At 68.7% G+C, this 112378-nt stretch carries 108 protein-coding genes, 4 tRNA genes and 1 pseudogene (1 of these 113 cut by a window edge); 66 read left to right on the top strand and 47 right to left on the bottom strand.

Going from position 1 to position 112378, the window contains the following annotated elements; translation table 11 throughout:
- The 4 genes in view from dbpB (ACESMY_RS11990) to ACESMY_RS11975 are tightly spaced (each overlapping or abutting the next) and all read right to left on the bottom strand, a layout consistent with a single transcriptional unit that may run on beyond the window.
- On the bottom strand, window positions 1-16 hold the 5' portion of the coding sequence (dbpB, locus tag ACESMY_RS11990; RefSeq protein WP_372784819.1) for a DGQHR domain-containing protein DpdB. The gene continues 1100 nt to the left of window position 1, outside the view; the window shows 16 of its 1116 coding nt (coding positions 1-16); its start codon is at window positions 14-16; its stop codon lies off the left edge, out of view.
- Entirely contained in the window at window positions 13-1302 is a 1290-nt protein-coding gene (gene dpdA / locus ACESMY_RS11985) for a tRNA-guanine transglycosylase DpdA (RefSeq protein WP_372784818.1), read from the bottom strand. Before dpdA ends, dbpB (ACESMY_RS11990) begins: the two co-directional genes overlap by 4 nt.
- A complete protein-coding gene (gene dbpB, locus ACESMY_RS11980) occupies window positions 1299-2402 on the bottom strand; it encodes a DGQHR domain-containing protein DpdB (RefSeq protein WP_372784817.1) in 1104 nt (367 codons plus the stop codon). Before dbpB (ACESMY_RS11980) ends, dpdA begins: the two co-directional genes overlap by 4 nt.
- Window positions 2399-3313 (bottom strand): hypothetical protein, encoded by a 915-nt coding sequence (locus tag ACESMY_RS11975; RefSeq protein ID WP_372784816.1) that lies wholly within the window; start codon window positions 3311-3313, stop codon window positions 2399-2401. Before ACESMY_RS11975 ends, dbpB (ACESMY_RS11980) begins: the two co-directional genes overlap by 4 nt.
- Window positions 3314-3555: 242 nt before the next feature.
- Between ACESMY_RS11975 and ACESMY_RS11970 the strand changes: the two genes are divergently transcribed.
- Complete coding sequence (locus tag ACESMY_RS11970) at window positions 3556-4185, top strand: hypothetical protein (RefSeq protein WP_372784815.1); 630 nt, start codon at window positions 3556-3558, stop codon at window positions 4183-4185.
- 214 nt (window positions 4186-4399) lie between these two features.
- Here ACESMY_RS11970 and ACESMY_RS11965 read toward each other — a convergent pair whose 3' ends face one another.
- Window positions 4400-5305 (bottom strand): HEPN domain-containing protein, encoded by a 906-nt coding sequence (locus tag ACESMY_RS11965; protein WP_372784814.1) that lies wholly within the window; start codon window positions 5303-5305, stop codon window positions 4400-4402.
- Between the two features lie 362 nt (window positions 5306-5667).
- Here ACESMY_RS11965 and ACESMY_RS11960 point away from each other — a divergent pair, with 362 nt between their 5' ends.
- The 4 genes from ACESMY_RS11960 to ACESMY_RS11945 all read left to right on the top strand — a co-directional run bounded on the left by ACESMY_RS11960 (window position 5668) and on the right by ACESMY_RS11945 (window position 7562).
- Window positions 5668-5979: a DUF736 domain-containing protein gene (locus tag ACESMY_RS11960; RefSeq protein WP_372784813.1), complete on the top strand. Its 312-nt coding sequence runs from the start codon at window positions 5668-5670 to the stop codon at window positions 5977-5979.
- A 74-nt stretch (window positions 5980-6053) separates the two neighbouring features.
- Window positions 6054-6953, top strand: coding sequence for an ArdC family protein (locus ACESMY_RS11955; protein ID WP_372784812.1), 900 nt, complete (start codon window positions 6054-6056; stop codon window positions 6951-6953).
- Between the two features lie 118 nt (window positions 6954-7071).
- The gene (locus ACESMY_RS11950; protein WP_372784811.1) at window positions 7072-7224 is read left to right on the top strand and encodes a hypothetical protein; all 153 of its coding nucleotides are present in this window, start codon (window positions 7072-7074) and stop codon (window positions 7222-7224) included.
- Between the two features lie 2 nt (window positions 7225-7226).
- Entirely contained in the window at window positions 7227-7562 is a 336-nt protein-coding gene (locus ACESMY_RS11945) for a hypothetical protein (RefSeq protein WP_372784810.1), read from the top strand.
- A gap of 25 nt (window positions 7563-7587) precedes the next feature.
- On the opposite strand, the gene ACESMY_RS11940 is transcribed toward ACESMY_RS11945, so the two are convergent.
- Window positions 7588-8361 carry an SOS response-associated peptidase gene (locus ACESMY_RS11940; protein WP_372784809.1) on the bottom strand — a complete coding sequence of 258 codons (774 nt, stop codon included), beginning with the start codon at window positions 8359-8361 and terminating at the stop codon, window positions 7588-7590.
- 199 nt (window positions 8362-8560) lie between these two features.
- On the opposite strand from ACESMY_RS11940, the gene mobC reads away from it, so the two are divergent.
- Together mobC and ACESMY_RS11930 are read left to right on the top strand one after the other, a co-directional pair.
- A complete protein-coding gene (gene mobC / locus ACESMY_RS11935) occupies window positions 8561-9082 on the top strand; it encodes a plasmid mobilization relaxosome protein MobC (protein WP_372784808.1) in 522 nt (173 codons plus the stop codon).
- A complete protein-coding gene (locus ACESMY_RS11930) occupies window positions 9079-10104 on the top strand; it encodes a relaxase/mobilization nuclease domain-containing protein (protein ID WP_372784807.1) in 1026 nt (341 codons plus the stop codon). The genes mobC and ACESMY_RS11930 overlap by 4 nt, the downstream gene beginning before the upstream one ends.
- A 105-nt stretch (window positions 10105-10209) precedes the next feature.
- Here the strand turns inward: ACESMY_RS11930 and ACESMY_RS11925 are convergent, their stop codons facing one another.
- Window positions 10210-13524, bottom strand: coding sequence for a DEAD/DEAH box helicase (locus ACESMY_RS11925; RefSeq protein WP_372784806.1), 3315 nt, complete (start codon window positions 13522-13524; stop codon window positions 10210-10212).
- A gap of 29 nt (window positions 13525-13553) precedes the next feature.
- Window positions 13554-13835: a hypothetical protein gene (locus ACESMY_RS11920; protein ID WP_372784805.1), complete on the bottom strand. Its 282-nt coding sequence runs from the start codon at window positions 13833-13835 to the stop codon at window positions 13554-13556.
- A 333-nt stretch (window positions 13836-14168) separates the two neighbouring features.
- On the opposite strand from ACESMY_RS11920, the gene ACESMY_RS11915 reads away from it, so the two are divergent.
- Entirely contained in the window at window positions 14169-14348 is a 180-nt protein-coding gene (locus ACESMY_RS11915) for a hypothetical protein (protein ID WP_372784804.1), read from the top strand.
- A gap of 1 nt (window position 14349) precedes the next feature.
- Here ACESMY_RS11915 and ACESMY_RS11910 read toward each other — a convergent pair whose 3' ends face one another.
- From ACESMY_RS11910 to ACESMY_RS11845, 14 genes are read right to left on the bottom strand one after another with little or no spacing between them, the layout of a single operon-like run.
- A complete protein-coding gene (locus ACESMY_RS11910) occupies window positions 14350-15003 on the bottom strand; it encodes an LPD7 domain-containing protein (RefSeq protein WP_372784803.1) in 654 nt (217 codons plus the stop codon).
- The gene (locus ACESMY_RS11905) at window positions 14993-16879 is read right to left on the bottom strand and encodes a type IV secretory system conjugative DNA transfer family protein (RefSeq protein ID WP_372784802.1); all 1887 of its coding nucleotides are present in this window, start codon (window positions 16877-16879) and stop codon (window positions 14993-14995) included. Before ACESMY_RS11905 ends, ACESMY_RS11910 begins: the two co-directional genes overlap by 11 nt.
- Entirely contained in the window at window positions 16845-17846 is a 1002-nt protein-coding gene (gene virB11 / locus ACESMY_RS11900; RefSeq protein ID WP_372784801.1) for a P-type DNA transfer ATPase VirB11, read from the bottom strand. The genes ACESMY_RS11905 and virB11 overlap by 35 nt, the downstream gene beginning before the upstream one ends.
- Window positions 17847-17850: 4 nt before the next feature.
- Window positions 17851-18954 carry a type IV secretion system protein VirB10 gene (gene virB10, locus ACESMY_RS11895; protein ID WP_372784800.1) on the bottom strand — a complete coding sequence of 368 codons (1104 nt, stop codon included), beginning with the start codon at window positions 18952-18954 and terminating at the stop codon, window positions 17851-17853.
- A complete protein-coding gene (locus ACESMY_RS11890; RefSeq protein WP_372784799.1) occupies window positions 18951-19805 on the bottom strand; it encodes a TrbG/VirB9 family P-type conjugative transfer protein in 855 nt (284 codons plus the stop codon). The genes virB10 and ACESMY_RS11890 overlap by 4 nt, the downstream gene beginning before the upstream one ends.
- On the bottom strand, window positions 19802-20473 hold the full coding sequence (locus tag ACESMY_RS11885; protein WP_372784798.1) for a virB8 family protein: 672 nt from the start codon (window positions 20471-20473) through the stop codon (window positions 19802-19804). The genes ACESMY_RS11890 and ACESMY_RS11885 overlap by 4 nt, the downstream gene beginning before the upstream one ends.
- A complete protein-coding gene (locus ACESMY_RS11880; protein ID WP_372784797.1) occupies window positions 20470-20676 on the bottom strand; it encodes a hypothetical protein in 207 nt (68 codons plus the stop codon). Before ACESMY_RS11880 ends, ACESMY_RS11885 begins: the two co-directional genes overlap by 4 nt.
- Window positions 20673-21608 (bottom strand): type IV secretion system protein, encoded by a 936-nt coding sequence (locus tag ACESMY_RS11875; RefSeq protein WP_372784796.1) that lies wholly within the window; start codon window positions 21606-21608, stop codon window positions 20673-20675. The genes ACESMY_RS11880 and ACESMY_RS11875 overlap by 4 nt, the downstream gene beginning before the upstream one ends.
- Before the next feature lie 2 nt (window positions 21609-21610).
- Window positions 21611-21820 (bottom strand): EexN family lipoprotein, encoded by a 210-nt coding sequence (locus ACESMY_RS11870; protein WP_372784795.1) that lies wholly within the window; start codon window positions 21818-21820, stop codon window positions 21611-21613.
- Between the two features lie 11 nt (window positions 21821-21831).
- A complete protein-coding gene (locus ACESMY_RS11865; RefSeq protein ID WP_372784794.1) occupies window positions 21832-22536 on the bottom strand; it encodes a type IV secretion system protein in 705 nt (234 codons plus the stop codon).
- The gene (locus ACESMY_RS11860) at window positions 22533-24884 is read right to left on the bottom strand and encodes a VirB4 family type IV secretion/conjugal transfer ATPase (protein WP_372784793.1); all 2352 of its coding nucleotides are present in this window, start codon (window positions 24882-24884) and stop codon (window positions 22533-22535) included. Before ACESMY_RS11860 ends, ACESMY_RS11865 begins: the two co-directional genes overlap by 4 nt.
- Window positions 24885-24906: 22 nt before the next feature.
- Window positions 24907-25251 (bottom strand): type IV secretion system protein VirB3, encoded by a 345-nt coding sequence (locus ACESMY_RS11855; protein WP_372784792.1) that lies wholly within the window; start codon window positions 25249-25251, stop codon window positions 24907-24909.
- A 1-nt stretch (window position 25252) separates the two neighbouring features.
- A complete protein-coding gene (locus ACESMY_RS11850; RefSeq protein WP_372784791.1) occupies window positions 25253-25576 on the bottom strand; it encodes a TrbC/VirB2 family protein in 324 nt (107 codons plus the stop codon).
- Window positions 25573-26169, bottom strand: coding sequence for a lytic transglycosylase domain-containing protein (locus tag ACESMY_RS11845; RefSeq protein ID WP_372784790.1), 597 nt, complete (start codon window positions 26167-26169; stop codon window positions 25573-25575). Before ACESMY_RS11845 ends, ACESMY_RS11850 begins: the two co-directional genes overlap by 4 nt.
- 338 nt (window positions 26170-26507) lie before the next feature.
- On the opposite strand from ACESMY_RS11845, the gene ACESMY_RS11840 reads away from it, so the two are divergent.
- From ACESMY_RS11840 to ACESMY_RS11830, 3 genes are all read left to right on the top strand, one after another.
- Window positions 26508-26804 (top strand): response regulator transcription factor, encoded by a 297-nt coding sequence (locus tag ACESMY_RS11840; RefSeq protein ID WP_372784789.1) that lies wholly within the window; start codon window positions 26508-26510, stop codon window positions 26802-26804.
- Between the two features lie 305 nt (window positions 26805-27109).
- Window positions 27110-27601, top strand: a complete 492-nt coding sequence (locus ACESMY_RS11835; RefSeq protein WP_372784788.1) for a helix-turn-helix domain-containing protein — start codon at window positions 27110-27112, stop codon at window positions 27599-27601.
- 133 nt (window positions 27602-27734) lie between these two features.
- Window positions 27735-28007: a helix-turn-helix transcriptional regulator gene (locus ACESMY_RS11830; RefSeq protein WP_372784787.1), complete on the top strand. Its 273-nt coding sequence runs from the start codon at window positions 27735-27737 to the stop codon at window positions 28005-28007.
- A gap of 165 nt (window positions 28008-28172) precedes the next feature.
- On the opposite strand, the gene ACESMY_RS11825 is transcribed toward ACESMY_RS11830, so the two are convergent.
- The 3 genes from ACESMY_RS11825 to ACESMY_RS11815 form a co-directional block, all read right to left on the bottom strand.
- Window positions 28173-28460 carry a hypothetical protein gene (locus ACESMY_RS11825; RefSeq protein WP_372784786.1) on the bottom strand — a complete coding sequence of 96 codons (288 nt, stop codon included), beginning with the start codon at window positions 28458-28460 and terminating at the stop codon, window positions 28173-28175.
- Window positions 28461-28562: 102 nt separating this feature from the next.
- On the bottom strand, window positions 28563-29828 hold the full coding sequence (locus tag ACESMY_RS11820) for a hypothetical protein (protein ID WP_372784785.1): 1266 nt from the start codon (window positions 29826-29828) through the stop codon (window positions 28563-28565).
- 664 nt (window positions 29829-30492) lie between these two features.
- Window positions 30493-30567, bottom strand: a tRNA-Thr gene (locus ACESMY_RS11815).
- Between the two features lie 102 nt (window positions 30568-30669).
- Between ACESMY_RS11815 and ACESMY_RS11810 the strand changes: the two genes are divergently transcribed.
- From ACESMY_RS11810 to ACESMY_RS11730, 17 genes are all read left to right on the top strand, one after another.
- Window positions 30670-30819, top strand: a complete 150-nt coding sequence (locus ACESMY_RS11810) for a hypothetical protein (protein WP_372784784.1) — start codon at window positions 30670-30672, stop codon at window positions 30817-30819.
- A gap of 96 nt (window positions 30820-30915) precedes the next feature.
- Entirely contained in the window at window positions 30916-32208 is a 1293-nt protein-coding gene (murA, locus tag ACESMY_RS11805) for a UDP-N-acetylglucosamine 1-carboxyvinyltransferase (RefSeq protein WP_372784783.1), read from the top strand.
- 4 nt (window positions 32209-32212) lie between these two features.
- Complete coding sequence (locus tag ACESMY_RS11800; protein WP_372784782.1) at window positions 32213-32638, top strand: DUF2948 family protein; 426 nt, start codon at window positions 32213-32215, stop codon at window positions 32636-32638.
- Between the two features lie 49 nt (window positions 32639-32687).
- Window positions 32688-33971, top strand: a complete 1284-nt coding sequence (gene hisD / locus ACESMY_RS11795; protein WP_372784781.1) for a histidinol dehydrogenase — start codon at window positions 32688-32690, stop codon at window positions 33969-33971.
- A 75-nt stretch (window positions 33972-34046) separates the two neighbouring features.
- Entirely contained in the window at window positions 34047-35057 is a 1011-nt protein-coding gene (locus tag ACESMY_RS11790; RefSeq protein WP_372784780.1) for a fatty acid desaturase, read from the top strand.
- 144 nt (window positions 35058-35201) lie between these two features.
- Window positions 35202-35681 (top strand): UPF0262 family protein, encoded by a 480-nt coding sequence (locus ACESMY_RS11785; RefSeq protein WP_372784779.1) that lies wholly within the window; start codon window positions 35202-35204, stop codon window positions 35679-35681.
- A 6-nt stretch (window positions 35682-35687) separates the two neighbouring features.
- Complete coding sequence (locus ACESMY_RS11780) at window positions 35688-36212, top strand: low molecular weight phosphatase family protein (RefSeq protein ID WP_372784778.1); 525 nt, start codon at window positions 35688-35690, stop codon at window positions 36210-36212.
- Between the two features lie 74 nt (window positions 36213-36286).
- On the top strand, window positions 36287-36505 hold the full coding sequence (infA, locus tag ACESMY_RS11775; RefSeq protein WP_111458197.1) for a translation initiation factor IF-1: 219 nt from the start codon (window positions 36287-36289) through the stop codon (window positions 36503-36505).
- A 15-nt stretch (window positions 36506-36520) separates the two neighbouring features.
- A complete protein-coding gene (locus tag ACESMY_RS11770; RefSeq protein WP_372784777.1) occupies window positions 36521-37108 on the top strand; it encodes a nucleoside triphosphate pyrophosphatase in 588 nt (195 codons plus the stop codon).
- Window positions 37105-38145 (top strand): ribonuclease E/G, encoded by a 1041-nt coding sequence (locus ACESMY_RS11765; RefSeq protein WP_372784776.1) that lies wholly within the window; start codon window positions 37105-37107, stop codon window positions 38143-38145. Before ACESMY_RS11770 ends, ACESMY_RS11765 begins: the two co-directional genes overlap by 4 nt.
- A complete protein-coding gene (gene yacG, locus ACESMY_RS11760) occupies window positions 38142-38312 on the top strand; it encodes a DNA gyrase inhibitor YacG (protein ID WP_372784775.1) in 171 nt (56 codons plus the stop codon). Before ACESMY_RS11765 ends, yacG begins: the two co-directional genes overlap by 4 nt.
- A 67-nt stretch (window positions 38313-38379) precedes the next feature.
- A tRNA-Phe gene (locus ACESMY_RS11755) sits at window positions 38380-38455 on the top strand.
- 530 nt (window positions 38456-38985) lie between these two features.
- The gene (locus tag ACESMY_RS11750; protein ID WP_372784774.1) at window positions 38986-39882 is read left to right on the top strand and encodes a MotA/TolQ/ExbB proton channel family protein; all 897 of its coding nucleotides are present in this window, start codon (window positions 38986-38988) and stop codon (window positions 39880-39882) included.
- 5 nt (window positions 39883-39887) lie between these two features.
- Window positions 39888-40325 (top strand): biopolymer transporter ExbD, encoded by a 438-nt coding sequence (locus tag ACESMY_RS11745; RefSeq protein WP_372784773.1) that lies wholly within the window; start codon window positions 39888-39890, stop codon window positions 40323-40325.
- Between the two features lie 9 nt (window positions 40326-40334).
- Window positions 40335-41054 (top strand): energy transducer TonB, encoded by a 720-nt coding sequence (locus tag ACESMY_RS11740; RefSeq protein WP_372784772.1) that lies wholly within the window; start codon window positions 40335-40337, stop codon window positions 41052-41054.
- A gap of 138 nt (window positions 41055-41192) precedes the next feature.
- Window positions 41193-42026, top strand: coding sequence for a LytTR family DNA-binding domain-containing protein (locus tag ACESMY_RS11735; protein ID WP_372784771.1), 834 nt, complete (start codon window positions 41193-41195; stop codon window positions 42024-42026).
- Window positions 42027-42092: 66 nt separating this feature from the next.
- A tRNA-His gene (locus ACESMY_RS11730) sits at window positions 42093-42169 on the top strand.
- A gap of 23 nt (window positions 42170-42192) precedes the next feature.
- On the opposite strand, the gene ACESMY_RS11725 is transcribed toward ACESMY_RS11730, so the two are convergent.
- Window positions 42193-43482, bottom strand: a complete 1290-nt coding sequence (locus ACESMY_RS11725) for a DUF418 domain-containing protein (protein ID WP_372784770.1) — start codon at window positions 43480-43482, stop codon at window positions 42193-42195.
- Between the two features lie 170 nt (window positions 43483-43652).
- On the opposite strand from ACESMY_RS11725, the gene ACESMY_RS11720 reads away from it, so the two are divergent.
- The 5 genes from ACESMY_RS11720 to ACESMY_RS11700 all read left to right on the top strand — a co-directional run bounded on the left by ACESMY_RS11720 (window position 43653) and on the right by ACESMY_RS11700 (window position 53728).
- Window positions 43653-44354, top strand: coding sequence for a hypothetical protein (locus tag ACESMY_RS11720; protein WP_372784769.1), 702 nt, complete (start codon window positions 43653-43655; stop codon window positions 44352-44354).
- A gap of 27 nt (window positions 44355-44381) precedes the next feature.
- Window positions 44382-45824 (top strand): MBOAT family protein, encoded by a 1443-nt coding sequence (locus ACESMY_RS11715; protein ID WP_372784768.1) that lies wholly within the window; start codon window positions 44382-44384, stop codon window positions 45822-45824.
- A gap of 4 nt (window positions 45825-45828) precedes the next feature.
- Window positions 45829-47427, top strand: coding sequence for a hypothetical protein (locus tag ACESMY_RS11710; RefSeq protein WP_372784767.1), 1599 nt, complete (start codon window positions 45829-45831; stop codon window positions 47425-47427).
- 168 nt (window positions 47428-47595) lie between these two features.
- Window positions 47596-52248, top strand: coding sequence for a glutamate synthase large subunit (gene gltB, locus ACESMY_RS11705; protein WP_372784766.1), 4653 nt, complete (start codon window positions 47596-47598; stop codon window positions 52246-52248).
- Between the two features lie 28 nt (window positions 52249-52276).
- Window positions 52277-53728 (top strand): glutamate synthase subunit beta, encoded by a 1452-nt coding sequence (locus tag ACESMY_RS11700; protein ID WP_372784765.1) that lies wholly within the window; start codon window positions 52277-52279, stop codon window positions 53726-53728.
- A gap of 10 nt (window positions 53729-53738) precedes the next feature.
- Here the strand turns inward: ACESMY_RS11700 and ACESMY_RS11695 are convergent, their stop codons facing one another.
- The 4 genes from ACESMY_RS11695 to ACESMY_RS11680 form a co-directional block, all read right to left on the bottom strand.
- Entirely contained in the window at window positions 53739-54017 is a 279-nt protein-coding gene (locus tag ACESMY_RS11695) for a hypothetical protein (RefSeq protein WP_372784764.1), read from the bottom strand.
- 23 nt (window positions 54018-54040) lie between these two features.
- Complete coding sequence (locus tag ACESMY_RS11690) at window positions 54041-55120, bottom strand: aldose 1-epimerase (protein WP_372784763.1); 1080 nt, start codon at window positions 55118-55120, stop codon at window positions 54041-54043.
- 8 nt (window positions 55121-55128) lie between these two features.
- Window positions 55129-56424 (bottom strand): family 1 glycosylhydrolase, encoded by a 1296-nt coding sequence (locus ACESMY_RS11685; protein ID WP_372784762.1) that lies wholly within the window; start codon window positions 56422-56424, stop codon window positions 55129-55131.
- A gap of 124 nt (window positions 56425-56548) precedes the next feature.
- Window positions 56549-56782: a hypothetical protein gene (locus ACESMY_RS11680; protein ID WP_372784761.1), complete on the bottom strand. Its 234-nt coding sequence runs from the start codon at window positions 56780-56782 to the stop codon at window positions 56549-56551.
- A 157-nt stretch (window positions 56783-56939) separates the two neighbouring features.
- On the opposite strand from ACESMY_RS11680, the gene ACESMY_RS11675 reads away from it, so the two are divergent.
- The 5 genes from ACESMY_RS11675 (at window position 56940) to ACESMY_RS11655 (ending at window position 61880) form a co-directional block, all read left to right on the top strand.
- Entirely contained in the window at window positions 56940-57794 is an 855-nt protein-coding gene (locus ACESMY_RS11675; RefSeq protein ID WP_372784760.1) for an SMP-30/gluconolactonase/LRE family protein, read from the top strand.
- Window positions 57795-57873: 79 nt separating this feature from the next.
- Entirely contained in the window at window positions 57874-59598 is a 1725-nt protein-coding gene (locus tag ACESMY_RS11670; RefSeq protein ID WP_372784759.1) for an IlvD/Edd family dehydratase, read from the top strand.
- Complete coding sequence (locus ACESMY_RS11665) at window positions 59598-60362, top strand: SDR family NAD(P)-dependent oxidoreductase (RefSeq protein WP_372784758.1); 765 nt, start codon at window positions 59598-59600, stop codon at window positions 60360-60362. The genes ACESMY_RS11670 and ACESMY_RS11665 overlap by 1 nt, the downstream gene beginning before the upstream one ends.
- A 1-nt stretch (window position 60363) precedes the next feature.
- Complete coding sequence (locus ACESMY_RS11660; protein WP_372784757.1) at window positions 60364-61260, top strand: 2-dehydro-3-deoxygalactonokinase; 897 nt, start codon at window positions 60364-60366, stop codon at window positions 61258-61260.
- Window positions 61257-61880 (top strand): 2-dehydro-3-deoxy-6-phosphogalactonate aldolase, encoded by a 624-nt coding sequence (locus ACESMY_RS11655; RefSeq protein ID WP_372784756.1) that lies wholly within the window; start codon window positions 61257-61259, stop codon window positions 61878-61880. Before ACESMY_RS11660 ends, ACESMY_RS11655 begins: the two co-directional genes overlap by 4 nt.
- On the opposite strand, the gene ACESMY_RS11650 is transcribed toward ACESMY_RS11655, so the two are convergent.
- Window positions 61873-64071 carry a family 1 glycosylhydrolase gene (locus tag ACESMY_RS11650; RefSeq protein ID WP_372784755.1) on the bottom strand — a complete coding sequence of 733 codons (2199 nt, stop codon included), beginning with the start codon at window positions 64069-64071 and terminating at the stop codon, window positions 61873-61875. The genes ACESMY_RS11655 and ACESMY_RS11650 overlap by 8 nt on opposite strands.
- 154 nt (window positions 64072-64225) lie before the next feature.
- Here ACESMY_RS11650 and galE point away from each other — a divergent pair, with 154 nt between their 5' ends.
- From galE to ACESMY_RS11630, 4 genes are all read left to right on the top strand, one after another.
- Window positions 64226-65278 carry a UDP-glucose 4-epimerase GalE gene (gene galE, locus ACESMY_RS11645; RefSeq protein ID WP_372784754.1) on the top strand — a complete coding sequence of 351 codons (1053 nt, stop codon included), beginning with the start codon at window positions 64226-64228 and terminating at the stop codon, window positions 65276-65278.
- A gap of 253 nt (window positions 65279-65531) precedes the next feature.
- On the top strand, window positions 65532-67853 hold the full coding sequence (glf, locus tag ACESMY_RS11640) for a UDP-galactopyranose mutase (RefSeq protein WP_372784753.1): 2322 nt from the start codon (window positions 65532-65534) through the stop codon (window positions 67851-67853).
- A gap of 115 nt (window positions 67854-67968) precedes the next feature.
- A complete protein-coding gene (locus ACESMY_RS11635; protein ID WP_372784752.1) occupies window positions 67969-68205 on the top strand; it encodes a hypothetical protein in 237 nt (78 codons plus the stop codon).
- Window positions 68206-68223: 18 nt separating this feature from the next.
- Complete coding sequence (locus tag ACESMY_RS11630; protein ID WP_372784751.1) at window positions 68224-68604, top strand: helix-turn-helix domain-containing protein; 381 nt, start codon at window positions 68224-68226, stop codon at window positions 68602-68604.
- A 7-nt stretch (window positions 68605-68611) separates the two neighbouring features.
- Here the strand turns inward: ACESMY_RS11630 and ACESMY_RS11625 are convergent, their stop codons facing one another.
- Window positions 68612-70888: a TonB-dependent receptor gene (locus ACESMY_RS11625; RefSeq protein ID WP_372784750.1), complete on the bottom strand. Its 2277-nt coding sequence runs from the start codon at window positions 70886-70888 to the stop codon at window positions 68612-68614.
- A 146-nt stretch (window positions 70889-71034) separates the two neighbouring features.
- Between ACESMY_RS11625 and ACESMY_RS11620 the strand changes: the two genes are divergently transcribed.
- A complete protein-coding gene (locus tag ACESMY_RS11620; RefSeq protein ID WP_372784749.1) occupies window positions 71035-72285 on the top strand; it encodes a TetR/AcrR family transcriptional regulator in 1251 nt (416 codons plus the stop codon).
- Window positions 72286-72309: 24 nt separating this feature from the next.
- Window positions 72310-73452, top strand: coding sequence for a serine hydrolase domain-containing protein (locus ACESMY_RS11615; RefSeq protein WP_372784748.1), 1143 nt, complete (start codon window positions 72310-72312; stop codon window positions 73450-73452).
- Here ACESMY_RS11615 and ACESMY_RS11610 read toward each other — a convergent pair.
- From ACESMY_RS11610 to ACESMY_RS11600, 3 genes are all read right to left on the bottom strand, one after another.
- Window positions 73449-75083: an acyl-CoA synthetase gene (locus ACESMY_RS11610; RefSeq protein ID WP_372784747.1), complete on the bottom strand. Its 1635-nt coding sequence runs from the start codon at window positions 75081-75083 to the stop codon at window positions 73449-73451. The genes ACESMY_RS11615 and ACESMY_RS11610 overlap by 4 nt on opposite strands.
- Window positions 75084-75155: 72 nt before the next feature.
- The gene (locus tag ACESMY_RS11605; RefSeq protein ID WP_372784746.1) at window positions 75156-75617 is read right to left on the bottom strand and encodes an Lrp/AsnC family transcriptional regulator; all 462 of its coding nucleotides are present in this window, start codon (window positions 75615-75617) and stop codon (window positions 75156-75158) included.
- 64 nt (window positions 75618-75681) lie between these two features.
- Complete coding sequence (locus ACESMY_RS11600) at window positions 75682-77277, bottom strand: DHA2 family efflux MFS transporter permease subunit (protein ID WP_372784745.1); 1596 nt, start codon at window positions 77275-77277, stop codon at window positions 75682-75684.
- Window positions 77278-77349: 72 nt separating this feature from the next.
- On the opposite strand from ACESMY_RS11600, the gene ACESMY_RS11595 reads away from it, so the two are divergent.
- The 12 genes from ACESMY_RS11595 (at window position 77350) to ACESMY_RS11540 (ending at window position 90157) form a co-directional block, all read left to right on the top strand.
- Window positions 77350-77949 carry a TetR/AcrR family transcriptional regulator gene (locus ACESMY_RS11595; protein WP_372784744.1) on the top strand — a complete coding sequence of 200 codons (600 nt, stop codon included), beginning with the start codon at window positions 77350-77352 and terminating at the stop codon, window positions 77947-77949.
- Window positions 77946-78404, top strand: a complete 459-nt coding sequence (locus ACESMY_RS11590) for a PaaI family thioesterase (protein ID WP_372784743.1) — start codon at window positions 77946-77948, stop codon at window positions 78402-78404. The genes ACESMY_RS11595 and ACESMY_RS11590 overlap by 4 nt, the downstream gene beginning before the upstream one ends.
- Window positions 78401-79519, top strand: a complete 1119-nt coding sequence (locus ACESMY_RS11585) for an HlyD family secretion protein (RefSeq protein ID WP_372784742.1) — start codon at window positions 78401-78403, stop codon at window positions 79517-79519. The genes ACESMY_RS11590 and ACESMY_RS11585 overlap by 4 nt, the downstream gene beginning before the upstream one ends.
- A gap of 156 nt (window positions 79520-79675) precedes the next feature.
- On the top strand, window positions 79676-79936 hold the full coding sequence (locus ACESMY_RS11580) for an SWIB/MDM2 domain-containing protein (protein ID WP_372784741.1): 261 nt from the start codon (window positions 79676-79678) through the stop codon (window positions 79934-79936).
- A gap of 202 nt (window positions 79937-80138) precedes the next feature.
- Window positions 80139-81443 (top strand): hypothetical protein, encoded by a 1305-nt coding sequence (locus ACESMY_RS11575; RefSeq protein ID WP_372784740.1) that lies wholly within the window; start codon window positions 80139-80141, stop codon window positions 81441-81443.
- A gap of 77 nt (window positions 81444-81520) precedes the next feature.
- Window positions 81521-82189 (top strand): RibD family protein, encoded by a 669-nt coding sequence (locus tag ACESMY_RS11570; protein WP_372784739.1) that lies wholly within the window; start codon window positions 81521-81523, stop codon window positions 82187-82189.
- A complete protein-coding gene (locus tag ACESMY_RS11565) occupies window positions 82186-83376 on the top strand; it encodes an iron-containing redox enzyme family protein (protein ID WP_372784738.1) in 1191 nt (396 codons plus the stop codon). The genes ACESMY_RS11570 and ACESMY_RS11565 overlap by 4 nt, the downstream gene beginning before the upstream one ends.
- Window positions 83373-83627, top strand: a complete 255-nt coding sequence (locus ACESMY_RS11560; RefSeq protein WP_372784737.1) for a Rieske (2Fe-2S) protein — start codon at window positions 83373-83375, stop codon at window positions 83625-83627. Before ACESMY_RS11565 ends, ACESMY_RS11560 begins: the two co-directional genes overlap by 4 nt.
- On the top strand, window positions 83624-84217 hold the full coding sequence (locus ACESMY_RS11555; protein ID WP_372784736.1) for a CDP-alcohol phosphatidyltransferase family protein: 594 nt from the start codon (window positions 83624-83626) through the stop codon (window positions 84215-84217). The genes ACESMY_RS11560 and ACESMY_RS11555 overlap by 4 nt, the downstream gene beginning before the upstream one ends.
- A 214-nt stretch (window positions 84218-84431) precedes the next feature.
- On the top strand, window positions 84432-87101 hold the full coding sequence (locus ACESMY_RS11550; protein ID WP_372784735.1) for a hypothetical protein: 2670 nt from the start codon (window positions 84432-84434) through the stop codon (window positions 87099-87101).
- 10 nt (window positions 87102-87111) lie between these two features.
- The gene (locus ACESMY_RS11545) at window positions 87112-88998 is read left to right on the top strand and encodes a GMC family oxidoreductase (RefSeq protein WP_372784734.1); all 1887 of its coding nucleotides are present in this window, start codon (window positions 87112-87114) and stop codon (window positions 88996-88998) included.
- Window positions 88976-90157: a catalase family protein gene (locus tag ACESMY_RS11540; protein ID WP_372784733.1), complete on the top strand. Its 1182-nt coding sequence runs from the start codon at window positions 88976-88978 to the stop codon at window positions 90155-90157. The genes ACESMY_RS11545 and ACESMY_RS11540 overlap by 23 nt, the downstream gene beginning before the upstream one ends.
- On the opposite strand, the gene ACESMY_RS11535 is transcribed toward ACESMY_RS11540, so the two are convergent.
- The 5 genes from ACESMY_RS11535 to ACESMY_RS11515 form a co-directional block, all read right to left on the bottom strand.
- Window positions 90154-90573 (bottom strand): hypothetical protein, encoded by a 420-nt coding sequence (locus ACESMY_RS11535; RefSeq protein WP_372784732.1) that lies wholly within the window; start codon window positions 90571-90573, stop codon window positions 90154-90156. The genes ACESMY_RS11540 and ACESMY_RS11535 overlap by 4 nt on opposite strands.
- A gap of 5 nt (window positions 90574-90578) precedes the next feature.
- The gene (locus ACESMY_RS11530; protein WP_372784731.1) at window positions 90579-92060 is read right to left on the bottom strand and encodes a Dyp-type peroxidase; all 1482 of its coding nucleotides are present in this window, start codon (window positions 92058-92060) and stop codon (window positions 90579-90581) included.
- Between the two features lie 11 nt (window positions 92061-92071).
- Entirely contained in the window at window positions 92072-93358 is a 1287-nt protein-coding gene (locus tag ACESMY_RS11525) for a hypothetical protein (protein ID WP_372784730.1), read from the bottom strand.
- An 18-nt stretch (window positions 93359-93376) separates the two neighbouring features.
- On the bottom strand, window positions 93377-93808 hold the full coding sequence (locus ACESMY_RS11520) for a hypothetical protein (RefSeq protein ID WP_372784729.1): 432 nt from the start codon (window positions 93806-93808) through the stop codon (window positions 93377-93379).
- A gap of 119 nt (window positions 93809-93927) precedes the next feature.
- The gene (locus ACESMY_RS11515; protein WP_372784728.1) at window positions 93928-95136 is read right to left on the bottom strand and encodes a DUF2235 domain-containing protein; all 1209 of its coding nucleotides are present in this window, start codon (window positions 95134-95136) and stop codon (window positions 93928-93930) included.
- A 308-nt stretch (window positions 95137-95444) separates the two neighbouring features.
- Between ACESMY_RS11515 and ACESMY_RS11510 the strand changes: the two genes are divergently transcribed.
- From ACESMY_RS11510 to ACESMY_RS11495, 4 genes are read left to right on the top strand one after another with little or no spacing between them, the layout of a single operon-like run.
- On the top strand, window positions 95445-96662 hold the full coding sequence (locus ACESMY_RS11510; protein ID WP_372784727.1) for a PASTA domain-containing protein: 1218 nt from the start codon (window positions 95445-95447) through the stop codon (window positions 96660-96662).
- Window positions 96659-97207, top strand: a complete 549-nt coding sequence (locus tag ACESMY_RS11505) for a hypothetical protein (RefSeq protein ID WP_372784726.1) — start codon at window positions 96659-96661, stop codon at window positions 97205-97207. The genes ACESMY_RS11510 and ACESMY_RS11505 overlap by 4 nt, the downstream gene beginning before the upstream one ends.
- Window positions 97208-97223: 16 nt before the next feature.
- Window positions 97224-97856: a glycoside hydrolase family 25 protein gene (locus ACESMY_RS11500; protein WP_372784725.1), complete on the top strand. Its 633-nt coding sequence runs from the start codon at window positions 97224-97226 to the stop codon at window positions 97854-97856.
- Window positions 97853-99367, top strand: coding sequence for a hypothetical protein (locus ACESMY_RS11495; protein ID WP_372784724.1), 1515 nt, complete (start codon window positions 97853-97855; stop codon window positions 99365-99367). Before ACESMY_RS11500 ends, ACESMY_RS11495 begins: the two co-directional genes overlap by 4 nt.
- Window positions 99368-99387: 20 nt before the next feature.
- Here the strand turns inward: ACESMY_RS11495 and ACESMY_RS11490 are convergent, their stop codons facing one another.
- Window positions 99388-100998 carry a hypothetical protein gene (locus ACESMY_RS11490; RefSeq protein ID WP_372784723.1) on the bottom strand — a complete coding sequence of 537 codons (1611 nt, stop codon included), beginning with the start codon at window positions 100996-100998 and terminating at the stop codon, window positions 99388-99390.
- A gap of 163 nt (window positions 100999-101161) precedes the next feature.
- Here ACESMY_RS11490 and ACESMY_RS11485 point away from each other — a divergent pair, with 163 nt between their 5' ends.
- Entirely contained in the window at window positions 101162-102541 is a 1380-nt protein-coding gene (locus ACESMY_RS11485) for a glycosyltransferase family 2 protein (RefSeq protein ID WP_372784722.1), read from the top strand.
- Here the strand turns inward: ACESMY_RS11485 and ACESMY_RS11480 are convergent.
- Window positions 102538-103971, bottom strand: a complete 1434-nt coding sequence (locus tag ACESMY_RS11480; RefSeq protein WP_372784721.1) for an alkaline phosphatase family protein — start codon at window positions 103969-103971, stop codon at window positions 102538-102540. The two genes, ACESMY_RS11485 and ACESMY_RS11480, sit on opposite strands and share 4 nt — an antisense overlap.
- Window positions 103968-105485 (bottom strand): NAD(P)/FAD-dependent oxidoreductase, encoded by a 1518-nt coding sequence (locus tag ACESMY_RS11475; protein ID WP_372784720.1) that lies wholly within the window; start codon window positions 105483-105485, stop codon window positions 103968-103970. Before ACESMY_RS11475 ends, ACESMY_RS11480 begins: the two co-directional genes overlap by 4 nt.
- A gap of 143 nt (window positions 105486-105628) precedes the next feature.
- Between ACESMY_RS11475 and ACESMY_RS11470 the strand changes: the two genes are divergently transcribed.
- Entirely contained in the window at window positions 105629-107263 is a 1635-nt protein-coding gene (locus ACESMY_RS11470) for a GMC family oxidoreductase (RefSeq protein WP_372784719.1), read from the top strand.
- Here the strand turns inward: ACESMY_RS11470 and ACESMY_RS11465 are convergent.
- On the bottom strand, window positions 107216-108724 hold the full coding sequence (locus ACESMY_RS11465; RefSeq protein WP_372784718.1) for an oligosaccharide flippase family protein: 1509 nt from the start codon (window positions 108722-108724) through the stop codon (window positions 107216-107218). The two genes, ACESMY_RS11470 and ACESMY_RS11465, sit on opposite strands and share 48 nt — an antisense overlap.
- A gap of 137 nt (window positions 108725-108861) precedes the next feature.
- Window positions 108862-108937 (bottom strand) — tRNA-Lys (locus ACESMY_RS11460).
- Between the two features lie 120 nt (window positions 108938-109057).
- Between ACESMY_RS11460 and ACESMY_RS11455 the strand changes: the two genes are divergently transcribed.
- The gene (locus ACESMY_RS11455; protein ID WP_372784717.1) at window positions 109058-109378 is read left to right on the top strand and encodes an Hpt domain-containing protein; all 321 of its coding nucleotides are present in this window, start codon (window positions 109058-109060) and stop codon (window positions 109376-109378) included.
- Here the strand turns inward: ACESMY_RS11455 and ACESMY_RS11450 are convergent.
- Together ACESMY_RS11450 and gcvA are read right to left on the bottom strand one after the other, a co-directional pair.
- The gene (locus ACESMY_RS11450) at window positions 109375-109701 is read right to left on the bottom strand and encodes a chorismate mutase (protein WP_372784716.1); all 327 of its coding nucleotides are present in this window, start codon (window positions 109699-109701) and stop codon (window positions 109375-109377) included. The two genes, ACESMY_RS11455 and ACESMY_RS11450, sit on opposite strands and share 4 nt — an antisense overlap.
- Window positions 109702-109733: 32 nt before the next feature.
- Window positions 109734-110693, bottom strand: a complete 960-nt coding sequence (gene gcvA / locus ACESMY_RS11445) for a transcriptional regulator GcvA (RefSeq protein ID WP_372784715.1) — start codon at window positions 110691-110693, stop codon at window positions 109734-109736.
- A 171-nt stretch (window positions 110694-110864) separates the two neighbouring features.
- On the opposite strand from gcvA, the gene cobA reads away from it, so the two are divergent.
- From cobA to ACESMY_RS11430, 3 genes and pseudogenes are all read left to right on the top strand, one after another.
- Window positions 110865-111707: a uroporphyrinogen-III C-methyltransferase gene (gene cobA / locus ACESMY_RS11440; protein ID WP_372784714.1), complete on the top strand. Its 843-nt coding sequence runs from the start codon at window positions 110865-110867 to the stop codon at window positions 111705-111707.
- Complete coding sequence (locus tag ACESMY_RS11435; RefSeq protein ID WP_372784713.1) at window positions 111704-112063, top strand: DUF2849 domain-containing protein; 360 nt, start codon at window positions 111704-111706, stop codon at window positions 112061-112063. Before cobA ends, ACESMY_RS11435 begins: the two co-directional genes overlap by 4 nt.
- Window positions 112064-112071: 8 nt before the next feature.
- Window positions 112072-112378: pseudogene (locus ACESMY_RS11430) on the top strand (nitrite/sulfite reductase); the annotation flags it as partial.

Raw genomic sequence — 112378 nt, 5'->3', positions numbered from 1 at the left:
AGGTGAGGGAACTCATGCAGCGTCGTCCGAAGTTGCGGGCAAACCGTCAAGGACGGTCTTGAAGATCCCCAGATTGTGGATGCCGCGCCGCTTGTTGCGGTTGCTGGCGCGGAAGATCATCACCTCTACGCCGGCGTCACGGCAAATGGGGCAAGGACATTTTGTCCAGGGCCGGTCCCTGAGGGTCTCGCGGTAGCGAACCGCTAGTTTCTGCATCGTGGGGTGCTGCCGGACGTCTTCGAACGGACGGCCGGTGGCCAGGATGGCGTTGTATTCCAGGATCGGCTCCAGCACCGCCTCGACGTCCTGGGGCGCCTTGTCGTGCGCCCGCAGGGCCGCGAGGGACAGACCTTCAAGCCGAGTCAGTTCCTCCGCTCGGAAATCCCCTTGCTTCACCAGACGTTGCAGCCGCGGGTTCTCGATGGCCTGCGGGATCCGGATCGCCGTGTAGTAGCCCACCCCGCCGCCCGCGCGGGGAACCCAGTAGTTCTGTTTGTCGTCCTTGAAGGCGCGGATCAGCGGCGAGGTGGTGTCGAAGCTGGTGACGTCATGGGCGGCGACATCCAGCATCTCGTTGGCCTTGCCGAAGCCCAGGATGTGCAGGCGCACCCCAGCGGGGATGGCCGCGCGGATGACGGCGAGGGCCCGAGCGATCTGGTTGATCTTAAGAGGCACCATGCCGCCGATCGCTAGATAGTCGTAGCCCATGGCCACCAAGCGGCGGGCGGCCTCAGCCATGCTGGCGGGCGACCAGCCCTGGATCACGCCGAGCGGCGTGAACCGATGGGACTGGCGCGCCTCAGTCAGGAACGCTTCGGCGTTGGCCAGCGTCAGGTCGAAGCGCCGTTGCGCCTCCGGCGTGGCGCCCGCCAGACCCAGTTCGTCTTCAAGGAAGTCGAAGATGATGTGGTCCACGGAGCAGCCGTGGGTGAAGTCACAAGTGTCGTAGAACTCGGCGGTGTCCGCCGGCGTGTAGGGCGGGACGGTCTCGTTGACGTAGGTGAAGGCGCCGCAGTCGCCGAACAGGCTGAGGCCCGCAAACTCCGGCTTGTCGAGCCGCAGGAAGGTGCGGGCGCCCACCCGCTTGAAGCGCATGGCCTGGGCGTCGGAATATTTGCCCTTCACCGGGCCGTCGCCGACGATGCCGCGGGACACCAGGATGCCGTCGTAGGGGGCGTAGCCGAGGATCTCGTGCGGATAGGCGTCGTCCCAGTAGGGCTTGCGCCCCGGGGAATGCCGGTCGTTGAGGAAGTCGTATCCCGGATCGACCACGTCGAGGCTGTCGGCGAACACGAACTTCATCGCGAAGGCCGCGCGAGGCTGCGGTCGAGCTGCAACAGATATTCGGTGAGGCCCTTGATGTGTCTTGAGGTCGCCTGAAGGTCGTTCCAGCCCCACCCCAAGTCGCCCCAGACCCCCTCGGTCCAGCGACAATAGGGGGCCAGGCGCGCCAGGGACTCCCGCACATGCGACGCCGGATCGGCGGTAGCGTCGGCGCGGGTCCAGACCGGGTCCATCAGCGCGCCCATGGCGCGGATCCCGGCGGAGTGCATCAGCCGGCTGTCGCCCGCAGGCCGCCCCCAAGCGTCCGGGAAGGCCTCGCGAACCGCCTGCCAGTAGGTGCAGAGCGCTTCGTGCAGCGGCTCAAGTCCGTCGCCGGCGCGGTAGGCCCCCAGTGCGCCACCGGCGCGCAGATTGCCCACCAGCGTGTCGATCAGCACCCGGTCGGTGACGACGGCGGTGGGCGCGCCCGGTTCGGAGCCGCGTTTGATCAGGCCATGGAATGGCGACTTCGGATCGTCGTGCAGGGCGCTGCACAGGGCGCTCGGCACCTGCCGGGCCTTCAAGTCCCGGGGGAGGGCCAGGGTCATCTCCGGCAGGAGCTCGTCGATCAGGCGCGGAGGCAACGGCCGCGCCTTGTTCACCAGAATGAACTGCTCCCGCTGCACCGCCACATCGGCGGAAACGAACGCCACCACCGGCACCAGGAGGTCGCAGTCCTTCGCCTTGGCGAGCGCCAGCGAGCGCTGCTGGCCGTCGACAATCCAGGCGGCGCGTTGGCCTTCCGGCCGCAGTGGCAGAGAGAGTTTACCGGCGATCACCGCGTCGTCGCCGATCTTGGGGCCGCGGGACTGCTCGAAGCGGACCTCGGGCGACAGGGCCAGGATGATCGCGTTGGGGAACAGCACGGGCCCCTGGGCGAGGAACTCGGCGATCTCCGCCACGTGGGACTTGATCTCCCGCCGCTGGAACCCTTCGAGCTCGCCGTCGCCGCGCCGCAGCCGCGAGATGTCGGCGATCTGCGCGACCTGGGCGCCGCGGATGAAGAATTCATAGACGTCGATCGACGTGGCCTGGCGCGTTCGAAGCGCCCGCACGATGACCTGCTCACCCCGGGTCATGACGCTGACCCTCTGGACGCGGCCACCGTCTTGAACAGTGTCTTCAGCCGGGACTGTTCACAGGCGATGTGCAGGTCGTCGCGCAGCCGTCGCAGCATGGCCCCCGACCGCCCCCCGGCTGCGTCCCACTCCGCGGAAATCAGCGCGAGCAGGTCAGCATCGTCAAGGCGCTTCCGTTCCGGGCGTTCGCGCTCGGTCAGGCCCTGCAGCCCGGCCCGCACGGCCGCGGCGTCGGATGGTGCGCCGCGGCTGGACGTCGTGAACGTGACCGCAAAGTGCCGGAGTGCGCGCTGGGCGAAGTCGGCCTGCGTCCCCGCGTGTCCCGGACCGATGGCGTCCAGTCGGTCGTCGTAAGGCATCCACGCCGGCGCGAGCGCGGCCGCCGCGCCGACCGGCGGGGACTTACTGAATACTCGCAGCCGCGCGAACCGCTCCGCGGGCCACCCCGCCCAGTCGTCGGCCACCATCGCCATGTAGGGGGCCGAGAGCGCCGCCAAAATGAGCCCGCGTCCCGGAATGTCGGGGCTGTGGAAGGGGGATACGGACGTCAGGGCGCGCCACCAGGCCGAGGCCTCGTCGTCGTCGATCTTTCCCAAGATGCCATCCGCGTGGCTGGCCAGCAGGGTCAGGCCGTAGGCCGGGACCGCCGCATCCGCAGCGACCAGGCCGAGGCCGGCCGACACCACCAAAAACGCCCCGCCCTGAGCCTCGGCGGCGGCTTCCGCTTCCCGAAAGCCACGGCCGCCATACAGTTGGCGGGCGGTCAGCGCGCAGGGGGCTTGGACCAGTCGTCGCCCCCAGACCGCCGCCACGGCGTCCGCGGTTCCTCGGGCAAGCCCTGCGGCCGACAGGTCGGCGGCGGGGTCGCCTCGCTTGCGGTTGCTGCACATGGTGATGACGGTCGCCGTCATGATCTCTGCGTTGTCTCCGTCGATAGGGGCCGACAGTTATATCTGTTCCGAAGCCCTCGATCCTCTGCAGTTTCCCACGCATTTGATTCGCGGAAGAGCGCACAGTTATTGCCGCGTGCTTCAGAAATTCTGCCGCGATTCGACAGCGGGCGGGTCTTCTACACCGCCGGGGCAAGGGGTCCACCCGGCACGGCTTGCGCCGATCCAATGAACCGGCGACATCGAACTGCGGGAGGGCGGCCATGGGCGGAGCGATCGCGGACAATGTGGCCGACCTGGCCGGGGCGCTGCCGGTGCTGATGCCGGCGGCCAGCGATCTGCTGGCCCGCCGTCGTCCCGGGCCCATCGAGCTCTACCTGGACCTGGCCGACAGCGGCTCAAGGCTTGATCTCGCCAGTCCAGCCGCGGCCGACTTCCAACGAAAGTTCAACGGCTTCTATGGCGTTCGGCGGAACGCCGCTTGGCGGTCTGTCTTCTACGCGACCTTCGAGGCGGCCAAGCAGCGGGGCCCCGACCCGGCCGCCCTGTTCCGCTGGGCTTTGGCGGCGGTCGAGAGGGAGACCGGGCGGGTTGAGGCCTCGTTCGTGAGCAAGCTCGTGGCGACACTTCGCCCAGAGGCCCCAGTGCTCGACAGTGTCATCCGCGAGTTTCTGGCCGCTCGGATGCCAGCCCCACGGTTCGGGGCCGGGTCCGAAGAGGCGGTGACTTACTACGACTGGCTGCAGGAGGTGATGACTGCGCTGAGCCAGACCACGGCGGCGCGCGCGTGGTGCGACCAGTTCGACGCGCAGTTCGCGGCTGTGGCCGGCGCCTCGAGTATCCACCCGGTCAAGAAGCTCGATTTCCTGATCTGGGCTGGCGGACGTCCCTAGCGCCGCCTCCGGTTCCGTCGGAGAGATAAGGGGTCGGGCGTTGGAAACCGTCCAGCTATGGCGGCCCGGTGCTTCAGCTTGGGCCGCTGCCGATGCGGCGTCTCCGACGCATCCCGGCTCAAGACCCGCGCCTATGTCCCGGCGCCCGACGTTGCCAGCATACGGGCTGACGCACGGCGGAAGAAGCCCGGTTACCGTGGGCTGCCGACGTCCGTCAGGGCTGTCCCTTTGCGAGATGCTCCTCGCAGACCAGGCGAACCGTCTCTTGAAGAATGGCGACTCGCTCGGCGAGCCAGGCCAGTTCCTCGGCGGAGATCTTGTAGTGCTTCGAGTAGCGGGCATCGACGTAGGCTCGGCGTAGGAGCTCCCAGGCGCGCTGTTCGAACCGCGTGTCGCGCGGCCACGCAGCGATGAGGAGCGGGACCAGTCGCTCAGCCTGAGAGCGCAGGAAGTTCAGCTTGTGGGACTTCGGGCTGTAGAGGGTCAGGACCAACAGGGCGCAGTGATAGAGGCGCTCCGTTGCTTGGTGGAGCAGGAAGGCGGCGTCCTTGAACTCATTCTCGCTGATAGCGAACCGAGCGAGTTTGAGCGCGCTCGGAGCCTTGGCATTCCAGTCCTCAAAATAACCCTGCGCTTCCGTTAGTGCCTCTTCGGCCGAGAGCGGCTCGGCATGTTCGAACGGGTGGTCCGGCGCTTCGTAGAGCGCGATGCCGTCGCGGACGATATCGACGAAGAACGGCCGGCCCCGCTTCAGCTGTTTGTTCACGTCGATGAGGTCGTGGACGATGAAGTGCGCCGGCGCGGTGAGCTCGTGGCCGATCTGGTAGGCCCGCAGAAGATGGTCGTCGGCCTTGCCCCAGTATTCCTGGAGGTCGGCGAGTTCCTCGTGGTTGGTCACCACCAGCAGGTCGTAGTCGGACTTGTAGCCCCCCTTGGGATCGTCGACCCAGTCGCCACGCGCGTAGCTTCCGAACAGGATGATCTTGAGGATCCGCCCGGCTTTGCGGTGAGGGGCGTTGCGGCCCTTGAGGGCGTCCTCGAACTCGGCGAACAGGATCTCCACGACGCGGGTGAGTTCGCGTCGCTTGGCGTCCGGCAGTTGGTCGAGGCTGGTCTTCACCTGGTCGTGGGTCCGGTTGGCCTTCGCCGTGGGGGAGGGCAGTCTGCTCTGGTTCGGGCCGGCGCGACATCCACGGTTTGCTTGAGTCTCTCTGAGTCGGGGAGCGGCGTCTTCCTTTGAGCGGGACGCGCCGTGGCAGCCGCTCTGACGTGATCTGGACCTGGCCGGGCGTCGCCGCAACGGCTTGGCCGGCTTTCCTCCCCTGGGCCCTTCGGCCCCATTCCTCGCGAGGCAAGAAAGCCCGCCGTCACCGTCCTCCGCTCCGCTGCGGGACTTCGTCTGCGCCGGCGCTGTCCGGCCGGGTCTCTCGATCGCCATCGCGGCCGCAACGGGCGGCCTCGCTTGAGCAAGGAGACTTCACCATGTCGACCATCGGAACCTTCACCCAAACCGCCGACGGCGCCTACACCGGCGCGATCAACACGCTCAGCCTCAACGTCAAGTCCGTGGCCTTCCGGCCCAACGACAAGACCAGCCCCGAAGCCCCCGACTACCGCATCTTCGCCGGCAAGGTCGAGCTGGGAGCGGCGTGGAAGAAGACCTCCGCCGAGCAACGGGCCTACCTCTCGGTCAAGCTCGACGACCCCAGCTTCCCGCGGGAGATCTACGCGTCCCTGATGGATGCCGACGAGGGTTACAACCTCATCTGGTCCCGCAGCCGCTCCGCCCGCTGAGCCCGAACCTGAGGCGCCCCGTCACCGACGGGGCGACCTCTTCCTCTCAGAAATCTGGATGACAGGAGGCCGCCATGGCGCGCCCCGTTACGGAAACACGTCCCCTCTACACCCGCGTCACCGACGCCATCGTTGCCGATCTCGAACGCGGCGTCCGGCCCTGGACGAAGCCTTGGGCCAGCGGCGCCGGGGGGCCCGTCGGTCGGCCGCTGCGCCATTCCGGCGAACCCTACCGCGGGATCAATGTCCTGCTGCTGTGGGCCGAGGCTTTCGAGCGCGGGTACGCCGCACCCACCTGGATGACCTTCCGCCAGGCCTTGGCGCTGGGCGGCCACGTCCGCAAAGGCGAGCATGGCGCGACGGTGGTCTACGCCAATCGCATCGTCCGCGAGGACCCCGATGCGCCCGCGGGTGACGACGGGCTCCGCAGCATCCCCTTCCTCAAGGCCTACACGGTCTTCAACGTCGGGCAGATCGACAGCCTGCCCGCGGTCTATGCGCCCGCTCCCGCGCTGGCGGTTTCGGCCGAGCGGCGGATTGCGGCGGTGGAGGCGTTCGTCGCCTCGACCGGCGCGGCGGTCCGGCACGGCGGTGATCGCGCCTACTATGCGCCCGGCCCCGACTACGTGCAGATGCCGAAGCTCGCGGCCTTCCCGGAGTTGGAGGACTACTACGCCACCTTGCTGCACGAGCTGACCCATTGGACGGGCCACGCTTCCCGCCTCGACCGCGAGTTCGGCGCGCCGCGAACCGGTGACAACCGCTATGCTCGGGAGGAACTGGTGGCCGAGCTGGGCGCGGCCTTTCTGTGCGCCGACCTAGGGGTCTCGCTGCGGCCACGTGAGGACCACGCCAGCTACCTCGCCGGTTGGCTCAAGGTGATGAAGGCCGATCACCGGTCGATCTTCGCTGCGGCGGCGCACGCCCAGCGGGCCTGCGACCTGCTGTCGGGGGTTGCAACGGCCGAGCCCTAGCCGACGTGGTGGCGAGTCCTGGCGGTGGCCAGGACTCGCCATAGCGCAGAAGTTCTGTATTTGTTCTTACGGCATGATGTTCCAGAACCTTCGCCGAATGATGAGGGGCGCCGCGACCTTGAAGATCATCTGCGCCTGCGGACACCAGGTCACGTGGACCTGCGGGCAGGCCTTCGCGCGCCTGGGGCCCGACGCCATGCCGTTCGACATCCGGCGGCGGCTGAGTTGCACCGCGTGCGGTCGCGTCGGCTTCGCGCGGGCCTGGATCTGATCGTGGCGTCGTTGAACCCCACCTCGACCTTGGAGCGGCCGCCAGACCGGCTCCTGAAGACCTTCAAGATCGCGCAGATCGGCAACGACACCGTGCGCACCTATCTGCGGCGGGGTTTTTCGCTGGCGATCTGCTGCCGAGATTGTCCACGCTTGATCGAGTGGACGCCGCCGGAGTTGGAGCGCCGCTTCGGCGACCGCCTCGACCTGCGGATCGCCGATCTCGCCGAGCGACTGTCGTGCGCCGGCGCCGGCGGATGCGGCGCGAAGGACGTGGCGGTGTTCCCGCATCTCTATGATCTGCCGTGGCGGTGGTCGCCGCCGAGCGGCGACGTCTAGCCGCCGCGCATCTCACGCGCCCCGTTCACGTGGGAGCGGTCTCATCCTCCCGTGGACCCTGCGCGACGATCTTCAGAGCCCCATCGGAAAGGGGGCGCTGCAGGTGCTGCACCTCGGTCCAGGGGGCGTCGCCCATCCAAAGGTCCCAGTCGGCGGGCTCGGTGAGGATCACCGGCATGGCCTTGTCATGGTGCCGGGCGACCTCGGCGTTGGCCTCGGTGGTGAGGAAGCCGAAAAGGTCGCAGCTCACCTCGCCCTCCTTGATCTTCCGAACGCAGGTCCAGGGCGTCCAGACGCCGGCGAAGAAGGCCAGCGGTCGCGCCTCGTCCAGCGCGTACCAGATGGGCTGCAGAGTGCCGCCGACCTGGTCGGGCTCGCTGAAGGAGGTGAACGGCACGAGGCAGCGGCTGCTCGGGCCAAGCCAGGGCTGCCAGTGCTTGCTGGCGGTGTTGCGGATGTTGGTCGTGCCCTTGTCGGGCTCCATCCGCAGCAACTCATTGAAATCGACCTCCTGACCCTTTTCCCGAAGCTTGCCCGCGCGCTTCTTGGCGGCTTCGAACATGGCGTTCTTGGAGGACGGCATCCCCCAGCGGACGTCGCGCATCTGCCGTTCGCCGCCCGGCGTCTTGGCGATGATCGGGGCGGGATAGTCGGGGAAGACCCCCGACATCGGCGGCTGATTGTTGTTCACGTCGGAGAAGGCGCGGGCCAACTGCGCGGCCTCCGCTCGGCTGCGCATCATGGCGTAGAGGTTGCACATGCGGGCGGTCTCTCCGTTGTCGACCGAGGCATATGACAAGCCCAGACCTGGCTGTCGACGCCACCACGGTTGTGTCTGTGACTAGGCCCGGCTGGGGCGTCCCGCCAGGGGCGGCGGGTAGCCCGGGCGACGCGTAGGGTTGCGCGTCGCCCGGGCCGAGGGGAGGGGCCAAAGTCAGCGGCAGCGGTTGAGGGCAGGATAGCCTTGGCGGCGGCGGTGTCTTACGCGAGAGGGCGGTTTGGCGATCTTCAACGTGCGGCTGGACGACGACCTGGCGGCCCGTTTCGACGCTTGGGCTTCGGCGCGCGGCGGTCGCTCAGTGGCCTTGCGGCAATTGATGGTGGGTGCGGTGGGCGCGAGTCGAGAGATGGCTTCGCACGCCGCGCACGCCCCCTTTCCCGTGAAACTCACCGTTCGACTGAGCGCCGCGGATGTCATCGGGTTGGACGTCGCGGCGGCTGAGACCGGGCTTACCCGCAACGCCTGGGCCGCCGCCGTGCTGCGGCGGCGGCTTCGGGACCGGCCGACGTTTGCAGGTTCGGACGCCGTGTCGCTGATAGCCATCCAGACCGAGTTGCGCCGGATTGGCGTCAACGTGAACCAGATCGCCCGTGCCTTGAATACGGCGGTGATGGAGGGCCGTGTGCTGGATCTGGAGTTGGGGGCGCTAGACGATTTGCGGCGCGAGATGCGCGGCCACCTCCGTGGGCTGCAGTCAGCCTTCGCTGGCAATCTGGCCTATTGGGCGGGTGAGCCGTGAGCGACTTCCAGACCGTCGCGGGCTTCGAGGATGTGTGGCGTCCGCCGGTCCGTCCGCGCCGACGGACCCCTGAAGAAGTGCTCGGCAGCGGGGAATCCGCAGTGCGGGCTCGGCTTGTGCGGCTGGTCAACCGCACGCCGGAAGTGATGGTGAAAGTGACCGGGCGGACGCGGGATCCCGGCCAACTGCTGGCTCACCTGGACTACATCACCCGACACGGGGACCTTGAGGCCGAAGATCGCGATGGCGTCATGCTCTCAGGTCGGGACGACGTGCGGGCGCTGGCGCTGGATTGGAGCGCGGCGGCCATGAGCGACCCGAGGTGGCGCGCCAATTCGCCGGTCAGCCTGTCGATCGTGCTCTCGATGCCGGCAGCGACCGATGCAGTGGCGATGCGCGACGCAGCGCGCAGCTTTGCCCGAGAGACCTTCGGCGAGCGGTTCGACTACGCCTTTGTGCTACACACCGACACCGGCCATCCGCACGTGCATCTGGCGGTGCGGGCGCTGGGCGACGACGGGCGCCGGCTCAATCCAAAGAAGGCCGACCTCACAGAATGGCGGGAGGGGTTCGCGCGGGCGTTGCGTGATCGAGGAGTTGAAGCCGAAGCCACGCCGCGGCGCGCGCGGGGCGTGACCCGGAAGTCCGAGCGGGCCCCGGTGCGCAAGATCGGCGAGCGGTACGCAGCCGGCCACGGGCCGATCGCCGAGGTTCGCCGAGGCGCCTATCGCGACGCGGCGCGGGCGGCATTTCAAGGTGAGACCGCGCCGACGCCGTGGGAGGCGCAGATGCTGCGCCGGCAGGCGCAGGTTCGCGCCCTTTACCTGGCGCAAGCGGGTCTTCTGAAAATGTCCGCCGACTCCGCTGACAGGGCCTTGGGGCAGGCCGTGGAACGCTTCGTCCGCGACATGCCGGCGCCGGACAGCCAGCGGTTGGCATTGGCGCGTGACCTTCGAGCCTCCAATCGGGCGCTGGCGCCGGAACGGTCGGAGGACGGAGGTGGCAAGGAGCGATCACGTTGATCATTTTGGGGTGCGGACTATCGCCGCCTGCCCGGTGGGATGGCGAAGGCCTTCGTGGTCGTCGTAATGCCTGACGGCAACACGGCGTGCGCCAGGTCCTCGGGCCTAGGCACTACAGACGATGTGGAGATCGATCCCCACCGTCTCCTTTAGGTATGTCAGTGCGGCCGCCAATACAGCGGACTGACTGTTCGTGCGCGTTTCGGCCGAAAGGCCAGGCTGGACGATCAGAATTTCGGCCCGGAGCGGTCGAAACCGGTTCAGCTTAATTATCCGGGTCAGGTCCGAAGCGCTTCCCTTCATAAACCGCGTGGGACGACCACCTTCCTTCAGGGCTTCGTCGCGCGATTTGAGATGCTGGCAAAGGTGGCTGAGCTTTGCGACCCAGCGGGCGGAACGCACCGCTTGCGACGACACCTCGACCACATCCTTAACCCGTTCGCCGGCCGTGGCGCCGCCTGAGAACTTGCAGTGGATCAGCGCCAACCGAATGACTTCGTCCTCAACCTTCAGGCACACAAGATCGGCCGCCTCACCGCTGGCGTCGTCGTCAAACACGACGTCGAACCCAGCCGCGATGTATTCTTTCGCCACGTGCCATTGGACGGAATCGTCGCGACGAACGCCGGCCTTCCACATCGACTCCTTGGTGATATCGACGCCGGCCCAGTCCCAGGCCTCGAAGCGGGCGTCTTCGATCTTCAGATCGTACGGCGACTGCGGAACAATGTGCAGGTTGGCGTCGAGTTCGGAGAGGTCGACGAACCGGAAGAGGGGCGGATACTCCGTGAAGTATCCGTCTAGCTCCTGCGCGATACGGCCAACCAGGGCCATCACGCGATCGCCGGAGGTCTGTTCCACGGCGAAGGTGTTTGGGCCGCCGAGGGAGAACCGAAACTGGCCCCAGGATCCCGTCATCGCCTCGGTCAGTTCGAAGTCGATTGCGTTGGCGGAGCGATCCATCCCGATGATCGAAAGCTCAAACGTGGCCTGCGAGGCAGAATTCGAGCCGTTCGAGAACTCGATCCGCTCTTCGGACTGACGGAGCATCTCTACAGGCCACTCGATGCTCAAAAGCTCCGCACTAGGGAGGTCCGTCACCACCGTCGGCAGCAGCACGTGGTCAATCAACTTGCTGGTGTCGATGCCGACGTCGATGAGCTTGTCTCCCACCACCTCGCACCACTCGTTGAACCGCGGCACCGAGCCCTGCTCGCGCGACCAGACGCGCCCCTTTGCCGAGCAGCCGATGGTGACCTGCTTGCCGCTCTCCCAGCCGATGCCGCTCAGCAACGCCTTCACCGAGCCCGACTTCTCGGCCAAGCTCAGCGCCTCGGTTACCTCGGCGCCGGTGTAGGAGGCATAGGACAGGTTCCGGCGGCCATGCTTCTTCAGACCTAAATTCTGGAAGATCAGGCGGTTGATACGGCCCATCGCGCGAAAGACCACATCCCCGCGCAACTGCGTCGTGGCGCCAACCTCTCGAGCCAACCGATCAAAGTTCATCTTGTGATCGGTTGAGGCCAGATAGAGCAGCTTTCGATGCGCATCATGGTGCAGGATGAAGAGCGTCCATGTTCGATCTTTCACGGCCTTCGAGCGGCTCCATTTCACCGTCGGCTCGGACCGTGTGACGAAGAACAGGCTGCTGGATTGCTCATGCAGCCACACCCGATAGGGAACCAATGCGGCCGGAAGACCCTCGTGGAACTTCCGCGGCGTCCATTTGTCGGCCTCATAGATCAGGGTGCTCAGTGTGGGCCGAAGCAGCTTGTGCGAGACCGCCACATCCTCGTCGTCGCCGCCGTGATCCAGGCGCTTCGCCTCGTTGAGAAACTTTGTCAGACGGGCGTGATCGTTTGCCGCCTCAGAGCTCATCTCGCTGAGCAATTCGTTCCAATCGGCGTCCTCGCTGTAGAGCCGCTCCAGCGCGATTGACACATTGGGCTCGGCCACGTTGGCAATCACCGTCGCGTCGCCGATGTCATCTGCCGCGCTTCGCGTGAAGCGACCGGTGAACTGCAACAAGATCGCCAGGCTCTTGTGCAGATCGTGAATCGCCGCGATCTTAAGTTGGGGCAGGTCAAACCCTTCCCCCAGCATGTTGACGCAGACCACGATACGACTCTTCCCGGCCCTCAGGTCGGCGATGCGTTGCGGCGCATCAGTGAGGTCCGAATGCACCAGCATTGGAGTCAGGTCGGGCGCCAGCCGCGCGTAGATTGCCTGTACGACGCGCGCCCGATCGATGCTGACGCACCGCGCCATCATCAGATGGTTACGGCCCTCTGCGAGGTCGGCCCGCAGTCGGGCGACCGCCGCCTCGGCAATCGCCTCGTCGGCGCGGGCGGGGACCGCTTCATAGACCGGCTCAAAGGCGATCGGCTTGAAGTAACCATCCGCCTGCGCTGTGCGCAGAGGGTAGCTGTAGATGACCTGGCCATCGACCACGTTGCCGTCCCGCCGGAACGGCGTTGCCGTAAACTGCAGGATCGGCTTGCCAGCGAACGCCTCTCGGAAGCGAGACCACCGCGTGGCGCCGATGTGGTGCGCTTCGTCGATAACCAATACGCCGATGCGGTTGATGATTTCGGGCCAGAACGGTTCCGCGGCGCTGTCGGCCAGGGAGTCCATGGTCCCGATGACGACGTTGCAACGCTCGAAAATCTCGAGCGCGTCGACGCTCTTCGGCACTTTGGTGACGATCCCCACAATGGGATTCGGGACGTCGGCGGCCAGCACGCCGAGGAAACGCAACAGCCCGAAGGTTAGGAACTTCCCGGCTGTCTGGCCGCGCAGTGCATCGGACGGCACGACGACGAGCATCGGCTTGCGGACATAGGCCGCGAGCCCAGAGAGCATCGTCTCCGTCTTGCCGGTGCCGGTGGGCATGACCACAGTGGCCGTCGCGGTGCTCAGACTCCAATGCGCGCCGATCGCGTGTAGAGCGCCGATCTGCGGCGGGCGCAGGCCGCGCTTGGCGGGATCGACCGCGCCATCGACCTCTCGCTGCTCCGTCCGAAAGGAGAACTGATTGTCCCACTCCCGCGCACGATCCTCGATCACGTTCGGCCAGCCGCGCGCCGCGGCGTCCGCCTCCAACTCGTCAATCACGCGGTGGCTCAGCCAGGTCAACTCTCCGCCAAGATCCCTGAGGAGCAGGCCATCGGCATCTTTCGGTCGCTGCGCCGCCCTGCGGCTTGTCACAACCACTCGTTCGCCTGAGGGGAGCGTGTAGAGAGGCTCCTTGACCCGGGCGGAGACGTGAACTTCGTCGACCAAAATCGCCGATACAGTCTCGGCGTTCCTCAGAACCGCGCGGATCTGGCCTGCGGCTGCCTTGACGGGTCCGTAGGTGAGTTGCGGCAGCTTCAGCTCAACAGCCGGCGCTTCGTCGGCGAACAGACCAGGCTGTGCCATCTCGCCGACGCCAGGCCTCTAAGCCCAACTCACCACGACAGCCGCTTATTGATGTTCATCGCCACCCAGGAGAGGTCGATGCTCCGGAAAAAGGCATGCCATTGCGGTGGGGCAATGAACCTCGTCCTACTACCGGCGCGCCACATCAGCACGACCTTGCCGGCAAGCCCGGCGGCTGCAGCGCGCACCTGGAGCTCAGCCGCGACCTTCCGCTGAGTGGCTTCGCTCTTGTGTTCGAACTGCCCGTCCAGCGGAACAATGACCATGCTCTGGCCTTGTTCGCGGACATACGCGACGTCAAACGCTGGCATAGTCCCGCCCTCCCAATCCAAGTGAAGTCTTCGCGGAAAGGCTTCTCGCGCACGGTGCGCGGAACCCCAGTCCTTGCAGGACTAAGGACCAATGATTCGCCCAGAATCAGAAGTAAATATTTTCCTATGTCGATTCTATGCTCTGCACTACGTCCGTATTTGACGGCGACATCACGTAGCTGGGCTGCCCGCCACGGCGAGAGCGGGGATGGAGCTTTGCACGCCGGGCAGCCATCCGGGTCCTTGGTCGCTCCCCATCGGCCATAGTCGAGCCTGTAGCGCCATCTCTCACTCCGGTCCGGCTTCCCATTCTAGTGCCGGAAGGCGTTGTAATTGTCGGCTGTCTTCGGCACATCGCCCGCCATGCCCCGCCGCCGTCCAGATCGCGCCCAGACCCTGCGCACGCGCCGCCAGTGGTGGAGCCGACACGGAGCGTTCGCGCGCGGCGTGGCGGCCGGCGCGGCGCTAGCCCTGATCGTCGTCTGGGGCCTGCACGCCCTCCGAGTCTTCTAGGCTAGCGGCTGCGCGAACGGGATTGGCTCGCGTCTCGCTCGGCGAGTTTGACGGGGTCGAACCTGGCGCCGCGCTCCAGCCATTTGGCGATGCGGTCCCGGGCCGACGCCAGGATCCGGTCCTGCTCGACGGTGTTGGGGACGCGGGCCCGGACCACGGCTTCGACCGCCCTGAGGCGCGAGCGCGCGCCGGCGTCGTCAGGCCCGCGGTCGCGCGGTCGCTGGTGGGCGTCGTTGAGGCGGTCGTTGAGGGGTTGGATATCGCGCCGGCGGGCGGCATCCAGCCGGCGTTGCAGTTCCTGGACGTCGCGAGCTGTCGGCCGGTATCCCCGCACATCGAGATCGGCCAGTCGGCCGGCGAGCCAGGCTTCCCGACGAAACTCCGGGGCGCCGCGCACCAGCACCACCGTCCAGTCCCGGTGCTGGGCGATCCGCACCATGTGGCGGATTGCGTTGGGATCGTTGCGCGCGGCCGTGAGCCGGTCGCCGCGGTCCCGAAACACGGGCGTGGGGCTGGTGGCGTCGAGGTAGTAGCCAAGGCCGCCGCCGCGTCCGTCGGTGAAGTAGCGGCGTTGGATATCGTCGGGCACGTCGCCCAGGCGGGTTGACCGGCCACCGAGCGCGGCGGCGAGCAGGTTGGGTTCGTCAGCGGCCATGATCGAGGACTCCTTCCGGAAGACGCGCGGACGCGTCGATGAACCGACCGACCCAGGCTTCCACCTCCTCTGGCGACGCGCCGGTTTCTGGGAGCGGCGCGCGGCCCTCGGCGGTGATGTCCGGAAGCACGAGCGCCAGGTCGGCATCCCGGGCGCGGTCCCCGCCGGCGGGCCGTCCAGCCACAGCAATGGCGGAATCCGCCGATGGGGGCGGCAGATCGAGCGCGCGGGACGGGACGATGGGCGCGGGCCGCAGGCGAGCTTTGAAGACGCGCTCGCGGTAGTAGGCGATCTTGCGGCCGCGGATGGCGGGCAGGCCGGCGCGAAGGATCAGCAGGCGGTCCGGCGGCATCTGGATCAGCTCCTGCGGGAGCATCAGAGCGCGGCGCTGGTCGGACTCCGTCTGGCTCCGTCGGCCGGGGGAGAGACCGCTCGGTCGGCTTTGGGCGCGGCCGGCGTAGGTGTAGAAGCCCAGGCGTTCGGACAGATCCTGCGCGACCTTCAGTTCCTTGGGCGCGAAGGCGATCTCGGCGCCGCAGTTGGCGATGATTTCCTCGGTGACGTCGGGACCGTATTCGGCGCGAAGCTGCGCCGGACTTTGGAGGACGGGCAACAACCTGAGGCCATAGCCGGCGACATAGGCGAAGGCGTGGGCGAGGACACTGGCGTGGCCCAGCCGGGCGAACTCGTCCAACACGACCAGCACCGGAACCGCGTTGTGGGTCGGTGTCGGCCGCTCGCGGGTATTGAGGTCGATGAGCTGCTGCAGGAGCAGGTTGTAGAGCGGGGCGACCCGGGCGAGGTTGTCCGGCGACACTGTGAGATAGAGCGACAGGCGGCGGTTGCGCAGGTCACGCAGGTCGAAGTCGCTGGCGTCGGTCGCGGCGCAGACCCGAGGGTTTAGCCACAGGTTCATCCGCGCGGTGATCGTCTGTTTGATGCTGGCGAAAGTGTTTTCGGAGGCCGAGCAGAAGTCGTCGACGGCGCTGGCGCAGGCGTTGGGCACGGGAACGCCGGCGGCGGCGCAGGCCCTGAGCCGCTCCGGCAGCCGAGCGCGGGGATCGCCCTCGGTCAACTCGCGGTAGATCGCGCCCAGGCTGAAGGGGCGGTCGGGTAGCACCGCCACCAGAGCGCCGACACCGATCAAACCTGTGCGCGCCGCCTCGGCCCAGAAGGGGTCCGCGTTGGGCGGGGCCGGGAACAGCATTACTGCGAGCTTCTGCAGTTCGTCGATGACCGCCACAGGGTCGGCGCGGTCAATGTGGCCCAAGGGATTGAAACGCGCCGTGCGGCCCTCCGCGTCGAGCGGATCGAACATCACGACCTCTTGGCCGTGCGCCGCGCGAAAGCCGGCGGTGGCGTCCCAGTTCTCGCGCTTGACGTCGAGGACCACGGCGGAGTCCGGCCAGTTCAGCAGGTTTGGGATCACCACGCCAACGCCCTTGCCGGAGCGGGTCGGCGCATAGAGCATCACGTGTTCTGACCCCCCAAAGATCAGAGGACGTCCTGCGCTTCGGCCCACCAGGATGCCGCGGGCAGCCCGAAACCCCCCGCGGCGGAGGTCGGCCTCGCGGGCCCAGCAGGCGGCCCCGTAGAGGGGTGCCCGAAGATTGCGCAGGATCCCAAGCGCGCCGACCGCCAGGACCATCCCAGCGGTGAGGAGGCCGATGCCAAGCCAGCGCCGGACGCTGGGATCGCCCCGGAAGTACCAGAACCATCCCGGGATGGCCGCAACGTCGAGATGCGCGGAAAGGCGCTTCAGACCGGCCAGGGCGATGACGGTGGCGAGGCCAAGCAGCAGCGCCGCGGCGCTCGACACCAGGGCGCCGACGTAGGCGGCCTTAAGCGGCCAGGGCGCGCTTGCGAAGCGGGTCATACCAGACCTCGGTGATGCGAAAGCGGCCGTCGACGCGCCGCATCTGGACCACGACGTCGACGAGGATGTGGAGGAGGGCGCGGATTTCGGAACGCGGCAGGTCACGACCGCCTTCGGACTCTTTCACCAGCAGAGTCAGCTGCTCGAAGGCGAGGACGGCGCTGTCGGCATGGATCGTGGTGATCGATCCGGGGTGGCCAGTGTTGACGGTGCGCAGATAGAAGAAGGCGGTCCCGTCGCGCAGCTCCTGCAGCAGAATGCGGTCGGGGCGCATGCGCAGCGCGCTTTCCAGGAGCTGCTTGGCGCCGACCTTGGCCAGGCCCTGGCCGTCCTTTGCATAGAGCAGGTGGACGGCGTTGCGGTGCGGGACGGTGAGTTCTCTCGCGTCTTCGATCGTCAGCAGCCGCTCGTCACGCGGGATCAGCTGCACCAGACCCTTGGCGAAGGTCGTCTTGCCCGAGCCGGTGGCGCCGGAAATCAAGACGTTGCGGCGGCTTCTGACCGCCAGCCGAAAGAAGGCGGGCCAGTCGCCGGCGTCGCGCAGCTGGGCCAACGTCGCTTCGTCCTCGGACAGGTCGGTGCTGGCCACCGCGACGTCGTTAAAGAGACCCTCCCGCGCAAAGGCGTCGAGGTCGCGGGTCAGGGCCGACGGCTTGCGCAGGGTCAGGGAGAGACGTTCGGCGGCCGGCGGCAGAACAATCTGACAGCGCTCGCCGTTTGGAAGCACCGTCGAACAGATCGGCGTTTCGTCGGTGACGTCCTGCGCGGTGTAGGCGGCAGCGGCCTTCGCCAAGGTTCCGAGCCAGGACTCCGTGAGATCCGGCTCTTCGCGCCACTCCCAGCCGCGGGCGCGCTCCAGCGCCAGTTCGCCCGGACGGTTGATCACCAGTTCGGTGACATCGTCCGGCTCGAGGCAGCGTTGCAGCGGGGCGAGGTAGTGCTGCAGGACGGTGGCGTCGCGCGGCATGGGGCTAGCGCGCCTGCAGGCTGTAGACCCCGGAGAAGTCGAAGTCCTGGGCCACGAAGATCGACACTTCCGAGCCCTGCGCCTTGCGCAGCGAGGGCGGGATGTTGACCGAGTTCTGCAAGGCGACGGCGGCCGCGTCCGATGGCACGCGCGCGGTATTGCCGCCGCCGGGACCCGCCAAGGCATAGGACCCGCCATCGACGATAGACAGAAGCAAAGCGCCGCCGAACCGGTCCCAGAAATGGGTGTCGAGGGTTCCGTCAAACCCTGCGCGCCCGAGGCTGTCGGCGGCCGGTGACTCCAGGCGGATCACCACGCCGGCCGGGGTAACGGCTCGGGTCCAGAGCACGAAGAGGCGGGTCTGCCCCTGCTTCAGCGTGCTGCGGTATTCGCCCAGAACCTTGGTGCCTTTCTCCATCAGCACCACCGCGCCGTTGTCGGAGAGCACGTCTCGAGGGATCAGGCAGCTCACGTAGCCTGGCGTGGCGGTGTCCATGGCCGTCTGCAATAGACAGGGAATGGCCGCGCCGGCGACGATCAGGAAGTTTCGGTCGGGCAGGCGCGCGGCGCGGGCCCGACCGATCGTCGAGCCCTGCCGCAGTTGGTCGAGTTCGGTGGGCGCCCGGGCGGCGACCTCGATCGCCGGCACGATCGGGCCGCCGCCGATGGACGGGGCCGAGGTTGGCGTGCCGTCGCGGCTGTAGGCGATGAGGGGCGCGCCGCGGATCGCAGCTTGGGACGCGCGCGCCTGCGACGCCGCGTCCGCCGGCGCCTTTGCGCCGTCGGCTGCCGGCATGGTTGCTCCAGCCCCTGCGGACGTCAGGAGCGGCGCCCCGCTGCCGGGATGGGCCAGGGTCGGGGCGGACGACAGCGGCTCGAAGGCCACGACCTGGCGCGCCGGTTGCTCCGGCGCTGTGGCCGCGTGGGGCTTGGACCCCCGCCAGGTGGCGGCGACGAACACGCCGCAGCCCGCCACGAGGGCGGCGACGACCAGGGCCCGTCCAGCGCGGCCGGCGCCCAGGCGCCCGGCGATCGGCGAAATGGATCGCTCCACGAGCGCGGGGCGGACCGGCGGAGCGTCGCCGGCTTCAAGATCGAGGTCGCTCATGGGTGCGGCGCTCCCTTTTCGGTGCGTTGGACGTCGGTGGCGGTCGTGCCGGTGCCGGGGTTTCGGCCGTAGGGCTCGAAGGCCTGGTTGAAGAGGCAGAGCACTTCGCGCCCGCGGCGCAGGCGAAGTTCGCGGACCACGGCGTGGACCACCACGAATTCGCCGCGGACATCGAAGGGCACCAAGCTCTCCGTCCCGGAGGACTCGACACTGAAGAGGGTCGGCACCGGCTGGTTGGCCGGGAAGCGCAGCACCGTGAACCGGCCGTTGTCGGAGGCCTCCGACGGCTGGAGGCTGCTCGCGCCCTGGACCGCGTAGTTGAGATTGCGGGTCCCTTCGACGACGGCCCGGTCGAGCTTCAAGTCCAGGACCTTCTGCGACAGGACCGAGGCCTCGGCGGCGACGCCCGCGGCCGCCTTGGCCTTCTCGTCGGCCGGATAGCGAAAGCGCAGCCCGAACACCGTGTCGGGAGTCGGGCGGCCCGAAGCGCCGGCCCGTGTCGAAAGTTCGAAGGTATAGGTGCGCGTCTCGCCGGCCCGGCCGGTGGTGACGATCAGATTGGTGGGGCCGCGCGGCGCCTTGGGCTTCACGAAGAGAATGTTCTTCTCCGCGGCCACATCCCAACCGGTGGTGTCGCCGAGCGCCACATGGAGAATGGTCTCATCGTCGCCGAGCACGATCTGGGTGGCCGTGCGGAAGACGCCGGTGATTTTCACGACCGCCCAGGGATCGTAGTCCACCGTCTTGATGCGAGGGTCGGAGGGGCCTGGACGCGGCGTGTCGAGGCCCCACGCGCCCGACGCCGCGCCGAGGACAAGGGCGGTGACGAGCGTTGCGAGCACAGGCCTCACCGAACCACCTCCGGATCGGCGCGGTAGCTGGACACCTGGAATCCCAGCGGATTCCGCAGGCGATCGCCTTCGGCCATGGGCGCCTTGGTGTAGGCAAAGGCGACGGTGGCGATCCAATCGCTCTCGGTCACTTGGGACGACTGGCGCACCGTGCGATGGAAGCGGACGTCGGCCACCCCTTGGCTGACGAAGCTCACCGCGCGGATTTCCACCTGCGCCTCGCCGGTCGGGCCGTAGACGACCTGGGGGCTGGTGGGATTTGCGGGACGAAAGATGTCGGCCCAGCGCTCCTGTTCGGCCGGCGTCGACATGATGGAAACCTGCCGGAAGTTGGCTTCGGCGGCCGGGGCGAGCCAGCCCTCTCGGACGCGGACATATTGCGCGAGGAAGTGCTTGGTGACAGCCTCGTCGTAGGTCACCGGCTTCCCGCGTTTCAGCGCCGAGACCACGTCGACCGTGCCCGTCGTGCGATCCACGCGGATCACGAAGGGAACGGTGGTCTTCAGCGGGGCCAGAGCGGCCACGGCGCCGATCGCCGCCAGGGCGAGCAGGCCGGCGAAGCCCGCCACGCCCCAGGCGAAGCGCCGCGACCGCTCGGCGCTGCGCAGGCGGTCGGCGTCCCAGCTTTTCGCCTCGTCGAAATAGGTCTTCAGGGTGGGGCGGTTCATTGGCCGCAGCTCGGATGGTCGGCCGGCGGGGCCGTCACGCCCACGGGCGCGGCCGCGGCGCCAGCCGGATCGAGAACGCTGCCGTGCGGGTTCCCGGGCCGCAGATGCTTGCCGTCACAAACCGGGAGCGCGCCGCCGCCAGGACTGGCGCAGCTGGCGGAGCCCAACGACAGCACGGCGATCAGGATGGATATCGCTCTCATGCGCGGCCTCCCGCCGGACGAATAGAGCCGCCCCCATGGGGTGCGTTGCGCTGGGCTTCCTGCGGGCCCTGCGGGGCGCCGCCCCGCGGGCCTCGGCCGAGCGACGCGGCGTTGGCGAAGTCGGCCAATCCCGCGCTGGCCCCGCCGGCGATCCCGGCCGCGATCGCCGGCGTCTGCAGGAAGAAGATCGCGCCCAGCAGACAGAGCGCGACGAAGAGGAACCCCCCGGCCGTCGGATCCTGACCGTCGATCGAACTCCACTGCTGGGCCACCAGCGACAGCACCAGTTGGAAGACGGTGATGATCAAGGCGAACAGGACGACGTAGTTCACGGCCTGCGACAGCCAGCCGAAGAAGAAGCGCCGGCTGGCGTCGAACAGCGCGCAGGCGATGAATATGGGGCCGAGCGCGATCAAGAGCGCCAATGCCACCTTCGCCAGCATCACGACACCGAATCCGAGCGCTGCGGCCAAGGCGCCCACGACATAGACCACGGCGGAGAGAATCCAGGGCCCTAGATCGACAGGACTGCCGGTCTTTGCGACCTTGTCGGCCAGGTAGGCCGCGCGCCCAAAGAACTGGTCGAACGCGGCCCCGACGTCCGGCACCCCCGCACCGCTGATGGCCTGGGTGAGGGTGTCCGGCAGCGTGTGGAACAGCGGGGTGGTGACGTAGCTGGAGTAGGCCACGGTCGTCGCCAGCATGTAGATGAAGCCGAGCTTCAGGCTCCGCACCGCGAAGTCCATGAGCGGCTCCTGGATCGCGCCCCGCAGGATCGCGAACCCGTAGAGCAGCACATAGAGCACCAGGGCGGCGCGCAGCGGTCCGGAGACCGCCGCGATCACCGAACTCGCCCGCTCGTTCAGGAACGTATCGAGCTTGCCGTCCACGAACTGGTAGGCCGGCTCGAAGATCTGGAAGGTCCCCACCACGGTCAGAAGGCCTTGTGGAACTCGCGCATCCGCGCATCGCGCGCGGCGGCGGCGACCGCAGCTTCGGCGGGTTCGCATTCCGGTCCGCGATGCGCACTAGAGCGGCAGTCGGCGACGACCGACTTGGCGGCGTCGAGATGGGCCGCGAAGAAGCTGAGGCTGCGAGGCTGCGCGGAGCAGCCGGCGATCGCGGCGCAGGCCAGCAGGCTCAAGGCGATCCGGTTCATTGGAACGACTGGCGGAAGAGCGCCAACCGAGCCTCGCGCGCCGCGGCCGCCCGCTCTCGATCGCGCAGAACCTGCACGCGGTCTTCCGCCGCCTGAGCCATGGCCAGGCCCTGCAGCCGCATCTGGTCGTTCGCCGTAATGGCCTGCTCTGTGGTGGCCCGCGCTTGCAAGTCGAGGACGGCGCGCGCGTTGGGTGCCGCGTCGATAGCCTGTTGCAGCGTCTGCAGACCCGCCAGACGCTGTGCGCCGCCGGTCGCGACCGCTTCGCCCAGCGCCTGGTCGCGCGCCGCGCGCATGCCCGCGGCCTCGAGATCGGCGCCGAGCGTGTCCCCGGACGGCGGCGTGTAGAGCCGGCTGGCGTTGCGGATGGCTTGCGCCCGCGTCCCGATGTCCCCGAGCGCGGTGACCCCGCCTTGCGCCGCAGAGGTGAGCGCGCCAACGCCAGGGAGCAATTGGCGAAGAGCCGGAGCTTCCAGGGCGCTGGCGATGCCGCCGACGTGGGAGCTCTGGTTCAAGCTCTGCAGAAGCTGCTCGCCTTGCTGAACCTGGGTCTCCGCCTGGCGCAACTGGTGAAGCGCGGTCTCCGTTTGCTGGATCAGCTTGGCGTAGTTGGCACCGTCGTAGACGGCCATCTGGGCGCGGGCCGGCGCCGCCGAGAGGGCGAGGAGGACGGCCGTCGCCGCCAGGGACTTTGGGATCACGGGAGGAGCCTCCGTTCGTGGTGAAAGGGTTCGAGCCATCGGGCGGGGTCATCGCCGACCCGAGCGCGGATGCGGTCGAGCAGATCGACGGTCTCGGTGCGCCCGGAGAGGATCGCCAGCGCGTCGTCCAGGCCATCGAGGCGCAGCTCGGCGACCACGGAGTTCAGACCCTGCTTGATCAGGAATTGGCGGGACTCCGGGGCCAGCTCCTCACGGACCAGAGCGAACTCCCGACGGGTCAGCCCAACGCCCTCGACATAGTCGCGCTCGGCGGCGTGCGGGTTCGGCAGGAAGATCTTCGTGGCGCACTGTTCGAGGATCGTGTGCGCGATCGGCGAGCGCAGGACATCGGCGGGAGACTGCGTGCCGAACACCATAAAGGCGTTCTGCTTGCGGTAGGTCTTGAGCCCGTCCTGGGCCAGGCCGCGGAATGCCTCGTCGCCGAGCGCCTTCCAGAATTCGTCGATGTCGATGACCAGCCGGCGGCCGTCCACCAGGCCGCCGAGCCGGTGGAACAGGTACATCATCAGGGGCGTGCGGACCTCGGCGTTGTCGAGCAAGTCGGTCATGTCGAAGCCCACGAAGCGGGCGTCGAGCGCGACGGCGTCGGCGTCGTTGTCCAAGGCCCAGCCCAGGGCGCCGCCTCGGCACCACTTCTCCAGGCGCGCGCCGACCCCTCCGGCGTCCCGCTGGCCCAGCAAGCTTCGCAGAGCGGAGAACGATCGCTGCGCCGGTGGTAGGGGGCCGAGCGCCAGGATCGCGTCGTCGATCGCACGTTCGTCCTGCACGCTGAGGGGCCGTTCGTCTGCTGCGACCAACTGGCGGACCAGCGCGGACAGGAAGGCGCGGTTCGCGGGCGACGCTCCGAGCGCTTTCAGTGGCGCGAAGCCGCTGGATTGACCGTTGCGCAGGGTCAGATACGTCCCGCCGCTGGCGCGCACGAACAGCTCCGCGCCGCGGTCCTTGTCGATGAACACCAACTGCGGCGAGAACTTCTCCAGCTGCGCCAGCATGAAGTTCTGCACGACGGTCTTACCGGACCCCGAGGGACCGCAGATGAAAGTGTGACCGAGGTCGCCGAGGTGAAAGTTGAAATGGAAGGGCGAGCCGGCCGAGGTGCGCAGCAGCGCCACCGCCGGCCCCCAATGGTTGCCGTCCGCGCGGCCCGCCGGGTGGGTGTGGAACGGCGCGAACGCCGCGAAATTCCGCGAGGTGATCGCGGCGGGACGGACCCTGCGGCTGAAGTTGCCGGGAAACTGCGCCCAGAACGCCGCCTCGAGCGCGAGGTCTTCGCGGGCGGTGACTAGGCCAGAATCGGCGAGGCTGGCGCGGGCTTTCGACAGGTGGTCGGCGAGTTCGGCCGGCGCGTCGCCGTAGACCAGGATGGAGGCCTGGTGGTCGCCCATGGCGAAGCGGTTGGACATCAGGTCGTCCAAGGCGTCGCTCAGGCCCGCGGTCTGTGAGGTCGCCCGGTCGCGCGCGGACAGCATCTGGTTCTGTTTGCGCTCCATGACCGCCCGGGCGGCGGCCTTGGACAGGAAACTGAACGACTGGCTGATGACCAAGGGGAAGCGAGCCGAGAGCAGGCCATTCCAAAGGCCGGGCCGGGTCGTGGCCGGATACTCCTTGATCCCAAAGACCGCCGCGAAGCGGGTTTCGGCGACATCTCGAATTTCCAGGGCTTCGCGCCCGAAGATCAGTCGCGACGCGTAGACCGCAGACCCGAGATGGCCCCGCACCAGGGGGACGGGCTCGTGACGACCGGTCAGCAGCAGCCGCATCAACTCCATGGGCTCTGAGAAGCCCTGTCCGCCGCGCTCGTAGACCTTCAGAGCGCGAGGGCCGTAGCGGCCGAGATATTGCGCGAGGTCACGGCCGGCGTCCTCGATCCGGGCCAGGGCGGCGTCATCGACATCGGGCGCCGCCTGCGCGCGTCGGGTGAGCCAGGCGCCGGCCCGGTCCGCCGCGTCGCGCCCCGGGTGGAGCACCAGGGAGACGTAGAGTTCGTTGACGAACATCCGCCCGGCGCCGAGCCGGGCGCGGTAGGCGGCATCGAGGTCGGCTGCGAAGCCGGAACGGAAGCGGCCGGCGGGATAGGCGGTGTGCTCGCGCCGCACGAGGTGATGCCAGACTGCCAGCCGGTCGTCGGCGAGATTGCGCCAGGCGCCGTTCAGCTTGGCATGCCAATCGTTGAGGTCGCGGATGTCGGCGGTCTCGAAGCTCGCCCCGTCCAGTTGGAAGCAGAGCATCAGCGCCCCGCTGTCGAGGGCGACCACCCTTTCATTGACGTGCCGCGCATAGGGCAGGGTAGCCTGCGCCTCAGCCTCCCGCGCCAAGGCGGCCTTCATCGGCCGAGCTTGAAGCCCGAGGCTAGCCACGCGCCAACTCCGCGGATGCGAAGCGCCGGCGGACCGGCAGAGGGGTGAACGAGTTGCCGCCCCAGATCGCGCCATTTCGGGAGCGGCCCTTGGTGTCCACGTACTGCCAGAGAACCCGGAACGCGTTGGAGTCATGCTTGCAGATCGCGCGGCAGATCACGTGCAAAACCGGCGCGATCAGCAAGTAGATCAGACCATGCGCGGCCAGGAACACGGTGGCCGAGACGATGACGTTGAGCCCCATGGCTTCCATCGGCACGCCGGCGATCATCGCCGGCCGCGTGCAGGCGAGGAACAGGGGGTCTTCCGTCAGACGCTCTTCGGGGCCGGAGATCACCTCAACCTCCCGAACCGCCGCCGACCATCAGGTCGACCAGGCCTGCGGCGCTGAAGATCACGATGATCCCGACGATGACCGCACCGGCCCGCCGCAGGTCCAGGTGGCCGAACATCCAGGCGATGCCGGTGACGATGATTGCGATCACCGCCAGGCCCCGGATGACGTTGGAGTTGAGGATCGAGATGATGTTTTGAATGAAGGTCCCGATATTGCCCCCGGTGGCGCCTGTTGTCTGCGCCAATGCGGGGCTGGCCGCGGCGCAAAGCGCCAGGGCCGCCATCACGAGGATCGGTCCGCTTCGTTTCAGGGTGTGCAAGGTCAAGGCTGATCTCCTTGGCGAATAGACGGGGAGGTCACGAAGGCTGCCGGCCTCAGATCGCCGAAGGCGTCCCAGGCCGGGGGGTGCGGCGCGGTTAGCGGCGCCAGAGTTTCAGCAGGGAGGGCCGCGGCGGCGGCCGCCGACCGCACCACACGGGTGACGTAGCCGTTCCGAAATCCGCGTTGGCGGTCGCCCGTGTTGTAGAGCGACAGCGCGGTGCGCAGCGCCGATTGGTCGTCGGCGGCGAGCGCGCGAACGGCCTGGTAGTTGTCCCGCAGCAAGCTGGCCCCGGCGGCGAGACTGCTGCAGGGATCGAAGGCGTCCGCCACTGTCAGGCCCAGGCGGCCCAGATTGGCGCTGTTGATCTGCGCCAGTCCGAGATCGATGTTTGCGCCGCTTGAGATGAGGGTCCTGGCGCTCGCGATCGCCTCGGCGCGTGACGCAACGCGAACGCGCCGAGGCGCAGGACCATTGACACCGATCGCCAGCGGATCGAGGCCACTCTCCACCCGCGTCACCGCCAGAAGCGTTTCGGGTGCGGCCTGCGGTGCGCAGTGCGCCGCCAGGTCCAGGACGATCTCGGGGGCGAGGATCACGGCAATCCCTCCGGCGTGGAGGTCAAGCGAGGTTGCGGGACGTGGCGCATGGCCAGACTGTTCCCGACCTGCGCTTTCTCCGCGATGCGTAACCCTACGCGCCGCGTTGGGTAGACTTGCGCGTTGAGCAAAGGCCGCCGATGTGCCGCCCCACGCATCCGCAATGAAATTGCGGAGACTCCGCAAGTAAGTTGCGAAGACCAGCGCAATTGTCGGGCGTGAATGCTCTCAGCTTGTGGTTCTGGAACGAAAAGCGGGGATTAGATATTTATTGACCCAAGTACAGACCGTATCTGGCTGTCGGGGGGGAAACCGTCAGCTACTGAGAGGGCAGCCCGATGCAATCACTGCCGAATGCGCCGCGCCGACAGGCCGAGACGACAACTGTCGGTATCCTGACGCTGCGCCAGTTGGAGTGCCTCTACTGGGCGCAAGAGGGCAAGAGCGCCACGGACATCGGCCAGCTGGTGGGCATCTCCGGCCGGACCGTCGAGCGCCATCTCTTCAACGCCTGCCGGACGCTGGGCGTCCGCACCCGGATCCAGGCTGCGATCAAGGCGCGCGACCTGCAACTCTTGCCCACGGCGAGCGGTTCTGCGGAACGGCTGGCGGCGCCACGGTCGTTTCGGCGATAGCCCTAGCGAATCACGACGCCCCGGAAATCCGGCCACCCGAGACTTGGCGTGGACCGCGCCGTTTCGGCGCAATCCGCAATGGAGTTGCGGGGTGTCACGCACTCCATTGCGGGTGTCGGCTCCCAAGTCTTCCGTGCACATCATTCCGCAGGCCAGCGACTTGATCCACCCCGGGATGGTGTAGAGATTTCTCGGAACAAGTATGGGTTGAGTTCGAGCGATTTATGGGTCCGCCCGACCACGACATCCCTGGCCGAGGCGCGACGCTGTCGCGCATTCTGAAAGCGCTGCGGCGTCTGCGAGGCTTGCGCCCAATCGATGTGGCCAACGCCATGAAGATGAAGCCCAGGTCCTACGAATATTTCGAGTCTGGGAAGGCGCGTCTCAACGTCGACCGCGTCCATCAGGTCGCCAAGATCCTCAATGCGGACCCTTACGCCATCCTGGCCGCCATCGACATTGGGTCGCCGGCGTTCGCGTTGAGGACCGTCGAAAACAAGATGGGGACCCTATGGCTGATGGCGCTTCTGGAATTCGACGCGACGGCCCAGGACGACATCAGCCGCCTGGCGCCCGCCGTCCTGATCGTCAGCTTCACCAAGATGTTCGATGAGCTTCTCGTCTTGGCCAGGGAACGCGACGCCTCGGCGGAGGACTGGATGTCGGACAAGCCGCTCCAGGCGCCTCCGGCCGAATCCGACCCTGAAGCTCGCGCCGATGATCAGGGGTCCGGCGGGCCGGACGAGGATCCTGGCTCCAAACCTTCGACAGAGGGCGACCCTGACGACGCAACCTAGCGCGGATGGCGAGCCTTTCGGGGAGACGCGTAGCCTTGCGCATTTATCGCCGCGAGGGCGGCCCCTTAGGGTGAGTCGCATTCGGGCTCCGTCGGCCGTCGCCGAACCGGGATTGGGCCCTTCGGAGGGACTCATGTCCGACGTCACCACCAATCCGGCCCGTTACCTCCGCACCTCGGAAGCCGGCCGCTTTCTTGGGCTGTCTGGCCGCACCCTGGAGAAGCATCGGACCTACGGGACCGGGCCGACCTACCGGAAGATCGGCGGCCTCGTCGTCTACACTGTTGAAGATCTCCAGGCCTGGGCAGACCGAGGCATCAGGTCGTCAACGTCGGAAATCCGTCGCGAGCGGGTTCATCCAGCTCGACGAATTCTGCAAGTTGAGACGATTGGTCCGCAAACATAGCTTCGATCCGCGGAATTCTGATCCTGACTGAGGTCCTGTAGAAATTTTCGGGACACAACGAACTGCGGCCTGGCTCTCGAGCGTCGGAGGCTGGCGACGCTTTGACTTGCTCGGTGCAGGCGCATTCAGCGGCGCGCGCGTTCGGACTTAGTCGGCGTGGTGATCCTATTGCACGGAACCGGTGGCAGCCGCCGCCCGACCGTTGAAACCCTCCAAGGTGCGGATCGCCTGATCGAGGTCCGTCCACGTGTAACGGACCGCGCCACGCTGAACGCTCTCGCAGGAGACGAAAGGTTCGCCATCATCGGTGGGATCCGCCCGCGCCGTGTGCAGCCCGTGGCAGAGATCGTTCCGCAGCTGACGGACATCCTGCAGTTCATCCGGGATGGGACCTCCGGCCAATCGGCGCTCAAGCTGCCCCCAGTGGAGCAGGAGGTAGCCGATGGAGGCCATCAGGTCCCGAAGCGCCGGCTTTTGCGTAAGGGCATTGTCCGCGGGCATCCCGGCAGACTGGCGCCGCACGCTTAAGGGCGCCTCAATGGCCGGCTGGCGACATCAGGGCTCTCCGTCAGAGTCTGGCAAGCGGAGCCAGAACTCGTTGTCCTGGTTGGGCTCGTCCGCGCAATCGCACACGCAGGCCCTCTGCGCCCCGCACGCGCACGGGCGCTCGCACCTGAACCCGCAGCCGCAGGGACGCTCGATGTCGTCCTCGTCCTGCGGTCGCCAGGGCTCCAGGGCGTCGCCGGCCACCGGATCGAGGGCGTCGGCTTCCGCCAGGGCCCAGGCGCTCCATTCGGCCAGGACACCGGCGTCGTCCGGTTTCCCGCCGACCTCGGTGAGCACCTCGGCCACGAAGCCGCGGATGTTCCGGGCCTTGCGCCAATCCCGCGCCTGGCCGAACAGGCGCTTGCGGCGAGCCTTCACCTTCATGATCTCGCGCTCGTCCCGCCGCCGCTCGGCGTCCGCCTGCCGCTTGACCAGGTCGGCCGCGATCTGTGCACGCCATGCGATCCGGTGGGCATGGCCGGCGACCTCGGCGGCCCGGTGGCGGACCTCCGCGACGACCAGCATCGACACCACGACGTCGGCGAGTTGAGCCTCCAGCGGGGCGTCGTCCCGGTCGATCCACGCATTCGTGCCCTCGTCGGTGTCCGACCCACCGACGATCCTGAGGGCGAGGGGACCTGCCGGGCCCGGCCGGGTGGTCCACTCGCCCTGGAATGTCGGCTGAGCGCCCGGCGCGTCCAGCGTGAGTGTGAGGCGCCGAGTCCCGATCCGGACCGCCAGGTCGCGCCCGGTCGGGCCGCGCAGCTCGAGCTTCGCGCCGACCTTAGCGAAGGCAAAGGTGAGGCTGTTCAGTAGCCGCAGCCGCCGACGCTCGAACGGCGAGTCGAGGCGCGGGCCCTCCCAATCGGGGCTTCCGCGGTGGGCCGCCTTGTCGGCGCGGCGCTGGTCGTCCGCGGCCAGCAACCGACGGACGTCGGCGCAGGCGCGGTCGAGACTGGCCAGCGCCTTTACCGGGTTGACCCGCGCGAGCGTGCGCGCGCGAACAGCCTCGATCGGCTCGTCGAATATCGGCGGATCGGGCAGTGCCTCAGCAAGCTCGGCCTTACGTTCTTCAAGGGAACTCAGGCCATACGGCGTGATCGTGACCTGTTGCGCCATCGCCGGGCCGCGCGGAGGAAGCGCCGCCTGGACGACCGGCTTGCCGGCCCGCAGTCGGGTCCAGTGACCTGGGCCGGGTAGGGGGATGTCGGCGTCGCGGCAGGCCTGCCTGAGCGCACTGGCCGGGACGCCGAATCTCGCGGCGAGGGTCAGCATAGGCTCGCTCCAGGCCTGTGCGTAGAGCGCCTCACGGCTGAGCGTGGGCATGGGACGTCCGGCTGCGCGGCGGGTCAGGAGGTGGCAAGTCGGCGCCGGTCGGGAGGGCGCGTCGGTGTCCAAGGGGTGATGTCACGGATCTGCCGTTCGGGCTGCTGGCGCAAAACGGTGCACCGACTCCCTAGACGCAAGCCGACCGTCCGCACCCTTCCGCGGGGTCCACAGAATCCGTCGACGTGGCGATGGACATCGCGGCTTGCGTCGGCGCGATGGCTTCCGCCGATGCAGCGGACTGCGACGCGAGGCGCGGCCAAGCGCCGAGACCACACAGAGAACCGTCAACTAGCGCCACAATTGCGAGTGAGTCCGATTTTGGGGTCAATTGCCGGCGGGCCGCGGTGGATTGCCGCCGCTGACTGAGTAGCCGCTGGCAGCGCATTGCAGACTTCGCCCGGAGGCGTCACCCGCGGCTCTGACCTCCCTGCGGACGCAGAAAATCGCTTCGCGATTCGTCACCCACACAGCCGTTTTTCTTGGTGCAGGCTCGGCAACGCGACACGAATTCGCCCGTCACGGCGCTTACCATGCGCTTACCAGCGCACTTTCGAGTGAATTTTGAGGAATTGGTGGTTCCCCCAACGCTCTGAAAACGTTGGAGGAACCATGGTGCCACGACAGGGATTCGAACCCTGGACCTCAGCCTTACCAAGGATGCGCTCTACCACTGAGCTATCGCGGCGAATGGCGAGGCGCGGCTATAGCCAACCGGGCGGGCCGCGTGAAGCCCCAATCCGCGCGGGCGATCTTGACGGGCCGGGCGTAGCGCCGCACCCCTTGGCCCATGCCGCCACCTGAAAAGCCCCTGAAGGACGCCGCCTCGGAGCGCGAGGCGAAGCTCAGCCAGGCGCTGCGGGCGAACCTGCGGCGGCGCAAGGCCGGCGACCGTGGCGCGACCACGGTCAAACCCGACAGGAAAAGCGACGGGGGCTGAGCGGGCCTTTGCGCGGCGCTGCGCCGCAGGCTAGATATCACGGCTCGCGCCGCCGCTGGGATCTCCCGAAAGCGCGGCCGTTTCGAAGGATTGGGATTGGACCGCATCGCCATCATCGGCGGCGCGCGGCTGCAGGGCGAGATCCCGATCAGCGGCGCCAAGAATTCGGCCATCAAGCTGATGGCCGCGAGCCTTTTGACCGAAGAACCGCTGCGGCTGACCAACATGCCGCGCCTGGCCGACACCCGGTTCCTCGGCAAGCTGCTGCAGCGGTTAGGGACCGAAGTCGTGGAGTCGAACGGCGAGGATGGGCCCGAGACTCTGCTGCGTACGCGCGAGATCGTCAGCGCCATCGCGCCCTATGATCTGGTCCGTCAGATGCGCGCGTCATTCAATGTGCTTGGGCCGCTCGTGGCGCGGACCGGCCAGGCGAAGGTCTCGCTGCCCGGCGGCTGCACCATCGGGGCGCGGCCGGTCGACCTGCACCTGAAGGCGCTGGAGGCGCTGGGCGCCCGGATCGACCTGCACGAGGGCTATGTCTACGCCCAGGCGCCTGGCGGCCTGCGCGGCGGCCAGATCGACTTCCCATTCAATTCCGTCGGCGCCACGGAGCACGCCATGCTAGCGGCCGTGCTGGCGGCCGGCGAGACGGTGATGACCAACTGCGCCTGCGAGCCGGAGATGGTCGATCTCGCCGACTGCCTGAACGCCATGGGCGCGAAGGTCAGCGGCGCTGGGACGGCAGTGATCCGCATCCAGGGCGTCAGCCGGCTGCACGGCGCGACGCACGCGGTGATGCCCGACCGGATCGAGACCGGGACCTATGCCGTGGCCGCGGCCATGGCGGGCGGGGAGGTTCGGCTGACGCGCACGCGCAGCGACTTCATCCAAGCGCTGATCGACAAGATGGTGGAGGCGGGCGTCGAGGTGACGCCGCACAACGACGGCCTGACCGTCCGGCGTAATGGCGCGCTGCTGAAGGCCGTCGAAGTCGAGACCGGGGTCTATCCCGGCTTCGCCACCGACCTACAGGCGCAGTTCATGGCGCTGATGACCCTGGCCGAGGGTGAAAGCGTCATCAAGGAGACCATCTTCGAGAACCGCTTCATGCATGCGCCGGAACTGGCGCGGCTGGGCGCCGACATCGTGGTGCAGGGCGGAGAGGCCCGCATACGGGGCGTCGCCAGCTTGACGGGCGCCCAGGTGATGGCGACCGACCTTCGGGCGTCGGTGGGCCTGGTGATCGCGGGCCTGGCGGCGCGGGGCGAGACCATGGTCAACCGCGTCTACCACCTCGACCGCGGGTTCGAGCGGCTGGAGGAGAAACTCGGCGCCTGCGGCGCCCAGATCCGCCGCATCAAGGGCGACGGCGAGGGCGACGAGGACTGAGCCGATGGCCAAGACCGCGCCGCTTCGCCTACTGGCCCAGGACGCCGACGATCTAGCGATCATCTCCGCGGCCATGCAGGACGCCGTCGCCAAGATCGGCGACATCACCTACGAGGCCAAGGCCCGGCTGCTGACCATCGCCTTCAACCGCTATTGCTGGGAATCCGGCGGTAGCGAGCGGGTCCGCTCGGCCCTGCAGCTTGGTGGCGTGATGAAGGTCCAGGCGCGCAAGATCCGCCGCAACGCCAGGCACGCCGTGCTCGAGGTGCTGGCGGTGACCTTCGACGCTGGCGAGGCGCCGGGGGGCATGGTCACCATCAGCTGCGCCGGCGGCGGCGACCTGCGGGCCGCGGTCGAATGCGTGGACGCCGTGCTGGCCGACGTCTCCGAGCCCTGGCCGACGCCGCGCGCGCCCTCGCATAAGGACTAGGCGCGCCGCCATGGCGCTCGCGCCCGCGCGCCGCTAAAGAAGCCGCGCCATGCGCCGCTTCCGCTTCACAGACCCCGATTTCGAGACGGCCTTTTCGGCCTTCGTGGACGAGCGCCGCGAGACGCCGGAAGAGGTCGACGCCGTCGTGCGCGACGTCATCGCCGCGGTCCGCGCCGAAGGGCTTGCCGCCCTCCTGCGATTCGCCAAGGCGTTCGACGGCGTCTCGCTGGATGAGCAATCGATCCGGGTCAGCGAAGCCGAGATCGAAGCCGGGGCGGCGGCCTGTCCGCAGGCCGTTCGCGACGCCATCGCCTTCGCCGCCGAGCGCATCCGCAGCTACCACGCCCGCCAGCGCCCAGCCGACCTGCGCTTCACCGACGAGGCGGGCGTCGAGCTCGGCTGGCGTTGGACGCCGATCGAGGCCGTGGGGATCTATGTGCCGGGCGGGCGCGCCGCCTATCCTTCCACCGTGCTGATGAATGCGGTTCCCGCCGCGGTGGCTGGCGTGCAGCGCATCGCGATGGTCACACCGCCGGGGCGTCTGCAGCCGGCAGTGCTGGCCGCGGCGAAGGCGGCCGGCGTCCATGAGATCTGGCGGGTCGGCGGCGCCCAGGCCGTCGCGGCCCTGGCCTATGGCGCCGGGCCCATCCAGCCGGTCGACAAGATCGTGGGACCGGGCAACGCCTTCGTGACGGCGGCCAAGCGCCGGGTCTATGGCGCGGTCGGCATCGACGCGCTCGCGGGTCCCTCAGAGATCGTGGTGGTGGCTGATGGCGCCAACAAACCCGATTGGATCGCCGCCGACCTCCTGTCGCAGGCCGAGCACGACCCTGCCGCCCAGGCGATCCTCATCACCGACGACGAGGCCTTCGCCGCGAAGGTGGAAGCCGCTGTGCTCGTACAGCTCTCGGCGCTTTCCACCGGCCAGGACGCCGCGGCCTCCTGGCGCAACCATGGCGCGGTGGTGATCGCTCCGCTCGACGAAGCCCCGCGGCTGGTCGACCGGATCGCGCCGGAGCACGTCGAGTTCGCCATGGACGATCCGGAGCGGTTGGCCGACCGGGTGCGTCACGCCGGCGCGATCTTCCTGGGCCGGCACGCGCCGGAGGCGATCGGCGACTATGTCGCTGGCTCGAACCACGTGCTGCCCACCAGCCGCGCGGCGCGGTTTTCCTCCGGCCTGTCGCTCTACGATTTCCTGAAGCGCACCTCGATCGTGAAATGTGACGAGGCCGCCTTCGCCCGCCTCGCCCCGGCGACGATCGCGCTGGCGGAGGCCGAGGGCCTGCCGGCGCACGCCCGCTCGGCGGCGATCCGAATGGGACAGGATTGAACCTTTGGTCGCAATGAAACCTTGATGTTGGGCATATAATGTCGACTTCCCAACGATTCTTGCGAAAGCCAGAGAATGGCCGCTGAAGCCCCGCCTGCCGGAGCCTGGTCCAAGACGCTCGCGCCCTATCGCGAGCCGAAGACCGGCCGGAGCATTTTTGAGATCGTAGTGACGATCGTTCCCCTATTGGCGATCTGGGCGCTCGCTTGGGCGCTGCACGCCCACGGCTGGTGGTGGGCGGCGCTTTTGCTGACAGTTCCGGCCGCGGCCTTCCTCGTGCGGCTGTTCATGATCCAGCACGACTGCGGCCATGGATCGTTCTTCGGTCCGCGCCAGGCCAACGACTGGGTGGGCCGCGCGATCGGGGTCTTCACGCTTACGCCCTACGACTATTGGCGCCAGACCCACGCCATCCACCACGCGACGTCCGGCAATCTCGACCGGCGCGGGCTTGGCGCCATCGAGACCCTGACCGTGGATGAGTACGCCGCGCTCACGCCGATGCGCCAGCTCGGCTATCGCCTCTATCGTCACCCGCTGGTGATGTTCGGCCTGGGCCCGGCCTTTGTGTTCTTCATCATGCAGCGGTTGCCGGTCGGCATGATGCGCCAGGGCTGGCGTCCGTGGGTCAGCGTCATGGGCAACGGCCTGGCGGCGCTGGCAGGCCTGGCGGCCCTGGTCTGGCTGTTCGGCGCGGCCCCGGTGCTGATCGTCAACGTGGTCACCATGCTGCTGGCCGCCACGATCGGCGTCTGGCTCTTCTATGTGCAGCACCAGTTCGAGGGCGCGGTCTGGGCGCGGAACGGCGAGTGGAAACGCGATCACGCCGCGCTCACCGGGAGCTCACACTACGACCTGCCGCCGGTGCTGCGCTGGTTCACCGCCAATATCGGCATCCACCACGTCCATCACCTGTCGAGCCGGATACCGTTCTATCGGCTCTCCAAGGTCCTGAGGGATCACCCGGAACTCCGGCCGGTGAGCCGTATCGGGCTTTGGGAGAGCTTCCGATGCGCCAAGCTCGCCCTGTGGGACGAAACCGCGGGGCGGCTCGTGTCCTTCCGCGAGGCCCGCAGCGCCGCCTGAGACGTCTTCCAGATCGGTTTCCAGATACGCCCGGCGCACCCCGCGCCGGGCGTATTTCTTTATGGCGTCCGGCGTTGTTCGCAGGTGCGGGATGACGCGGGGGTGCGGAATGCCATAAAGCGTGGGCGACGCCCCGGAACACGCATGGCCGACGACGACCGCCAGATGCATCGCCTGCAGACCGTCGAGCTCGACGAAGAGTCGCTCGCGGCGGTCTCGCGCGACCAGGAGCAGGAGCGGCAGATCGCCATCTTCGACCTCCTGGAGGAAAACCATTTCCATCCGGAGGGCGCGTCCTCAGGCCCCTACGACCTGCACATGGGGCTGGTCGAGAACCGCCTGGTGTTGGACGTCCGCGGCCCCGGCTATGAAAAGCGCCACATCCTGTCGCTGTCGCCGTTCCGCAGCCTGATCAAAGACTATTTCCTGATCTGCGAGAGCTACTACCAGGCGATCCGCAACTCGACGCCGGCCCAGATCGAGGCCTTGGACATGGGCCGCCGGGGCCTGCACAACGAGGCGTCCGAACTCCTCCAGACCCGCCTGTCCGGCAAGATCGAGACGGACCTCGACACGGCGCGCCGGCTCTTCACCCTGATCTGCGCCCTGCATTGGCGGGGTTAGGCCTCCATGCCGGCTGACGCCTCGCCGCCGCAACCGGGCGCGGTCCTTTTCGCCTGCAACCTCAATCAGGTCCGCTCGCCGATGGCCGAAGCGCTCCTGAAGCATATGGTCGGCGACAAGGTCTATGTGGACAGCTGTGGCCTGAGGCTCCCGGACGCGGTGCACGACGAGACGTCGGACGAAGACGTCGCCGCCGGTGTGGACCCGTTCGTACAGGCGGTGATGGCGGAGCTCGGATGCGATCTGGGCAGCCATCGGCCGAAGACCTTCGACGAGCTGGAGGACAGCTCCTTCGACCTCGTTGTCTCCCTGACGCCGGAAGCCCAGCATCGCGCCGTCGAGCTCGCTCGGGGGAGGGCGGCGGAGATCGAGTACTGGCCGACTGTCGATCCGACGCTCACGGACGGCTCGCGCGAAGCGCGCCTGGAGGCCTATCGCGAGGTGCGGGACGCGCTGGCGCGGCGCATCGCCGAGCGCTTTGGCGACCCTGGCCCGACGCCCATCGACCTCGCCCCGCACGGTGCGCTATAATTCGGGTGTTAGCTGCGGCTCGCGACCTCACCTAAAGGCGCGGGCCGTCATTTTATCCTCGGTTTGGAGCCTGCATGGCGAAAGAAGAATTGTTGGAGTTTCCGGGCACGGTCAGCGAAGTCCTGCCCAACGCAACCTTCCGCGTGAAACTTGAGAATGACCACGAGATCATCGCCCACACCGCCGGCAAGATGCGCAAGAACCGCATCCGTGTGTCGGCCGGCGACAAGGTGCTCGTGGAGATGACGCCCTACGATCTCACCAAGGGCCGCATCACGTTCCGCGTCCGCTAGACGCGTCCGGCCGCCGTGCCGCCATCGCCGCAGCGCCTTGTGCTGGCCTCCGCAAGTCCCAGGCGGCTCGACCTTCTGCGCCAGATCGGGTTCGAGCCGGATCTGGTGGAGGCCGCCGAGGTTGACGAAACCCCTTTGAAGGACGAGACGCCGCGCCGCCTGGCCCTGCGCCTGGCCGGCGAGAAGGCCGCAGGCGTCGCCGCGCGGCATGCGGACAGCTACATCCTGGCCGCCGACACGGTGGTGGCGCTGGGGCGCCGCGTGCTGCCTAAGGCCGAGACCGCGGCGGAGGTGCGAGCCTGCCTGGAGCTTCTGTCCGGGCGCGCGCACCGCGTGCTCACCGGGCTCACCCTGGTCGCGCCGGGCGGGCGGTCGGTGGGCCGCCTTGTCGAAAGCCGCGTGCATTTCAAACGCCTGCTTCCCGCCGATGTCGCGGACTACCTCGCCTCGGGGGAGGGGACGGGCAAGGCCGGCGGCTATGCGATCCAGGGGCGGGCCGGGGCCTTTGTCATCACGCTGCAGGGGTCTTATTCGGGCGTCGTCGGCCTGCCGCTCCATGAAACCGTCAACCTGCTGGCCGGCCTGGGCTATCGTCGGCCATGAGCGAGCGCCGCATCTATCTGGACCGGGGGATCGGTGAGACCCGCGGGGTCGTGACGCTCGACGGACGGCCTGAACGGCTGCTTGTCCGCCGCGACGACGACGACCCGCGCCTGGTGCTGGGCGCGCGTCTGGTGGCGCGAGTGGCGAGCCTGGAGCCGGCGCTGGGGACCGCCTTCCTCGATCTCGGATCCGGCGCGGAGGCCATCCTGCCCTTTCGGCCCGACGCCCGCCCGGTGCGCGGTCAGGCGCTCGATGTCGAGATTCGAGGCGAGCCGCGGCGTGGGAAGCTCGCGGTCGCCCGCGCCTTTGGACCCGCCGAGGGCGCGCCGCGCCTGGTTACGCCCGCGCCGGACGTAGCCGCGGACCTGCGCGCGATGACACCTGGCGGGCTGCTGGTCGAAAATCGAAGCGCGCGCCAAGTGGCCGACGAGGCCGAGGAGGAGGCGCTGGAGACGCTCCACGCCCTGCCGGGCGGCGGCGTGCTCGCCATAGAGCCCACCCGCGCGCTCACCGCCATCGACGTCGACCTGGGCGAGCGCAAGGGCTCGGACGCCAAGCGCGTCACCCGCCAGGCCAATCTCGCGGCGCTGGGCATGGCGGCCCGCCTCCTGCGTCTGAAGGGGCTCGGCGGCATCGTGGTGATCGACCTGGTGGGCCGCGGGCACGACGGCAACGCCCTGATGGCCGCCGCGCGCGCCGCCTTCGCGCCGGACAACCCCGGCGTCTCGATCGGTCCGGTGGGGCGATTTGGAACCATGGAGCTGTCCCTGCCGCGCAGGACCCGGCCGCTCGCCGAGCGCCTGTGCCGCGAAGACGGACGCCCAAGCGACCGGACCCTGGCTCAGCAGTTGATCCGCCGCATCGAGGCCGAAGCCGCCGGCGCGCCGGGCGCCCGGTTCGCGGTCACCTGCGCCCCAGCGGTGGCCGAGGCCGCATCACCGCTCGCTCTCCTGCTCGCCGGCCAGATCGGCGCGCGCTTTACGATCGGGCCGGATCCGGCCTGCCCGCGCGAGCGTCTGGACGTGAGGCAAGCATGAGTGCGGCGAAATGCCCGATCTGCGGCAAGCCGGCGGTTGCGGACCATCGACCCTTCTGTTCGGGCCGTTGCGCCGATGTCGACCTGCACCGGTGGTTGAGCGGGCACTACGCCGTGCCGGCCACCGAGGACCCCGAGACCCCTGGCGACGCCGGGGACGAGGACTGATCGGCCCCTCGCTGGACTTCCGAAAGAGCCTCTTCTATAGACGCGGCTCCCCGCGACGGCGGCCTTCGCCTGGGTAGCTCAGTTGGTAGAGCAGCGGATTGAAAATCCGCGTGTCGGTGGTTCGAATCCGCCCCCAGGCACCATCCCTCCCGGTCCGGGCGGGCGCGTCGATGTCCATGCGCCGCCGACTGCATCACAACCGCCTGTAATCGGATCGACGCGCTCGCGCCTCAGGATTGCGATTGGGCCGCCGATGCTGCGCTGCAGCAATATACTCGCGCTTGGGTGGAAATTATCTACTGCTCATCACCGCTGAAGAATTGTGCAGCGCGGTGCGCATAGGCAGTCGCGGAAGTTTCGCAAGACCCCGTTATCGTGTGCCCTCTTGACGCCTCATTAAGGGGTTGCCAAAGGACCGGGGCCGCACCTCTAAGATTGCGGCAAGACCTCCGACGCCCCTTGGGGTTAACGAGGTGGCCTCGCGCCTTCGGAACGTTGCTCCTGCATTCGTGTTGGGAACAGGCGTTACGGGTCGCGGCGCAGCGACAGCGGCCTGATGTTCCGTCCCGAGCAATCGGTTCTGGGCGTCGGGATTGTTTCAACTAGGGTGGAGACGCTCTCGCGCGACGACCCTCCGGCCAATCGTGCTAGACCAACCAGGAACTGGCGACAGATGTTCGACAACAAACTGAAGACCCCTTTCATCGCTCTCGTCGGCGCCGTTGCGCTGATGGCGAGTGTTCCGGCGTTCGCCCAGAACGCCGCTCCCGCCGCCCCTGCGGCCGCCGCGGCTCCGGCCGCTGCTCCCGCTGCGGCTCCGGCCGCCGCTCCCGCCGCGGATGCTTCTGCGGACGCGAACCTGCCCCCGCAAATGAAACACGCGGGTAAGATGGGCATCGGCACCATGTTCATGGACGCCAAGCCTGTCGTGAAGGTCGTGATGCTCGGCCTGCTGCTGGCCTCGGTGTTCTCTTGGACACTGCTGATCACCAAGCTTCTCGAGTTCCGCGCCCTGAACCGCGTTTCGGACAGCTTCCTCGAAGCCTTCCGCGGCGCGAAGTCGATCAACGACATGGGCCGCATCGCGGTGGCCGAAGAGTTCGACGGCAATCCGCTGGCGGACATGGCTGCTGCGGCCGCTCAGGAAGTCGAGCTGTCGCGTCAGGCTGGTCTGCAAGTGGCCGGCGAGCATCGCGACACCACGCTCAACCGCGCGGAGCACGCCGTCGCCGCCGTCCAGGCCTCGCTGACCCGCAGACTTTCCAGCGGCATGCAGTTCCTGGCCTCGGTCGGCTCCAACGGTCCGTTCATCGGGCTGTTCGGCACCGTCTACGGGATCATGGACTCGTTCATCGGGATCGCGAACACCAACACCACCAACCTCGCGGTCGTGGCGCCCGGCATCGCCGAAGCCCTGCTCGCTACGGGCCTTGGTCTGTTCGCGGCCATTCCGTCGGTTATCTTCTACAACTACTTCCAGACGCGGATCTCCGCCTACGGCGCGCGGACGGAAGGCTTTGTGGCTGAACTGATGAACGCGATCTCCCGGCAGCTCGACAAAGGAGCGTAAGCCAGATGGGAGCCAAGCTTTCAGGCTCTGGCGGCGGCAAGTACGAAGAAGAAGCGAACAGCAGCATCAACGTCACGCCGTTCGTGGACGTCATGCTGGTCCTGCTGATTATCTTCATGGTGGCGGCCCCTCTGGCGGCCGTCACGGTGAAGGTGGAGCTTCCTCCGGCGGTCGCCAAGCCGGGCACCAACCCGCCCAAGCCGGTCTATATCTCGATCCAGTCCAACGGCCGGATCTTCATCCAGGACTTCCCGACGGACCTCGCCTCGCTCGGTGACGATCTTCGCAAGCAGGTCGGCGCCAAACGTGACCCGACCCACGAGCGGATCTTCATTCGTGGCGACAAGAACGTGATCTACGGCGACTTTATGGCCGTCATGAACATGCTGCAGGACAACAATTTCTACAGCGTGGCCCTGGTCGGCGAAGATAATAACAAGTGAGGCGCGCGCATGGCTGATACATCATCGCGTGGCGCCGCACCGGCTCCTCTGTCCGGCAGCCACAACCCGTTCGACGACCCCCGGCCGAAACGCCAGAAGGGTCTGATCATCGCGCTCATCATCGCGGTGGTCGTCCACGCCGCGCTGGCCTTCTATCTATGGAAGAGCAAGTTCGAGCCGAACTTCAAGGAGTACTCCGACGACGTGACGGATGTGGCGCTGATCAAGCCCGTGCCGCCTCCGCCGCCTCCGCCGCCGCCTCCGCCGCCGCCGAACACCCCGCCGCCGCCGCCGCCCAAGCTGCAGCCGCGTCCGCCGGTTGCGGTTCCTGACGTCCCCTCGATCCCGCCGCTGCCGGTTCCCCCGGTGGAGCACCGGATCGAGGAGCCGAAGCCGCCGGCTCCGCCGCCGCCGGTCGTCCACGAGTCGGTCATCACGCAACCGGACTGGTCGCGTAAGCCGAATGCCGAGGATCTCTCGCGGTACTACCCCGAGCGGGCTTCGCGCATGAGCATTGAAGGCTCGGCGACGATCAGCTGCACGGTGAGCGCCCGGGGGACTCTCGACAACTGCTCGGTGATCTCCGAGACCCCGCCCGAAGCGGGCTTCGGCGAGGCGACGCTCAAGGCGAGCAAGCTGTTCAAGATGCGCCCGCTGTCCAAGGACGGCGCGCCTGTCGACGGCGGCACGGTTCGCATCCCGCTCCGCTGGGTCCTGCCGAAGGGCTGACCCGTCGCGAACGGACCAGGATCAAGCCCCGGCGGCGCAAGCCTCCGGGGCTTTTTCTTTGCGCGGAAGCACCCTTCACAGCGGACGGCGGGCGACCCATTCTGGCCCGCGCCGAATCCCGGATGCGAAGGAATGGCATTGAGCCAGGCTGAGGACACGCGAGCGGCGGATGCTGTTGTCATCGCCAATCCGCGCGAGGACCTGTTCTTCACCGGCGTCGCCGCGGCCGTGCTGGTGGTTTTCCTCTACTTCAACGCCCTGAACGTCGCCGACGAGTACGCACGCGCCGGCAAGGCGGTCGCGCTTTGGGAGCCCATGGTCTGGGAGGGGTCGAGCGGACTGTTCTTCCTGGGGATCTCGCCGTTCGTGACGGCGCTCACGCGGCGCTTCTGGCCCGCCCGCGGACCCTGGGGCCGGAAGATCGCCGTCCACGCCCTAGCCGCGGTTGCCGTCTCCCTGGCCCATGTGCTGACGATCGGCGCGGCGCGCTGGGGCGTCTATCGCGTCGTGGGCGGCTACTACGATCCCCTCGGCCCGCTCGGCGACTGGCCCTACGAGTTCCGCAAGGACGTCCTGGTCTATGCGACGATCGTCGGCGTCTACGTCGTCTGGCGGACGCTCCGGGCTCGCGCCCAGCCGACGGGAGCGGCGGCCGCCGAGGTGCTGGAGGTCCGCGACGGCGCACGCCGCCATTTCGTAGCGCTCGCCGAGGTCGTCTGGGTCGAAGCGGCCGGCAACTACGTGGAGCTCCATCGTGGCGGGGCCGGTCTTCTGCACCGCGCCTCACTGTCGGAGATGCACCGGCGCCTCCAGGCGGATGGCTTCGTGCGCATCCATCGTTCCCGGCTGGTGCGGCGCGAAGCGGTCGCGGCGGTGGAGTCCAAGCCGACCGGCGATTTCCTCGTGCGCCTGCGCGACGGGCGGGAATTGGCCGGCAGCCGCCGCTATCGTCGCCCGCTGCTCGCCGATTGAAACGTTCCCGGGCGCCGGTGACTTGATCGGATGGCGGCGCGCGACTAGAAACCCCCCTCGCGATGTGCCGGCTTAGCTCAGTTGGTTAGAGCGCTAGATTGTGGATCTAGAGGTCCTCGGTTCGAGCCCGAGAGCTGGTACCATCGCGAAGATCCCCCGATCGGTCTCAAACAGCCGCCGCGGCCGGTCCTGAACGGCGGCGGACGAACGGCTGCGGGCTCCAGCGCACCAGCGAGCGCCAGGCCCATTCGAACGGCCCGTAGTGGAACCGCGCGAGCCACGGCCGGCTCCAGGCCAGGATGAACACCCACACGCCTGCGACCACCGCCAGCTCCTGGAAGCGCGAGAGCTTCCCGTAGAACCCCAGGCCGAAGCCGCAGAACACCAGCGTCGTGATGATCGAGGTCATCAGATAGTTGGAGAAGGCCATCCGCCCGGCCGCGGCCAGCCGGTTGACCAGGGCCTGCGCGGCGCCCGACCGGACGATCAGCAAGACGACGCTGGCGTGGGCCAGGCCGACCATTGGTCGGGTGACCTGCTGCCAGTCTTCCAGGCGGTTCAGGGTCAGCGGCTCGAAGCCCGCGCGCCAGATTTTCCAGGCGATCCAGGCCGTGGCCGGGACGGCGGCCAGATAGCCCACGGCGATCATCGCCAGATAGGCGCGGGTCGACCACCGGAGCGTGAAGAATCCGGTCCGGAAGAGCGCCATGCCGAGGAACATCTGGCCGATGGCTTCCGGGATCTCGTTGGTCGGCATCAGGTAGGTCTGGATCAGCCGGGCGGCCAGCGCGCGCACCTGGAAGGCCTCGATGAACCCGCCGCGATAGCCGGCGATCTCCTGCCGTCCCAGGTCGGCGGACGGCGCCACCAGTTGCGACGCCTCCTGCCAGGCCTTCAGCGCTTCCGGCGTCGCCTGCGGACCCATGGCCGCGGCGTGCATCGCCGCCAGTTCCCGGGCTTCGAACAGGTTCAGGCCGAGGAGGGCGGCCAGGATCGCCACGCCGATCCCGACCTGCAGCCGCCAATCGAGTTTGCGGAACGGGAAGATGAACAGCCCGGCCAGGGCGTAGGTCACCAGGATGTCGCCCCACCAAAGGAAATAGGCGTGGGCCATCCCGATCACGAACAGCCAGAACATCCGCCGGTAGTGGGTCTGCATCGGGCCGGGGCGCCCGCCTTCGGCGCGCTCGGCGATCAGCACCGCGCTGGCCCCGAACAGCATCGTGAACAGCGCCCGCATCTTGCCGTCGGTCAGCACGTTGTTGACCGCCCAGGTCCACAGGTCCGCGCCCGTCGAGCCACCGGCATAGGTCGGGTCGACATAGGCGAAGGCCGGCAAACCCATGCCGACGATGTTCATCAACAGGATGCCCAGGACCGCGAAGCCTCGGACCGCGTCGATGGAGACGTGCCGGTCCTCCGCCACGCCGCTTGGATGGGTCGTCGTCGCGGACATCGTCAGGATCCCCCCCGGTTTCCAAGGACCGCGAGGATGGGCGCTCGCCGGATGCTGTCAACGGGCCGTGCGCGGTGAAACCCGCACGGCGGCGTGGCCGCGGCGCGAGGCCATGCTAAACCTCCGGTCGAATCCGCCGCCCCCGCGGCCCGCCGATGGAGACTGCCGCAGTGACGCGTTTGACCCGGATCGCCGCCTCGCTCGTCCTGGTCGGGGCGGCTGCGGTCCTGGCCTCCTGCGGGCGGCCCACCGACAAGGCCCGGGCGCCGGCGGCTTCGGCGGGCCCCATCGTCGAGCGTCCGGGGCCGGTGCGCTGGAACGCCGCCACGAGCGCCTTCGAGCTCAATGGCGCCCCGCTCAAGACCGTCAAGCTCTGGACCTTCGACGGTTCGACCGATGGCTTCACCGCGCTGGGCAGCAAGATCACGCCGGCCCCGGGCTCGGGCATCGCCGTGACCATCGCCGACCCGACGATCCGCTCGCCGAAGGGACTGAACGTTCCGGGCGGGCAATATCCGCTGGTGCTGGTGCGGCTGACGCGCACGGCGCCGGCCGCGGTCTGGGACGGCGCGCTCTACTATTCGACCGCGACCCATCCCGAGACGATCAATTTCCTCGGCAAGCCGCTCTACGGCGCCAATCCGAAGGTGGGTGAGACCACCACCCTGGTCTACGACATGAGCCGCCTGGCGGTGGGCGGGCCGGACTGGGTGCAGTCGACGATCGACCAGATCCGCTTCGACGTGGAGGACAAGCCTGGCGGCGGATTCCTCATCCGCCAGATCGCCATCGCCGAGAACCCGGATCCCGCCGCCCTGGGCGCCGTGGCCGCGCCCGCCGCGGCGCCCGCCACGCCCGCGCCGAAGTCCTGATCGCGCCGTCCGGAGGGGGTTCAGGGCGTGGTCTTCAGCTCGATCATCTTCATCTTCTATTTCGTGCCGGTCTTCCTGCTTGGCTACTACGTCTCGGGCTGGCGGGCCGGCGCCCTGCTGACCGGCAGCGCGGTCTTCTATGTCTGGGGGGAGGGGGCCTATGTCTTCCTCCTGCTGGGGCTGATCGGGCTGAACTACGCGGGCTCGAGATGGCTCGACGCGACCGCGGGACGGCGCGGGCGGTTGACCATACTGGCCGGGCTGGCGGCCGCCGACTTCGCGGTCCTGGGCTTCTTCAAATATTCCGAGTTCCTGGCCCACAACCTCAACCAGCTCCTGCCCAACGCCCCGCTGCCCGAGGTCCATCAGGCGCTGCCGCTGGGCATCTCCTTCTTCACCTTCCAGCTCGTCTCCTACGCCGTCGACGTGCACCGCGGATCGGTGAAGGTGGAGCGGGATCTCACGCGGTTCGCCGCCTACATCCTGATGTTCCCGCACCTGATCGCCGGCCCGATCGTCCGCTACGCCGACATCCGCGATGAGATGCATGGCGACCGGCGCAAGACCGCCCACCTGGGTCTGGGGATGCAGTACTTCATCGTCGGCCTCTGCCAGAAGGTGCTGATCGCCAACACCGTGGCCCCGCTCGCCGACCACGCCTTCGCCGCCGACCTGATGCGGCTCGATGCGACCACGGCCTGGGTCGGGGTCTGGGCCTACACCCTGCAGATCTATTTCGACTTCTGCGGCTATTCGAACATGGCCATCGGGCTCGCCTTCCTGCTCGGCTTCACCTTCCCGAAGAACTTCGACTACCCCTATGTCGCTCAGTCGATCACCGACTTCTGGCGCCGCTGGCACATGAGCCTGTCGTCCTGGTTCCGCGACTACGTCTACATCCCGCTGGGCGGCAACCGGGGCGGCCAGTGGCGCACGGTGCGCAACCTCCTGATCGTCTTCTTCCTCACCGGCCTTTGGCACGGCGCGGCCTGGCGGTTCATCGTCTGGGGCCTCTTCCACGGCGGCTTCCTGATGCTGGAGCGGTTCGGGCTTGGCCGCGCCCTGGAAGCCGCGCCTCGGCCGCTGCGCCACCTCTATGCGGTCCTGGTGGTGATGGTGGGCTGGGTGTTCTTCCGCGCCGACAGCCTGCCGCAGGCCCTGCACTACCTGGCGACCATGGCCCAGCCCGGCCAGTTCCTGCCGCCGGATCCGGGGCTTTCGCTCCTGCTCAACGCCCAGTCGATGGCCGCCCTCGCCGCCGGCTCGCTGCTCGCCGCGCCGCTGCTGCCGGCCCTGATGGAGCGCCTGCGCACGCCCCGCGCCGAGCCGCCCAGGCCCGACCTGCCGGCCCGCCTGGAGACCCGCAGCGTGCACGCCCTGCCGATCCCGCTACTGGCGGCGGGCTTTGTGCTCTCGATCGCCATCCTGGTGGGGTCGAGCCTCAACCCCTTCCTCTATTTCAGGTTCTGACCTCGTGCTCGCCTCGCGACTCCACTGGCGGCTGCTGATCGGGACCATCCTGGCCCTGATGGCCGCCGCCTGGCTCGCGCCGCGCTGGATCCCCGCCCCGGGCATCCAGGAGAACCGGGTGCTGGCCGAACGCCCGGCCTGGCCCCGGCGCCTCCAGGACGTTGCCGCCTTCCGCAAGGCCGCTGACGCCTATGTGGCCGACCGCTTCCCGATCCGGCCACACCTGATCGCCGTGCTCAACCGCGTGCGCATGCTGGCCGGCGTCAGCGGTTCGAACCGGGTGATCGTCGGCCGCGATGGCTGGCTGTTCTATGACAACGACAGCCACCTGGGCGACGCGCGGGGCGACCCGGCGCTGCTCGGGCCGCAGATCCGCAGCTGGCTGGTCACGGTCGCCGGCCGCACCGAATACGGCCGGGCGCACGGCATGCCCTACCTGATCGTCGTCCCACCGTCGAAGGAGACGACCTACCCGCAGCACGCGCCGGCCTGGTACCATGGCCCGGGCCCGAACCGCTCCGCCATCCTCTTGCCGAAGCTCGCCGCGGCGACCGGGGCGGGCGAGGCGCTCTATCTCTACCCGATGGTCCGCCAGGCGACGGACGCCGGCCAGGAGACCTTCAGCCGCCTCGACACCCATTGGACGGGCTACGGCGCCTACGCCGGCTACGTCGGGCTGATGAACCGGCTGCACACCATGGGCCTGACCGACGGCCCGAAACCGATCTCCGACTTCCAGCGCGTCGAGCTCGGCCTGCGGGGCCCGCGGGACATGGCGCTGATGCTGGGCGTCTCGAGCTTCGTCCGCCTGGACTACCCGCACCTCGACAACCTGCCGGGCGAGGCCAGGCGCCGCATCATCTACCTCACGCCCAAGCAGGACTGGACCGCGCCGCTGGTGATCGACACCGGCGAGACCGGCAAGCCGGTTCTCCTGATGACCCGGGACTCGTTCTCCAATGAGATGCTGCCGTTCCTCTTCCCCCACTTCAGCCGCATCGTACTGGCCCACAACCAGGACGGATTCTGGCGGCAGGACCTCATCGACCGCTTCAAGCCGAACCTCATCGTCTTGGAGGTCATCGAATCCAGCCTGCGGTTCGGGGAGGGCGAGGGGCCGCCGGCGTCCCCCGAAGCCGTCGCGCGGATCGACCGTGTGCTGGGCTCCGTCGCTCCGCCACGGGCAGTCACCACCATGCCGCTGCTGGTTCCCCCGAACGCCAAGACCACCGCGATCGTGGCCTCGGCCGTGATCAGCGGCAATTGCAACGTCGAGCAGGCCCAGCTGACCCCGGGCGAAGGGGGGGAGGCGACCTTCGCGGTCTCCGGCTGGCTGTCCGAACTCGGAAAGCAGATCACTTCGCCGAACGGATTCGTCGTGCTGAAGGGCCCGCAAGGCGCCTTCGTCGGCGACCTGCGGATGGACCAGAAGCGACCCGATGTCGCGGCCTACTACAAGAACCCGTTCGGCGAGCAGAGCGGCTTCACCAGGACCTTCTACCTGCGCAAGGTCCCGCCGGGCCTCTACACGCTCATGGTCTACCGCCGAGCCGGCGCGGGCTGGATCGGCTGCGCCGGCAAGCCCACGGTCACGGCGCGCTAGGCGCCGTCGCGGCAGGCATTAGAAAAATCTTCCCCAGCTTCAGCTTTCCGCCCATCGACAAGGGGTGATCTTGCCGGGTAAATGCCCGCGAACACGACCAGCCTCTCAAGAATGTGAGGTTCGGCCGCGTTTCGGCGTGCGTATTTGACGTGGGTTTACGAGGACGAGATGGGGTTTCCCCCGAAGCAGGGACTGTACGATCCGGCGAACGAGCATGACTCGTGCGGCGTGGGCTTTGTGGCCAATATCAAGGGCCGCAAATCGCACGAAGTGATCACGGCCGGCCTGCAGATCCTGGTCAACCTCGATCACCGCGGGGCCGTGGGCGCCGATCCGCTGGTCGGCGACGGCGCCGGTTGCCTGATCCAGATCCCCGACGCCCTGTTGCGCGCCTGGGCCGACGGCGAGGGCCTGACCCTGCCGCCGGCCGGCGAATATGCCGTCGCCATGTGCTTCCTGCCGCGCGACGAGCCGGCCCGCGCCATGGCCTGCGCCCAGCTCGAACACTTCCTGACCGTCGAGAAGCAGCCGCTGATCGGCTGGCGCGACGTCCCGACCGACACCACCGGGCTCGGCGAGGCCGTGCTGGCCCAGATGCCGGTGATCCGCCAGGCGATCATCGGGCGCGGGCCCAATATCCGCGACCAGGACGCCCACGAGCGCAAGCTGCTGGCCGTCCGCAAGCAGACCCAGAACCCGCTCCGGGAGCTCGCCGCCAAGCGCAACATCCCGGGCCTCGCCGAGCTCTTCATCCCCTCGTTCTCGACACGGACGGTGGTCTACAAGGGCCTGCTGCTCGCCCACCAGGTCGGCACCTTCTATAAGGACCTGACCGATCCCTTGGCGGAGTCGGCGCTGGCGCTGGTCCACCAGCGCTTCTCGACCAACACCTTCCCGTCCTGGCGCCTGGCGCACCCCTACCGGTTCATCGCCCACAACGGCGAGATCAACACCGTGCGCGGCAACGTGAACTGGATGAACGCCCGTAGGCGCTCGATGGAAAGCGACCTGCTGGGGCCCGACCTGAACAAGATGTGGCCGCTGATCCCGCACGGACAGTCGGACACCGCCTGCCTCGACAACGCGCTCGAGCTGCTGGTGGCTGGCGGCTATCCGCTGGCCCAGGCGGTGATGATGCTGATGCCCGAGGCCTGGGCCGGCAATCCGCTGATGGACGCCAAGCGCCGGGCTTTCTACGAATATCACGCCGCCCTGATGGAGCCGTGGGACGGCCCCGCCGCGGTCGCTTTTACCGATGGCCGCCAGATCGGCGCCACGCTGGACCGCAACGGCCTGCGCCCCGCGCGCTTCATCATCACCGACCAGGACCATGTGATCATGGCCTCCGAGGTCGGCGTGCTGGACGTCCCCGAGGAGCGCATCGTCCGCAAGTGGCGCCTGCAGCCCGGCAAGATGCTGCTGATCGACATGGAGGAAGGCCGCATCATCGAGGACGAGGAGATCAAGCGGTCCCTCTCCGAGGCGGCGCCCTACGAGGAGTGGCTGGCCGAAACCCAGTTCAAGCTGGAAGAGCTGGCGCTGGCGGCCGAGCCGGACGCGCCGCTCGCCAATGACCCGGCGACCCTGCTCGATCGCCAGCAGGCCTTTGGCTACACCCAGGAGGACCTGCAGTTCTTCCTGGAGCCCATGGCCAAGTCGGGCGAGGACCCGATCGGCTCGATGGGGTCGGACACGCCGATCGCCGTGCTCTCGCGCCGGCCGAAGCTGCTCTACGAGTACTTCAAGCAGAACTTCGCCCAGGTCACCAATCCGCCCATCGACCCGATCCGCGAGGAGCTGGTGATGAGCTTGGTCTCGATGATCGGGCCGCGTCCGAACCTGCTCGGCCGCCAGGCCGGGACCCACAAGCGGCTCGAGGTCGCCCAGCCGATCCTCACCGACGAGGACCTGGCCAAGATCCGCGCGATCAACGAGCTGCTCGACGGGGCCTTCCGCACGGCGACCCTCGACGCCACCTGGCCGGCGTCGGAAGGCGCCAACGGCCTGGAGCCGGCCATCGAGCGGCTGTGCCGCGAGGCCACCGACTGCGTGCTGGCCGACATGAACATCCTGATCCTTTCGGATCGGGCGACGGGTCCTGACCGGGCGGCGATCCCGGCGGCGCTCGCCACCGCGGCTGTGCACCACCACCTGATCCGCCAGGGCCTGCGCATGCAGACGGGCCTGGTCATCGAGACCGGCGAAGCGCGCGAGGTGCACCATTTCTGCGTGCTCGCGGGCTACGGCGCCGAGGCGGTGAACCCCTATCTGGCGTTCCAGACCCTTGAGCAGCTGCGGATCGAGAACGGCCTGCCGCAATCGGCCTACGAGGTCCGCAAGAACTACATCAAGGCGATCGGCAAGGGCGTGCTGAAGGTGATGTCCAAGATGGGCATCTCCACCTACCAGTCCTATTGCGGCGCCCAGATCTTCGACGCGGTCGGCCTCTCGTCCGGGCTGATCGAGAAGTATTTCACCGGCACCGCCTCCCAGATCGAGGGCGTCGGCCTGGCCGAGATCGCCGGCGAAGCCGTCCGCCGTCACCGCGACGCCTATGGCGACAACCCGATCTACCAGTCGATGCTGGACGTCGGCGGCCAGTATGCTTGGCGGCTGCGCGGCGAGACCCACGCCTGGACCCCGGAATCGGTCGCGAGCCTGCAGCACGCCGTACGCGGCAACCTGCCGGACGAGTACCGGGCCTTCGCGCGCAACATCAACGAGCAGTCCGAGCGTCTCCTGACGCTGCGCGGCCTGATGCGCCTGAAGCCCGGCGAGACGCCGATTCCGATCGAGGACGTCGAGCCGGCGGCCGAGATCGTCAAGCGCTTCGCCACCGGGGCCATGAGCTTCGGCTCGATCAGCCGAGAGGCGCACACCACGCTGGCCATCGCCATGAACCGGGTCGGCGGCCGCTCCAACACCGGTGAGGGCGGCGAGGAGTCGGACCGTTTCACGCCGCTCCCGAACGGCGACTCGATGCGCTCGGCCATCAAGCAGGTGGCCTCGGGGCGCTTCGGGGTGACGACCGAATATCTGGTCAACGCCGACGACATCCAGATCAAGATGGCCCAGGGCGCCAAGCCCGGCGAAGGCGGCCAGCTGCCCGGCTACAAGGTCGACAAGAATATCGCCCGCGTGCGCCACTCGACGCCGGGCGTCGGCCTGATCTCGCCGCCGCCGCACCATGACATCTATTCGATCGAGGACCTGGCCCAGCTCATCCACGACCTGAAGAACGTCAACCAGAAGGCCCGCATCTCCGTGAAGCTGGTCTCCGAGGTGGGCGTGGGCACGGTCGCCGCCGGCGTCGCCAAGGCGCGCGCCGACCATGTGACGATCTCGGGCTTCGAGGGCGGCACCGGCGCCTCGCCCCTGACCTCGCTGACCCACGCCGGCTCGCCCTGGGAGATCGGCCTCGCCGAGACCCAGCAGACCCTGCTGCTGAACGGCCTGCGCACCCGGATCGCGGTCCAGGTCGATGGGGGCCTTCGCACCGGCCGCGACGTGGCGATCGGCGCGCTGCTGGGCGCCGACGAGTTCGGCTTCGCCACCGCGCCCTTGATCGCGGCGGGCTGCATCATGATGAGGAAGTGCCACCTCAACACCTGTCCGGTGGGGGTCGCGACCCAGGACCCGGTGCTGCGCGCCCGCTTCACCGGCCAGCCCGAGCACGTGATCAACTTCTTCTTCTTCGTGGCCGAAGAGCTGCGCGAGATCATGGCCGAGATGGGCTTTGCGACGGTCAACGAGATGATCGGCCGCGTCGACCGCCTCGACCTCAACCCGGCGCTGGACCACTGGAAGGCCCAGGGCGTCGACCTCTCCCGCATCCTCTACGCGGCCCCGGCCGAGGCCGCCAAGGGCCTCTGGAACCAGGATCGCCAGGACCACGGGCTCGGCAAGGCGCTCGACAACACCCTGATCGAGGCCGCCCAGTCGGCGCTCGAGGGCGGCAAGCCGGTGCGCGGCGAATACCCGGTGCGCAACGTCAACCGCACGGTGGGCGCGATGCTCTCGGGCGAGGTGGCGCGCCGCTATGGCCATGCGGGCCTCCCCGACGACACCATCTCGCTGACCTTCCGCGGCAACGCCGGGCAGAGCTTTGGCGCCTTCGCCGCGCGCGGCGTCTCGCTGGAGCTGATCGGCGACGCCAACGACTATGTCGGCAAGGGCCTTTCGGGCGGCCGGGTCGTCGTGCGCCAGCCGCCAGAAGCCCGCCGCGAACCGACCCGCAACATCATCGTCGGCAACACCGTCCTCTACGGCGCCATCGCCGGCGAGGCCTATTTCGAGGGCGTGGCGGGCGAGCGCTTCGCGGTGCGCAACTCTGGCGCGGTGACGGTGGTCGAGGGCCTGGGCGACCACGGCTGCGAATACATGACCGGCGGCGTCGTCGTGGTGCTGGGCGACACCGGCCGCAACTTCGCCGCGGGCATGAGCGGCGGCGTGGCCTATGTCTACGACCCGGCCGGCCGGTTCGGGGACCTCTGCAACAAGGCGATGGTCGAACTCGGCCCCGTGGCCCCGGCGACGCCGGCTCCGGCCAACGCGGCCGACGATCCGCAGCGTCCGAAGCAGCGGCCGGTCTCTGTCGAGAACAACGGCATGGGCGACATGCTGCGCTTCGACGCCGAACGGCTGCGCATCCTGATCGAGCGCCACCACCTGCACACCAAGAGCGCCCGCGCTGCCGAGATCCTGGCCAACTGGGATCGGGCGCTGGGCTCCTTCGTGAAGGTGATGCCCACCGACTACCAGCGCGCGCTCCTGGAGCTCGCCTCTGACCGCGAGACGGCCGCCGCCGTCGCCGCGGAATAGTCCTCTAGAGTTCCGGAGACCAACCCCGATGGGCAAGCCCACCGGCTTCCTCGAGATCGAGCGCCACGACCGCACCTACGACAAGGTGGGCGCGCGCCTGAAAACCTGGAAGGAATTCGTCAAACCCCTGCCGTCGGCGGAGGTCGGCCAGCAGGCGGCGCGCTGTATGGATTGCGGCATCCCGTTCTGCCACCAAGGCTGCCCGGTCAACAACCAGATCCCGGACTTCAACAACCTGGTCTATCGCGACCAGTGGCGTCAGGCGCTGGAGAACCTGCAGTCGACCAATAACTTCCCGGAGTTCACCGGCCGCGTCTGCCCCGCGCCTTGCGAGACCTCCTGCACGCTGAACATCGACGACAACCCGGTGACGATCAAAACCATCGAATGCCAGATCGTCGACCGCGGCTGGGAAGAAGCCTGGATCACCCCGCAGATGTCGCCGCGCGGCACGGGCAAGCGGATCGCTGTGGTCGGTTCGGGCCCCGCGGGCCTGGCCTGCGCGCAACAGCTGGCTCGCGCCGGTCATGCGCCCACCGTCTTCGAGAAGTCCGACCGGATCGGCGGCCTGCTCCGCTACGGCATCCCCGACTTCAAGATGGAAAAGCACCTCATCGACCGCCGCATCAGGCAGATGGAGGCCGAGGGCGTGATCTTCCGCACCGGCTTTGAGGTCGGTGTCACGGTGTCGGTGCAGCGCCTGCTCGACGACTACGACGTGCTGGTGATGGCCGGCGGGGCCGAGGCGCCCCGCGACCTGGAGGTCCCCGGCCGTGAGCTCGCGGGCGTGCACTACGCCATGGAATTCCTCACCCAACAGAACAAGCGCAACGCCGGCGACGCCGAAGCCGTGGCCGCCCCGACCGGAACGCTGTCGGCGGCCGGCAAGCATGTGGTGGTGATCGGCGGCGGCGACACGGGGTCCGACTGCATCGGGACCTCCAACCGCCAGGGCGCGGCCTCGGTCACCCAGCTCGAGATCATGCCGCAGCCGCCGGAGCGGGAGAACAAGGCGCTCACCTGGCCGGACTGGCCGCTGAAGCTGCGCACCTCCTCCAGCCAGGAAGAGGGCTGCGAGCGCGATTTCGCGGTCATCACCCGGCAGGCGGTCGGCAAGGACAGCCGGATCACTGCGCTGGAATGCGCTCGCGTCGAATGGGTCGCCGGCGCCGACGGCCGCATGCAGATGCGCGAGGTCGAGGGCTCGACCTTCGAGCTGAAGGCCGATCTCGTGCTCTTGGCCATGGGCTTCACCGGTCCGCGCGCGGCGGGCCTGGTGGAAAGTGGCGCGGTCGAGCTCGATCCGCGCGGCAATGTGAAGGCCAGCGTCGCCGACTATCAGACCTCGGTGCGTAACATCTTCGCCTGCGGCGACATGCGCCGCGGCCAGTCCCTTGTGGTCTGGGCGATCCGCGAGGGCCGGCAGTGCGCCCGCGCCGTCGACGAGCATCTGATGGGCGCCTCGAAACTGCCGCGCTAGCGGTTCGCGGTCAGGTCCCGACGTTCCGCGCCAGGCAGCGCAGGGCGCAGGCGAGCTGGCGGGCGTGGACGCGGTCCATTTCCTCGTCGCGCGCGCCGGAGGCCAGGGTCGCCGCCATGGCCAGGATCTGCTCGGCGCGGCCCTCCGGGGCGAAGGCCTGGGCCAGCATCTCCGCCTCGGCCATCAGCGCCGTGCGCAATTCCTCGCCGCAAGCGTCGAGCAGGGCGTCGTCGAACTGCAAGACCTCCGCCTGGGCCGGCGGGTCCGCGGTCTCGTGGGGCGTTTGCATGCCCAGCCAACGGGTCGCGCAGTTCAGGGGTTCCCTGGGGTGAAGGCGGTGACCCGCGCCTCGTAGGTGACGGAGCCGCCCGGCGGGACCGACGCCATGCCGGTCTGCCGCCCCCGCCATTCCGCGCCATAGGGGTCGGCTAGGTTGAACTGCGGCTCGATCACCACGAATGGCTTGTCCGGCGGCGCATAGACCTGCACGGCGGTCACTTGCGGCGAGGCTGACGAGATCCGCAGGCCGAGGCCCGCGGCCGGGTCGCAGATCTCCGCCGCGGCCACCCCGTCCTGGCGCCAGAGGTCAGTGAAACAGTCGTCCAGATAGGTCTCGCCGAGGGCTCGCCCACCCGGCGCGGAGAAATCATAGGGCCCGTCGGCTGTCGGCTCTGTCGCCCCGGTCGGCAGCACTTCGTCATAGTCGTTGACCAGTGTCCGCGAGCTCGCGGGAACCCACAGGCGCGCTTGGCGGCGCTCGCCGCTCGGCAGGGCGAAGTAAGGGTGCCAGCCGATCCCCATCGGCAGCGGTTCGCTGCCGGCGTTGCTGGCCGTCACCCGCAGCGCGAGCCCGCCCGCCGCGAGGCGCCACTCGAACTCAAGAACGGTCCGGCCGGGCCAGCGTCCGTCGAAATCCCCAGCCTCCAGCCGCCCGCTCACCCGGTCGGCGGCCTCCTGCCGCCACGGGACGGGCGCGTCGAGGATCAGGCCGTGCATGGCGTATTGCTCGGCGCCCTCCGCCTTGCCGCCCCAGTTGCGCGGCAGGCGCACCATGTGGCCGGCGACGTCGGTCTCGATCTCCCGCGCGCCTTCGACGGCCCGGCCGCGGATCCGGTTGGCGTAGGGCGCCAGGATCGCGCCGCCGAAGCTGAAGGCGGCGTTGCCCGCGAAGTCCTCGGCCCCGCCGTCGAGCTGGCGAGCCGCCGCCGAGGGGTCCGGCGCGACGATGGCGTCGACCACCTCGCCGGAGGCCAGCCGCAGCCGAGCCTGCAGCAGCATCATGCCACGTCCCGGCAGCACAATGGCCTCGACGAACGCCGGGCCGCTCGTGGGCGTGTCCAGCCCGCGAAGCCGGACCAGGGGCAGACCGCCGATCCGTAGGGCGTCATCCATGTTCAGGCCTAGTCGAGCGTGCCTGTCGCGTTCGAGGCCAGCTCGACGCTGCGCAGTTCGCGGGCGTCGGAGCGCTGGCGTTCGGAACTGCGGTCCTCATGCTCCGATGGCGGCACGATCGGCACGCTCAGGCACACGCTCTGGGTGGGGAGCACCTCGCCCCAGTCGCTGATCAGTTGCTTGTAGGAGCGACCTACCGGCCGGATCTCGCGGTTGAGATCGTAGAGCCCGACGGGATGCACCCGCCCGTTGCTCTCCCGCAGACCCACGTCCCAGTCGATCTGGTCGGTGAGCGAGTACCAGGTGAAGCCCACCGTCGGCACGCCGGAATTGCGGATGCGCAGGACGTTGGCCCATTCCTTCCAGAGCCAGTTCACCGCCTCGTCGCCGTTCGGACCCTCGGCGATGTTGGTCTCGGTGTGCATCACCGGCAGGCGGTAGCGGTTGTAGTACTGCCGGGTGATTTCCGAATAGCCGAAGATCTCGCCGGACGCCCGGCTGCCGCCGTCGGCTGAGACCCGGTGCTCGTTGGTCCAGTAGTAGTCGTTGCCCAGGATGCAGTGGTGGGCCAGCGAGTTGCCGAGGAAGAAATGGTACTCCTCGCGCGTCATCCCGTTGTCGAGCAGGTACTCGTACATCTCCGAATCGACGCGGTGGCCATAATTCAGGTCGAGCGACAGGAAGCGCCGGGAGTTCTCGATCTCCGCCGGGCCGATCGCCGCGGGGTTCTCGGCGTGGAAATATTCCGAGGACTCACTCTGGATGAAGATCGCGTCGGCTCGGATTTTGAGGATCTCCTGCATCGCCCGCACATTGGCCTTCACGATGTGCTTCAGCGCCGTGACGAAGGTCAGATCGGTGGTGCCCTGCTCGTTCCACCAGCCGTACTTGGCCGAGAACTGGGCGCAGATGAACATCTCATTGACCGGCGTATAGACCTGCACCCACGGGAACCGCTGGGCGAAGGCCGTGGCGTAGCGGGCGAAGATTTCCGGGAAGTCGGGGTTCTGGAAGTTGCCGATCCAGTCGGGCACGCCGAAGTGGCAGAGGTCGACGATCGGCACGATGTCGCGCCGGCGCAGGTCGCCGAAGGTGACGTCGGCGAACTCCCAGTCGAACTTGCCGTCCCCCAAGAGGGTGGTGTGCAGCGGCGGGCCATAGCGCAGGAAGCGGATGCCCATCTCCTCCACCAAGTCGAAATCCTTGCGCCAGTGGCGGTAGTGGCCGCAGGACTCCATCTGGTCGACGCGCAGGGACCCGCCCTTGATCGTGGGGATGGAGTTCTCGACCCCCGTGGCGAACATGAATGCGGAGATGGCCGGTCCTCCGGAATTGCGCGCAAACGTCGACGCCCCGACCTATTAGAACACCGGGGCGCGACGCAGGTTCATTTGGGGATTGTCCGCCGAGTCCCGGCGGAGCGGAGGCCTATTCGGCGGCCTGGGCCAGGGGCTGACCGTTGATCTTGCGGCAGCGGGAGACGAACGCCAGATGGTCGGAGCCGTTGGCGGTGTTGCGCACCCAGGCCTTGTCGCCATGTACGGCCAGGACTTCGAAGTGGGGAAAGAGGTTGGGACCCGTGCGGACAAGGTCCCCGGGGCAAATCTCCTCGTCGTAGTCGCGATCGTGGTCGATCGCGAAAACGTCTGAGTAGCTGGACAAGGACATCTCTTGGGACCTCTCCCGACTCCGTCGCCTAGAATGTAGAGCCGTGAGTCTGAACGGAACCGAAACACCCGACGCCAAGTTGTCGCAGCCCTGCCGAAGCAACCGCGTCAGACTGTTCCACGATTCGTCACTTGTCTGAGCGGAGGCGCCGATGATCGTGCGTTGTGTGGTGAAATCCGACGATCGCCTCGGTGAGGGACCTTGCTGGTCGCCTCGGGAGGGCCGTCTCTACTGGTTCGACATCAAGGGCAGGCGCCTCGCCTGGTACGAGCCCAGGACCGAGGCGCGGGGCGCCTTCGACCTGCCGGTGCGCGCAAGCGCCGCAGCCCCCAGAACGCGCGGCGGCCTGCTGATCGCCACCGAGAAGGGGCTCGCCATCTGCGATCCGGACGCCGGGACCCTGGAAATCGTCCAGCCGTTCGAGCTGCCGCCCGGCTTTCGCACCAACGACGGCAAGATCGACCTCGACGGCAATTTCTGGTGGTCGACGATGGACGACGACGGCGGCAAACGGCACGGCTCGGTCTACCGCACGACGCCGAAGTTCGAGACCAGCAAGGTCCTGACCGGCATCCACATCCCCAACACCATCTCGGTCAGCCACGACGGCAAGCGGCTCTACATGGCCGATTCCAAGCTGCAGACAATCTTCGCCCACGAGATGGCCGACCTCGCCAAGATGGCGCCCTTCGCCCACACCCGCGGCGAGGCCGCCAGCCCGGACGGCTCGGCGGTGGACGCTCATGGCTACCTCTGGAACGCCCAGTGGGGCGGTTGGCGGCTGGTGCGCTATGCGTCGGACGGGCGGATCGACCAGATAATCCCCATGCCGGTGGAGCAGCCGTCCAGCTGCGCCTTCGGCGGCGAGGACATGACGACGCTCTTTGTGACCAGCGCCTGGGACGATCTCTCGCCCGCCGCGCGGGCCCAGCAACCCCTGGCCGGGGGCCTCTTCGCCATCGAAACCGGCGTGAAAGGGCTGGCGTTGCCGCTCTTTGAGGGGTGAGGTGGCCGCGCCCTGAACCGCGGCCGATCTGGCGGGTTCTAGAGGGAGTCACTCGAGACCCGGAAAAGGGCGTCGCCGCATGGCCAAAAAACCGCTGCGCAGCACCAAGAGCTACGGCAAGCACGACCGCGACGGCTTCATCCATCGCAGTTGGATCAAGGCGACCGGCCTGCCGGACCATGTGTTCGACGGCCGCCCGATCATCGGCATCGCCAACACCTGGTCGGAGCTGGTCACCTGCCAGGTGGGCCTGCGCGACCTCGCCGATTTCGTAAAGCGCGGGGTCTGGGAGGCGGGCGGCGTGCCCATCGAATTCCCGGCCATGTCGCTGCCGGAGACCCAGATGCGGCCGACGGCCATGCTGTTCCGCAATCTGCTCGCCATGGAGGTCGAGGAGTCGATCCGCGCCAATCCCATCGACGGGGTGGTGCTGATGGGCGGCTGCGACAAGACCACGCCCGGCCTGCTGATGGGCGCGGCCAGCGTCGACCTGCCGGCGATCTTCGTCTCGTCCGGCTCCATGCTGAATGGGAAGTTCGAGGGCCGCGACATCGGCTCCGGCACCGATGTGTGGCGCTTTTCCGAGGCCGTCCGCGCCGGGGAGATGAGCCTCGACGAATTCATGAGCGCCGAGTCCGGCATGAGCCGCTCGGCCGGCGTCTGCAACACCATGGGCACGGCCTCGACCATGGCCAGCCTGACCGAGGCCCTGGGCATTTCGCTCCCCAACAACGCCGCCCTGCCGGCCGTCGACAGCCGCCGCAAGGTGCTGGCCCATATGAGCGGCAACCGCATCGTCCAGCTGGTGAAGGACGACGTGAAGCCCTCGGACATCATGACCCGCGCGGCCTTCGAGAACGCCATCCTGATGCATGCGGCCATCGGCGGCTCGACCAATGCGGTGGTGCACCTGCTGGCCCTGGCCGGCCGGCTCGGCGTGCCGCTGACCCTCAAGGACTTCGACGAGATCGCTCGCGAGGCGCCGCTGCTGGTCAACCTGATGCCGTCGGGCAAATATCTGATGGAGGACTTCTGCTACGCCGGCGGCGCGCCGGCGGTGGCCAAGGAGCTGGGCCCGCTCTATCGCCGCGACGCGGTCACCGTCTCGGGCAAGACCCAGGGCGAGATCGCCGACGCCGCCAAGGTCTGGAACCGCGAGGTGATCGGCACGCTGGAGGCGCCCATCGGCCCGTCCTCGGGTGTCTGGGTGCTGAAGGGCAACCTCTGCCCGCAAGGCGCGATCCTGAAGCCCAGCGCCGCCACGCCGTCGCTGCTCACCCACACCGGCCGCGCCGTGGTGTTCGAGGACATCGAGGACTATCACGCGCGCATCGACCATCCGGACCTGGAGGTCGACGCGACCTCGATCCTGGTGCTGAAGGGCTGCGGCCCGAAGGGCTATCCCGGCATGCCCGAGGTCGGCAACATGGGCCTGCCGCCGAAGATTCTGGAGACCGGCGTGACCGACATGGTCCGCATCTCCGATGCGCGGATGAGCGGCACGGCCTATGGGACGGTGATCCTCCACGTCGCCCCCGAGTCCGAGGCGGGCGGTCCGCTGGCGCTGGTGCAGAACGGCGACCGGATCGCCTTCGACGGCCCCAACCGCTCGCTGGAGCTCTTGGTCGACGACGCCGAGCTCGCCCGCCGTCGGGCGGCCTGGGAGGCCGCCCGCCAGCCGTCGAAATACACCCGCGGCTGGTACCGGCTCTATATCGACACCGTGCTGCAGGCCGACACCGGCGTCGACCTCGATTTCCTGGTCGGCAAGTCCAGCGCCGACGTGACCCGAGAGTCCCACTGATGGCCGCAAGCGCGTCGCACGCCACCTATCCCAGCCTCAAGGGCCGCACGGCGTTCATCACCGGCGGCGCCTCCGGGATCGGCGCGACCTTCGTTCAGGCCTTCCACGACCAGGGCGCCAAGGTCGCCTTCGTGGACCTGGACGAGGCGGCCGGGAAGGCGTTGTCCGCCGGCCTGGGACCGACATCCTGGTTCCGGCGCTGCGATGTCACCGACGCCGAGGCCCTGCAGGCCGCCATCGCCGACGCTGCGGCGGCTTTGGGCCCCGTCACCGTCCTGATCAACAACGTCGCCAACGACACCCGCCAGGTGGCCGCGGAGGTCACGCCGGAGGCCTGGCGAAAGGGCCTGGCGGTGAACCTCGACCCCGCCTTCATCGCCGCGACGGCCGTCTATCCGATGATGAAGGCCGCGGGCGGCGGCTCGATCGTCAATATCAGCTCGATCAACGCCCTGCTGGGCCCAGGCGAGCTGCCGACCTATTCGGCCGCCAAGGGGGCGATCAATTCGCTCTCCAAGAGCCTGGCCCATGCCTGGGGTCCCGACCGCGTCCGGGTCAATGCGCTGTCGCCGGGCTGGGTGATCACCCCTCGCCAACTGGAGCTCTGGCTGACGCCACAGGCCGAGGCGGACTGGTCGAAGCTGGTCGCGCTGAAGGACCGCATCATGCCCGACGACATCGCGCGCGCGGCGCTGTTCCTGGCGGCCGACGACAGCCGGATGATGACCGGCCAGAACATGGTCGTCGACGCCGGACGCACGTGAGATGGCGGCCGCGACCCTCCTCGCCTGTGACTGGGGCACCACCAACCTGCGCGCCTGGACCCTCGACAGGCAGGGGGCGGTGGTTGCGGAGAAGGACTTCCCGCTGGGTGTCTCCAAACTGGCGCCGGGCGAGGCGGCGAAACGGTTCGCGGCCGAGGTCCGGCCGGCGCTCGACGCTGAGGGCCTGCCCGCCATCCTCTGCGGCATGATTGGTTCCAACCTGGGCTGGACTGCCGCGCCCTACGCCGACTGCCCGGCGGGCCTCGCCGACTTGGCCCGCAACCTGACCGCGGTGGCCGACAACGTCCGGATCGTGCCGGGCCTGCGGTGCGAGGGGATCGCAGGCTCGCCCGACGTGATGCGCGGCGAGGAGACCCAGCTCCTGGGCTGGTTGGCCCAGCATCCCGACCGGCGCGCCGGCCGCCATGTGGTCTGCCATCCCGGCACCCACGCCAAATGGGTGCTGATCGAGGACGGCCGCATCGCGCGCTTCGTCACCGCCATGACTGGCGAGCTGTTCGCGGTCATGAACGCGCACAGCGTGCTCAAGAGCGATGCGCCCGCCACCGACGACACGGCCTTCGATGAGGGCCTCGCCGCGGCCGGTGACGGCGACGCGCTGGCGGCTCGCCTGTTCACCGCCCGCGCCCGGGTGGTTGGCGGCAAGGCCGACGCCGGCAGCACCCCGAGCTACCTCTCCGGCCTGCTGATCGGCGCTGAGGTGGCCAGCGTCCCCGGCCTGCTCGGCGAGCCGCCCGGACAGGTGAGCCTGCTCGGCGACGCCGTCCTCTGCGCCCTCTACCGCAAGGCCCTGACCCGTAACGGCGTGGCGGTCGAGGTCTTCGATGGCGAAGCCGCGGCCATCGCCGGCCTCTTCGCGCTGGGAGCGCCAACATGACCCTCGACGACGCCCTGGCCGAATGCCCGGTCGTGGCCATCCTGCGCGGCGTCCGGCCTGACGAAGTCCTGGCCCACGCCGAGGCCCTGTTCGCCGCCGGCGTGCGCGGAATCGAGGTCCCGCTGAATTCGCCAGAGCCCCTGGAGAGCATCGCGCGGCTCGCGCAGGACTACGGCGGACGGATGGCCGTGGGCGCCGGCACCGTGCTCAGCGCCGAGCGGGTTGACGCCGTGGCCCAGGCCGGCGGCCGGATCATCGTCGCGCCCAACACGGCAGCCGAGGTCATCCAACGCGCCGTGGCGCTGGGCCTCGATCCCGCGCCGGGCTTCGCCACCGCCACCGAGGCCTTCGCGGCCCTGGACGCCGGCGCCCGGCATCTGAAGCTGTTCCCGGCGGTGACTTACGGCCCCGGGCACTTGAAGCAGCTCAAGGCCGTCCTGCCGCCCCCGGCGGTGGTTTGGGCGGTCGGCGGCGTGGGTCCCGACAGCATGGCCGAGTGGTGGGCGGCGGGCGCCCGCGCCTTCGGTCTCGGTGGGGAAATCTACCGCGCCGGCCAGTCGCTCGACGAGACCGCCGCGAAAGCGGCCCTCGTGGTCGCCGCGGCTCGCGCGCTCACCTGACGCGAACGAGCGCGGCGGGCGCGCCATCGATCAGCGCCTCGGCTTCGGCGGCGAACTGAGCTTCCCGGACGGCTGCGGCGTAGTGGGCGATCGCATTCTCCAGGGGCTGCATGATCCGCCCCCGCTCTGTGCCCAGCGCCGCATAGGCCGGCCGCGCGGCGGGCCAGCCGAAGCTCGCAGCCGGCGCGCCTTGCACCAGGCCGGGATCGAGGTCGAGGGCGCCGGCCACCTGCCGGGCGAAGTCGGCCCATGAGACGGTGGCGTCGTTGGCCAGATGCCGCAGCCCGGTCTCACCGTCGATCAGCAGGTCCAGCACGGTGTTCACCAGGTCCGGCACATAGGTCGGCGAGATGACGAGGTCGTCCGCCGCCCGGAAGGCCTGCCCGGCCGCCAGGGTCCTCACCACATGGGCCGCGAAGTTGTACGGGTCGAACGGAGAGAAGAACGCCGCCGTACGCACGATCATCGCCTGTCCGCCCAGCGCCAGGATCTCCGCCTCGGCCCGCGCCTTGCTCGCGCCGTAGACATTGAGCGGCGAGGGGGTGTCGCTCTCCACATAGGGCCGGGCCAGCCGCCCGTCGAACACCAGGTCGCTGGAGAACCCCACCATGGGAAGGTCGCGCTCCCGGCAGGCCCGCGCCAGGCGCACAGCGCCCTCGGCGTTGGCCGCCATGCAGCCTGCCGGATCGGCTTCAGCGTCGTCCACACGCACCCAGCCCGCTGCGTTGATCACCGCCCAGGGATCACAGGCTTCGATCACCCGGGCGATCGAAGCGCCGTCGTCCAGCGACAGTTCGCTGCGGCCGGTTAGACGGTAGGCGAGGCCGCGCCATTCGCAGGCGCGCGCCAGCGCCTTGCCCAGCGTCCCGGTGGCCCCGACGATCAGCAACGGCCGCGGGGACGCCTTCGGCGCCGACCACTCCGGACGCGGTTCCGGGCTCTCAACGGTCCGGAATACAGGCTTGAATTGTAAGCGGATATCCCGACGCCACCAGCCCGATCCGGAGGTTCCGGGCTGAGCCTCGGTCCCGGCCGCCAGCCGCTTCAGTTCGGCCGCCAGGGCGGTCGGGCGCGGCGGATCGGAGCGCACGTCGAAGGCTCCGACCTCGTAGTGGCCGACGTGGCGGGTCAGGAGGCTGTTCCAGTCGCAGGTTCCGAGCAGGGCCCAGGCGGTCACGGCGCGCACGTCGACGCCTCGGCCGCGCAGCCGTTCCGCGGCCTCCCACGCCTCGCGGATCCAGCGGACCTGCTCCTCGCGGGTGCAGCCGTTGTGACTCTCCGTCACCGCGAGCGGCCGGCCATAGCGGGCCCAGGCCTCGTCCAGGACGCCTTCCAGGCCGCCCGGCGCGGGCAGCACGGCGCGCACGGCCTCGACGTCGGCGAAGGCCATGAACTCGTTGCCGCCGACCCGCTCGGCTGGATAGTCGTCCGTCCGGTGGTCGAGGAACCGGTCGCTGGTCAGGTAGTGGTTCACGCCCATCAGGTCGGGCGGGCAGGGGTCGTCGGCGATCGCCCGCAGGCGCTCGCCGAACCCGAAGCCCTCAAGACGCCGCCACAGCGGATGGCCGGGCGTGACGCGGCCCTCCAGCAGGTCCCAGGTCATCCAGCGGCGCGCGTTGTCGAAATCGGCCTGGTGCGCCACCGCCCGCGTCGAATAGGTGCGGCCGAGGTCCTCGGTCTGGACCAGCCGGGCGTCCGGCCGCACGGCGCGGATTTCACGCATGGCCAGCCGGGTCGCGTCGATCTGGTTGAGCAAGGCCTGCCAGAAGCGCGGCTCGTCCGCCGCGTGCGGATACCAGTGACCATAGAGCGCCGAGAACCGCGCGGTGGTCAGGGGCTCGTTGATGGGCGTCCAATCGGCCACCCAGGGATAGCGCTGGGCGGCGGCCCGGGCGTATGCGGCGAACTTCTCCGCGAAATGGTCATCGAGCAGATCGGTGGAACGCGGCCCGCTCCCGTGATGCAGGAGACCGGCGATGGGGCGCATGCCCAGCGCCCGGATCCGCGTCAGGCGTTCGTCCGTCCAGGTCCAATCGAAATCCCCGGTCCCGTCTGGATCCGTGCGCTCCCAGAGCACCGGATAGCGCAGCGCCGTCAGGCCCAGTTCCGCGAAGCGATCGAGGTCGGCGATCCTGTCGTGATGGCCGGTGCGCCGGGTCTGGTCGTGAAACAGGTCGCCGATGCGATTCACGGTGCACTCGTGACCGCCCCAGAGCTCAAGTGGAGGCATCGATCGAAGGCTTTCCCGTCACATCCGACAATTTAAGCCTGCGCGCCTTTGAATCGTTCCCCCCGAGCTCGGCCTTAACTGGAACTTGAGCGCCGCACCGGCCATTATCGGCCCCATGGATCGGGGAACAGGGCCCGCCGTGCTGGTCACGGGCGGCGCCGGCTACATCGGCGCGCATACGGCCAAGGCCCTGCACGGGCGGGGCTATCGGCCTGTGGTCTTCGACGACCTGACCTCGGGCTTCCGCGAGGCCGTCCAATGGGGTCCCCTGGTCGAGGGTGACATCCGCGACGCCGACGCCCTCGCCGAGACGATCAAGACCCACGACATCCAGGCGGTCATCCACTTCGCCGGCCTGATCGAGGTGGGGCGCTCTGTGGCCAAGCCAGACCTCTTCTGGGAGGTCAATGTCTCCGGCACCACGGCTCTCCTCACCGTCATGCGCGAACACGGCGTAGGCCAGCTGGTGTTCTCGTCCAGCGCCGCGGTGTACGGCCAGGGCGCGCGCGGTCCGCTCGAGACCATCGCCGAGACCGCCGACAAGGCGCCGGCCAGCCCCTATGGCGACACCAAGCTCGCCGCCGAGTGGCTGATCCAGGCGCAGTGCCGCGCTTACGGCCTGACCGCTGTCGCGCTGCGCTACTTCAACGCTGCCGGCGCCGATCCCTCCGGCCTGATCGGCGAGGCGCATGAGCCGGAAACCCATCTCATTCCGCTGGCGATCGCCGCCGCGCTCGGTGACGGGCCGCCGCTGACCATCTTCGGGCAGGATTTCGAGACGCCTGACGGGACCTGCCTGCGCGACTACATCCATGTGAGCGATCTCGCCGCCGCCCACGTCGCGGCCCTGGAGGCCGGGCTCGCGCCCGGCGCCTTTGAAGCTGTCAACGTGGGGACCGGCCAGGGACGTTCGGTGGCCGAGGTGGTCGAGGCCGTCGGTCGCGCCGTGGGGTGCGCCGTGCCCCACAGCCTGGGCGCCCGCCGGGCCGGGGACCCGCCAAGCCTGGTCGCCGACCCCCGCCGGGCGCAGGAGGTGTTGGGCTGGACGCCCCAGCATTCGTCGCTCGACACTATTGTCGCCGATGCTCTGCGTTGGGAGCGGAAACCGTGCTATGGCTCCGGAGTTCGCGGGCCGAAGGGTCGGCGGAAGTCGCAAATAGCCGTCTAATCAAGTCGGCTGGTCGACATAGACTGCGAAACAGACCGGCAAAACTCGGTCCTTCATTTCAATACTGAAAAAACACAGCGGCGTGAAGCTGTTGCGCGGAACCTTTCGGGGCTGGTCCTCGTTGGTCCAGCGGGCTCCAGTTGTCGGCTTTTTTTGAAGGAGTGCGCCCTTGAACACTCAATGGGTTCCGCGCGGCGATGGTGCTGCGCCAGCGTCAACCCATTTCGGGCCGCGTTCGCGCGATCGCCAGACCTTGATCTGCTTTTCACACCTGCGCTGGGACTTCGTTTTCCAGCGCCCGCAGCATCTGATGACCCGGTTCGCCAAGGGCCGCCAGGTGATCTTCTGGGAGGAACCTGTCTCGGGTCCGCTGGAAACCTGCCCGCGGCTCGACAGCCGCACCGACAAGGAGAGCGGAGTCCTCGTGGTGACGCCGGTGCTGCCCGATGGCGGAACCGACGCCGAGCGCGACGCCATGCTGGGCCTGCTTCTGGACGGCTTGCTGGCGGGCTACGGCGGCGACCTGATCCGCTGGTACTACACCCCGATGATGCTCAGCTTCTCGCGGCATCTGGAGGCCATCTGCACGGTCTACGACTGCATGGATGAGCTCGCGAATTTCAAGTTCGCCCCGCCCGAGCTGACGATCCTCGAACGCGAACTGATGAGTCTGGCCGACGTGGTCTTCACCGGGGGGTACAGCCTCTGGGAGGCCAAGCGCGGCCGCCATCCCAACATCCATCCGTTCCCCTCGAGCGTCGACCGCCCCCACTTCGCCAGGGCCCGGGTGGCCCGCGACGAGCCCGCCGACCAGGCGGCGCTGCCGTGGCCGCGGCTTGGCTTCTACGGCGTCGTCGATGAACGCATGGATCTGGACCTGCTAGCGGCGCTGGCGGACGCCCGGCCGGCCTGGAGCATCGTCATCGTGGGGCCGGTGGTGAAGATCGACCCGGTCGACCTGCCCAGGCGCGAGAACCTGCATTATCTGGGCGGCAAGACCTATGACGAGCTGCCCAGCTACCTCGGCGGCTGGGACGTGGCGCTCATGCCCTTCGCGATCAACGAATCCACCCGGTTCATCAGCCCGACCAAGACCCCGGAATATCTGGCCGGCGGCCGTCCGGTCGTCTCCACCCCGATCGTCGATGTGGTCCGCCACTATGGCGAGCTGGAAGGCGTCATGATCGCGGCCACACAGGAGGAGTTCATCACGGCCTGTGACCAGGCGCTCGCCCTCTCACGCCTGAAGGGGCCTTGGCTAAAGGAAGTGGACGCGACGCTTTCCGCGCTCTCCTGGGACGAGACCTTCGCCCGGATGAACCTGGAGATTTCCCGCGCCGCCGCCGGCCGCGACAAGGCCATGGCCGCCGAGCTCGCCCCCGTGATCGCCGCGCCGACCGTCCAGCCGGCCTCACGCGACAAGCCCTTCGACTATCTGATCGTGGGCGCCGGTTACGCCGGTTCCGTCCTCGCCGAACGGCTGACCAGCCAACTCGGCAAGCGGGTGCTGCTGATCGACAAGCGCACGCATATCGGCGGCAATGCCTATGACGAAAAGGATGCCGGCGGCGTCCTGATGCATCGCTACGGCCCGCACATCTTTCACACCAACTCCGACGAGGTTGCCGGCTATCTGTCGCAATTCACCAAATGGCGGCCCTACGAGCACCGTGTGCTGGCGTCGGTCGGTGGCCTTCTGGTGCCCATGCCGATCAACCGCACGACGCTCAACCTGCTCTACGGGCTCGACCTCCAGAGCGAGACCGAGGCCGAGGCCTATCTGGCGAGCCGCGCCGAGCCCGTGGAGAAGATCGTCACCTCCGAGGACGTGGTGATCTCCAAGGTCGGGCGCGAACTCTACGAGACCTTCTTCCGCGGCTACACGCGCAAGCAGTGGGGGATGGACCCCTCCGAACTCGACAAGTCGGTCACCGCGCGCGTGCCCACTCGCACCAACGACGACGACCGCTATTTCACCGACAAGTTCCAGGCCATGCCCGCCGACGGCTACACGGCGATGTTCCAGAACATGCTGGATCAGCCCGGCATCACCCTCGAACTGGGGGTGGAATATGAGGACGTGCGCAGCGAGGCGGTCTTCGACAAGCTGATCTTCACCGGCCCGATCGACGAATATTTCGACCATCGCTACGGCCGGCTGCCCTACCGCAGCCTGTCGTTCCGGCACGTGAACATGGACCGCGAGTGGTACCAGCCGGTGGGGACGGTGAACTATCCCGACGAGGCGACGCCCTACACGCGCATCAGCGAATACAAGCATCTGACGGGTCAAACCGTCGGCAAGACCACCATCACCTACGAGTATCCGCGGGCCGACGGCGATCCCTATTACCCGATCCCGCGTCCGGAGAACCAGGCGCTCTACAAGCGCTATGAGGCGCTCGCCCTGGAAACGCCGAACGTCCACTTCGTCGGGCGGCTGGCCACCTATCGCTATTACAACATGGACCAGGTGGTGGGCCAGGCGCTGGCGACCTTCCGGCGGATCGCCGAGCGGGAAGGGCGCGCGACCGTCGCCGCCCAGGCTGCGGCGCGGGCCATCGCCGCCAACTGATCACCGATCAAACTGCGTCAAACGGCCCTGCGTCCGCAACCTATCCTCAGGGTTGCAACGGCTTGCAATTGGCCTCGTGATGCTCAAGGTTCCGATCGGAGCCCTGGGGGGAGATATGAGCCAGACAAGTGCGGAGCGAGCCAAGGCGCTTTCTCAGAATCTTGTTGAGATTCTGACCTCTTACGAGGAGGAGCTGATGGCGCTTGAGCGAGAGGCTCCGGCGATGGGCCAGCTACGGCGCGCTGTGGGAATCACCATTGCCGAAGCCTGTTTTCTGATTACCGACGAAAGCGTGGGCCAGACAGAATGGGCTCCGCCTGCGAGCGGCCCCGCGCCGCGCGCGAGCAGCTAAGATATTTTCGGAGACACCATGGTCCGCAAGCCCGAGGCATTAGCCGATCCGATCGATATCGCTGTGGGGGCGAGGATTCGGCTGCTGCGTAAGGTGCGGGGTCTGTCGCAACAGGCGCTGGCCGAGGCGGCGGGCGTCACCTTCCAGCAGATCCAGAAGTACGAACGCGGCGCGAACCGGGTCAGCGCCTCGATGCTGTCGCGCATCGCCACCACCTTGAAGGCGCCGGTGTCCGAGATGTTCGGCGACGTCAATCCGGCCAGCGGGGCCATCGATGAGGTCGCGGGCCTGCTGGCCGAACCCGGCGCGCTCGAGCTGCTGCGCGCCTATTCGCTGCTGCCGCGCGGCGCCCCGCGGGCGACCCTCGTGGAATTCGTCCGCAGCCTGAAGGCGGTCTGACGGACGCCTAGTCAAATCGCTTGGTGACGCTGACGCCATAGGTGCGCGGAGCGTTGAACACCCGGTAGCCCATGCCGAGCCCGTCGTCGGTGGCCTGGGTCACGTAGCGCTCATCGCCCAGGTTCTTGCCCCAGACCGCGAATTCCCAACCCGCCCGCGACGCCAGAGACGCGCGGGCGTCTAGCAGCCAATAGCTGCCGGCGCTGAGGGAGGGCGTGTTGAGCGACTCCTTGAACACTTTGCTGGAATAGTGCGCTGCGGCCTGGACGGCGGCCGTCCAGTCGCCGGTCACGGGCCACTCGTAACGCGCCTGGCCGTTGAAGCTGGCGTCGGGGGCGTTGGGCAGCTTGTTGCCCTTGGGCACGATGATGACGCCCGCCGCGCCGGCGGTGCTGAACGACCCCAGCTCTGTGTCCAAGAGGCCCAGGCCCGCATTCAGCGTCAGGCCGCGAACCGGCAGCCACGTGACCTGGGCGTCCAGGCCCTTGACAGTCGCCTTACCCACATTGCCGAGCTTGATCAGCGACACCGCCCCGACGTTGGTGAAGGTCTGGGTCTGCAGGTCCTTGTAATCGTACCAGAAGACGCTCGCCTCGAACTGCAGGGTGCGGTCGAGGAGGCGGGTCTTCACCCCGGCCTCGTAGTCTGTCAGCTGTTCGGGGCGGTAAGGGGCGAGCGCGAAGCTGTTGGTGGTGATCCCGTTGAAGAAGCCGCCGCTCTTCGTCCCCCGCGCGATGGTCCCGTAGACGAGGCTGTCGTCGTTCGGCTTGAAGTTCAGCCCGCCGCGCCAGGACCAGTTGCGGTCATGGATGCTGGCGTCTTCCAGCGATAGGACGTGCGTCCCGGGCGCGCCCAGTGCGCAGGCGCCGACCGCGAAGCAAAGGAAGCTCAGGCCGAAGGAATTGAGGTCGGTGGTGCCGCCCACATAGCTGCGATCCTCGTCGGTGTAGCGCAGGCCGGTGACCAGCTTCAGCCGCGGCGTGAGCGTCCAGTCGACCTGGCCGAACACAGCCCGGCTTTCGGTCTTTTGGTCGGCGGTGATCAGGGCATTGGTGTTGAAGAGGTCGTGCAGGAAGCCGGGGCTGAAGGTTTGCACCCGGTCCCAGGAATAGTAGGCGCCGATCAGCCAGGTCGCGCGGCCCGCCATGCCGCCAGCCAGCCGCAGCTCCTGGGTGAACTGGCGCACCTTGTCGTTCTGGTCGAACTCCGCGTCGGTGGTCGGGGCGGCGTCGGCGTCGATGTAGAAGCCCCGCTTGAAGTCGATATAGCCGGTGACCGAGGACAGCCGCACCGAACCCAGGTCCTGGTCGACATGCAGCGTGGCGTTGGTCTGGCTCACGCGATAGGGCGCGGCGTGGCCAGTGGTCACCGAGAACGGGTCGGGATTGGTGTCGGTGAAGCCGTGGCTGTCGGTGCAGACGGCCGGATTGGCGAAGTTGGGACAGGTGGCCCCGACAACCGCCGGGATGGTCCCGAAGAACTTGCCGGATCCGATGCTGGAGCGGTTGCGCTCGGCCTCCAGCTTCAGCTTCACGGTGGTGGCCTCGGTCGGCCGCCAGAGCATCTGGGCGCGGCCGAGCAGGATGTCCTGCTGGCCGAGGCCCGAGCGCAGGGTGCGCGAGGTCCAGTAGCCGTCGTCCTGCTTGATCGCCTTGCCGGAGAACCGGAAGGCGAGCTGGTCGGATGCCACCAGGTTGACGGCGGCTTCGCCCTCGTAGCGCCCGAAGTTGCCGGCGGTCGCGCTGACCACCCCGGAGTCGCCGGCCAGCGACGGGCCTGCTGAGATGATGTTGATCGCGCCCGCCGTGGAGTTGCGGCCGTAGAGGGTGCCCTGGGGTCCCTTCAGCACCTCGATCCGTTCGAGGTCGTAGAGGTTGAAGTCCATCTCGGCGAACGAAGCCAGGAACACATCATCGACGTAGACGCCGACCGTCGAATTGTTGGTCGACGAGAAGTCGTTCAGGCCGACGCCGCGGACGGTGACGATCGCCTGGGCGCCGGGGATGTTCTCCTTGACGTCGAGGTTGGGCGCCAGGCCGACCAGGTCGCCGCTGTTCGCCACGCGCTGGGTGCGTAGCGTTTCGGCATTCAGGCTGCTGACGGCGAGGCCCACGTCGAGCAGTCGTTCCTCGCGCTTCTGGGCCGTGACGATCACCTCGGCGACCTGGGCGGGGGCGGCGGTCTTTGCCGGCGCCTGGGCCAGCGCCGGCGAGGCTGCGCTGAGCACCAGCAAGCTCGCCCCGGCCAGCGCCGCGCGACGGCCGAATCCCCGGATCGTGCTCATGTCGTCTTCCTCCCCCGGACGTCTCCAGCAACTGGCGCACTGGATTTAACGTTTAAGTACGGTTAGATGACGACACGTCAAATCAAGCTTGTCAACGGATTTGACATCCGCGTATGTTGTCGGGGTCAAATGTCAGGCGGTCGAGGATGAAGGCGGCGGAAAAGGGCGAGGCTGCGGGCGCGAAACGCTCCAGACGCGACGCCGTGCTGGACGAGGCCGCGCGGCGCCTGAACGCCAGCGGCGTGTCGCTGGCCTCGCTGTCGGATATCGCCCGGGCGCTGGGGCTCACGCGCGCGGCCCTCTACTACTACGTCGAGGATCGCGACGACCTGGTCTTCCAGTGCTACCGGCGCGCCTGCGAGACGATGGCGCGCGATCTGGACGCCGCGGCCAAGGCCCCGGGGACCGGCCTGGATCGACTGAAGGCCTTCATCGAGACGTCGCTGGATGAAGACAGGCCCGAGCCCGCCGTGCTCAGCGAAGTCGCCTCGCTCGGCTCGCTACAGCGCGAGACCATCGAGGGGCTGCATCACGGCAATGTCGCCCAGCTGATCGACCTCATCGAGGCCGGGCAGGGCGACGGTTCGATACGGGCCTGCCATCCGCTGGTGATCGCCCAGGCGATCGTTGGGATGGTCTCCTGGATCCCGCTTGCCCCACGCTGGACAGGAGAACCGGAGGCGGGCTTCCGAGTTCGGGCCAAGGCCGGCGCGCTCGCCCTGGTGGGCGAGGGGGTGGCCGCCGATCCCGCACTCGCGCTTGGCTACGCCCCGCTGGACATCGCCATCCTGCGGCCGGAGCGCGGCAACCTCTTCGACCGGGACGCGGCCGGCGCCATGAAGCTGGAGGAGCTGCTACGCGCCGCCTCGCGGCTCTTCAACCGCAAGGGCGTCGACGCCACGTCAGTCGACGACATCGCCGCCGAGGTCGGGGCGACCAAGGGCGTTGTTTACCACTACCTGGCCGACAAGCCGGACCTAGTGGCGCGTTGCTACCAGCGCGCCTTCAGCCTCTCGGACCGCATCCTGAGCGCCGTGGAGATGGCCGGCGGGACGGCGGTCGAGCGCGTGCTCTCCGGCACGGCCCTGCTCGTCGAGGCCAATGTCCGCGACGAGTTCTGTCCGCTGGCGCCTCTGGCGGGCGTCGAGGCCCTGCCGGCCGAGGCGCGCGAGGAGATCATCGCGCGGGTCCGCAGCCTGGAGCACGGCTACCCAGAGGTGGCGCGCGAGGGCCTGGCCGACGGCACCGTGCGCGACGTGGAGCTGACCGGCGTGGCGGTGGCCATGGCCGGCGCCTTCGGCTGGCTGCACAAGTGGTTCTCGGCCGACCTCGTGGCGCCGGAGGTGGTGGTGCGCGAGCAGGTCGCCCTGCTCGCCGGCGGCCTGATGGCCCGCTGAGCGAAGCCGATAGGGAGCGACGTCATGGACATCGTGATCGAGGGGTTTGCGGCGCCGGGCCTGGAGTCCGTGCGCGAGACCTTCGCCGCCAACTTCGCCCGCAAAGGCGACTACCAGGAGCTGGGCGCCGCCTTCTGCGTCTACCGCGATGGCGAGCCGATCGTCGACCTTTGGGGCGGCTTCGCGGACGCCGCCCGGACGCGGCCCTGGAGCGCCGACACCCTGGTCAATGTCTGGTCGACCACCAAGCTCGCCGCGGCCGTCGCTGTCGCCCGTCTCGTCGACCGCGGCCTCATCGCCTACGACCAGCCCGTGGCCGACGTCTGGCCGGAGTTCGCCGCCGCAGGCAAGGCCGGCGTCACGATCGCCGAGGCCATGTCCCATCAGGCGGGCCTGCCGGGCTTCACCGAGCCGACGACGCTCGACGACCTCTACGACTGGGACCTGATCTGCGACCGCCTCGCGGCCCAGGCGCCGGTGTTCCCGCCCGGAACCGCCAGTTCCTACCATGCCGTCACCTACGGCTTCCTGGCCGGCGAGATCGTGCGCCGGGCGTCCGGTCAGTCCCTGGGGGCCCTGTTCCGCGACGAGATCGCCGGGCCGCTTGGCGCAGACTTCCACATCAGCCTGCCGGCCTGGCAGGAGCCACGCGTCGCGGAGCTGCTGGGCCCCAAGAGCCCTGTCGACACCTCGGCCATGGATCTGCCGGCCCCGGCGCGCATGGCGCTCGGCAACCCTGAGCAGGACCCCGTCCGGCCGAACGACCGCCGTTGGCGCGCGGCCGAGCTGCCGGCGCTGAACGGTCAGGCGAGCGCGCGGGGCGTCGCCCGGCTGGCCGCGGCTTTGGCCCGCGGCGGCGAGCTCGACGGCGCCCGGATCTTGTCCGAGGCCACGGTCGCAGCGATGAGCGCCATCGTCGCCGACCGCCCCGACCTGATGCTGGGCTTCAATCCGCAGTGGGGCATGGGCGTCGCCCACAACCTGATCGGCGTCTTCGGGACCAACCCCCGGACCATCGGCCATTCCGGCTGGGGCGGCTCGTTCGGCTGCGCCGATCCCGATGGCCGCATCGCCATCGGCTATGTGCTCAACCAGATGGGTTCCGAGCTGGTCGGCGACCCCCGCGGCAAGGGTCTCGCCGACGCGGTCTACGCAGCGCTGGCCTAGGCCGGAACCTTCAGGGCGGCGATGGCGCGGTCCTTGATGGCCTTGTAGTCGACCTTGCCGTTCGGGGCCCGGCCGATGCTATCCACCAGCACCAGGTCGCGCGGCGCCTTGTAGGCGGCGAGGCTCGCCCGCACGTGCTCGGAGAGTTCGGCGAGAGTCGGCTGGGCCGCGCCGTCCGTCTCCACCACCGCGCAGATCCGCTCGCCGAAGCGCGGGTCCGGCAGGCCCACGACCACGGCGTCGCGCACGGCCAGGTGGGTCTTCAAGGCCTCCTCGACCTCCTCCGGGAAGACCTTCTCGCCGCCGGTGTTGATGCAGACCGAGCCACGGCCGAGCAGCTTCAGGCTCCCATCCTCGTTCACTTCCGCCCAGTCGCCGGGCACGCTCCAGCGCACGCCCTCGATGGTCTGGAAGGTCTTGGCGGTCTTTTCCTCATCCTTGTAGTAGCCGCGCGGCAGCAGCCCGGTCACCGCGACCATTCCGCGTTCGCCCGATCCCGGCTGCACGCGCCGGCCATCCTCGGTGAAGATCACGCAGTTGGGGCCGGGCGTGAAGGCCGCGGTCTTGGCCTCCGCCCCGGGCGCCGAAGCCGAGACGCCCAGGCCCACCGCTTCCGACGAGCCGAAGCTGTCGAAGATCATGGCGTTCTTCGCGAAGCTCAGCAGGCCCTGCTTGTTCTCCTGGCTCCACATGGAGCCCGACGAGCTCATCGCCTTGACGCTCGACAGGTCCCAGCGGCCGGGGTTGGCCTCCAGAGCCTCCAGCATCGGGGTCGAGAAGGCGAGGCCCACGATGACCACATTGCTGGCGGCCAGCCGGTCGACTTCGTCCCACAGCTCCATGGCGTTGAACCTGCGCGACGGCAGGTAAGCGGCCGTGCCGCCGCCGTTGAAGCAGATCAGGTTGGAGAACTGCCCGGTGCCATGCATCAGCGGGCAGGCGATCAGGGTCGTCGGGCGCAGGTGCTCCGGGCCGGTGATGCGCGCGATCAGGTCCGGGATGTCCACCGCCGGCGCGACGCCCAGCAGCGCATTGCCGCCCGCGCCGATCACGTTGAAGAGGTCGTCCTGGGCCCACATCACGCCTTTGGGCATGCCGGTGGTGCCGCCGGTGTAGAGCAGCAGCAGGTCGTCGCCGGAACGGCCCCAGGACGCCTTCACCGGGCGCACGGCCGGCGCCGAGGCTACGATGGCGTCGTAGTCGCTCGCCCAGGCGGGGACCAGGCAGCCGGGCTCGGCCACCGCGATCCAGGCCTTCACGCCGGTCAGGCGGCCGCGAATGCCCTCCAGCACCTCGGTGAAGCCGGCGTGGAAGACCACGGCCTGGGCATCGGCGTTGTCGAACAGGTAGAAGAGCTCTTCCGGCCCATAGCGGTAGTTGGTGTTCACGGGCGCGAAACCGGCCTTGAAGGCGGCGTAGTAGCTCTCGATGTACTCGGGGCCGTTATAGAGGAAGGCCGCGACCTTGGCCTGGCGGTCGAGGCCCGCGGCGATCATGTGGGCGGCCAGCGCATCGGCTCGGGCGTCGAACTGGCCCCAGGTCAGGACCCGGTCGCCCTGGATGAAGGCGGGATGGTCCGGCTGGACCCCGGAGATCGCCTCCCACACGTCCGCGAAGGTCCAAGAACTCACCGCATCCTCCCGCAAGGCTTCTTTGTTATGCGGAATTTGGCGGCCCAGGCGCCGGGTAAGTCAACAGCCGGTTCAGATCGGCAGCGCGGTGGTGAACTTGATCTGCTCCATGGCGAAGGAGGAGCTGACGTCCTGCAGCGGCGCGGCCGCGATCAGCCGCCGATAGAAGGCGTCATAGGCCGCGATGTCCCGCACCACGACCTTCAGCAGATAGTCCGTCTCGCCGGACATCCGGTAGAACTCCACCACCTCTGGCAGGCCCCCGGCGCCCTTGGCGAAGGCGTTCAGCCACTCCTCGTCGTGGCGGTTGGTGCGCACGGCCACGAACACCACCAGCCCCAGGTCCAGCTGCTCGCGGTCGAGGATCGCCACGCGCCGTTCGATAACGCCGGCGTCGGTCAGGCGCTTCACGCGCTTCCAGCAAGGGGTCTGGGAGAGGCCGACCCGCTCGGCCAGTTCGGCGATCGGCACGGTGGCGTCGGCCTGCAGCTCGCGCAGGATCCGGCGGTCGATCGGGTCGAGAACGATTTGCATGCGCCGGGCCTCCTGCCGAGAATCCTGTTCTACGGCCTGCGCATTCCGCGCGCCAGATCGGACGTCAGTGCGCGTCCGGCGGTGGCGGCGCGCCTTGCGGCGCGGGCTTGCAGAACGGCACGATGACCAAGGCTCCGATGAACATCCAGGCCATCAGCCGATAGGTGTCGGCGAAGGCCAGGGTCGCGGCCTGGCGGCCGACGATGCGGCCCATCTCGGACTGCGCCATCAGGAGCGCGCGGCTGGCGTCGGGGGTGAACTGTCCGGCGTATTGCGCCAGGCCCTGGATCATTGCGCGCGCCCGGTCCGGCGCCTCGCCGAGGCCTTCGCTCAGGCGCAGCATATGGATGCGGGTGTTGTCCTGCAGCCAGGTGTTGACCACCGCGATGCCGACCGCGCCGCCCAGGTTGCGCATCAGGTTGAAGAGGCCCGAGGCGTAGCGCAGCTCGCTGGGCGCAACGCCGTTCAGCGCCATGCCGACGGCCGGCACGATGCAGAGCAGGATGGCCAGGCCCCGCACTACCTGCGGCCACAGGAGCTCTTTGAACCCCCAGTCCGCGGTGATCCCCGAGAACATCCATAGCCCTGCGGCGAACATCAGGAAGCCCACGGCGATCACATAGCGGCCGTCCACCTTGGTCGAGAGCCGCGCCGCGATCGGCGCGGTGATGGTCATGGCCAGGCCCGTGACGAAGACCGTCACCCCGATCTGCAGGCTGGAATAGCCGCGCACCCGCCCCAGGAAGACCGGTGTCAGATAGGTCGCCGCGTAGAGGCCGAAGCCCACCACGACGTTCAGCACGCAGGCCATGGCGAAGGTCGGCCGCTTGAACGGCGTCAGCTTCAGCACCGGCATGGTCGAGAAGAAGGTGCGCTCGAAGAACACCACGCAGCCGACGCCCGACAGCCAGGCCGCGGTGGTCACACCGAGGTCGGTGAACCACTCGTGCCGCGGACCTTCCTCGAGGACGTACTGCAGTCCGCCGAGGAACACCGCCAGCGAGGCGACATGCAGCCAGTCGATGCGCTTCAGCATCGAGGGGTTCGCCTCGTCGACCTTGCCCAGCAGCGGCAGGAGGATGCTTACCGCGACGCCCGGCACGATGTTCATGAAGAACAGCCAGCGCCAGTCGGCGACCTCGGTCACCCAGCCGCCGACGCTGGGGCCGAGGGTCGGCGCGAGTGTCGAGACCACGCCGAGGATCGCCGGGATCATCGCCCGCTTGGGTCCCTCGAACATCGCAAAGCCCGTGGCGAAGACCGTGGGCACCATGGCGCCGCCGACGAACCCCTGGATGGCCCGGAAGAAGATCATCGAATTGATGTCCCAGGCCAGGCCGCACATCAGGCTGGCGAGGGTGAAGAGCGCCGCCGAGGCGGTGAACAGCCAGCGGGTCGAGAGCGCCTGCGAGAGGAACGCCGCCAGCGGGATCATGACGATCTCGGCCATCAGATAGGCGGTCTGCACCCAGGCGATCTCGTCCGGTCCGGCGTTCAGGCCGGCCTGGATGGAATTGAGCGAACCGGCCACGATCTGGATGTCCAGGAGCGCCATGAACTGGCCGAACGCCATCAGGCCGAAGATCAGCAGCTTGCGGTTCTCGGACAGCGCGCCGGGCGTCGCCGGCGCCAGGATCGGGGGCAGGGCGGCGTCAGTCATGGTCTTGCGCATCCCCCTCTTGCAGGCTTGGGATCATGATATTATGATCATCATATAACCCGGAGCCGCGCAATGCGCTACAGCGAGAGCCGCAAGGAGGAGACACGCAAGAAGGTGGTGCAGGCCGCCGCCGCCGCCGTCCGCGCCAAGGGGCCGGACGGCGTCGGCGTCGCCGAGATCATGGCCGAGGCCGGCCTGACCCACGGCGGCTTCTATGCGCACTTCAAATCGAAGGAGGCGCTGGTCGCCGCGGCGATCGAGGAGGCCTTCGGCCAGAGCCGGCGGCGCTTTGCCCGCATGACCGAGGACATGAGCTCCGAGGAGGCGCTGGCCGCCTTCGTCGACGCCTATGTCTCCCTTGAACACCGCAACAATCCGCAGCGTGGCTGCCCGATCTCGACACTCACCAACGATCTGCCCCGGCAGGGTCCGATGGTTCGCACCGCGTTCGACGCCGGTGTGGCCGGCCTGATCGCGCGGCTGGAAGCCTGGTTGCCCGAGCCGGATCCTGCCTCGCGCCGCAGCCTCGCCAGCTCGCTGATGGCCGAGATGGCCGGCGCCGTGGCGCTTTCCCGCGCGGTCTCCGACGTGGCGATGGCCGGCGAGCTGCTTGACGCCTCCCGCGCCCGGATCAAGGGGCGCATGGGTCTGGTCGATGGAGCTGCGGCATGAACGCGATCGCGGCCGAAACCGCCGGCTTGAGCGGCCTCGAACAGCTGCGGGCGGTCTTCGACCCGAACCGGCCCGAGCGCGAGCCGGGGATCGGCAAGACCATGGGTTTCAGCATCGTCGAGATCGAGGAAGGCCGCGTGGTGTTCGGCGGCCGCCCCGACGAGAGCGTCTACAATCCGATCGGCACGGTGCACGGCGGCTACGCCGCGACCCTGCTGGACTCCGCGGTCGGCTGCGCGGTGCACTCCACCTTGAAGGCCGGGCAGGGTTACACGACGCTGGAGCTCAAGGTCGCCTATCACCGGCCGATGACCAAGGACACCGGCCCGGTCCGCGCCGAGGGCAAGGTGATCCAGGTGGGCCGTCGCGCCGCCTTCGCCGAGGGCCGGATCACCGATCACCAGGGGCGAATCTACGCCACGGCGACCTCAACCCTGCTGGTGTTCGACCAATGAAGATGGAAACCGTCACCGGCGTGGACGCCGTTCCGCTGAAACGCCGCCGCCTGCCGCCCCGCGGCTGGCTGGTGCTGGGCGCGGCGCTGGTCATCGGCGCGGGCGGGGTGCTCTACCTGCGCGCCGCCAAGGGCTCGGCCAGCACCGACAACGCCTATCTGAAGTCCGACGCCACCCTCCTCGCGCCGCGGGTCCGCGGCCACGTCGCCCAGGTTCTGGTGACCGAGAACCAGCCGGTGAGCGCCGGACAGGTGCTGATCCGCCTCGACCCTGAAGAGTACGCCGCCCGTGTCGCCGCGGCGCGCGGCGACCTCGCCATGGCCGACGCCGCGATCGGCCAGGCGCAGGCGGCGCTGAGCCATCTGGGCTCGGAAGCCGCGCTCGCCGCCGCCTCGGTTCGCGAGGCCGAGACCGCCATCCGCGCCAGCGACGCCCAGGCCACCCGCGCCGAGACCGACCGCCAGCGCTATGCGGCCCTGGTGCGCACCGGCTTCGTCCCTCGCCGCGACGCTGAGCGGGTCGAGGCCGATGCGGCCACCGCCACGGCGGCTGCTGAGCGCAGCCGCGCGACGCTCGCCGTCAGCCGCGGCCAGGAGGCGGTGACCCGCGACCGGCGTGGCGAGCTCGAAGCCGCGCTCGCCCAGGCCCGCGCCGGGCGGGAGAAGGCCCAGGCCGCCCTCGACCTGGCCCGGCAGGACCAGGACCATTCCGATATCCGCGCGCCGATCGCCGGCGTGGTCGGCGACCGGCAGGCCAATGTCGGGGACTTCGTGCAGCCGGGCTCGCGGCTGCTGACCATCGTGCCGATGGATCGCCTCTATGTGACCGCCAACTTCAAGGAGACCCAGACCACCCGGATGCTGCGCGGCCAGCCGGCCAAGGTGCAGGTGGACGCCCTGCCGGGGGTGACGCTCAAGGCCCACGTGGAAAGCTTCGCGCCGGGCTCCGGCTCGGAGTTCGCGCTGCTGCCGTTCGAACCGGGGGTCGGCAACTTCACCAAGATCGTCCAGCGCGTGCCGGTGCGCCTGCATTTCGACGCCGGCCAGCCCGACGTGGCCAAGCTGCGTCCCGGCCTCTCGGCCAAGGTCACCGTCGCCCTCTCCGGGAACAGCTAGGAACAGGCTGAGGACGGAGTTTTTCGCCGCTTGGGGCCGCAGGCGCATTCTCAGGGTGGCGCGAGGCGGAATTGCCCCTAGGATACCTGCAAGCGACTCAGTTTCACGCACTCCATGCGTGACAGCAGCCGCCTGAATCTAGCTGGGGGAGCCCCTATGGCCGACGTCAAAAAAACCAACGCGCTGCAGAAGCCGCTCACGCCCTCCGCGGAGCTGGCCGCTGTAGTCGGCCCGGGGCAACTGTCCCGGGGCGAAGTCGTCTCGAAGATCTGGGTCTACATCAAGAAGAACAACCTTCAGGATCCGAAGAACAAGCGCGACATCCTGGCTGACGCCAAGCTGAAGCCCGTGTTCGGCGGCAAGGACAAGGTCAGCATGTTCGAGATGAACAAGCACCTGGCCGGTCACCTGAAGTAGGCGATCGCCTGACGGCGGGGCGTCTGATCCCGCCGGGTATTTTTCGGAACTGCAAGGACCTCGCCGGGCCCATGGCTCAGCGGGGTCTTTTGCTGTCTGCGGACCCCCCGAAAACCGCGGGATTTTTCTTCGCGCGTGGAACATCCCTTAACCGTCTTCCGCCAACCTGCAGGCTGGCGAGTTAAGCCAAGGGAGTTTCAACGTGGTCGAGAGCGCCGCAGCGGCCGCTCGTCCAAAGCAGGCGGCCGGCGCGCGCCCCGCCTCTGAAGCCCCCCAGCTGGGCGCGCTCGCGCTTGCCCAGCTCTCAGGCGCCCTGCGGCTCGTGTCGGCCGAGGCGCAGGCCGACATCGAGCGCTACGCCGACCCCCAACTGATCGCCGCCGGCAAGATCAACGTCATCTCGCTCGAAGCCGTGCAGCAGCACCTCAGCGGCGACTGGCAGGAGCGCAAGGAGGAGGTGTTCGCCTTCACCCAGCAGGTCCTGAAGCGCAGCCTCGGCAGCCGCGGGATCTATCGGCGCTTCTCGGACAGCGACTTCTTCGTGCTGCATCCCGGGCTGGGCCGCCTGGCCGGGCAGGCCGCCTGCCTGCGCTACCTTCGCGAGATCCTCAACCAGTTCCACGCCGACGCCGACCAGGCGCCGAGCGGCGTCCTGCAGGTGATCAAGGCCAGCAAGGGCCGCCTGGAGACCAAGCCTGCCGAGGCCCTGGAGGCCGAGGCTGCCCTCACCGGCGAGGACGCCGACGCCGATCCCGCGCGGTTGGGCGCCTTCAACGATGAGGCCAGCCTGACCTCGCAACTGGTCAACCGCTCCGCGCCGTTCATCTCCACCGACGGCCGGCTGCTGCGGGTCTCCGCCAGCCTGGAGCCGATCTACGAGCTGAAGGGCTTCACGCGCATCGGCTTTCGGATGATCCGGCGGATCATCACCGTCTCCAACGGCGAGGCGCTGACGGCGCGCGAAGTGGCTGCGCTGCCCTCGTCCGACCTGGTCCGCGCCGATCTCGCCACCATCACCCGTGGCATCGATCGGTTGAAGACCGAAGCCGGCGATGAACAGCAGCTCAGCCTGATCGTGCCGGTGTCCTTCTCGAGCCTTGCGAGCCATCGGGGTCGCACCGAACTGGTGGCGCCCGTCCGCGAGGCCTCGCACATGGTCAAGCTCGGCGTGATCTGCGAGATCGGCGACATCGAAGGCGTGCCGATGAACGCCCTGATGGACGTGACCGCCCTGGTGCGGCCGATCTCCCTGCTGGTTGCGGGCCGCCTTACCAATCCGACGCCGAGCGCCTTCGCGCGGCTGGCGGGTGCCGGCTTCCAGGCGCTGTCGTTCGAATGCCCGCCCGCCGCGATCGGCGACGCGGAGTTCCTGGGCTGGGCCAACTCCATGGTGACCGCGGCGCGCAAGGTGGTGCGCTCCGTCCTGGTCTACCGGGCGGGCTCGACGAAGCGGGCCGGGGCGCTCGCTTCACTGGGCGCCACCCACGTTAGTCTCGACGCCGGCTGAACTGACGGCGTATTTGCGAGCTTAAGTGGCGGGCGCCACGATGACGCCGATATCCCGGGCTGGGCGGCGGAGCGCGCATGATCGAAATCACAACGCTGTCGGAGTTGACCATCGACGGCAAACTCGCGCTGCATCGCACCTCGTCCAGCAAGGAACTGTTCGACTATTCCACCGATGAGTTGAAGGCTTGGTTCCACGGCCAGCGAGCGCTCTCCGACGCGATCATGGTCGGCGCCAACACCGTGCGCGTCGACGATCCGTCGCTGACGGTGCGCTATGTGGAGGGGCCGAGCCCGCTTCGGGTCATCCCCTCGTCCGACGGTCTCCTGCCGCTGACCTCGGCCCTGCTCAACGATGGGCTGCCGACCCTGGTGGCGACCGCCCGCAAGGCCCAGCCTGCGACCGTGGCCGCGCTACTGGCCAAGCCCGGCGTGGACGTGGTTTGCTGCGGCGAAACCGAGGTGGACCTCGTGGCCCTGATGCAGGTGCTGGCGCAGCGCGGCGTGAAGCGGCTGATTGTCGAAGGCGGCTCGACGCTGCTCTCCAGCCTGTTCGGCCACGGCCTGGTCTCGAAGATCATCATCAAGCACATCCCGATCATCTCCGGCGATCCGGACGCGCCGACCTATCTGACGCTCGCGCCGCGCCCTGGGCACACGATGGGGATCTCGCGCTGGCGCATGGACGAGTGGTTCGTGAAGGGCGGGATCGGCGTCTCGGTCTATGGCCGCGAGGCGGCGCGGTGAACGCCGTCAGCCATGACCCCTTGGCCGACCTGGCCGCCATCCTGGCCGAAGGTTCGGGACAGGCGCCCTCCGCGGCCTTCGACGCGCGTATCGACGTGGTGGGCGAGGATCCCTCGCTCCAGGCTTTTGTGAAGCATCAGGCGCTGATGCGCTGCTATCAGGCGCGCTACGTCCTCCTGCCGGACGAGGCGCCGGCCGGCGGCGTACTGTCGGCGCTGCGGCGCCACTACGACGAGGCCCGCCTCGCCACGCTCGCCGAGCTGCGGCCGCGCCTGGAGGCCGAGCTGATCGCGCCGCTGGCGCCCGCCGGCGCCGGCGATATCGAGACCTATGTGGCGGCCATGCTGGCGGAGATCCGCAGCGCACGGGAGAACGCCTTCACCGGCTTCCTGGCCGGCGCCGATCACCGGGAGGACCACTACCGGAACTTCCTGGTGCAATCCTCGCCCGACCTCCTCGCCGAAGCCTCGGCCTCGGCCCTGGGCGTGATCGGCGAATATGGCGAGCCGCAGTCGGCCCTGTTCCGCATCCTGATCGACGAGTTCGGCTACGGCGCGCCTGCGAAGAAGCACAGCGTCCTCTACCGGGCGACCATGCGCAGCTTCGGTCTGGACGACGCCTACAACGGCTACTGGCCCTGGTTCGACACCGAGGCGCTCGCCCTGCACAACGCGATCCACTGGCTGTTCCAGAACCCGCGGAATTTCTTCCGCCAGGTGGGCTTCCTGCTCCATGCCGAGACCGCCTATCAACGCTCGACCTTGGCGCACCACCGCTACCTGCGCGAGTTCCACCCCGACGCCGACGCCCGCTACTTCGGCGAGCACGCCCATATCGATCTGCACCACACCCGCATGATGATCGACGAAGCCGTGACGCCCCTGGTCGCCAAATTCGGCGCTGAGGCGGGGGCGGAGATCATCGCTGGCGCCGAACTCACCAAGGCGGCGTTCGCCAGCGCGGGCGAACATCTCCTGGGCGTATCCGAGGCCTTCGCGGCCGCCGGCTCGGCGACCTGGGGCGTGCCGGGGGAGCCGCGCGAGGCCCTCGGGCGCCCGGTCACTCCGGCCAGCGACCTCTCGGCGCTTGGCGCGGCGCGCGTGCAGGTGGGCGTGCTGGGCGTGCTGACCGATGCGCAGGATTTCGCGGCCTTCCCGCCGGCGGCCATTGGGCGGGTGCTGGCGTGACCGAGGACGACGGCTCCGTCTGGATCGGCCACGACCTGCCCCCGATCCGGCGCGACGGAGTGGAATACTTCCTGCTCTCGGCCGGCGGCGAGCTCTACCTGGTCCCCAACCGCTGCCCGCACCGCGGCGGACCGCTGAAGTTCGGGCGGCTGAACGGGGCCGGCGAGCTGGTCTGCCCAATGCACGGCAACGCCTTCTCGATTCAGAGCCTGATCGCCAACCCGGCCACCCTGCGCCTGAGCGCGTCATGACGCCGTTCCCGCTGTCGCTGGTCGTCGAGCGGGGTGAATTCAAACCGGCCAACGCCGTCACCCTCAGCCGCGGCCTGCTGATCGTCCCGATCTTCGGCCTGCTCTGGTGGGGCCAGGCGACGGCGGCGCTTGGCCTCTACATCCTGGCCGCCCTGACCGATCTGGCCGACGGCTGGCTCGCCCGGCGGTTCAAGCAGTCCTCGGAGTTCGGCGCCCAGCTCGATGCGGTGGTCGACAACCTCTTCTCGCTGGCCATCCTGGGCTTCCTGGCGCTCGCCTATCCCGGCCTGATCGCACGCCAGTGGGCGGCGGCCGCCGTGCTGTTCGGCGGCCCGATCCTCTACCTCGGCCTTTCCTGGCTACTGACGCGCCGGCTGATGATGTTCCATGTCTGGTCGGCGAAGGTCGGCGCCTTCCTGCTGTTCTGCCTTTGGCCGGCGATCGCGGTCACCGGCTGGCAGGGCTGGTTATGGCTCAGCGCCGCCGTGGTGGGCCTGAGCCGCCTGGAGCAGCTGGTGCTGATCGCCCGCGGCGGCCGAGACCTCAACGCCGGCCACGGCCTCGTCCGCGTCGCCGAGCCGCCGTCCTAGCCGCGTGAACCTCCAGCCCGAATCGCTCGGCGAGGCCGAATCGCCGCCGATCGAGGCCATGGGCGACAGGCCGGCCCTCGCGGGCCCGGCGCGTTCGCCGCCGGGCGGGGGCGGCCAGGCGCCGGTTGGCCCCGCAGCTCCGCAACATGCTTTTCGCCAACCGCCGATCTGCTACGCTCGGTTGAAGCCGAGCAATCGGACGGGGAGGCTCACCATGCGACCGCATGCACCGGTCTTGGCCGCGTTTCTGGCCAGCATTCTCTTTGGCCTGAGTGGCTGCGACCGGGGTCCGCAGCCGGGGACCGTGCTCGACGAAGCCCAAAAGGTCGGCCGCACGGCGGAGTCCTTCCCGCATTCGAAGGTCAACTACTTCGCCGACATGGACAACGCCGCCCCGTTCAACGAGACCGAGGTGCAGGGCCGCGACATGTGGATCGTCTGGACCGGCGGCAACGACCGGTTCTGGGACGGCATGACCGCCACGACCTTCGGTGGGTTCGACCTCCTGAAGATCGTCACCTCCTATCCCAAACAGACCTTCCACCGCGACAATCGCTGGGCGAGCCTGGGCCTCGTCAACGAGCCCTGCTTCGAGGAAGCCAAGGCGCCCGACCCGGAACGCTTCGGTCTCTACCTGGACGTGCGGCAGGCAGGCTGCGCGGCCGATCCCTTCGCCGACGAAGCCGCCTATCCCGGCGTGAAGGCCGGCTTCCGCGGCCTGGCGTTCAAGCCCGACACACGCCTCGCCGATGGCTCCAAGCCCCCGGCCGCCATGCCGGTCGGCTCCTACTACGGCTATCCGACGGGCGTGATCGGCCTGCGCCTGTTCCCGAACCCGGCGTTCGACGACGCGGCGGCCAAGCGCTGGGATCCGAAGCGCTACTACGACGATCCGGGCTACTATAGCGACCCGAAACTTGTGCGGCCCTATCGCGTCGGAATGTCCTGCGGCTTCTGCCACGTGGGCCCGAGCCCGCTGCACCCGCCGGCCGACCCGGAGCACCCGCAGTTCGCGAATCTCAGCTCGACGGTGGGCGCCCAATACATGTGGGTCGACCGGCTGTTCATCCACAGCGCCGACGAGAAGAACTACATGTACCAGCTGGTGCACACCTACCGGCCGGGCTCGATGGACACCTCGCTGGTCTCCACCGACATGATCAACAATCCGCGCACGATGAACGCGATCTACAGCCTCGACGACCGCATGGGGCTGAACGCCACCGACCAGGTCCCCGGCGGCGCCAAATACCTCGGCAAGGAAATCATCAAGGGCGGCGAGCAGAACAACAAGCAGTTCAACAACTACCTTTCCAGCGGCCCCCTGACCCAGTTCTACAAGGCCCCCGACCGGGTGCTGACGCCGCGGGTCCTGAAGGACGGTTCGGACGCTGTGGGCGCGCTGGGCGCACTCAACCGCGTCTACCTGAACATCGGGCTCTTCTCCGAGGAGTGGCTGCTGCACTTCAACGCCGTGGTCGGCGGCAAGAAGATCACCCCGATCCTCATCGCCAACGCCGAAAAGAACTCCGCCTACTGGCGCGCGACGGAGGCGGGCACGCCGTCGACGGCGCTGTTCTTCCTGAAGGCCGGCCGGCCGGACCGGCTGAAGGACGCACCCGGCGGGGCCGCCTACCTCAACGATCCGCCGGCGGCGGTCGAGCACGGCAAGCAGGTATTCGCCGACACCTGCGCGCGTTGCCATTCCAGCAAGCTGCCGCCTGATGCGGTCGCCAAGCTCTCCGACGACAAGTGCGTGGGGGCGGGCTACCTCGGCTGTTTCCAGAGCTACTGGAAGTTCAGCCAGAGCCCGGCGTTCAAGACCGAGATGCGCAAGCTCGCAGCCACGCCGGACTTCCTCGACCACAACTATATGTCGGCCGAGTTCCGGGTGCCGGTGACGCTCTTGCGCACCAACGCCTGCAGCCCGCTGGCCACCAATGCGCTCCGTGGCAACATCTGGGATAACTTCTCCTCGGACAGCTACAAGGAGCTGCCCTCGGTCGGCGCGATCACCGTGCGCGATCCGTTCACCGGCGACCAGCGGCAGTACAAGATGCCCGGCGGCGGGCGCGGCTTCACCCGGCCGCCGTCGCTGATCTCGCTCTGGTCGACCGCGCCCTACCTGCTGAACAACAGCGTCGGTCCCTTCAGCTATATCAACGCCCAGGGTCCCGATGGCCGCTACTTCCCGGCGACGCCGCCGGTGGGCGTCGACGACCGGATGAAGGTCTTCCAGCCCTCGATTGAAGAGATGCTGTGGCCGGAGAAGCGGACCCAGGATTCCGTCCTCGGCTCCAAGGTCCACGGGACGATCGACCGCACGACCTCGGTGAGCTGGGTGGTCATCGCTCCCGCCTATGTGCCCAGCGCCATGAAGCCCGCCAGCGGCCTGCTCAAGGGCCTGTTCCCCGGGCTGATCTACGACCCGGCCGACAAGGCCCAGCTCGCCAAGGATTTCCCCGGCTATCCCGACATGCCGGCGGACATGAAGGGCGCGCTGGTGGTGGGCCCGGTGCCGCAGGGGATGCCGGTGACCCTGCTCTCCAACGTCAAGCTGCAGTCGGAGAGCCGCAATCCGATCGACGGCATCGTCAACACCTGGCGCCTGCTGGTCGTGGCCCATCGGCTCAAGCACGATCTGAAGGACCTGCCGCCGGGCGTCTCGGGCCCGGCGCTGCGCGAGCATTTCGCTAATGTCCGCGAGCCGCTGCTGGCGCTGAGCAAGTGCCCGGACTTCGTGGTCAACCGCGGCCACCTGTTCGGCACGGACGCCTTCAACCACCAGGAAGGCCTGACCGCGGACGAGCGGGCCTGGGGTACGGAAACGGCGCTCAACGACGATGACAAGCGGGCCCTCATCGCCTTCCTGAAGACCCTCTGAGGTCGGCGGCATGGCCGGGCCGCCGACCGCAGACTGGGATTATATCGTCGTCGGTTCGGGCGCCGGCGGCGGCACGGTCGCAGCCCGGCTCGCCGAGCTGGGGCACAGCGTGCTGCTGCTGGAGGCCGGCGGCGACTGCAAGGCCGGCGCGGCCGGGCGCATGCCCGACGACTACGACGTACCCGCCTTCCACCCCTATGCCTCGGAAGACCCGGCGATCAGCTGGAACTTCTGGGTGGAGCACTATGCCGACCCGGCCCAGCAGGCGCGGGATCCGAAGCGCCGGCCCCAGGGCGTGCTCTATCCGCGCGCCGCCACCCTGGGCGGCTGCACGGCGCACAACGCGATGATCCTGATCTACCCCGACGACCAGGACTGGCGGACCATCCAGGACCTCACCGGCGATCCGTCCTGGTCGCCCAGCGCCATGCGCCGCTATTTCCAGCGGCTGGAGGATTGCGGGCATCGCCCGTGGCCGAGGCTGCTCCGCCGGTTCGGGATCGATCTCACCGGGCACGGCTGGAAGGGCTGGCTCTCCACAGAGCGCGCCATGCCGCGCCAGACCTTCGGGGATCTGGCGACCTTCCGGCTCATCGTCGGGTCCGCCCAGGCGGCCATGATGCACGCGCCCCGGGCCCTGGGCGCGATCGTCCAGTTCCTGATCGGTCAGGCCGATCCCAACGACCGGTTCCAGGCGATCGGGCGGGCGCTGAAGGTCTGGTACACGCCGCTGACCACGCGGGGCCATCACCGCCGGGGAACCCGTGAGCGGGTGCTCTGCGCGCGCAAGACGACCGGCCGGCTCGATCTGCGCCTCAATGCGCTGGCCACCGAGGTGCTGTTCGATGCCGACGGCCGCGCCACGGGCGTGGCTTATCGCCAGGGCGAGCGTCTCTATCGCGCGACGCCGGAGCCATCGGCTTCGCCGGGCAAGCCGGCCCAGGTCCATGCGCGGCGCGAGGTGATCCTGGCCGGGGGCGCCTTCAACACCCCGCAGCTCCTGATGTTGTCCGGCATCGGCCCGGCCGGGGCCCTGAGCGCGCTCGGCATCCCGGTCCGGGTCGACCTGCCGGGCGTGGGCGCCAACCTGCAGGATCGCTACGAGGTCGGCCTTGTCCTCCGCATGAAGGCCGACTGGCCGCTCCTGGTCGGCGCGAAGTTCGACCGCACCGACCGGCAATGGCGCGACTGGTCGACCGACGCCTCGGGCATGTACGTCTCCAACGGCGCGGCGATTTCGGTCGCCAAGCGCGCGCCGGGAGGCACGGGCCCGCGCGACCTCTTCTTCATGGCGCTGCTGGCTAGGTTCCGCGGTTACGAGCCCGGCTATTCGAAGGCCGTGGGCGCGCATCACAACTACCTGACCTGGACCGTGCTCAAGGCCCACACCACCAATCGTGGGGGCCGGGTCACCCTGCGCTCGTGCGATCCGCTCGAGCCGCCTGACGTGAACTTCCGCTACTTCGAGGAGGGCGATGGCGACCCCAAGGCCGATCTCGACGCGGTGGTCCACGGCGTCCGCTTCGCCCGCCGGATGGCCCGGCCGCTGCACGAGGCCGGGCTAATCGCCGCCGAGGAGGAGCCGGGGCCGACATACGACACCCGGGCCAAGCTTGCCGAATACGTCCGCGACAACGCCTGGGGCCATCACGCCTCCTGCACCTGCGCCATCGGGCCGCGCGAAGCGGGCGGGGTGCTGGACGGTGACTTCCGGGTTCACGGCGTGACGGGGCTCAGGGTCGTTGACGCCTCGGTTTTCCCACGCATCCCCGGCATGTTCATCGCCTGCGCCATCTACATGGTCGCCGAGAAAGCCGCCGAGGTGATCCACCGCGACGCGCTCAAATCCCCCGCCGAACCGAAAGGAGTCCATCATGCCGTTACGGCGTCTGCATGACTTCCTGGTCTCGCTCAGCCACGTGGAGCGCAGGCTCGAGCCGTTCTTCCGCGAGGCGGTGGATTCGGTGCTGCGCGAGCCGCAGGCCGCGGTCATCCAGTTCCTGATCAACATCCAGCGCAAGGATGAGGGGCTGAAGCTCGCCGAAGAGCGCCCGATCCCCGACGAGGAGCTTCACCTCCAGGAGATCATCGACCGGATGCACGACCAGATGGCCGGCCGGTTCAAGCCGGGCGGGTTCGAGCGCGGCGGCAATACCAAGACCCATGGCATCGTCCGCGCCCAATTCACCGTCGTCGACGGCCTGCCGGACAACCTGCGCAAGGGGGTTTTCGCCACGCCGCGGACCTTCAAGGCCTGGGTGCGATTTTCAGGCCCGGGTCCCGACGTGCCTAAGGACATCGACGACGTCGGCTTCGCCTCCATGGCCATCAAGCTGATGGGTGTCGAAGGCCCCAAGCTGATGGACGAGGAGAAGGCGACCCAGGACTTCATCTGCGTCATGACGCCGACCTTCGTGACGCCGGACACCAAGGCCAACGCCAGCTTGCAGAAATGGAGCCTGGAGCACACGCCGCTCTGGTACTTCCTGAAGCCCGGGGACACCCACATCCTCGATTTCCTGATGCAGGGGCTGTGGAACGCCACCCAGTACAATCCGCTGGCCCAGACCTACTACTCGAACGTGCCCTACCTGCTGGGCGAGGGGCAGGCGATGAAGTACGCCTTCCTGCCGCGCACCAAGGTCAACAAGAAGATCCCCGGCGCGCCGTTCGGGAACGTCCCCGACAACTACCTGCGCGACAACATGGCGGGCACGCTGGCGCAGCAGGACGTCGAGTTCGACATCTGTGTGCAGGTCCAGACCGACGCGCACCGCATGCCGATCGAGAATGCCGGCGTGCGCTGGCCGCTGAAGCTCTCGCCGCATGTCACCGTGGCCAAGCTACGGATTCCGAAGCAGAAATTCGATTCGCCGAAGCAGATGGAGTTCGCCAAGGTCCTGAAGTGGAATCCCTGGCATGCGCTGCCTGAGCACCGCCCGCTCGGCAACCAGAGCCGGGCGCGCCGGCGGATGTACTGGGAGCTCGGCAAGTACCGGCAGGACATGAACGGAGTGCAGCACTACGAGCCCACCGGCGACGAGGCGTTCGACTAGGCGGGGCGGGGCCGGCTGGCCTGCTCGTAGCCCTTCAGCATGATCACCACGCCGACCAGATTGAGCACGGCCGGCGGCGACAGCAGGATCCAGCCCAGCGGCGTCAGGGTCGGCGCCGCCAGGATGTAGGAGATGTCGGTGAAGAGGTCCGAGAACCGGATCCCTGCCACCACCGCCAGCCAGACGGGCTTCCTGCGCCAGAGCGCCAGCGCGATCGCCTGGGCCAGCGCGAACGCCGCCCACTGACCGGCCGAGCGGCGCAGCAAGGCGATCTCCAGGCCCTGGGGGACCGAGTGGTGGAACAGCTTGAACCACAGGTCGGGATAGACCCAGGCGAGGACGAAGATGGTCGTGTCCTCGATGAGCGCGGCCCAGAGGTAGGCCAGGATCGCGAGCCTGAGCCAGCGCCCGATCACCGCTCTTACGCGCCTCCAGCCGCGATGAACTTCAGCGCCCGAAGGCCCGGCAGGAAGAAATAGCCGCCGCCGCGCATGCGGATGAACTGCGGCATGGCCTCGATCTCGCGGCAGGGACCCGCGGCCTGCGGCTGGCGGAAGCCGTCGGTGCGCTGGTCGCCGGGGAAGGGGAGGCGCACGCCCAGCAGGGGATCCTGCTCGCCGGTCAGGCCGCCGAACTTGGCGCTGGCCAGCCAGGCGCCCTGCACGAACTCGAACTGGCGCTGGATATTGGCGCTCAGGCTGACGAACAGCAGGCCGGCCTTCGGGTCGGGCGCGGCAGGGTCGGCGGCCTCCGCCGGCGACAGGGTCTGGCCGTATTTGCGCCCCCGCCGCAACAGGCGGTGGAAACGGCTGGAAGCGATGGTGTCGGCCCGCCGGTCGACGCCCAGGCCCAGCATGCCGAGCAGAAACTTCAGCAGCCCCTGGTCGCCGCCGGGGAGGTCGCCGGTGCGCGGATTGGCGCGGCGGATATGGCCGGTGAAGGGGCAGGCGAGGCCCAGCTGATCGCTGTCGAAGTCGAAGCTGTTCAGGCGCACGTCGTCCGCCTTCGGCCCGACGCCGCGGATCGTCGTGGAGCTGGCGGCCACCAGCGGCTGTCCGTCGAGCCTGCGGCCGACCATGGCCTCGGCGAGCGGCTGGCCGCCGTTCGCCGCCGCGAACCGCCAGAAACCGCGCACGTCCTGATCGAGCTGCCGCAGGACGAGGTAGGACCCGTTGCGGCCGAGGTCGGCGCGGTCCGGCGCATCCGGCGCGCGCGGCAGCATGCCGCCGGCGTCCTGCCCGGGGTTCAGCAGGGGCCGGTTGGTGATCCGGCCATATTCGTTGGCGTAGCCCAGCACGAACTCGCCCGCGGCGATCTGATTGCCGTAATCGAGGTCGTCGGCGGTGCTTGGCGTGCGGGCGGCGGCCCAGTCGACCTGCGGCTGGCTGATCCCGTCGACGAAGCCGAACGGTTCGTTGCCGTCCAGGGTCGCTGCCGCCAGCTCACGCACCTCGAAGGCCTGCTTGAAGGCGGGCGTCACCACGCCGGCGCGGAACGGCCCGAGCCCGCCGGGCTCGGCGAACAGCATGACCAGCAGGTGCGGCTCCCAGGCGGCGGTCCCCCAGTCCCAATGCTCGGGCGCGTTCGGGCCGACGTCGCCGAGCCGGCGCGACCGGGCGGCGTCGGCGGCCATCCCGCTCACGAACTCCGGCGAAAAGCCGCGCACCACGGCCTCCGCCAGGCCCAGCGCCCGCAGGCCGGGCGCCGAGATCGCGACATGCAGGGCCGCAGGCACCTTGACCTCCAGGTCGGCGATGCTGGTGGGTTTGGCCTTGGCGAGCCAGGCCCGCGCCTTGGCTGGGTCGCGCACCCGCAACAGCAGCTGGGTGGATTCCGTCAGTGGTCCGTAGCCGGACTTGAGGATGCCCTGGATGTCGGCGGTTTCGGTGATCGGATCGGCCATGGTCGCGCGCCTCAGATCTTCGCCAGCCAGCGGCGCAGGTCGTCGTCGCTCATGGTGTCGTTCTCCAGCCCCTGGCGGATCTCGGAATTGCGCGCGAGATCGAAGGCGGTGAGGCCGGGATAGGCCCTGTACCAGACGTCGGTCGGCCGCTGGCGGCGGCGCAGGAAGGCCTTGAACCGCTGCTCGTCCTGGGCGCCGTCCAGCAAGAGCCAGTTGGTCGTCGGATAGCCGACGCCATTGGAGAACACGAGGTTCAGGCCGAAGGCCGCCTTGTTGACGAAGTCGTCCATGTAGCTCTCGAGGGAGCCGTCGTAGTTGGAGATGAAGATCACCCGGCGGCCCTTGTCGACGATGACCCAGCGGGCGAAGTGGATCGTGCCCACCCGCGCCAGCCGGCCGCGCTTGTAGATCTGCGCCGCGCCGAAGTTCAGCAGCCACAGCGAGCCGCGCACCAGAGCCAGCCGGAAGGCGCCGGGCTTGATTGTGCCGATGGCGCTGAAAGGGTTGGTGACGTCGTGGTCTTCCATCGCCGAGATGATGTTCGCGCGGACCGGGTCGATCGGGACGGTGAGCTCCGGGTCGCGGGTCTCGTGCCGGCGCAGGATCCACAGCAGGAGGGGCGAGGCGATCAGCAGGATCGGCACGGCCAGGGCCAGGATCAAGATGCCGAACAGCAGGTCGGCGATGTGGCCCAGGAACCAGGGCAAGGGGGTCGGCGCGGGCGAGGACAGCTTGGGGCCGTTCGCCGCGACGGCCGCCCGCAGGCTGGTCTGCAGCTCGCCGGGATTCGTCTGTCCTTCGGCGCGGACCCGCGCCAGCTCCGTCGCCAGGGCGGCGTGGAGGGCGGCTTCCTCCTTCACCTGCAGGACCGTGCGCCCCACCCAGTTGACGTAATAGGCCTGCGAGGACACCAGGCGCTTCTGCATCCAGGCGCGGACGTCGGCGTCGGCGGGGAAGTCCTTGCAGTGGCTGAAGACCCGCGCCAGGCTCGCCCCCGCCTTGCAGGCGACCTCATCCAGCAGGTCGGAGGCCGGGCCGTCGCAGTCGCCCAGGAAGGCCAGATAGACCGGCGCGTCGAAGGGCTTCATCCCGAACGCCGCATTGTCGACCAGGGTCTCGTCCTCCAGCACCACGAAGCGCGCGACGTGCAGGGTCGGAAAGGCCCCGAAGGGCACGAGCCTGTTGACCGGGTCGGCCTGGCCGGGCTTGGCGTTCATCTTCGCCAGCAGGGCGCGTAGCGCCTTCAGCGCCTCCGGCCGGACCGGGGCCAGCACCAGGAATTCGGATTGGGGCGTCATCGCCGCGCCCGTCCGCTGCTAGAACTGCAACGCGAAGTCGATGAGCCGGGCCTTGTCCCAATAGACCTTGCCCAGATAGAGGCCCGGCCCGATCAGGCGGATCTCATCGCGGATCCAGTGGGCGACCAGCGAGGTCTCCGAATAGTCGAGGAGAATGCATTCCTTGCCGTCGAGCCAGCTCTTGTCCTTGTAGACCTTGGCGACGATGGCGTTCAGGCCGAAGGGCGTGATCCGGTTGCGCAGCACCCCGGCCTTGGGATCGAACACCTTACCCTGCCAGGCGAAAAGGCTGATCATCTTGGCGATTTCGTCGCTGAAGGTCGTTCCGGGCGCGATGATGGCGGTGCCGTCGGCCTGGCCCTCCGGGATGGGGCCCGGCTCAGCGGCCGTGAAGATGGCGTCCAGTTCCTTCTGCGGCGTCTTCAAGAGCTGCGCGACGGTATAGGCCATCTTCCCCTCCCCGAAGGCGGCGGTCCTGTTCAGCGAACCGACCGGCGATATGCGAAACTACCACCAAACCGGGGCCGCACAACGCGATTTGCAACCTACGGTTAATGCAGGCGAGTCCGTCAGGGCGCGTAGAAGATCTGCGGATCGGCGAGTGCGACGAAGGCGTCGAGCTGGCCCGCCAGGCCGGGCGCCCGCCTGAGCGAGGCCGGCCGATAATCCGCCAGCCGGTTCCAGCGCAGGCAGGCGGAGAGCGAGACCTCCTCCATCAGGTCGGGGCCGTCGCGGTCCTTCAGTCCGGTGAGCGTGGTGACCAGAAGGCCGAAGCTGAAGCCGCCCTTCTGGAACTTGGCGTCAGGATGGGCGACCCGCTCGTAGTCCTGGAGCTCGGCGGTGTCGAAGGCCAGGCCCGCGCGCGCGGCGCCCTCGGCGACCCATAGCATCGGCACGAGCGACAGGCCGCCGTCGTCGCCGCCGCCTCCGACTTCCCCGTGGCCGCCGGGGAACCAGGTCTGCTGGTAGGGCCGCAGGGCGGGGGCCAGGCCGCCCGCGTGGGCGTTCACGTTCAGGGTCGGGATATTGTCCCACAGGGTGGGCTCGAAGGTCTCCCGCCGCTCGTCGAGCGAGACCGCATGGCGGGCCGAGCGGACAAAGCGCGACAGGCTGGTGTCGTAGAAATCGTATCGCGAGTTGAGCTGGGTCGCGAGGGGCAGGGTGTGGGGTACGCCAAGCGAGCCGACCGTGTCCCAGACGCCGACGTATTGCAGCCAGGCGCAGTTCTGGTCGGCGGGCGTGAGCGAGGTGGGGTCGGCCGGATCGTAGGCCTTGTCGTCGGTGAAGACCCCTGACGGATAGCTCCGCTGGTCGCGGAAGTCCTTCATCGTGGCTTCGAACTTCGCCTGGTCCTCGGGCGTCGCGTCCTTGCGGGGCCGGGTCCGGTAGAGCGCGGTCGCCTCAAAGATCTCGCTGGCGTGCTCGCGCCGCAGGATCCAGGCCCAGCGGAGCAGGCCCGCCAGGCTGCGGGCGGTGTAGGCGCCGCGCGAGAAGCCGAACAGGAAGATGCGGTCGCCGGGCTGGTAGTTCAGGCAGAGGAACTCGTAGGCCGAGGCGATCTTGTAATCGAGGCCCTCGCCGATCGCCCCGCCCAGCAGGTGGCCGCCGATGTCCAGCGGGCTCTGACTGACCCCGACGCCGTCGTCGTAATAGATGACCTGCGGACTGCCGTCGGCCGCCGCCGGCGCAACCGCCCGGGCCAGCTTGGCGACGTTGGTCGGGTAGCGCTGGTCGAGATGCTGCCACGTGCCGTCGCAGAAGATGGCGATGTTCTTCATGAGCGACCCCCCATTCGTGACGGCGCTCGCCGCCCGGACAAGCCTAGGTAGTATCACACAACGCTGATACGGTGTTCTGTGGAATTTCTGGCCGCCCGGGTGTCGCTGGGCTGTTGGGGGGGACGATGCCCGCGCTCGCCTTTCATCGGGACAGCGCGCGCCGGTTTGGGCGCGCAGCCGCGCTTGCAGCGCTGTGCGGCGTGCTTTCGCTTGCCGGCTTGCCGCCGCGCGCAGCAGCGCAACCCAACCCCGCCGCCTACACCCGCGTCGGCCCGCCCTTGGCCCAGGCCCAGACACCGACCCACGCAATGGACCAGACACCGGCGCAGCGTCTGCCGCCGGCGGCTCACATGCCCGACGTGCGCGGCCGCTCCCTCGGGGACGCCCGGCAGATGCTGCTGCCGCTGATGCGGCGGCTGGCGCCCGCGGTGTCGACCACGCCGTCAGACCGGCCCAAGGGGACCGTCGTCGCCCAATCGCCTCAGCCGAACGCGGTGATCTCGCCGGAGACTCGCATCAGCCTGGTGATCTCCGAAGGGCCGCCGCTCGTCGTGCAGCCGCCCCCGCCGCAGTCGACGCCGAAGCCGCCCCGCAGGCCGCCGCCATATGAGCCGCCGCCGTACGAGCCGCCGCGGTATCGGCCGCCGCCCGAGCGCCCGCCGCCGGAACGCCGGCCGCCCCAGAAGCCGCCGGAGCCCAAGCCGGACCTGGTGACCGTCCCGCCGCTGGTCGGCCTGTCGGTGGTTGAGGCGCGGAACCGCCTGGGTCTCGAACGTCTGCTGCTGGGCCGCGCCACCGAGCAAGCCTCGGCCAACCCGGGCGGGCGGATCCTTTCCAGCAGCCCGTCCGCGGGGAGCCAGGTCCGCCCTGGGACCAGCGTCGACTACGCCGAGACCTCAGGCCGAAACCTCGTGCCTTCGGTCGTCGGGCTCAGCGAAGCGGCGGCAGCCGCGAGGCTGCATGCGGCCGGGTTCGAGAGCGTGGTCAACGCCGTGAAGCCCGGGATGAAGCGGCTGGACGCCGTGGCCGCCCAGGCGCCCGGCGCTGGCGTGGAAGACTACCTGGGCGCCGACGTCCGCCTGACCCTGCGGACCGCGGCGCTTCCGCTTCCACCGGCGCGTTCGCCGAAGCCGGTTCCGTCTGCGGCCCTGCCTCCAGCCGCGACGTCCGCGCCTGTGGAATCCCCTCAGCCACCCCCGAAACCTCCACAGCCCCCGAAACCTCCGCCGCCGCCACCGCCGCCTCCACCTCCTCCGCCGTGGATAGCGTTGGCGGAGAAGCTGGGGATCGTGGCTCTGGTGATCGTGGGCCTGGCCGGTGCGGGCGCGCTGGCCGCGCGGGCGATGGTCCGCGTCGTCGGCGTGATGCAAGGCGGCGTCGAACTGGCCGCGCAGACCGATGGCGACGGCGCCGCCGGCGCGGCCGGACCCAACGTGTTGATGAGCTGGGACCTGCAGGTGGAGCCGCCCGGCGCCGAGGACGATGCGGCCGCACCCCCCAAACCGACTGAGGACACAGCGCCATGAGCGAGACCCTGAGCCTGACCTTCGCCGATCTCCTGCCCAAGGAGATCGAAGGCCTCGGCGGCCAGATCAAGGCCCATGTGGGCGACCAGCCGGGCGCCATCGCCTGGCCCCTGCTGGAGGAACAGGCGCTGCAGGGCCTGCGCACGGCGCTCGGCCACATCGACCTGTGGGAGCAGCTCGCCCAGGCCTGGGTGACCTTGGCGGCGGTCAGGGACTATCGCGACCCGGCGAAGCTGCCGGCCGGCAATACGGCGATCCTGTCGCTCGGCAAGCATCACCTGACGCTCAAGGCCACGCCGGCCCTGCAGTTGACCGTCGGCGGCTGGAAGGCGCCGCCGCTGAAACTCGGCTTCGCGGTCACCGCGGCCCTGGATTCAGCCTCGCTGTCGTTGCGGGACGGGCGGCTGGTCGGCGCCCAGCCGGGGGATTGCGCCACCACCGCCACCCTCACCTGCGGCGTCGTCCCGCTGCACGAACCCTGGACCGTGGCCGCGCTCAAGCTGCCCGGCCACCTGACCTTTTCACCGGGATGGAAGATCCCCTGACCGGGACCGACGCGACATGCCCACGATCACCAACGCCGTCATCGACCTTTCGCATCACAACAACGCCGTCGACTTCCAGGCGGCGGCCGGGAGCGGGCTCGCCGGGGTCTTCCACAAGGCTACGCAGGGGACCACCGGCGTCGATCCCGCCTATCTCGTGCGGCGGCCCCAGGCCCAGGCGGAAGGCCTGCTGTGGGGCGCCTACCACTTCGGGACCGGGTCGGACGGCGTGAAGCAGGCCGAATTCTTCCTGAAGACCGTGGGGGATCCGAAGGACCTGTTGCTGGTGCTCGACTTCGAGGGCAACCCGACAGGCCCCAGCATGTCCCTGGAAGAGGCCAGGGCCTTCGTCACCCATGTGCAGGCGCAAACCGGCCGCTGGCCCGGCCTCTATTCGGGGCACTACCTGAAGGAGCTCCTGCAGTCGGCCTCCGACCCGGTGCTCGCCCGGTGCTGGCTGTGGCTCGCCCAGTACGGCCCGACGGCGGTGGTTCCGGCCAACTGGGCGAGCTGGACCTTCTGGCAATACACCGACGGCGCGATCGGCCCGGCGCCGCGCAGCGTGCCGGGCGTCGGAACCTGTGACCGCGACAAATTCAACGGCGCCAAACCGGCGCTGAAGACATTCTGGCTGGGAGCTGAGACATGAGTGGCGTCGTACAGCGGGCGCGCAATGCGCTCGTAGGCCTGGCGAGCCTCGCCACGGGTCTCCTGCCATCCATCGCCGCGGCGCAAGCCGCGCCCGCGCCACCGCCCCTGGCCGCGCCGCCGCCGGTGAGCTGCCTCACCGCCAATCCCACGGCGCTCGCGAAGATCCTGCCGCGCAACCTGGCGCAACCGATCATGCCGGCCGTCCGTCCGCTGCCCGCCAACGACGAGGCGGTGATCATCGTCGCCGGCAAGATCGCGATGTCCGACCCGGGCCGGCAACCGGAGTTCCGGCTGTTCGCCTCGCCACGGGCCGTCCGCTACAGCGCGCTCGCCGACGGCTTTCCCGAGCGTCACCCGATTTCCGTCGAGCACGGCGCGGCGGGAGCGCCCAAGGACTCCTATTCGATCCACTTCGTGCCGCCTCGCTTTCACCGCGCCGAGACCCTCGAACTCGGCCCGAACAACCGCTTCGCCCTGACCCATCGGCGCAGCGTCTTCATCGTCGCCTGCGATGGGGATCGGGTGGCCGCCTGGGCCGCCGACGCCGAGCCGTTCTCCTCGCCGGACGCGGCGCACCTCTGGGCGGCGGTCTTCGTGGCGCTCGTCTATGTCCTCACGGCCTTCATCGTCTACCACCGCCGCCTCACCACGGCCCAGGAGGACGATGACGACGATCAGCGGCTCTACCGCATCGCCAAGGTGCAGAAGTGGTCGCTGCTGCGCTGCCTCAATCCCATCGTCATGACCGCCGATGTGTTCGACCGCGGCAGCCTGCCGAAGTTCCAGATCCTGTTCTTCGTGCTGCTGGTCGCCTACGGCCTGGCCTATCTGGCGATCTGGCGCGGCGAGCTCTCCGACATCTCGACCTCGATCGTCTACCTGCTGGGCATCCCGGCCCTGGGGACGCTCGGCGCCCAGGCGGTGCAGACCACCCGCGACCGCCTCAGCTCCGAAAACTGGGCCTGGCTGGTCAGCCGCCGCGTGCTGCCGATGAACGACCCGGGGGCCAGCGTGGGGCCGCGATTCTCCGACCTGATCATGTCGGACTCCGAACTCGACCTCTACAAGCTGCAGGCGGTCACCTTCAGCGCCATCGTCGGCTTCAGCATGCTGGCCTCGGGTCCCACCGGGCTCGCCAAGTTCGAGGTGCCCCAGACCCTGCTGGGCATCCTCGGCCTGTCGCAGATCGTCTTCGTCGGCGGCCGCCTCGCCAAGCCTACGACCTTGGGCGACGTCGACAAGCTGATCACCGAGCTGCGCAGCCGCGAGACGGTGCTCAAGCGCGCCGCCAGCCTGGGGGTCGACGTGGACGAGAACGGCAAGTCGCTGTCCGGGGCGGCGGCCAAGCGTGTCGCCAAGGCGCCAGACACCCTGCGCGCGGCGGCGGCGATCGTGCCGACGGCGGCGCAGCGCTATCTGGACACCGCCCAGCAGGTGCAGGTGCTGCTGGAGGCGATGGCGCACCGCTCCGTGAACGGCGACAGCCTGACCAATCCGAAGCTCAGCTAGAGCTCGGGCGCGTGTCCGCCCTAACGCCCCGGCGCATGCGGCGCGCGCCACAGGCGAAGCGCGCCCTTCTCCCAGATGTACGCCGCCCGGCCGGGGTAGGCGGCCAGGAGCTCGTTGTTCTTCGCTCCGCGATCGAGCGCATAGATCACGTCCTGCCGTTCGACGTGGGACCCGTTCTGCAGGAAATCCGCGGCGAAGGGCTGCCGAAACCTGCCGCCATTGTCGTACGGAAAAAGCACCAGGACGTGATTGAGGCCGGCGGCCGCCACCGCAAGGAATGGCGCCCGTTGCTCCTCGACGGCCACATGCTCGCGCCACATGCGAGGCGGGATGTAAGCGAGTTGCAGCGTCACCACGGCCAGCACGCCGGAGGCGATCCAGGAGGCCAGGCCTGGTCTTGAACTGTCCGCCAGCCGCGGCTCGATGACTTTCAGGATGGTGAGGATCGCAAACGGCCAGGCCTCGAAAAAGTAGCGCGACCCGAACTGGGGTCCGCCTTGGCCGCCGTAGAACAGCAGCGCGACGAACGTGACCGGCATGATCCAGTCGGTGAAATCGATCTGGCGGCGCTTGAGCCCGAGCCCGAACGCCGCGGCCCACCCGAAGAGCAGGATCGGCGAGGTCCATTCCGGAAGCCTGAGGAGCCGCTGGATTTCGCGTTTGACGCCGATCGCCCCGGGGACGCCGAGCGGCTCGTGCACCATCATCGCCTGCACCGGCTTCAAGGGATCACCGGTGATGGCGAAGTCATAGGCCAGCAGCGCGGCCAGGAACGGGGCGCCGCCAAGCATGAACCACAGCAGGCCCGCTCGGCGCTCCTTCGCCATTGCGAGGGACACGAGGAAGGGCAGGGCGAACGCCGCCGCGTTCTGGGGGCGCGTCAGGCCCATGGCGCCAAGGCAAAGCCCGGCGAGCAGCGCGTCTCGGAGGCGGCCATCGCGCCGGTAGGCGCTTGCGAAGAGGGCGAAGGCGACGCCGGCCAGGGTCGTGAAGCCGTGGTTGAAGTATGACCCGTAGGTCATCAGGAAGAAGGCCGAGCTCACGAGAAGCGCGAGCCCAGTCCAGGCGGTTTCACGACCGACGTAGCGGCGCGCCAGGGCGAAGAACGTAGCCACGGTCGCCGCGGCGATCAGCGGATTCACCAGCCATAGGGGGGCGCCCAGGGCCACGGCCGGCGCCATGACCAGGGGCCATCCCGGCAGGTACTGGCTGACCCACATCCCGTGCAGGTCGAAGACGTGCGGAAACTGCACTGCGGCGACCACAGGGGGCGTGTCCGCCCAGAGGCGCGCCTCGGCATAGGTTCGGGCCTGGAATATGTAGGCGAGTTCGTCGGAGGAGATGGGGAAGGCGTCAAGGACCAGCCGGGCCACCCCGGCGCAGGCCAGGAAGGCGAGCAGGGCCGCGCCAGCGAGCGGAGCCGCGCCCCAGGCGCCGGCTGGCCGGAGGGCGAGGTCCAGGACCCGTCGGGCGCTTGGACGACCGGCCCACAGGGCCGCGGCGCTGAACGCCAGCGAAAGGCCCGCGAGCAGCAGGCCGCCATACTCGCCGCGGACGGGCGAGCGGAGCAGGATCAGCAATGTCAGGCTGTAGGCGGCCGGGATGAGGCCGTAGGCCGCCAGGCCACGCAACGAAGGTCCTATTCGTCGCCCCAAGCGCGCCTCCCAGCCCCGCCGCCGGCGAGATCGCGAAGCCGAGCCACTTCGCCGATTGCCACCGCACGAGGGTAGGCTAACCCTGTTCGTAGACCTGTCGATAGCAACGGCGCTGTCCGCAGGCGAGGAGACAAGCCACGTGGCCAGGTCTGGCGGAAAGCCGCGGTCGGCTCCCGGGATCCGGCCGCCGGGCGTCTTGGCCGAAACAGGTCCGGCGGTGTCGGTCATCATGCCGGTTCGGAACGGCGCCCACTTCATCGTGCAGGCCATCGAGGGCCTCCGGCGCTCGACCTTTTCGTCCTACGAACTGATCGTGGTGGATGACGCCTCCTCGGACGGGTCGGGCGAGGTCGCCGCGGCGATGGACGCCATCGTCATACGCCCGGAGCAGTGGGGCGGCCCCGTCGCCGCGCGAACGGCCGGCATAGCGCGGGCCCGAGGGTCGATCCTGGCGTTTGTCGACGCCGACGTGGTCGTGCATCCAGACGCCCTGGCACGGATCGTCGAGCGGCTCGCCGCGGAGCCGCAGACCGCGGCGATCTTCGGGGCCTACGACGATGCGCCGAGCGCGCCGGCCGTCCTGTCGCGCTTCCGCAACCTGCTGCACACCTATGTCCACCGCCGGGGCAGCCCTGACGCCCAGACCTTCTGGACGGGATTGGGGGCCGTGCGCCGTGAGGCGTTCGATGCGATCGGGGGGTTCGCCGGCGTGCTGCTGGATGACGTCGAGTTTGGAGTTCGCCTGTCCGGGGCCGGATACCGCATCGTCCTGGACACCTCGATCCAGGGCGGCCATCTGAAGGACTGGACACTCCCCCTGATGGTGAGGACCGACGTCGTGATGCGCGGCGCGCCCTGGATCCGCCTGGCGCTGGAGCGCGGCTTCTTTCGCAACGACCTGAACACCAGCGCCGGCCAACGGGCGAGCGTCGCCGCGGTCGGCGCCTTCCTGGCGCTGATCGCCATGGGCGCACTCTCGAGCGGCTGGCCGTTCGTCGCCTCCGCGGCCGGCGCCGGGCTCGCGCTATCCGTCACCGCGTGGGGCGACGCCGACCGCACGCCGCTTCGCGGGCCATCGGCGTTTGTGCTGATCCTGGCGTCCTTGGCGGCGGCCGGCGGGCTGCTCCTTGCCGGCGCGAGACCGGCCGCCCTGGCGGTTATCGCGACGGCCATCATCCGAATCTTGGGCCGACCGGGCTACGGCCCCAGGACGGGCTTTGCGGGCTGGCTGCTGGCCGCCGCCGCCGCCTCCGCGGTTGGCCTGTCGATCGCCGCGGCGCCGCCGTCGGCCTGGGGTCTCGCGGCCCTGGCCGTGGCCGCCCTCTACATCGGCCTCAGCTGGCCGATCCTCAGGTTCATGGGCTCCCGCATGGGCCTTGCGGGCGGGCTGGCGGCGCTGCCGCTCCTGTTCGTCTACCACCTGAGCTGCGGTCTGGCGGTCGTCCTGGGTGTCGCGGGCTATCTGGTGGGGCGGCGAGGGCCGGCCCCGGAAACCGCGGGCCTGTCGTCGAAGCCCTAGATCAGGGCCTCGACGAGATCGCCCAGTTGCGACACGCGACGGGGGCGCACATTGCTCTTCTGGCTCGGCCCGGCATGCACGTAGAAGCCGTTGAAACGGTGATTGCCGCCACGGCCGGTCTCCGGCCTCGCGCGGATGACGCCGAGGTTGGGGGAATGGACCTCGTGCGCCGCGCCGATGTCGGGATTCCACTCCGCCAGGATGTCGGGAAGCAGGTGAGCCCGCGGCCCGGGCAGCTCCTCGGTCGGGAGCATGACGGACCGCACCACTGGACGGCCGTCGGGCAGGCGCAGGGCCTCCAGCTCGGTGCGAAGAAACGCCTTGAGGTCCGCCGCTTCACGCTCGGAGAGCACGCCCTTCGCCTCGCGGCCCTTGATGTTCAGCCGCAGGCAGCCGGCCAAGTCGCCATGCAGGCAGAATCCCAAGGTGTCGCTCCAGCGATAGCCGCCGTCGATCTCGCGGGACACGACCGTGTCGCGGACCCACTGCGGGACGAGGTTGGCCACCGTAAGCTGAAGGCCGGCGGGCAGGCGCCGCCGGAGCGCTCGGAAGAGCCCGGGCGCTTCGCCCTTCTCCTGAGGCGCGGGCCGTCCCCGAAACCGGGCGAGCGCGCGCTGCATGAAGATCGAGGTCAGGTGGGACTGCGAGCAATTGAGGCCCATGCCATGCAGGGCGAAGAGCACGATCTCGGTGTCCGGCCCGGCCTCGGCCTTGATGGCGCCCACAGCCGCGTCGACGGCCTTGTAGACCCTGATCAGGGCGTCATCCGGCGCGGGACACGCCGGGTCGGTCCAAAGGGTGTGCCCGGCTCGATGGGTTTCTCCGAAAGCCACGATGAAGAGATCCCAGGGTCTTTCGCGCATCAGAGCGACCGTCAGCCGCCCCTTGACGCCGGCGCCCTTGATGGTGGCCTCGGTCATCCGCTTGAGCTGCGCAGCCGTCTTCGGCACCGGGATTTCGATACCCATCGGATGCGGCCCGAATTCCGCCAGGATGCGGCGGCCCAGCGGTTTGTCTGTCGCCCAGAAGGAGCCGATCTGGTCCTGCGAGCCCCAGTTCATCACCTCCAGCACGTTGGGCGAGGTTTCTCCGGGCAGCACGAAGGGCACGTCGACGGCGGTCACCCGCACGCCCTGCTCGCCGAGGTCACGCCAGAAGGGACGGGTCTGGAGCCAGGAGCGGTCCAGGCGGCGGACTTTCATCCGGTCCGGATCCCACTGAAGGTGCTGGTAGATGCCGTGGCCGCCCGGCCCGCCGCGCGTGTAGAAGCTCGGCCAGAGCGACCCGGACAGGGGTTCGGCCTCCAGCTTTCCCTCCACGCCCTCGGCGAACAGCCGGGAGATGTTCGGCAATTCGGCCCCGTAGGCCGCCAGCAGTTCCCGGTCGCCCGCGTCCAGACCGATCATCACCACCCGCCGGCTTGCGGTCATGGGACGGCGCCCGCTTCAGCGAGTTGCGGCCGCGCCGCGCCGCGCGGAGCGGGCTGGGAGCCCACGGTCTCGTGGTATTCCCCCTCGGTATTGATGCTCCAGAGGTCGCCCGGCTCGCCCAGCAGAAGCTGGCGCGCGGCCATCCGTCCGGCCACCATCGAGTGGTCCTGGTTGTTGTAGCGGTGGAGTCCGTTGCGCCCGATCGTGCGCAGGTTGTCGAAGCCGTCCAGGTAGGCGCGGATCACCTCCAGCGCCTCGGCATAGTCCTGGTCATAGATGGGGTAGGCGTTCGGCACCCGGAACACGCATCCGTCGATCACCTGCGAGGGGTCGGAGATCAGTCCGATAGCCGCCAGCTCGCGCGCGGCGAGGGCGATGAGGTCGCTGTCGGGCGTGAGCCACGTCGCATCGCCCTCGTCGCAGAAATATTCGAGACCAAGGCTGGTCTTGCTGGGGTCCGGCGTCATGTCCGGGCTCCAGTTCTTGAAGTTCTGGATGCGCGCCACCTTCACCTGCGGCTCGTGGATGTAGATCCAGTTGTCAGGGAAGAGGTCTGGCGCGTCGACGATGGCGCACACCGTCAGGAAGCCCCTGAACTTCAGCTGGTCCGAGGCCTCGCGGACCGCGGGCGGCGGCGGCGGGTCCAGCTTGCCGAGCAGATCGGGCAACGGCATCGAGGATATGAAGGCGTCCGCCGGGCAGACGCGCGTCTCGCCGCCCTCGCGAACGACCGCGCGGTGGATGCGCGATCCGCTGTGCTGCAGCTGCAGCAGCTCGGTTTTCAGGCGAAGGTCGCCGCCATCCTTCACCACGCGGTCGGCGGCGGCGCGCCACATCATGCCGGGGCCCTCGCGCGGATAGTCGAAGGCCTCGATGAGCGAGGTGACGTTCGAGCCCGATCGGGAAAACATGCTGCTCAGGAGCGTGCGCAGGGACATGTTCTTGATGCGTTGAGCAGCCCACTCGGCGCGCAGCGCCTTGCACGAGATACCCCACACCTTCTCGGTGTAGGATTTGAAGAAGATGCCGAACAGACGCGCCCCGAAATTGTTCGAGACCCAGTGCTCGAAGCTCACCACGGTGCGTGCGGGGAACACCTGGGCCCGCAGATAGCTGAGCCCGATCCGAACGGCCTCGACCGGTCCCAGCTTGCCCATGGCGTCGCGGAAATTCGGCGGATAGGCGAAGTACTTGCCGCGATAGAGGATGCGCGACAGCCGCGGGCGGCGGATGAAGGCCTCCCCAAGGTGTTCGCGCCACCAGGCGTCGATCCAGCCCACCTTCGTGAAGAAGCGGTGCCCGCCCATGTCGAACAGGAAACCCTTGTAGCTTTCCGTCCGGGCGATGCCCCCGACGATCGCGCCCTTCTCCACCACGACCACCCGCGAGCCGAGGCGCACGGCTTCTACAGCAGCGGTAAGCCCGGCGGGGCCGGCCCCGATGATGAAGAGGTCAGCCCAAGCACTAGAGTTCGGCGGATCCGAAGGAATAGGATGCGAACCGTCGGCGCCCACGCGTACAGCCTCCAAGGGACACTTACGCAACCTGAAGGGTGCGCGCGAAACCCGCCGCTAGACCACGCGGTGGCGGGATAGACTTCTTAACAAAAAATCACCAAACCTCGGCTCTGTCGACCGAGTTCGCCCCGGGAGAGAACATGATCTGCCCGCCGGACGGCGCCGCCAGCCCGATCGAAACCGAGGTTGCGATCGTCGGCGCGGGTCCGGCCGGGCTGGCGCTGGCCCTGGCGCTCGGCCGCGCCGGCGTGAACACGGCGGTGATCGAATCCGGGAGCGAGGGCCAGGCGAGCTGGACCCGAAAACTCGCCGTCGCCGAAACGCTCGAGCCGGGCAACCACGCCGCTGTCGAAGTGTCCACGCATCGGCGCCTCGGGGGCGCGAGCTGGATCTGGGGCGGCCGCTGCGTCGACTTCGACCCCGTGGATTTCGAGGCGAGATCCGGCGCGGAGCCACCGGGATGGCCGATCAGCTACGCCGACGCGATTTCCGAAGCGGCGCCGGCCGCCGCCTTCCTTGGTATTGGCCCGCCGGCCTTCGATGAGGACTTCGACTGGCTGCCGCGCGAGGGTCTACTCCGCGCCCGGCTGGAGCGCTGGTGCGGTGATTCCCATCTGGCACGGCGTCATGGCGCGGACATCCGCGACAGCCGAATGGTGCGGTTCTGGACCGGCCTTACCTGTACGTCCGTGGCGCTGGACTCCGAGGGACGTCGCGCGGTCGGGCTTTGCGTGAAGTCCAGGTCCGGCGCGCCCCGCGTGGTCACCGCAGACCACTATGTGATCGCCGCCGGCGGCATCGAGAGCGCGCGGCTTCTGCTTGCCTCGACCGATCTCAATCGAGCCCTGCCGGGGACCGACAGCTGGCTGGGGCGCGGCTACATGGGCCACATGGAAGGGACCGTCGCCGACCTCGTCCTCGACGGGCTTCAAGAAGAGCAGATCGACTACAGGCGAGATCGCGAATGCTACGTGAGGCCGAGGCTCATGTTTTCGGAGGAGGCGCTGAAGAGCGAGGGCCTGGTCAACATTGGTTTCGTGGCCGACAACTCCCGACTGGGCGACTGGCGGCATGGCTCAGGCGCTCTGTCGGCCGCCGCACTGGCGCTCGCGACGCCTGCGGTGGGCGAAGCCCTGCAGCCGGGGCCTATTCGCAAGATCCTGCTCGGACGCCGGCTCTCGCCTCAGGACGTGGTCATGCATCTGCGCAACATCGTCCTGGATGCGCCGAGGGCGGCGGCCTTCCTGGGTCGGGTCGCGGCGACCCGCTATCGCCGTCCGGCGTCGCCAGGCTTGCTCGCCCGCAATCGGGCGCGCCGGTATCGGCTGCGATATTTCAGCGAACAGTCGGTTCTCCGCGACAGCCGTATCCTCCTCTCGCGGACCCTTGACCCGCTGGGCCTGCCCAGGGTTCGGATCGAGAAGCGGGTCTGCGAACGCGATGTCGACAGCGTGATCCGCGCTCACCTGATCCTGGATCGGGAACTGCGGCGCACCGGGCTCGGCCGGCTCGAATTCCGGGAGGATGTCTCGACCTTGAGCGGTCAACTCACCGCGGACGGCGCCGACGGCTATCACCAGATCGGTACGGTCCGGATGAGCGCCGACCCCGCCGACGGCGTCGTCGACGCCAACTGTCGCGTGCATGGGACGAGCAATCTTCACGTCGTCGGGGCCGCGGTCTTCCCCACCTCCGGCCAGGCCAATCCGACATACCTGGCCGTCTGCCTAAGCCTGCGCCTGGCCCGGCGGCTGATCGTCGAGATCAAAGGGTGAGGTTTCGTCCGGGTCGCGGCGCGACCGAAGCCTGCCGGCCAGGCTGACCAGCCGTCGGCGGCCCAGGCACAGGGCATAGACGGTCCCGCCGAGCGCCGCGAGGCAGGCGAGCTGGACCGGATCCGTGGCGTCTATGGCCGCGAGCCCGCGGCGCGCGGCGATGATCGCCAGCGTCGCCGCCAGGGTCGCCAGGACGACGCGTCCGAGGCTGCGGACGTAGCGCATGACGGGCAGTTTCAGTCCCGAGAGGGTCACGCAGGTGAACAGGCCGAAGTTCGCGGTCGTCGCGACGACGTAGCCCCAGGCCACCCCTTCGATCCCTTCGCGCGCGCCCACGGCGATCGAGGTCAGCAGAAGGGTCGCGCCCACCATGCTCAGGACCAGGGCTGCGCCTGCCCGGCCCTGGGCGACGAGCAGCGATCTCTGGGGATGGATCAGGCTATCCAGGGCGGCGGCCGGCGCCATGACCGCGAGCAGGGTCGCCACGCCCGACCACTCCCAGCTCTTCCCATGCCCGAGCAGGGCGCCGACCAGGGGCCCGGCCATCGCCGCGGCTCCGACGAAGGCTGGAAAGGTCAGGGTGGCGATTAGGTTCGTGGTCGCCAGGAATTCTTCCTGCAGGCGCGAGGATGACCCGCGATGTCGCGCCAGGGCGGGCACGAGGACCGTGGTCGCGGCGCCGGCGATCAACTGCAGCGGGAGCGACATGAACAGCGCCGTGCGGCTGTAGAGGCCCAGCACCGAGGCGCCGAGCAGGGCGCCGACAATCAGCTTATCCAGCTGTCCGGCCAGCGTCAGCACCAGGCGAGAACTCCAGACCTTGGCGCTGAACCGAAGGGCGTGCCGCAGGGCTCTGAGGTCGAACGCCAGGCGCGGCGCCAGGGGAACCAGGATCGTGACCGCCAGGAGCCTCACGCCGGCCCAGCCCAGCTGGTAGGCGAAGAGAGCCCAGGCGCCGCCCCCGCTGAGAGCGGTTGCGCCCCCCGCGACGCAGCCGGCAAGGCAGGCAAGGGTCTCGACCAGGGCGATGTCCCGGAACCGATGCGCGCGCCGGAGCTCCACGAACGATCCAAGGCCGAGCGCGGCGATCACCGGCAAGACGCATAGCGCGATCAGCAGGGGACGCGCCCCGGGCTGGCCGAACCAATCCACGATGCCGGCCGATCCGGCGATGAGCGATAGCGCGACGGTCAGCGCGAGGACGAGGTTCACCCAGAAGAAGGTCGCTCGGCTTCTGCGGGTCTGCGAACCACGGCGCACCGTCGATTCGGTCAGCGCCGGGTCCGCGAGGGCGGACATCAGGAGCACGACCGACAGCGCCAACTGGAAGAGACCCGTGTCGGCCGGCGAGACCAGGCGGGCGGTGAGCGCGGCGAATACCAGCCGAAGCAGGCTCTGCGCGCCGCCGCCCAGCAGCAACAGCGTCAGGGAACCCGCTGCATCTGGCTCGCGCCGGCGCAAGGTCTTCAGGTCCCGCTCCCCTACGGCCGCACATCACGCAAGACGCACACGAGCTATAGGCCGCATGCCGCGAAACCGGGAGTCCTGGAGCGCCGGCTGGCGTCCACCCTCCCGCTCGGCGAAATCCGCTGGGGAATTGGTGGGTGCTGGGGGATTCGAACCCACGACCCGCTGATTAAGAGTCAGCTGCTCTACCAACTGAGCTAAGCACCCGCCGTCGCACCGGATCTGAAACTGAGGCAGTATCGAACCCCGGCGGCGAGGGCGCGGAAAATACGCGAAAAAGCGGCCTTGGCAAGGCGCATACGGGCAGGGTGTTCCGATGGGGGTGTCGTGACGGCGCAAGGTACGGACGGCGAAGTCGATTTTGCCTACCTGGAAGGCTACATGGCGGGCGACCGGCAGGTGGTCGGCGAGGTGTTGAGCCTGTTCCGCCAGCAGGCGCAGGCCTGGGCCGGATCGCTGGACCCGGGGGACCCCGGCTGGCGCGATGTCGTCCACACCATCAAGGGCGCGGCGCGGGGCGTGGGCGCCCGTCGGCTGGGCGATCTGTGCACGCAGGCCGAGGCCCAGGGCGCCGAGGGGTTGCCGGTGGTGCGTGCGGCGCTCGAGGCCGTGGTGGCCGAGATCGCCGCCTACCAGGCGCGCGCCTAGGCTTTCTCGCGCAGGGCGTCCCAGACGCCGAACTCGTGGGCGATGCAGCGCTCGATCAGCGTGCGCCACACCGGCTCGGCGATCTCTTCGGAGAGCCCCGCCTCGCGGGCGGCGGCCTTCACCTTGGCGACCACGTCCTCGATGCGGGCGTTGTCGCGCACGGCGCCGCGGTCCTGCTTGATCCGCGCGGCGGCGTCCATGTAGCGCTGGCGCTCGGCGAGCACGCCGACCAGCAGGCGGTCCAGCGCATCGACCCCCTGCCGGACCTCGGCCATCGTCATGCAGTCGGCGGGGGCGGGCCGTTCGTCGGTCGTAAAGCTCATCGTCTACTCGCGGAACTGAAGTTCAGGGTGGTCTAGATCCCGGCGCCGTTGTCGATCGCCAGCAGCGCGGCCTCGTGCGCCTGGGCCTGGGCCTGGATCCAGCTGACGAAGGCCTTCACCTGCGGCAGCCGGCCCTTGGCCTTGGGGTGGACGAGGTAATAGGCGAAGTCGACGGCGGTGGCGATCTGCAGCGGGGCGACCAGCCGGCCGGCTTCCAGGTCCGCCTGGGCCAGCGTCCGCTTGGCCAGCGCCACGCCCCGGCCGTTCACCGCCGCTTCGATGACCAGACTGCTCTGGTTGAAGCGTGGGCCTCGCATGGCGTCGATGTTCTTCAGGCCCCGCGCCGCCAGCCACATCGACCAGTCCGGGCAGCTGTCGTCGAGGTCGGGCGAGCCGTCGTGCAGCAGCACATGGTTGGCCAGGTCGGACGGCGTGGCCAGGGGATGGGCCGCCAGGTGCTCGGGCGCTGCGACCGGGATCACCGTCTCGGAGAACAGGCGATGCACCTCGAGCCCCGGATAGCGGCCGGCGCCGTAGCGGATCGCGACGTCGACTTCGCCGGCGGAGAGGTCGACCAGCTCGATAGCGGCCGAGAGCCAGACGTCGACTTGCGGATGGGCCTGTTCGAAGGCGCCGAGCCTCGGCACCAGCCACTTGGCGGAGAAGGAGGGCGGGGCGGTCAGCGTCAGGCGCCGGCCATCGACCGCCGCGGTCAGCAGGGAGGCGGCCTCGGCCAGGCGATCGAAGGCCTCTCGCAGGGCGGGCAGGGCGGTCTGGGCCGCGTCGGTCAGCAACAGGCCCTTGGGCGTCCGCTTGAACAGCGCCGCCCCGACATAGTCCTCCAGGTTCTGGATCTGCTGGCTGACGGCGCCCGGCGTCACCGAGAGTTCGTCCGCCGCGCGGCTGAAATTCAGATGGCGCGCGGCCGCCTCGAAGGCGCGCAACGCATTCAATGGCGGCAGGCGGCGGCGTTGTTCCGTCGATCGCTCCATAGAAAACCTGACACCCCCGGCAGAAGTCCTTGGATTGCGACTTGGGGGACCGGGCGCCTATTTGCAAGCGTCCAGCGGTGTCTTGGCCCTTTTCATCGCTGGATATCGGCGGGGCGGGCGCGAGCCCGTCCCGTTCCGGTTTCGAACAGTGAGGCTTTAGAGAAGCTAATCATGGCGCAGCGGCAGACGAGGTCAAGGCGCGCAGGCGGCCTGGTGGTCCTGGAGGGCGGCGAGCGCCCTCACGGCGGACGCACAGGCGCGGTCTGGCTGGTCGGCGCCGGGCCCGGCGACCCGGAGCTGCTGACGATCAAGGCGCTGAGAATCCTGCAGACCGCCGATGTCGTGGTCCACGATGGCCTGGTCTCCGACGAGATTCTCGATCTCGCGCCCGGCTCATCCCGGCGCATTTCGGTCGCCAAGCGCAAGTCGCGCCACTCCTACAGCCAGGACGAGATCAACCGCATGCTGGTGGCCTTCGCGCTCGAAGGCCTGACGGTCGTGCGGCTGAAGGGCGGCGACCCCTTCATCTTCGGCCGTGGCGGCGAGGAGCTGGAAGCCTGCCGCGCCGCCGGCGTCGACTGCCGGATCGTGCCCGGCGTCACCGCCGCGCTCGCAGCCGGCGCCGGCGCCGGCGCGCCCCTGACCCATCGCGGATCGGCGCAAGCCGTGACCTTCGTGACCGGTCACGCCGCCAAGGGCGGAGAGCCGGACCTGGACTGGGAGAGCCTCGCCCGACCCAACCAGACCGTCGTGATCTACATGGGCCTCTCCATGGCCACGCCCATCGCCGCGCGCATGATGGCTGCCGGCCGGGCGGGATCGACCCCGGCGCTGATCGTCGAGAACGCCAGCCGCGCGGATGAGCGCCGTCTCGTGACCACGATCGCGGGCCTGGCCGAAGCCGCCGCCACGGTCGAGGGCCCAGCGCTGCTGATCGTCGGCGAGGCCATGGCGCTGGCGCAGGCGGGGGAACCCGCCGAACTGGCCGCCCTGGTCCGCGAGGCGCGGGCATGAAGGCGCTCACCGCCAACCGCCTGACCGACGGCGAGGTCGTTTTCTGGCGCAAGAGCCAGTGGGTCGAGCGCTTTGCCGACGCGGAGCTGTTCGCCGACGGCGATCCCGCCGCCGAGGCCGCCGAGGCGCACGGCAAGAACCAGCCCACGGTCGTGGTCGAGCCCTACCTCATCGACCTCACCGAATCCGAGGGCCTGTGGGCGCCGGTGAGCTATCGCGAACGCATCCGCGCGCTCGGTCCCTCGAACCTGAACCACGGCAAGCAGACCGAGGGCGGCGCGGCCATCGCGGCGCTGCTGCACGCCCACGGCGCGGCCCGCTCGACCGGCCGCGTCGACCTGATCAAGCGCAAGTAGAGGCCGGCATGTACCGCTACGATCAAATCGACAGGGACATGCTGGCCGACCGGACCGCGGAGTTCCGGGGCCAGGTGGCGCGCCGGCTGGCGGGCGAGCTCACCGAGGACCAGTTCAAGCCGCTGCGCCTGAGGAACGGCCTCTATCTGCAGCTCCACGCCTACATGCTGCGGATCGCCATCCCCTATGGCTCGCTGAACCCGACGCAGCTGCGCAAGCTCGCCTGGATCGGCCGCACCTACGACAAGGGCTACGGCCATTTCACCACCCGCACCAACCTGCAGTTCCACTGGATCAAGCTGGCCGACGCGCCGG

It is taken from the genome of Phenylobacterium sp., from assembly GCF_041691455.1.
Taxonomy (GTDB): Bacteria; Pseudomonadota; Alphaproteobacteria; order Caulobacterales; family Caulobacteraceae; genus Phenylobacterium.
Note: the sequence above shows the minus strand (reverse complement) of the source record. Positions and strands in the feature narration are given on the sequence as shown.

Bases quoted from the DNA above. Each gene is read 5' to 3' on its own strand.
- ACESMY_RS11700 (WP_372784765.1), top strand. From the start codon at position 52,277: ATGGGCAAGCCCACCGGCTTCCTCGAGATCGAGCGCCACGACCGCACC.
- ACESMY_RS11515 (WP_372784728.1), bottom strand. From the start codon at position 95,136: ATGAAGAACATCGCCATCTTCTGCGACGGCACGTGGCAGCATCTCGAC.
- infA (WP_111458197.1), top strand. From the start codon at position 36,287: ATGGCGAAAGAAGAATTGTTGGAGTTTCCGGGCACGGTCAGCGAAGTC.
- ACESMY_RS11880 (WP_372784797.1), bottom strand. From the start codon at position 20,676: ATGAGAGCGATATCCATCCTGATCGCCGTGCTGTCGTTGGGCTCCGCC.
- ACESMY_RS11745 (WP_372784773.1), top strand. From the start codon at position 39,888: ATGGGAGCCAAGCTTTCAGGCTCTGGCGGCGGCAAGTACGAAGAAGAA.
- ACESMY_RS11510 (WP_372784727.1), top strand. From the start codon at position 95,445: ATGGACCAGACACCGGCGCAGCGTCTGCCGCCGGCGGCTCACATGCCC.
- ACESMY_RS11625 (WP_372784750.1), bottom strand. From the start codon at position 70,888: ATGAGCACGATCCGGGGATTCGGCCGTCGCGCGGCGCTGGCCGGGGCG.
- ACESMY_RS11540 (WP_372784733.1), top strand. From the start codon at position 88,976: ATGCCGTTACGGCGTCTGCATGACTTCCTGGTCTCGCTCAGCCACGTG.
- ACESMY_RS11975 (WP_372784816.1), bottom strand. From the start codon at position 3,313: ATGACGGCGACCGTCATCACCATGTGCAGCAACCGCAAGCGAGGCGAC.
- ACESMY_RS11665 (WP_372784758.1), top strand. From the start codon at position 59,598: ATGGCCGCAAGCGCGTCGCACGCCACCTATCCCAGCCTCAAGGGCCGC.
- ACESMY_RS11530 (WP_372784731.1), bottom strand. From the start codon at position 92,060: ATGGCCGATCCGATCACCGAAACCGCCGACATCCAGGGCATCCTCAAG.
- ACESMY_RS11925 (WP_372784806.1), bottom strand. From the start codon at position 13,524: ATGGCACAGCCTGGTCTGTTCGCCGACGAAGCGCCGGCTGTTGAGCTG.
- gcvA (WP_372784715.1), bottom strand. From the start codon at position 110,693: ATGGAGCGATCGACGGAACAACGCCGCCGCCTGCCGCCATTGAATGCG.
- ACESMY_RS11750 (WP_372784774.1), top strand. From the start codon at position 38,986: ATGTTCGACAACAAACTGAAGACCCCTTTCATCGCTCTCGTCGGCGCC.
- ACESMY_RS11635 (WP_372784752.1), top strand. From the start codon at position 67,969: ATGAGCCAGACAAGTGCGGAGCGAGCCAAGGCGCTTTCTCAGAATCTT.
- gltB (WP_372784766.1), top strand. From the start codon at position 47,596: ATGGGGTTTCCCCCGAAGCAGGGACTGTACGATCCGGCGAACGAGCAT.
- ACESMY_RS11840 (WP_372784789.1), top strand. From the start codon at position 26,508: ATGCAATCACTGCCGAATGCGCCGCGCCGACAGGCCGAGACGACAACT.
- ACESMY_RS11740 (WP_372784772.1), top strand. From the start codon at position 40,335: ATGGCTGATACATCATCGCGTGGCGCCGCACCGGCTCCTCTGTCCGGC.
- ACESMY_RS11785 (WP_372784779.1), top strand. From the start codon at position 35,202: ATGGCCGACGACGACCGCCAGATGCATCGCCTGCAGACCGTCGAGCTC.
- ACESMY_RS11970 (WP_372784815.1), top strand. From the start codon at position 3,556: ATGGGCGGAGCGATCGCGGACAATGTGGCCGACCTGGCCGGGGCGCTG.
- ACESMY_RS11585 (WP_372784742.1), top strand. From the start codon at position 78,401: ATGAAGATGGAAACCGTCACCGGCGTGGACGCCGTTCCGCTGAAACGC.
- ACESMY_RS11910 (WP_372784803.1), bottom strand. From the start codon at position 15,003: ATGGCCGCTGACGAACCCAACCTGCTCGCCGCCGCGCTCGGTGGCCGG.
- ACESMY_RS11595 (WP_372784744.1), top strand. From the start codon at position 77,350: ATGCGCTACAGCGAGAGCCGCAAGGAGGAGACACGCAAGAAGGTGGTG.
- ACESMY_RS11580 (WP_372784741.1), top strand. From the start codon at position 79,676: ATGGCCGACGTCAAAAAAACCAACGCGCTGCAGAAGCCGCTCACGCCC.
- ACESMY_RS11685 (WP_372784762.1), bottom strand. From the start codon at position 56,424: ATGTTCGCCACGGGGGTCGAGAACTCCATCCCCACGATCAAGGGCGGG.
- ACESMY_RS11780 (WP_372784778.1), top strand. From the start codon at position 35,688: ATGCCGGCTGACGCCTCGCCGCCGCAACCGGGCGCGGTCCTTTTCGCC.
- ACESMY_RS11495 (WP_372784724.1), top strand. From the start codon at position 97,853: ATGAGTGGCGTCGTACAGCGGGCGCGCAATGCGCTCGTAGGCCTGGCG.
- virB10 (WP_372784800.1), bottom strand. From the start codon at position 18,954: ATGAGCGACCTCGATCTTGAAGCCGGCGACGCTCCGCCGGTCCGCCCC.
- yacG (WP_372784775.1), top strand. From the start codon at position 38,142: ATGAGTGCGGCGAAATGCCCGATCTGCGGCAAGCCGGCGGTTGCGGAC.
- ACESMY_RS11570 (WP_372784739.1), top strand. From the start codon at position 81,521: ATGATCGAAATCACAACGCTGTCGGAGTTGACCATCGACGGCAAACTC.
- ACESMY_RS11820 (WP_372784785.1), bottom strand. From the start codon at position 29,828: ATGCTGACCCTCGCCGCGAGATTCGGCGTCCCGGCCAGTGCGCTCAGG.
- ACESMY_RS11800 (WP_372784782.1), top strand. From the start codon at position 32,213: ATGGCCAAGACCGCGCCGCTTCGCCTACTGGCCCAGGACGCCGACGAT.
- ACESMY_RS11860 (WP_372784793.1), bottom strand. From the start codon at position 24,884: ATGAAGGCCGCCTTGGCGCGGGAGGCTGAGGCGCAGGCTACCCTGCCC.
- ACESMY_RS11630 (WP_372784751.1), top strand. From the start codon at position 68,224: ATGGTCCGCAAGCCCGAGGCATTAGCCGATCCGATCGATATCGCTGTG.
- ACESMY_RS11920 (WP_372784805.1), bottom strand. From the start codon at position 13,835: ATGCCAGCGTTTGACGTCGCGTATGTCCGCGAACAAGGCCAGAGCATG.
- ACESMY_RS11655 (WP_372784756.1), top strand. From the start codon at position 61,257: ATGACCCTCGACGACGCCCTGGCCGAATGCCCGGTCGTGGCCATCCTG.
- ACESMY_RS11830 (WP_372784787.1), top strand. From the start codon at position 27,735: ATGTCCGACGTCACCACCAATCCGGCCCGTTACCTCCGCACCTCGGAA.
- ACESMY_RS11555 (WP_372784736.1), top strand. From the start codon at position 83,624: ATGACGCCGTTCCCGCTGTCGCTGGTCGTCGAGCGGGGTGAATTCAAA.
- ACESMY_RS11545 (WP_372784734.1), top strand. From the start codon at position 87,112: ATGGCCGGGCCGCCGACCGCAGACTGGGATTATATCGTCGTCGGTTCG.
- ACESMY_RS11695 (WP_372784764.1), bottom strand. From the start codon at position 54,017: ATGCAAACGCCCCACGAGACCGCGGACCCGCCGGCCCAGGCGGAGGTC.
- ACESMY_RS11810 (WP_372784784.1), top strand. From the start codon at position 30,670: ATGCCGCCACCTGAAAAGCCCCTGAAGGACGCCGCCTCGGAGCGCGAG.
- ACESMY_RS11605 (WP_372784746.1), bottom strand. From the start codon at position 75,617: ATGCAAATCGTTCTCGACCCGATCGACCGCCGGATCCTGCGCGAGCTG.
- ACESMY_RS11690 (WP_372784763.1), bottom strand. From the start codon at position 55,120: ATGGATGACGCCCTACGGATCGGCGGTCTGCCCCTGGTCCGGCTTCGC.
- ACESMY_RS11675 (WP_372784760.1), top strand. From the start codon at position 56,940: ATGATCGTGCGTTGTGTGGTGAAATCCGACGATCGCCTCGGTGAGGGA.
- ACESMY_RS11670 (WP_372784759.1), top strand. From the start codon at position 57,874: ATGGCCAAAAAACCGCTGCGCAGCACCAAGAGCTACGGCAAGCACGAC.
- ACESMY_RS11790 (WP_372784780.1), top strand. From the start codon at position 34,047: ATGGCCGCTGAAGCCCCGCCTGCCGGAGCCTGGTCCAAGACGCTCGCG.
- ACESMY_RS11725 (WP_372784770.1), bottom strand. From the start codon at position 43,482: ATGTCCGCGACGACGACCCATCCAAGCGGCGTGGCGGAGGACCGGCAC.
- ACESMY_RS11500 (WP_372784725.1), top strand. From the start codon at position 97,224: ATGCCCACGATCACCAACGCCGTCATCGACCTTTCGCATCACAACAAC.
- ACESMY_RS11615 (WP_372784748.1), top strand. From the start codon at position 72,310: ATGGACATCGTGATCGAGGGGTTTGCGGCGCCGGGCCTGGAGTCCGTG.
- dbpB (WP_372784817.1), bottom strand. From the start codon at position 2,402: ATGACCCGGGGTGAGCAGGTCATCGTGCGGGCGCTTCGAACGCGCCAG.
- ACESMY_RS11955 (WP_372784812.1), top strand. From the start codon at position 6,054: ATGGCGCGCCCCGTTACGGAAACACGTCCCCTCTACACCCGCGTCACC.
- ACESMY_RS11525 (WP_372784730.1), bottom strand. From the start codon at position 93,358: ATGACGCCCCAATCCGAATTCCTGGTGCTGGCCCCGGTCCGGCCGGAG.
- ACESMY_RS11435 (WP_372784713.1), top strand. From the start codon at position 111,704: ATGAAGGCGCTCACCGCCAACCGCCTGACCGACGGCGAGGTCGTTTTC.
- virB11 (WP_372784801.1), bottom strand. From the start codon at position 17,846: ATGCCGCGCGACGCCACCGTCCTGCAGCACTACCTCGCCCCGCTGCAA.
- ACESMY_RS11520 (WP_372784729.1), bottom strand. From the start codon at position 93,808: ATGGCCTATACCGTCGCGCAGCTCTTGAAGACGCCGCAGAAGGAACTG.
- ACESMY_RS11960 (WP_372784813.1), top strand. From the start codon at position 5,668: ATGTCGACCATCGGAACCTTCACCCAAACCGCCGACGGCGCCTACACC.
- ACESMY_RS11885 (WP_372784798.1), bottom strand. From the start codon at position 20,473: ATGAACCGCCCCACCCTGAAGACCTATTTCGACGAGGCGAAAAGCTGG.
- ACESMY_RS11550 (WP_372784735.1), top strand. From the start codon at position 84,432: ATGCGACCGCATGCACCGGTCTTGGCCGCGTTTCTGGCCAGCATTCTC.
- ACESMY_RS11620 (WP_372784749.1), top strand. From the start codon at position 71,035: ATGAAGGCGGCGGAAAAGGGCGAGGCTGCGGGCGCGAAACGCTCCAGA.
- ACESMY_RS11660 (WP_372784757.1), top strand. From the start codon at position 60,364: ATGGCGGCCGCGACCCTCCTCGCCTGTGACTGGGGCACCACCAACCTG.
- cobA (WP_372784714.1), top strand. From the start codon at position 110,865: ATGGCGCAGCGGCAGACGAGGTCAAGGCGCGCAGGCGGCCTGGTGGTC.
- ACESMY_RS11600 (WP_372784745.1), bottom strand. From the start codon at position 77,277: ATGACTGACGCCGCCCTGCCCCCGATCCTGGCGCCGGCGACGCCCGGC.
- ACESMY_RS11505 (WP_372784726.1), top strand. From the start codon at position 96,659: ATGAGCGAGACCCTGAGCCTGACCTTCGCCGATCTCCTGCCCAAGGAG.
- dpdA (WP_372784818.1), bottom strand. From the start codon at position 1,302: ATGAAGTTCGTGTTCGCCGACAGCCTCGACGTGGTCGATCCGGGATAC.
- ACESMY_RS11590 (WP_372784743.1), top strand. From the start codon at position 77,946: ATGAACGCGATCGCGGCCGAAACCGCCGGCTTGAGCGGCCTCGAACAG.
- ACESMY_RS11480 (WP_372784721.1), bottom strand. From the start codon at position 103,971: ATGACCGCAAGCCGGCGGGTGGTGATGATCGGTCTGGACGCGGGCGAC.
- ACESMY_RS11765 (WP_372784776.1), top strand. From the start codon at position 37,105: ATGAGCGAGCGCCGCATCTATCTGGACCGGGGGATCGGTGAGACCCGC.
- ACESMY_RS11825 (WP_372784786.1), bottom strand. From the start codon at position 28,460: ATGGCCTCCATCGGCTACCTCCTGCTCCACTGGGGGCAGCTTGAGCGC.
- ACESMY_RS11450 (WP_372784716.1), bottom strand. From the start codon at position 109,701: ATGAGCTTTACGACCGACGAACGGCCCGCCCCCGCCGACTGCATGACG.
- ACESMY_RS11905 (WP_372784802.1), bottom strand. From the start codon at position 16,879: ATGACCCGCTTCGCAAGCGCGCCCTGGCCGCTTAAGGCCGCCTACGTC.
- hisD (WP_372784781.1), top strand. From the start codon at position 32,688: ATGCGCCGCTTCCGCTTCACAGACCCCGATTTCGAGACGGCCTTTTCG.
- galE (WP_372784754.1), top strand. From the start codon at position 64,226: ATGGATCGGGGAACAGGGCCCGCCGTGCTGGTCACGGGCGGCGCCGGC.
- ACESMY_RS11470 (WP_372784719.1), top strand. From the start codon at position 105,629: ATGATCTGCCCGCCGGACGGCGCCGCCAGCCCGATCGAAACCGAGGTT.